Source organism: Petrotoga sp. HWHPT.55.6.3, from assembly GCF_002895495.1.
Lineage (GTDB): Bacteria > Thermotogota > Thermotogae > Petrotogales > Petrotogaceae > Petrotoga > Petrotoga mobilis.
The window spans coordinates 1-115,343 of sequence record NZ_AZRJ01000002.1; the positions used below are offsets into that span (position 1 = coordinate 1).

97 protein-coding genes, 2 tRNA genes, 1 pseudogene and 1 riboswitch (1 of these 101 running past the window's edge) are annotated in these 115,343 nt (G+C 33.9%); of the genes and pseudogenes, 46 read left to right on the plus strand and 54 right to left on the minus strand.

The genetic code is table 11. From position 1 onward, the window contains the following. Positions 1 to 111: 111 nt before the first annotated feature. The 14 genes from glp to X926_RS00535 form a co-directional block, all read right to left on the minus strand. Complete coding sequence (gene glp, locus X926_RS00470; RefSeq protein WP_103064548.1) at positions 112 to 1,347, minus strand: gephyrin-like molybdotransferase Glp; 1,236 nt, start codon at positions 1,345 to 1,347, stop codon at positions 112 to 114. A gap of 15 nt (positions 1,348 to 1,362) precedes the next feature. Next, positions 1,363 to 1,974, minus strand: a complete 612-nt coding sequence (locus tag X926_RS00475) for a hypothetical protein (RefSeq protein ID WP_103064549.1) — start codon at positions 1,972 to 1,974, stop codon at positions 1,363 to 1,365. Positions 1,975 to 1,991: 17 nt separating this feature from the next. Further along, positions 1,992 to 3,035, minus strand: a complete 1,044-nt coding sequence (gene wtpC / locus X926_RS00480; RefSeq protein ID WP_103064550.1) for a tungstate ABC transporter ATP-binding protein WtpC — start codon at positions 3,033 to 3,035, stop codon at positions 1,992 to 1,994. Then, the gene (locus X926_RS00485) at positions 3,028 to 3,837 is read right to left on the minus strand and encodes an ABC transporter permease (RefSeq protein ID WP_012208227.1); all 810 of its coding nucleotides are present in this window, start codon (positions 3,835 to 3,837) and stop codon (positions 3,028 to 3,030) included. Before X926_RS00485 ends, wtpC begins: the two co-directional genes overlap by 8 nt. Then, positions 3,830 to 4,795: a tungstate ABC transporter substrate-binding protein WtpA gene (wtpA, locus tag X926_RS00490; protein ID WP_103064551.1), complete on the minus strand. Its 966-nt coding sequence runs from the start codon at positions 4,793 to 4,795 to the stop codon at positions 3,830 to 3,832. Before wtpA ends, X926_RS00485 begins: the two co-directional genes overlap by 8 nt. Positions 4,796 to 4,955: 160 nt before the next feature. Then, positions 4,956 to 5,077, minus strand: a riboswitch (molybdenum cofactor riboswitch). Between the two features lie 43 nt (positions 5,078 to 5,120). Continuing rightward, positions 5,121 to 6,353 (minus strand): NAD(P)/FAD-dependent oxidoreductase, encoded by a 1,233-nt coding sequence (locus tag X926_RS00495; protein ID WP_103064552.1) that lies wholly within the window; start codon positions 6,351 to 6,353, stop codon positions 5,121 to 5,123. Then, positions 6,350 to 8,164 (minus strand): aldehyde ferredoxin oxidoreductase family protein, encoded by a 1,815-nt coding sequence (locus X926_RS00500; RefSeq protein WP_103064553.1) that lies wholly within the window; start codon positions 8,162 to 8,164, stop codon positions 6,350 to 6,352. Before X926_RS00500 ends, X926_RS00495 begins: the two co-directional genes overlap by 4 nt. Position 8,165: 1 nt before the next feature. Then, a complete protein-coding gene (locus X926_RS00505; protein ID WP_012208231.1) occupies positions 8,166 to 8,654 on the minus strand; it encodes a 4Fe-4S dicluster domain-containing protein in 489 nt (162 codons plus the stop codon). A 367-nt stretch (positions 8,655 to 9,021) separates the two neighbouring features. After that, the gene (locus X926_RS00510; RefSeq protein ID WP_103064554.1) at positions 9,022 to 10,224 is read right to left on the minus strand and encodes an iron-containing alcohol dehydrogenase; all 1,203 of its coding nucleotides are present in this window, start codon (positions 10,222 to 10,224) and stop codon (positions 9,022 to 9,024) included. A 601-nt stretch (positions 10,225 to 10,825) separates the two neighbouring features. Then, positions 10,826 to 11,497, minus strand: coding sequence for a HesA/MoeB/ThiF family protein (locus tag X926_RS00515; RefSeq protein WP_012208232.1), 672 nt, complete (start codon positions 11,495 to 11,497; stop codon positions 10,826 to 10,828). A 1-nt stretch (position 11,498) separates the two neighbouring features. Next, positions 11,499 to 11,774 carry a MoaD family protein gene (locus X926_RS00520; RefSeq protein WP_012208233.1) on the minus strand — a complete coding sequence of 92 codons (276 nt, stop codon included), beginning with the start codon at positions 11,772 to 11,774 and terminating at the stop codon, positions 11,499 to 11,501. Beyond that, positions 11,771 to 12,364: a molybdenum cofactor guanylyltransferase gene (locus tag X926_RS00525; RefSeq protein ID WP_103064555.1), complete on the minus strand. Its 594-nt coding sequence runs from the start codon at positions 12,362 to 12,364 to the stop codon at positions 11,771 to 11,773. The genes X926_RS00520 and X926_RS00525 overlap by 4 nt, the downstream gene beginning before the upstream one ends. Beyond that, positions 12,330 to 15,083, minus strand: coding sequence for a formate dehydrogenase subunit alpha (gene fdhF / locus X926_RS00530; protein ID WP_103064556.1), 2,754 nt, complete (start codon positions 15,081 to 15,083; stop codon positions 12,330 to 12,332). Before fdhF ends, X926_RS00525 begins: the two co-directional genes overlap by 35 nt. Positions 15,084 to 15,127: 44 nt before the next feature. Continuing rightward, entirely contained in the window at positions 15,128 to 16,939 is a 1,812-nt protein-coding gene (locus X926_RS00535; protein WP_103064557.1) for an LVIVD repeat-containing protein, read from the minus strand. Positions 16,940 to 17,120: 181 nt separating this feature from the next. Here X926_RS00535 and X926_RS00540 point away from each other — a divergent pair, with 181 nt between their 5' ends. After that, positions 17,121 to 17,585 (plus strand): chemotaxis protein CheW, encoded by a 465-nt coding sequence (locus X926_RS00540; protein ID WP_103064558.1) that lies wholly within the window; start codon positions 17,121 to 17,123, stop codon positions 17,583 to 17,585. A 62-nt stretch (positions 17,586 to 17,647) separates the two neighbouring features. Here X926_RS00540 and X926_RS00545 read toward each other — a convergent pair whose 3' ends face one another. The 7 genes from X926_RS00545 to X926_RS00575 are packed head-to-tail and all read right to left on the minus strand — an operon-like array spanning position 17,648 to position 22,970. Then, entirely contained in the window at positions 17,648 to 18,016 is a 369-nt protein-coding gene (locus X926_RS00545; protein WP_103064559.1) for a cupin domain-containing protein, read from the minus strand. 24 nt (positions 18,017 to 18,040) lie between these two features. Next, positions 18,041 to 18,307: a carbon storage regulator gene (locus X926_RS00550; protein ID WP_103064560.1), complete on the minus strand. Its 267-nt coding sequence runs from the start codon at positions 18,305 to 18,307 to the stop codon at positions 18,041 to 18,043. 2 nt (positions 18,308 to 18,309) lie between these two features. Next, positions 18,310 to 18,783, minus strand: a complete 474-nt coding sequence (fliW, locus tag X926_RS00555) for a flagellar assembly protein FliW (RefSeq protein ID WP_103064561.1) — start codon at positions 18,781 to 18,783, stop codon at positions 18,310 to 18,312. Positions 18,784 to 18,800: 17 nt separating this feature from the next. After that, positions 18,801 to 19,697, minus strand: a complete 897-nt coding sequence (flgL, locus tag X926_RS00560) for a flagellar hook-associated protein FlgL (protein WP_103064562.1) — start codon at positions 19,695 to 19,697, stop codon at positions 18,801 to 18,803. A 42-nt stretch (positions 19,698 to 19,739) separates the two neighbouring features. Further along, positions 19,740 to 22,187, minus strand: a complete 2,448-nt coding sequence (gene flgK, locus X926_RS00565) for a flagellar hook-associated protein FlgK (protein ID WP_233186649.1) — start codon at positions 22,185 to 22,187, stop codon at positions 19,740 to 19,742. A 10-nt stretch (positions 22,188 to 22,197) separates the two neighbouring features. Beyond that, positions 22,198 to 22,695 (minus strand): flagellar export chaperone FlgN, encoded by a 498-nt coding sequence (gene flgN / locus X926_RS00570; RefSeq protein WP_103064564.1) that lies wholly within the window; start codon positions 22,693 to 22,695, stop codon positions 22,198 to 22,200. A gap of 5 nt (positions 22,696 to 22,700) precedes the next feature. Beyond that, a complete protein-coding gene (locus X926_RS00575; protein ID WP_012208244.1) occupies positions 22,701 to 22,970 on the minus strand; it encodes a flagellar biosynthesis anti-sigma factor FlgM in 270 nt (89 codons plus the stop codon). A 260-nt stretch (positions 22,971 to 23,230) separates the two neighbouring features. Here X926_RS00575 and X926_RS00580 point away from each other — a divergent pair, with 260 nt between their 5' ends. The 18 genes and pseudogenes from X926_RS00580 (at position 23,231) to X926_RS00670 (ending at position 48,990) form a co-directional block, all read left to right on the plus strand. Beyond that, positions 23,231 to 23,881 carry a peroxiredoxin gene (locus X926_RS00580; RefSeq protein WP_103064565.1) on the plus strand — a complete coding sequence of 217 codons (651 nt, stop codon included), beginning with the start codon at positions 23,231 to 23,233 and terminating at the stop codon, positions 23,879 to 23,881. Between the two features lie 121 nt (positions 23,882 to 24,002). Further along, entirely contained in the window at positions 24,003 to 25,076 is a 1,074-nt protein-coding gene (locus X926_RS00585) for a Xaa-Pro peptidase family protein (RefSeq protein ID WP_103064566.1), read from the plus strand. Positions 25,077 to 25,261: 185 nt separating this feature from the next. Then, complete coding sequence (locus X926_RS00590) at positions 25,262 to 25,843, plus strand: cyclodeaminase/cyclohydrolase family protein (RefSeq protein WP_103064567.1); 582 nt, start codon at positions 25,262 to 25,264, stop codon at positions 25,841 to 25,843. Further along, positions 25,843 to 26,970: a tRNA guanosine(34) transglycosylase Tgt gene (gene tgt, locus X926_RS00595; RefSeq protein WP_103064568.1), complete on the plus strand. Its 1,128-nt coding sequence runs from the start codon at positions 25,843 to 25,845 to the stop codon at positions 26,968 to 26,970. Before X926_RS00590 ends, tgt begins: the two co-directional genes overlap by 1 nt. A 24-nt stretch (positions 26,971 to 26,994) precedes the next feature. After that, positions 26,995 to 27,351 (plus strand): hypothetical protein, encoded by a 357-nt coding sequence (locus X926_RS00600; protein ID WP_012208249.1) that lies wholly within the window; start codon positions 26,995 to 26,997, stop codon positions 27,349 to 27,351. Positions 27,352 to 27,851: 500 nt separating this feature from the next. Next, entirely contained in the window at positions 27,852 to 29,642 is a 1,791-nt protein-coding gene (locus X926_RS00610; RefSeq protein WP_103064570.1) for a tetratricopeptide repeat protein, read from the plus strand. Positions 29,643 to 29,678: 36 nt separating this feature from the next. Next, positions 29,679 to 32,495 (plus strand): hypothetical protein, encoded by a 2,817-nt coding sequence (locus X926_RS00615; RefSeq protein ID WP_103064571.1) that lies wholly within the window; start codon positions 29,679 to 29,681, stop codon positions 32,493 to 32,495. A gap of 37 nt (positions 32,496 to 32,532) precedes the next feature. Continuing rightward, positions 32,533 to 35,700 carry a hypothetical protein gene (locus tag X926_RS00620; protein WP_103064572.1) on the plus strand — a complete coding sequence of 1,056 codons (3,168 nt, stop codon included), beginning with the start codon at positions 32,533 to 32,535 and terminating at the stop codon, positions 35,698 to 35,700. Positions 35,701 to 35,788: 88 nt separating this feature from the next. Beyond that, positions 35,789 to 37,039, plus strand: coding sequence for a hypothetical protein (locus X926_RS00625; protein WP_103064573.1), 1,251 nt, complete (start codon positions 35,789 to 35,791; stop codon positions 37,037 to 37,039). Positions 37,040 to 37,146: 107 nt separating this feature from the next. Next, entirely contained in the window at positions 37,147 to 38,304 is a 1,158-nt protein-coding gene (gene rlmD / locus X926_RS00630; RefSeq protein ID WP_103064574.1) for a 23S rRNA (uracil(1939)-C(5))-methyltransferase RlmD, read from the plus strand. A 248-nt stretch (positions 38,305 to 38,552) separates the two neighbouring features. After that, positions 38,553 to 41,618, plus strand: a complete 3,066-nt coding sequence (locus X926_RS00635) for an ATP-binding protein (RefSeq protein WP_158245159.1) — start codon at positions 38,553 to 38,555, stop codon at positions 41,616 to 41,618. Between the two features lie 162 nt (positions 41,619 to 41,780). After that, positions 41,781 to 42,408: pseudogene (locus X926_RS00640) on the plus strand (SGNH/GDSL hydrolase family protein). A gap of 467 nt (positions 42,409 to 42,875) precedes the next feature. Then, entirely contained in the window at positions 42,876 to 45,038 is a 2,163-nt protein-coding gene (locus X926_RS10110) for an AAA family ATPase (protein ID WP_158245160.1), read from the plus strand. 358 nt (positions 45,039 to 45,396) lie between these two features. Then, the gene (locus tag X926_RS00650) at positions 45,397 to 46,431 is read left to right on the plus strand and encodes a DUF3644 domain-containing protein (RefSeq protein WP_103064576.1); all 1,035 of its coding nucleotides are present in this window, start codon (positions 45,397 to 45,399) and stop codon (positions 46,429 to 46,431) included. 349 nt (positions 46,432 to 46,780) lie between these two features. Beyond that, positions 46,781 to 47,977, plus strand: a complete 1,197-nt coding sequence (locus X926_RS00655) for a macrolide family glycosyltransferase (protein ID WP_103064577.1) — start codon at positions 46,781 to 46,783, stop codon at positions 47,975 to 47,977. 17 nt (positions 47,978 to 47,994) lie between these two features. Continuing rightward, positions 47,995 to 48,231 (plus strand): hypothetical protein, encoded by a 237-nt coding sequence (locus X926_RS00660; RefSeq protein WP_103064578.1) that lies wholly within the window; start codon positions 47,995 to 47,997, stop codon positions 48,229 to 48,231. Positions 48,232 to 48,234: 3 nt separating this feature from the next. Beyond that, positions 48,235 to 48,669, plus strand: a complete 435-nt coding sequence (locus tag X926_RS00665; protein ID WP_103064579.1) for an MOSC domain-containing protein — start codon at positions 48,235 to 48,237, stop codon at positions 48,667 to 48,669. A 120-nt stretch (positions 48,670 to 48,789) separates the two neighbouring features. Continuing rightward, positions 48,790 to 48,990 (plus strand): DUF6440 family protein, encoded by a 201-nt coding sequence (locus tag X926_RS00670; RefSeq protein WP_103064580.1) that lies wholly within the window; start codon positions 48,790 to 48,792, stop codon positions 48,988 to 48,990. A gap of 108 nt (positions 48,991 to 49,098) precedes the next feature. On the opposite strand, the gene X926_RS10385 is transcribed toward X926_RS00670, so the two are convergent. From X926_RS10385 to X926_RS00685, 3 genes are all read right to left on the minus strand, one after another. Then, entirely contained in the window at positions 49,099 to 49,173 is a 75-nt protein-coding gene (locus X926_RS10385; protein ID WP_103064638.1) for a helix-turn-helix domain-containing protein, read from the minus strand. A gap of 114 nt (positions 49,174 to 49,287) precedes the next feature. Continuing rightward, a complete protein-coding gene (gene arsB / locus X926_RS00680) occupies positions 49,288 to 50,337 on the minus strand; it encodes an ACR3 family arsenite efflux transporter (RefSeq protein ID WP_103064581.1) in 1,050 nt (349 codons plus the stop codon). Positions 50,338 to 50,470: 133 nt separating this feature from the next. After that, entirely contained in the window at positions 50,471 to 50,833 is a 363-nt protein-coding gene (locus tag X926_RS00685; RefSeq protein ID WP_103064582.1) for a helix-turn-helix transcriptional regulator, read from the minus strand. Between the two features lie 458 nt (positions 50,834 to 51,291). Between X926_RS00685 and X926_RS00690 the strand changes: the two genes are divergently transcribed. Together X926_RS00690 and X926_RS00695 are read left to right on the plus strand one after the other, a co-directional pair. Continuing rightward, complete coding sequence (locus X926_RS00690) at positions 51,292 to 51,993, plus strand: hypothetical protein (RefSeq protein ID WP_233186645.1); 702 nt, start codon at positions 51,292 to 51,294, stop codon at positions 51,991 to 51,993. Between the two features lie 112 nt (positions 51,994 to 52,105). Then, positions 52,106 to 53,290 (plus strand): sugar MFS transporter, encoded by a 1,185-nt coding sequence (locus X926_RS00695; RefSeq protein ID WP_103064584.1) that lies wholly within the window; start codon positions 52,106 to 52,108, stop codon positions 53,288 to 53,290. A 1-nt stretch (position 53,291) separates the two neighbouring features. On the opposite strand, the gene X926_RS00700 is transcribed toward X926_RS00695, so the two are convergent. From X926_RS00700 to X926_RS00735, 8 genes are all read right to left on the minus strand, one after another. Beyond that, positions 53,292 to 53,714 carry a GNAT family N-acetyltransferase gene (locus tag X926_RS00700; RefSeq protein WP_103064585.1) on the minus strand — a complete coding sequence of 141 codons (423 nt, stop codon included), beginning with the start codon at positions 53,712 to 53,714 and terminating at the stop codon, positions 53,292 to 53,294. Positions 53,715 to 53,728: 14 nt separating this feature from the next. Further along, positions 53,729 to 55,222, minus strand: a complete 1,494-nt coding sequence (locus tag X926_RS00705; RefSeq protein WP_103064586.1) for a gluconokinase — start codon at positions 55,220 to 55,222, stop codon at positions 53,729 to 53,731. A 115-nt stretch (positions 55,223 to 55,337) separates the two neighbouring features. After that, positions 55,338 to 56,366 (minus strand): D-isomer specific 2-hydroxyacid dehydrogenase family protein, encoded by a 1,029-nt coding sequence (locus X926_RS00710; protein ID WP_103064587.1) that lies wholly within the window; start codon positions 56,364 to 56,366, stop codon positions 55,338 to 55,340. 17 nt (positions 56,367 to 56,383) lie between these two features. Continuing rightward, the gene (gene gndA / locus X926_RS00715) at positions 56,384 to 57,802 is read right to left on the minus strand and encodes an NADP-dependent phosphogluconate dehydrogenase (RefSeq protein ID WP_103064588.1); all 1,419 of its coding nucleotides are present in this window, start codon (positions 57,800 to 57,802) and stop codon (positions 56,384 to 56,386) included. 59 nt (positions 57,803 to 57,861) lie between these two features. Beyond that, positions 57,862 to 58,686 carry an SDR family oxidoreductase gene (locus X926_RS00720; protein ID WP_103064589.1) on the minus strand — a complete coding sequence of 275 codons (825 nt, stop codon included), beginning with the start codon at positions 58,684 to 58,686 and terminating at the stop codon, positions 57,862 to 57,864. Positions 58,687 to 58,819: 133 nt separating this feature from the next. After that, positions 58,820 to 60,601 carry an amylo-alpha-1,6-glucosidase gene (locus X926_RS00725; protein WP_103064590.1) on the minus strand — a complete coding sequence of 594 codons (1,782 nt, stop codon included), beginning with the start codon at positions 60,599 to 60,601 and terminating at the stop codon, positions 58,820 to 58,822. Next, entirely contained in the window at positions 60,591 to 61,256 is a 666-nt protein-coding gene (locus tag X926_RS00730) for a PIG-L deacetylase family protein (protein WP_158245161.1), read from the minus strand. The genes X926_RS00725 and X926_RS00730 overlap by 11 nt, the downstream gene beginning before the upstream one ends. 20 nt (positions 61,257 to 61,276) lie before the next feature. Continuing rightward, entirely contained in the window at positions 61,277 to 61,636 is a 360-nt protein-coding gene (locus X926_RS00735) for a carbohydrate ABC transporter permease (protein ID WP_158245162.1), read from the minus strand. A gap of 67 nt (positions 61,637 to 61,703) precedes the next feature. Between X926_RS00735 and X926_RS00740 the strand changes: the two genes are divergently transcribed. The 3 genes from X926_RS00740 to X926_RS00750 all read left to right on the plus strand — a co-directional run bounded on the left by X926_RS00740 (position 61,704) and on the right by X926_RS00750 (position 65,155). After that, positions 61,704 to 62,429 carry a metallophosphoesterase gene (locus X926_RS00740; RefSeq protein ID WP_012208289.1) on the plus strand — a complete coding sequence of 242 codons (726 nt, stop codon included), beginning with the start codon at positions 61,704 to 61,706 and terminating at the stop codon, positions 62,427 to 62,429. A gap of 191 nt (positions 62,430 to 62,620) precedes the next feature. Continuing rightward, the gene (locus tag X926_RS00745; protein WP_103064593.1) at positions 62,621 to 64,498 is read left to right on the plus strand and encodes a BMP family ABC transporter substrate-binding protein; all 1,878 of its coding nucleotides are present in this window, start codon (positions 62,621 to 62,623) and stop codon (positions 64,496 to 64,498) included. Positions 64,499 to 64,693: 195 nt separating this feature from the next. Next, on the plus strand, positions 64,694 to 65,155 hold the full coding sequence (locus X926_RS00750) for a hypothetical protein (protein ID WP_012208291.1): 462 nt from the start codon (positions 64,694 to 64,696) through the stop codon (positions 65,153 to 65,155). Positions 65,156 to 65,157: 2 nt separating this feature from the next. On the opposite strand, the gene X926_RS00755 is transcribed toward X926_RS00750, so the two are convergent. From X926_RS00755 to X926_RS00770, 4 genes are all read right to left on the minus strand, one after another. Further along, the gene (locus X926_RS00755; RefSeq protein ID WP_103064594.1) at positions 65,158 to 65,823 is read right to left on the minus strand and encodes an HAD family phosphatase; all 666 of its coding nucleotides are present in this window, start codon (positions 65,821 to 65,823) and stop codon (positions 65,158 to 65,160) included. A gap of 16 nt (positions 65,824 to 65,839) precedes the next feature. Beyond that, positions 65,840 to 67,783, minus strand: a complete 1,944-nt coding sequence (ftsH, locus tag X926_RS00760; protein ID WP_103064595.1) for an ATP-dependent zinc metalloprotease FtsH — start codon at positions 67,781 to 67,783, stop codon at positions 65,840 to 65,842. A 4-nt stretch (positions 67,784 to 67,787) separates the two neighbouring features. Next, on the minus strand, positions 67,788 to 68,726 hold the full coding sequence (locus tag X926_RS00765; RefSeq protein ID WP_103064596.1) for a radical SAM protein: 939 nt from the start codon (positions 68,724 to 68,726) through the stop codon (positions 67,788 to 67,790). 61 nt (positions 68,727 to 68,787) lie between these two features. Further along, entirely contained in the window at positions 68,788 to 69,579 is a 792-nt protein-coding gene (locus tag X926_RS00770; protein ID WP_103064597.1) for an energy-coupling factor transporter transmembrane protein EcfT, read from the minus strand. A gap of 219 nt (positions 69,580 to 69,798) precedes the next feature. Here X926_RS00770 and X926_RS00775 point away from each other — a divergent pair, with 219 nt between their 5' ends. The 8 genes from X926_RS00775 to X926_RS00810 all read left to right on the plus strand — a co-directional run bounded on the left by X926_RS00775 (position 69,799) and on the right by X926_RS00810 (position 77,205). Next, positions 69,799 to 70,398, plus strand: coding sequence for a hypothetical protein (locus X926_RS00775; RefSeq protein ID WP_103064598.1), 600 nt, complete (start codon positions 69,799 to 69,801; stop codon positions 70,396 to 70,398). Positions 70,399 to 70,400: 2 nt separating this feature from the next. After that, the gene (locus X926_RS00780) at positions 70,401 to 71,216 is read left to right on the plus strand and encodes a type I phosphomannose isomerase catalytic subunit (protein WP_103064599.1); all 816 of its coding nucleotides are present in this window, start codon (positions 70,401 to 70,403) and stop codon (positions 71,214 to 71,216) included. A gap of 115 nt (positions 71,217 to 71,331) precedes the next feature. Next, positions 71,332 to 73,044 carry a 2-oxoacid:acceptor oxidoreductase subunit alpha gene (locus tag X926_RS00785; protein ID WP_103064600.1) on the plus strand — a complete coding sequence of 571 codons (1,713 nt, stop codon included), beginning with the start codon at positions 71,332 to 71,334 and terminating at the stop codon, positions 73,042 to 73,044. Then, complete coding sequence (locus X926_RS00790) at positions 73,041 to 73,919, plus strand: thiamine pyrophosphate-dependent enzyme (RefSeq protein ID WP_103064601.1); 879 nt, start codon at positions 73,041 to 73,043, stop codon at positions 73,917 to 73,919. The genes X926_RS00785 and X926_RS00790 overlap by 4 nt, the downstream gene beginning before the upstream one ends. 11 nt (positions 73,920 to 73,930) lie before the next feature. Next, positions 73,931 to 74,386, plus strand: a complete 456-nt coding sequence (locus X926_RS00795) for a peroxiredoxin (protein ID WP_199171151.1) — start codon at positions 73,931 to 73,933, stop codon at positions 74,384 to 74,386. A gap of 64 nt (positions 74,387 to 74,450) precedes the next feature. After that, on the plus strand, positions 74,451 to 74,918 hold the full coding sequence (locus X926_RS00800; RefSeq protein ID WP_103064602.1) for a DUF192 domain-containing protein: 468 nt from the start codon (positions 74,451 to 74,453) through the stop codon (positions 74,916 to 74,918). A gap of 140 nt (positions 74,919 to 75,058) precedes the next feature. Further along, a tRNA-Ser gene (locus tag X926_RS00805) sits at positions 75,059 to 75,147 on the plus strand. A 27-nt stretch (positions 75,148 to 75,174) separates the two neighbouring features. Next, complete coding sequence (locus tag X926_RS00810; protein ID WP_103064603.1) at positions 75,175 to 77,205, plus strand: alpha-amylase family glycosyl hydrolase; 2,031 nt, start codon at positions 75,175 to 75,177, stop codon at positions 77,203 to 77,205. Between the two features lie 20 nt (positions 77,206 to 77,225). On the opposite strand, the gene X926_RS00815 is transcribed toward X926_RS00810, so the two are convergent. From X926_RS00815 to X926_RS00860, 10 genes are all read right to left on the minus strand, one after another. Continuing rightward, on the minus strand, positions 77,226 to 79,364 hold the full coding sequence (locus X926_RS00815; protein ID WP_103064604.1) for an RNA degradosome polyphosphate kinase: 2,139 nt from the start codon (positions 79,362 to 79,364) through the stop codon (positions 77,226 to 77,228). A gap of 14 nt (positions 79,365 to 79,378) precedes the next feature. Next, positions 79,379 to 80,902: an HD domain-containing protein gene (locus tag X926_RS00820; RefSeq protein WP_103064605.1), complete on the minus strand. Its 1,524-nt coding sequence runs from the start codon at positions 80,900 to 80,902 to the stop codon at positions 79,379 to 79,381. 2 nt (positions 80,903 to 80,904) lie between these two features. Further along, positions 80,905 to 81,846 (minus strand): ROK family protein, encoded by a 942-nt coding sequence (locus tag X926_RS00825; protein WP_103064606.1) that lies wholly within the window; start codon positions 81,844 to 81,846, stop codon positions 80,905 to 80,907. Positions 81,847 to 81,876: 30 nt separating this feature from the next. Beyond that, positions 81,877 to 82,755: a CHAD domain-containing protein gene (locus X926_RS00830; RefSeq protein WP_103064607.1), complete on the minus strand. Its 879-nt coding sequence runs from the start codon at positions 82,753 to 82,755 to the stop codon at positions 81,877 to 81,879. Then, positions 82,722 to 83,207, minus strand: a complete 486-nt coding sequence (locus X926_RS00835; RefSeq protein WP_103064608.1) for a histidine phosphatase family protein — start codon at positions 83,205 to 83,207, stop codon at positions 82,722 to 82,724. The genes X926_RS00830 and X926_RS00835 overlap by 34 nt, the downstream gene beginning before the upstream one ends. Before the next feature lie 30 nt (positions 83,208 to 83,237). Then, positions 83,238 to 83,987, minus strand: a complete 750-nt coding sequence (locus X926_RS00840) for a hypothetical protein (protein ID WP_233186647.1) — start codon at positions 83,985 to 83,987, stop codon at positions 83,238 to 83,240. A gap of 146 nt (positions 83,988 to 84,133) precedes the next feature. Beyond that, positions 84,134 to 84,208 (minus strand) — tRNA-Asn (locus X926_RS00845). 40 nt (positions 84,209 to 84,248) lie between these two features. After that, entirely contained in the window at positions 84,249 to 85,466 is a 1,218-nt protein-coding gene (locus tag X926_RS00850) for an anhydro-N-acetylmuramic acid kinase (RefSeq protein WP_103064610.1), read from the minus strand. A 3-nt stretch (positions 85,467 to 85,469) separates the two neighbouring features. Beyond that, on the minus strand, positions 85,470 to 86,480 hold the full coding sequence (locus tag X926_RS00855; protein ID WP_158245163.1) for a serine hydrolase: 1,011 nt from the start codon (positions 86,478 to 86,480) through the stop codon (positions 85,470 to 85,472). Positions 86,481 to 86,484: 4 nt separating this feature from the next. Then, entirely contained in the window at positions 86,485 to 88,170 is a 1,686-nt protein-coding gene (locus X926_RS00860; RefSeq protein WP_103064612.1) for a beta-N-acetylglucosaminidase domain-containing protein, read from the minus strand. A gap of 245 nt (positions 88,171 to 88,415) precedes the next feature. On the opposite strand from X926_RS00860, the gene X926_RS00865 reads away from it, so the two are divergent. Genes X926_RS00865 through X926_RS00875 form a run of 3 tightly spaced genes read left to right on the plus strand, consistent with a single transcriptional unit; the run spans position 88,416 to position 91,390 of the window. Further along, on the plus strand, positions 88,416 to 89,678 hold the full coding sequence (locus X926_RS00865) for a sugar ABC transporter substrate-binding protein (protein WP_103064613.1): 1,263 nt from the start codon (positions 88,416 to 88,418) through the stop codon (positions 89,676 to 89,678). A gap of 9 nt (positions 89,679 to 89,687) precedes the next feature. Next, a complete protein-coding gene (locus tag X926_RS00870) occupies positions 89,688 to 90,563 on the plus strand; it encodes a carbohydrate ABC transporter permease (protein WP_103064614.1) in 876 nt (291 codons plus the stop codon). Then, positions 90,560 to 91,390: a carbohydrate ABC transporter permease gene (locus X926_RS00875; protein ID WP_103064615.1), complete on the plus strand. Its 831-nt coding sequence runs from the start codon at positions 90,560 to 90,562 to the stop codon at positions 91,388 to 91,390. The genes X926_RS00870 and X926_RS00875 overlap by 4 nt, the downstream gene beginning before the upstream one ends. A gap of 115 nt (positions 91,391 to 91,505) precedes the next feature. Here the strand turns inward: X926_RS00875 and X926_RS00880 are convergent, their stop codons facing one another. The 7 genes from X926_RS00880 to X926_RS00910 are packed head-to-tail and all read right to left on the minus strand — an operon-like array spanning position 91,506 to position 99,521. Further along, complete coding sequence (locus X926_RS00880) at positions 91,506 to 92,882, minus strand: NlpC/P60 family protein (RefSeq protein ID WP_103064616.1); 1,377 nt, start codon at positions 92,880 to 92,882, stop codon at positions 91,506 to 91,508. Between the two features lie 3 nt (positions 92,883 to 92,885). Beyond that, positions 92,886 to 94,178: a diaminopimelate decarboxylase gene (gene lysA, locus X926_RS00885; protein ID WP_103064617.1), complete on the minus strand. Its 1,293-nt coding sequence runs from the start codon at positions 94,176 to 94,178 to the stop codon at positions 92,886 to 92,888. After that, the gene (locus X926_RS00890; RefSeq protein ID WP_103064618.1) at positions 94,165 to 95,127 is read right to left on the minus strand and encodes an ABC transporter ATP-binding protein; all 963 of its coding nucleotides are present in this window, start codon (positions 95,125 to 95,127) and stop codon (positions 94,165 to 94,167) included. Before X926_RS00890 ends, lysA begins: the two co-directional genes overlap by 14 nt. After that, positions 95,109 to 96,056, minus strand: coding sequence for an ABC transporter ATP-binding protein (locus tag X926_RS00895; protein WP_103064619.1), 948 nt, complete (start codon positions 96,054 to 96,056; stop codon positions 95,109 to 95,111). Before X926_RS00895 ends, X926_RS00890 begins: the two co-directional genes overlap by 19 nt. Before the next feature lie 3 nt (positions 96,057 to 96,059). Beyond that, entirely contained in the window at positions 96,060 to 96,884 is an 825-nt protein-coding gene (locus X926_RS00900; RefSeq protein WP_103064620.1) for an ABC transporter permease, read from the minus strand. 6 nt (positions 96,885 to 96,890) lie between these two features. Further along, the gene (locus X926_RS00905) at positions 96,891 to 97,865 is read right to left on the minus strand and encodes an ABC transporter permease (protein WP_103064621.1); all 975 of its coding nucleotides are present in this window, start codon (positions 97,863 to 97,865) and stop codon (positions 96,891 to 96,893) included. Between the two features lie 60 nt (positions 97,866 to 97,925). Next, entirely contained in the window at positions 97,926 to 99,521 is a 1,596-nt protein-coding gene (locus tag X926_RS00910) for an ABC transporter substrate-binding protein (RefSeq protein ID WP_103064622.1), read from the minus strand. A 510-nt stretch (positions 99,522 to 100,031) separates the two neighbouring features. Here X926_RS00910 and X926_RS00915 point away from each other — a divergent pair. The 3 genes from X926_RS00915 to murQ are packed head-to-tail and all read left to right on the plus strand — an operon-like array spanning position 100,032 to position 103,625. Then, positions 100,032 to 101,186, plus strand: a complete 1,155-nt coding sequence (locus X926_RS00915; RefSeq protein ID WP_103064623.1) for an exo-beta-N-acetylmuramidase NamZ domain-containing protein — start codon at positions 100,032 to 100,034, stop codon at positions 101,184 to 101,186. Beyond that, positions 101,174 to 102,760, plus strand: coding sequence for a beta-N-acetylhexosaminidase (gene nagZ, locus X926_RS00920; RefSeq protein WP_103064624.1), 1,587 nt, complete (start codon positions 101,174 to 101,176; stop codon positions 102,758 to 102,760). The genes X926_RS00915 and nagZ overlap by 13 nt, the downstream gene beginning before the upstream one ends. Further along, entirely contained in the window at positions 102,729 to 103,625 is an 897-nt protein-coding gene (gene murQ, locus X926_RS00925) for an N-acetylmuramic acid 6-phosphate etherase (RefSeq protein WP_103064625.1), read from the plus strand. The genes nagZ and murQ overlap by 32 nt, the downstream gene beginning before the upstream one ends. Positions 103,626 to 103,673: 48 nt before the next feature. On the opposite strand, the gene polX is transcribed toward murQ, so the two are convergent. After that, positions 103,674 to 105,386 carry a DNA polymerase/3'-5' exonuclease PolX gene (gene polX / locus X926_RS00930; protein ID WP_103064626.1) on the minus strand — a complete coding sequence of 571 codons (1,713 nt, stop codon included), beginning with the start codon at positions 105,384 to 105,386 and terminating at the stop codon, positions 103,674 to 103,676. A 175-nt stretch (positions 105,387 to 105,561) separates the two neighbouring features. Here polX and X926_RS00935 point away from each other — a divergent pair, with 175 nt between their 5' ends. The 8 genes from X926_RS00935 to X926_RS00970 all read left to right on the plus strand — a co-directional run. Then, positions 105,562 to 106,041, plus strand: a complete 480-nt coding sequence (locus tag X926_RS00935) for a GNAT family N-acetyltransferase (RefSeq protein ID WP_103064627.1) — start codon at positions 105,562 to 105,564, stop codon at positions 106,039 to 106,041. Positions 106,042 to 106,315: 274 nt separating this feature from the next. Further along, positions 106,316 to 108,046 carry an ABC transporter substrate-binding protein gene (locus X926_RS00940; RefSeq protein ID WP_103064628.1) on the plus strand — a complete coding sequence of 577 codons (1,731 nt, stop codon included), beginning with the start codon at positions 106,316 to 106,318 and terminating at the stop codon, positions 108,044 to 108,046. A gap of 95 nt (positions 108,047 to 108,141) precedes the next feature. Next, positions 108,142 to 109,152, plus strand: coding sequence for an ABC transporter permease (locus X926_RS00945; RefSeq protein WP_103064629.1), 1,011 nt, complete (start codon positions 108,142 to 108,144; stop codon positions 109,150 to 109,152). A gap of 1 nt (position 109,153) precedes the next feature. Then, positions 109,154 to 109,987, plus strand: coding sequence for an ABC transporter permease (locus tag X926_RS00950; RefSeq protein WP_012208330.1), 834 nt, complete (start codon positions 109,154 to 109,156; stop codon positions 109,985 to 109,987). Then, positions 109,987 to 111,012: an ABC transporter ATP-binding protein gene (locus X926_RS00955; RefSeq protein WP_103064630.1), complete on the plus strand. Its 1,026-nt coding sequence runs from the start codon at positions 109,987 to 109,989 to the stop codon at positions 111,010 to 111,012. The genes X926_RS00950 and X926_RS00955 overlap by 1 nt, the downstream gene beginning before the upstream one ends. Next, the gene (locus tag X926_RS00960; protein WP_012208332.1) at positions 111,005 to 111,811 is read left to right on the plus strand and encodes an ABC transporter ATP-binding protein; all 807 of its coding nucleotides are present in this window, start codon (positions 111,005 to 111,007) and stop codon (positions 111,809 to 111,811) included. The genes X926_RS00955 and X926_RS00960 overlap by 8 nt, the downstream gene beginning before the upstream one ends. Positions 111,812 to 111,912: 101 nt before the next feature. Then, the gene (locus tag X926_RS00965) at positions 111,913 to 113,253 is read left to right on the plus strand and encodes a GH1 family beta-glucosidase (protein ID WP_103064631.1); all 1,341 of its coding nucleotides are present in this window, start codon (positions 111,913 to 111,915) and stop codon (positions 113,251 to 113,253) included. Between the two features lie 55 nt (positions 113,254 to 113,308). Further along, a protein-coding gene (locus X926_RS00970) for a glycoside hydrolase family 3 C-terminal domain-containing protein (protein ID WP_103064632.1) crosses the window boundary here: on the plus strand, positions 113,309 to 115,343 show its 5' portion. It continues 236 nt past the right edge of the window; the window shows 2,035 of its 2,271 coding nt (coding positions 1-2,035); its start codon is at positions 113,309 to 113,311; the stop codon falls past the right edge of the window.

Here is a 115,343-nt window from a genome sequence, read left to right on the forward strand (position 1 = left end):
CCCTTCGCCCCGCTCCCCACCCATAAGGATAAAGGAATCTTGGGTCCTTTGTTCCACTCCCACCCATGAGGATAAAAGAATTTTAACCCATTTGACCCGAAGCCCACTCATTTAGTACAAGTAGACATCTACAGTTTCCTCTTTATTGAGTCCTTCTTTGTTAGCATCTATTTTAATATAACCGTCGGCATAAACAAATGTAGATATCATTGCTGATTCACCGACTAATGGCTCCGCAATGTAATTTTTTTCAGCATTTTCAATCAATCGAACTGGAATGTACTCTTCTCTTCCTTTATCTGAATCCAAATTTCTACTTAACTTTGCTTTAATATTACATTTTATTCTTTTTTCTTTTATACCCATTATCTTCTCTACCAATGGTTTAACAATCACTTGGGTAATGATAAAGGATGATGAAGGGTGGCCAGGTAAGCCTAAAATAGGTTTACCTTCAACTACTGCAAAAATTGTAGGTTTACCGGGCTTGATCGTAATTCCTTGAGACAATACACCAGGTTTCCCCAAAGAATTCAAAACTTCGACCGTCATGTCTTTGACTCCTACAGAACTACCTCCTGAGATCAGGATCAAGTCACAATCTAAATTGTTTTTTATACTCTCCCTCAAAAAATCAAATTTATCTGGAATTATCCCAACGTATCTAACTTCTGCACCTATTTCTTCTAATGTTGTTCCTATTGTGTAACTATTTATATCCCTGATTTCACTGACTCCAGGAACGCTTTCAGGGGAGACTAACTCGTCTCCTGTTGCAATTACAGCTACTTTTGGCTTTTTATAAACTTCAACATCAGTTATTCCAAGGCCTGCTAGAGCTCCCACATCCTGTGGCCTGATCTGATGGTATTTATTTAAAATTACCTTCCCTTTAGGAATATCTTCACCCTTATAAATTACGTTTTCACCAACTCCAACAGAACGATTGATTTCAATCATTTTTTCGCCAACGTAATCAACGTATTCTATCATAATGACTGCATTTGATCCTTCTGGCAACATTCCACCCGTCGGAATTTTTACAGCTTCACCAGCTTCTACCATTATCTTTGTTTCTTGCCCCATGAACACTTCACCTTTAACGTTCAAATAGATAGGCATACTTTCCGAGGCACCAAAAGTATCCTCCGCTTTCACAGCGAAACCATCAACAGTTGATCGGCTAAAAGGTGGAAGATCGATGGGAGAAAATAAATCCTGGGCTAAAATTCTCCCATTGGACTCTTTAAAGTTTATCGTTTCTGATGGCAATAAACCAATATTTATATTTTTATTCACAATTTCCCAAAACATTTCTGGGGTATTTAAATCCAAGAATTCAGACATACTTAGCCTCCGTCTTTATTTGAATAAACCAAGCTGGCAGTACCGAACTTTGATGTTTTGATCATCCAACAATTTCCCAAATTTAGGTAATTTGATATTCAATGCCTTACAGATAGCGTGTGCATTAAAACAACTCACTTGTTCAAAATTAATCTTGAATTTCATACTGTTTCCGTCTTTGATTAATTCTTCAAGGTTTTCTTTATCGATTATAATATCGGCTTTACTTTTGGCTTTGGTCGCTGATTCTTTTTCTTGTGTATCATCAGAATCAATGTAAAAAACCAAAGTTGGTCTAATAAAATCTAGGATACTGTTTCCTTCAATTATCAAATATTCTATATCCTCATCTAAGAGCTTGCGTGCCCTTCTATAACCTTCCAACAATCCCTGATAATTTGTTTTTAGTAAGATTACATTTTGGGCTCCAGATTCTTTAAAAAACGCCGTATCTTTCCCTTTCTCACTAATAATTGAAGGATCAGCTGTAACTTCTATTTCCTCATTAGTTTTATGGATAGATGTTTTTATCACTCCAACGTGACAGTTTAAATTCTTTACCATTTGTGAAATTAAAGTAGATTTACCGACATTGCTCGATTTTCCACCAACAACAATGGTAACCAAAAAAAATCACTCCCATCTTAGTAAACATGCACTGCAGAAGCTTTGAATGTAACAAAAATCTTTTTATTTTCTACTAAATTCAACTCTTTCAACGATTGCCTAGTTATGTACACCACCAAAGGAATACCGATATCCACAGTAATATGAACTACTGATAATTGTTCATCAATCCGCTTTATCACTCCAGGGAAAACATTCCTAGCACTTGAATCAAAAGGATTTGTAGATAACAATATATCTTCTGGTCTGACAGAGATATTAACGTTCCCCATCTTTTCAGAGGCTACACTTATTTTCAATCCATTCACAGAAACATAGGTGCCAGAATCATCTTTTATTATTTCTCCTCGAAAAATATTTCTAACCCCTGTGAATCGAGCAACAAAATCAGAATTCGGTTTGTTGAACACATCTTTTGAATCTCCATCTTGAATGATCTTCCCGTCTTTCATTATAGCGATTTTATCCGCTAAAGAAAATGCTTCATTAAAATCATGTGTTACATGAATTGTAGTAGTCTTGAGCTGTTTATGTAAGTTCTTCAAATCTTCTATAAATTTTTCTTTTGTTTGAGGATCTAATGCACTTAAAGGTTCATCTAACAGCAAAATTTGTGGAGAAGTGATTAAAGCTCGTGCAAGAGCTACTCTTTGCTTCTCTCCTCCACTTAGATTCTTCGTTTTCCTTGTGAGTAAATGTTCTATGTGAAAAAGCTCTACTATGTTGTTTAACAGAGATCTTATTTCATCTTTTTTAATTCTCCTCGATTTTAATCCAAAAACAATATTCTCTTCCACATTTAGATGTGGAAAGAGCATATAATCCTGATAAACCATTCCAACATTTCTCTCTTCAGGAGGTAAATGTGTAATTCTTTTCTCTCCGATAAAAACATCACCAAAGTCAGGTTTTATTAAACCTGCTATAATCTCAAGAATCACTGTTTTACCTACACCTGTTGGCCCCAAAATTACAAAATACTCGTTATCTTCGATATTCAAATTGATATCTTCTAAAGAAAACTTTTTAAATCTCTTAGATATATTCACGATTTTAATCAAGCTCGTTTTCCTTCTCTCTACCTTCTATTGAATTCTTTCTGTTTATGAGTGTTAAAAAGATAAACACAATGAGACTTGTTATCACCATAATGGCTGCAACGGGGCTTGAATACTTCAATCCAAATGAAGTAAATCTCTCGTAGATAAGTACCGACGCCGTCATTGGATGATAAGCTAATATAATAACCGCACCAAATTCAGATAATCCTCTTGCCCACATCATAAGTGAACCAGAGATTAAATGGTTAAAATTCAAAGGTAGCGATACTCTGAAGAAAGTTCTCGCAGGGGATGAGCCCAAACTTCTAGCAACCTTTTCAAGTTTAACATCAATAGATCTGAACCCTTCTTTAACTTCATTCACCAAAAAAGGCATACTGACAAACATCATCGCAACAACTATTCCTGCAAATTCGCCAACGAACTCTATTCCAAATATCGAGAAAAATCTTCCCAGAAAAAATCTACTACCAAAAACCGTTAAAAGCGCTATTCCTGCTGCTGTATGTGGTATTATAACGGGGATATCTATCAAACTTTCTACAAAAGACTTACCAAAAAAATCTTTACGAGCAAGCAAGTAAGCCAAAGGTACCCCCAACAATATAGAAATTAAAGTTGCAACTAACGATGCACTGAAAGTAAGCAATATGGAACTGTATACTTCTTCTTCCTTTACAGTGTCGATAAGAACTTTCGGCTCAACTCCAAAAATAAGCTTAGCCACAGGGGCCGCTATGAAAAACAACAATAGTATCCCCAAAAAACTAAGTATTAATTCGAACCATGCTTTTTTAATCATTCGCTCCACCTTTTAAGAAATCTTGAAGCTCCTGGGGAGCTTTTTCTATGTTTACACCTTCTGGGGGATTAATTGACGGTTGCCCGTTTTCTTCCATAATGGCTCGGCCTTGTGGACCAATGACGAATTTGATGAAGGCAATTGCTCCCTGTAGATTTGGAGCATTATTGGGAATGGTTAGAGCATATACCATAGGTTGCCCTATTTGTGTTATCATCTCACCTGGCTCTTTGCCCGTTACATCAAAAGAAGCAGTTGCATAAAAATCGGCATACTTTGTACTTTTCAAATTAATTTGTTCTGGTAATTCTACATAGGGCATTCGATGTTGCAATGCCACAGATTTGTAGATGAAAATATAATCCAGTTCTCCTGCCTCTAATAGTGCGATTAAATCTGTTTCTTTTGGTCTAACGTTTTTTGGTGGACAGTTATCAGCAAGTTTTTTATATAGACTATCCACTTTATAATATTTTTCTGCCAATTTCCAAACAATCTGGCTTCTGTATCCACAAGGATCAGCATTTGGATCCGAATGACCGTACTCAACATCAGGACGCAAAAGAATCTCATACCAATTGTCAGAATTAATCTCATCTTTGTAACGAGAATCTTCTGTGTACATTATCACCATCTCGTTGTTGGCAAAATTTATGTACCATTCTGTATACTCTGGGATCATCAGATTTTCGATGACCGTATAATCCGCAGAACCTATAACGTCCGCTTCTCTTCCAAGATCGGTAACCTTTCTAACAGCTTCTCTACTTCCGGCTGCTTCCCTAATAACATCTGTTCCAGGATACTGACTTTCAAAGGCTTTTTCAATTTGTGCAAAGGGAACGCTTAAAGATCCCGCATGGAAAACTACAATCTCTCCAGTTATATCTTCAGCCATCATCAACGTCCCAAATAAAAAAACAAACAGTATAACCGTGTACTTATAATAGCTTTTCATTATTTTCTCCCCTTTCTCTAAATTTTTTATTTGAGTTTATAAACTCTAAAACTTACTTTAGCAACCCTTTAATGTGCAATCAACCTAGAAAATTTAGGAAAGGAGAGCAGCTTAAAAAATAAATGACATAGTAAAATAAAAAAACCGGCGTGTGAAGACACCGGTTCATAATGTGTCTCCTTTCCTAATGCGGGAGGCATAGAAGTTTCCTTCTATACCCTATCGTCTAAGTCACCATAGAATGAATTCTTTAGGTAACATAGATCGAAGACATTATAAAATGTATATGAAAAAAATTGTTTTCAAAAGAACTTAAATTTTAAAGTTATATATTCACAACTTCTCTCGTAGGAGCCTTAAACATCGAATAACTTAACGCACCTTTTATTGCTTCATTCAATAGATGGCTTATATCCCATTGATTTTTCATCGCTGCCAAATAAACTCCAGGATTTAGGACGCCTCCAACAAAGATAAAACCAACAAGTTTGCCATCTTTTACCAGAATTTTGTGGTAACTTCTACCTTCTTTTTCCTTATAAACATCGTAAGCATCTTCTTTACTAATACCTCCGGTGAAAACAACTTCTCCAAATAAATTTACTATGTTTCTAGATACTTCTTTGGGATATTTCCAAGAATACCCCGCCATATTGGTGGCAGCTATCCTTGCTTGTTCCATCGCAACAGGCCACAAGGCATGCATTTCATACTCATCTGAAATTAAGTCTATGGATTCAGTCACATCCCCTGCTGCATAAACATCCTTAACAGATGTTTCCATATATTCGTTTACCAAGATGCCAGTGTGACATTTGATAGGTGTTTTTTCGAGAAAATCTATACTTGGTCTGACTCCTTTTCCCACAACAACACAACTGCCTTGAATTACTTTGCCTGATGCAAGAAAGATGTTTGCGTGATCTCCTTCTTCTTGAACCTTAGTTATACTTTCACCCGTGATTAACTCCATTCCGCTTTCTATAGCTCTTTCAGCAATAATATCCGAACCTTCTTCATCAACGATCTGAGATAACATTCTACGCGATCTTATAACAAAAGTAGCAGGTATATTTAGTTCCGCTAGGGCATCAGCAATCTCAGAATTAACTAATCCTGCACCAGAAAGTATTACTCTTTTAACGTCACTTTTTTTCAACTTATCTTTCAATTTATCCATATCTGAAAGGTTTCGCACTGTTAGAACTAGCGGGGATCCTTCTAATTCCATATCTGGAACATACGGTTCTGCTCCAGTTGCTATCAACAATTTATCGAAGGAAAATGTTTGGTTTTGTACAGTTTCTACCTTTTTTCTTTCAACATCAATGTTGACAACCCTTTGCCCTAGTAGAAGTTTAGCCTTAGATGGATGGGGAAGAAACAGATAATCTCTTTTCTTTAATTTATTCGATAATAAATAAGGTAAAGACATTTTACTGTAGGGGAATACTTCTTCAGCGGATAATATAGTAATTTCCCCTCGAGGATCCAGAGATTCTAATGTTCGAGCAGCATTTAAGCCAGCTGCACTAGCTCCAACAATAACGTATCTCATTTTGAAATCTGGACCTCCAATTCTTTAAGTTTTTCTTCTGTGGGAACACTGTCTTTATCCCATCCTCTTAACTGATAGTATTCATCCAACATCTTTCCAAGATCCTCTACATGGCCTTTTGAAGGACCCGTTTTGATTGGTTCATTTAATATTCTTGGAGGTAAGGTATCATCCTGTCTTGTAAAACCAGCTTTAAGATTGAAAAGCTTTTCAATATTCCAAATTCTTTCTCCAATTTTCATGAACTCTTGGGCATCTATTGAAAAACCTGTTGCAGTTGACACCATCTCGGCTAACTCATTAGCACTGAGACCAAAAGTCGTGAACAAACATATTCCAGAAGAATCAAGTGCACCGGTTAAATCTTGTAAGGTTTTAATTATAGCCGCTTTGCCTTCATAAGCGTACTGATCAGCATCTCCCAATACCTCTACGGCTGTTCCATATCCTCTGACGTGGCAAGCACCACGATTGCTAGTTGCATATTCTAAACCCATACCTTTGATAGCCCTTGGATCGTAAGCTGGGAACTCCTGTTTCTTTGCCGACATGGAAAGTTCCGGATGACCATAATGCTCTGCTAAGCGATAGGAACCTTGAGCTAATAATTTCCCAAAATTTCCTTCTTGCTTGCATGCCAATTCCACGGCTTTTAACATAGCTTCTGCTGAACCAAATCTAAGTTCAAAAGGGGCATCTTCCTTGGGCATATATCCTTTTTCGTACAATTCCATGGCACAGGCGACAGTTGAACCCATAGCGATAGTATCGATTCCATATTTATCACAAAGATGATTTGCACTTATCACTGCATCAAGGTCTGAAACACCACACATTGCACCAAACGACCAAACTGATTCGTATTCTGGACCTCCTCCAATAGTTCCTTTATACGGTCCACTTTTTACTACCGTTACCCTACCACAAGCTATTGGACACTCGGCACATCCTTCATTTCTAATTAAATTTTTCTCCCTTAGAGTTTCTCCACTAATTTTATTTGCCTCTGGGAAAAAAGCATCTTGGGCATTACGAGTGGGGAACCCACCAACACCATTGATAACATTCACCAACATTGCGGTACCTAACATAGCAGCCCCTTGACCTGCAAAGGCATCTTTGCTTAAAATATCTCTAGCCTTATAAACTGCTTTCATAAAAGCTTCAGGATCAGCCACTGGAGTATCTTCATTCCCTCTAACGGCTATACCTTTTAGATTCTTACTTCCAACTGCGGCGCCAACACCGGTTCTTCCAGAAGCCCTATGACCATTGAACATTACGCTAGAGATAGGAGATAATTTCTCACCAGCCGGTCCAATCGTCATGGTTTCAGCCAAGGGATGTGTTTGCTCTCTTATCAATTCGTCACTTTCGTCAGCCAATTTCCCCCATATTTCCTTTGCGGATCTGAATTCTACTTTACCTTTGTTAATCCATATATATACAGGTTCGGCTGATTTTCCTTCAACAACGATCATATCGTATCCTGTGTGTTTCAAAGCGGGGCCAAAATGTCCACCTGCATTAGAGCACGCAATAGCTCCATTCAAAGGGCCTTTTGTGATTACCATAGTTCTTCCAGAAGAAGGAGCTAATGTTCCATCTAAAGGACCAGTGGCAAAAATGACCTTGTTTTCTTCAGAGAGAGGATCTACTTTCGGATCGATTTCTTCCAACAACAAACGAGTCCCATACCCTCTGCCCCCTAAATATTTCTGAGCCCACTCTTCATTCAATGGTTCACTTTTTACTTCTTTGGTTGTTAAGTTAACTCTCAATAATTTACCTTTGAATCCACCTTTTATCATTTTAAGCTCCCCCCTTTACTAAATCTTTTGCGATTTCTTTAAGGCGGGTGGCAGTTTCCCTTACTTTCACATTTGTGATATCTTCTACTTCTTCGTAAGACAAAGCTCCTGGATAGCACACTTTAATACACGCTGGATCCCCACCACAGTTATCACATTTTATTACCTCTTTCCCTGTGTGATCCAATTTTATGGAACCCCACGGGCATGCTACGATGCACTGTTTACATCCGATACATTTTTCCTTGTTAAGTTCTACCACCCCTGTTTCAGGGTTCTTAGTCAGAGCGGAAGTAGGGCATACTTCTTCACAATATGCTCTCTCACACTGCAGACAAACACTTGGGACGAAGGTTAAATCTTCCCAAAACTCGTTCACTTTGATTCGAGAGTCAAGGGGGTTAAACTTTCCCGTATGCTCAAAAGAACAAGCATACTCACATGCCCTACATCCCGTGCATTTTGCCTGATCCAACATCAATACTTTCATGCACACTCCTCCTTTCAATATTTTAAAATGTTAACTGAACTACAGTTAACTAAAAAAAAAGAAAACTTTGTTACATTCAAACTCCTATTTTTGAAAAATTTATATTGTTGTTATTTTAACTCTTATGTAAAAAAAAGTCAATTTGATTTATTGGCAATTAGAAGCGTTTAGGGACGATTATTTTCAATTAGAAGGCAAATTCTTGCAAATAAGCGCTTTTCTTAATCTTATCTTGAAGAGCAAGGATTAATAGAGGAATGAAATTTCTATTTTTTCATCGAAGGTTCACCATCTGTCTTTTTCTTTTACATATTTAATTCAGGTAGATGCGATTGAATAATCGCATCTACCTGAGAAGTTCACCTTATTACAGAGACTCCTGAAAAATTCTTTGTAAAACTTCATCATTAACTGGAATAGGTGCCAAGGGTAGCATAAGTTTTCCCGCAATTGAGGTTTTAGCCTGTTCTACTAACTTGGATATATCCTTTTCCGAAAAGTACTTCCCCATACTTGTAGGCTGTCCAACCATGGATAACCACTCTTTTATTCGTTCGGCAGCAAAGCTATCCTCACCAGGAAGGCCTCGAAGCTCAGGCACAATTGGGTGATATATATCAGCCAGAACCTCAGGTACAGCGTGATAAATTTCTTTGACCACAGCTGGCAGAAGAATCCCAAGTCCTTCCCCATGAGTTACTTCTGGGTTGATGGCGCTCATGGCGTGCTCCAATACATGAGTTATGTGTAAGAGACCAATATCAAATGAAATTCCAGCAATAGCAGAAGCATACATCAACCAATAACGCGCAACGAGATTCTTTGGTTCAACAATTGCCTGAGGCAAATATTTGGACACTAGTCGAATAGCTTCACGAGCTAAAGCTATCGAGTAAGGGTTTGTAGTAATCGTTGTTGCCGCTTCTGTGGCATGATTTATGGCATCAATGCTTGTTGATATAGTTTGTTTGAGAGGCAGAGATAAAGTAAGCTGTGGATCGTCAATGGAATAAGTGGGATAAATGTGAGGAGAATTGATAGCCGGCTTATCATCTCCGTCAGATTGAGCTACAGCAAATGCATCTGTTTCACTACCGGTTCCATGAGCTGTATTAATGACCACAATGGGCAAAGCTCCAGTAATCGGTTCTCCTTTTTCGTAAAAGTCAACTGCTTTTTTCCCAGAGTGATACATCAGCACTGCTACAGTTTTGGCCGTATCTATAACCGAACCTCCTCCAATTGCCAAAACTGCGGTGGCTTGCATCTTCTCCCCCACCTGTGCAGCCTCCTCACAGTTATCATAAGTGGGGTTAGGCCGGACACCACTGTAATGCTCAAAACCCTCCGCTTCTTTATTCAGCACAGGTTCTACAATATCCCATGCTCCGCAAGCTTTGTAAGCAACATTATCTGTTACGACCAATATTTTGCCATGACCACTGTTCCGCAAATTTTTAACAATGTCCTCAATCTTGTTGATCGCTCCAACACCAAAATAGGTAACAGGCCGAGCAGGTTGCAACGCGAAAACTTTGTTGATATCAATCTTGTTTTCGTTAAAATTCATAATACACCTCCTCTCATTCTCAAAATACTCTCTTTAGAAACTCTAAAACACTCACTACATCATGGTTTTAAAAAATAACTTTTTACAAAATACCTCCTTTTTCCTTATACGCTCTTATTCAATATTTGAAACTCTTTTTTACTAATTCTCTGAAAAGCAAGGCATTTTATCGTATTCTCAAACCCTCATAAAAACCATCTCCTTTTTCATAATTTTTTCTATTTCTAAAGTGTCTATTCTCAAAATGTAGTGTCTTCAGAAACTCTAAAAACACTTATCATTTCGTTTTTAAAAAACGATTTTTTCAAAACGCCCATTTTTCACCTTCTGTGCTTTCATTCAGTATTTGGAGTTCTTTTTTATATTGCTATTCTTTCTCACCATTGATAAACTTGCTTTAACTCAACCTTCATTATCTACTATTTTCGTGATAGAACCTATTTTAACTCTTATGTAAAAAAAAGTCAATTTGATTTATTGGCAATTAGAAGCGTTTAGGGACGATTATTTTCAATTAGAAGGCAAATTCTTGCAAATAAGCGCTTTTCTTAATCTTATCTTGAAAAACAAGGATTAATAGAGGAATGAAAGTTCTTATTTTTCATTGAAGGTTAATTATTTCAAGGGAATAATCTTTTAAATCTATGAGTAGTAACTTGTTGTCGAGGGTATCTTTTCTTCCAATTATTACTTTAATTGTTTCTATTACTTGAAGGGATGCCATAATCGATACTACAGGTGAGATAACAGAGACCTTTTCTTGTGTTGTATCAATTTCTCCGAATATATCTTTTAAAGACGAAGTTTTACCTGGGATTATGGTTGTCAATTGACCATACCATTGATTAACGCCTGCATGAATATAAGGTACGTTGGATTCCCAAGCAAGTTGTTCAAGAATATATCTCGTTTCGAAATTATCAAGAGCGTCTAATATGACGTTCACATCTTTGGGTATTTTACTCTCTTTTGAAATTTTTTCTACCTTTGTTTCTATTTTCGTAGGCAAGTTAAAAGATTCAAGAATTTTTTTAGCTTGATCAACTTTGTATTCACCAATGCTATCCACGCCATATAAAACTTGACGGTTTAGGTTAGAAGGTTCAACCTTATCATAATCCACCAAATATATTTTTTTTACACCAACCCTTTGTAACTCCAAAGCCTGATGAGTTCCAAGACCTCCAGCACCACCAATATAAACAACAGCTTGTTTTAACTTTAAAGACTCCTCTTTTGAGAACAACCCTTTTTGTCTTTCCAAGTAATCCATATCATCCTCCTCCAGAAGGGGGAAAAATTGTTATTTCATCTTTATTTTCTACCAACGTATCCAATCCTTGTAAATGGCGAATATTTCTTCCATTTAATAATACTATTGTACCGCTTTTAAGTTCCCCGTTTTCTAGTAGTTTTCTACTAAAGTAATTATCAAACTCTTGATCCAATAATTTTATTATTTCTTTAACAGATTTCGATCCTGATAATTGGTAATCGACTTCATCCTTTTTCAAGTCAAGCTTTATTAGGGAAAAGAATTTTATTTTCAAATCTTTTCACTCCTTTCCAGATTCATTTCCAATTTTTCAATATCTTCCTTATAATTTATATTGAAAAACAGTTTTTCGGGTTCTCCAATTTCTCTTATAATGGTTTCTTTTATTATTCTAACCTTTACTTTGGGGAAAAAACTCTTCAACTTTAATTGATCATTTTTTAGTGAAGCATTGATAAAAGGCAAACATTTTTTGCTATAAACAGCGGCAAGTGGCTCAAGGTAAGAGTTGTACTCGGGCACAAGAACGTCATAATCTTTCTTCTGTAAGTTTACAAATTCAAAAAATTCACTTGTCAAAAAAGGCATATCACAGGCTGTCAAAAAGTTGTAGTCGCTATCAGAACAGGTTAAACCCGTAAGCAACCCGCCTAATGGGCCTTTATTTGGTATTATATCCTCACAAAAAAATACATCTTGCAAAAAAACATACTCTTTTACGTTGCCTATTATGTATACTTTTTCAAATGCATTTTTTAGACCTTCAACAATCTGTTCTATCAAAGGTCTTCCGTTGATTGTTTCCATTGCTTTATTAGTCCCAAATCTGCTACTCTTGCCTCCTGATAGAAGTAAAGCGTTCATCAATTAAAACCTCTCTTCTTGAAACTCTTTTTTCAACTTTTTCTAACTTAACTGGGGTTATTTTTAATTCGGGTATCTTTGCTTTTAAATCATAAACACGATTGGTAAGTTTATTGGCTGGACTTTCCGCATAGTGAAAAGGCATGAAAAGTTGGCCAGGTTGAACTCTTTGTCCAACCTTTGCATAGGTTTCAACCGTTCCTTGAGGCGAAGTTATCCTAACTCTATCTTTATCTTTGATCCCCAATTTTTTTGCATCTTCTATGTTTATTTCGACATAAGAGTCTGGTTCATGCTTGTCAATAGGATAGGATCGCCTGGTCATAGTACCTGTATGGAAATGGTATAACATCCTTCCTGTCATTAAGGTAAAATTGTACTTTTCATCGGCTTCTTTTTCTGGAGGAGCAAACTCAACTGGAAAAAACTTGCCTTTCCCACGAGAAAAACCATCCTTATGCAAATATTTTGTACCTGGATGATTAACATCAGGGCAAGGCCATTGCAAACCACCTTTTTCCAATCTTTCATAACTTATTCCGCCGTATAATTTTGATACTTGTGCGATCTCATCCATAATTTCAGAAGGAGAATTATATTTCATTTCATAACCCATTTTATTAGCCAATTTAGTTAATATCTCCCAATCTGCTTTAGCCCTTCCAGGAGAGTTGACCGCTTTTCTCACCCTTTGTATGCGTCGTTCGGTATTTGTAAACGTACCCTCTTTTTCAGCAAACGACGCCGCTGGCAAAACTACATCTGCAAATTGTGCAGTTTCAGTCAAGAATATATCCTGCACTATTAAAAAATCCAAACTTTCTAGAGCTTTTTTAACATGGTCTTGATCTGGATCAGACAAAAAAGGATTCTCACCCATTATGTAGAGAGCCTTTATCTTTTTACCAGCTTCTTCAAACATTTCTGTTAAAGTCAATCCTTCTCTATCAGTTAATTTTACACCCCAATAATTCTCAAACTTTTCTTTAATTTTGGGATCACTGACTTTTTGATAACCAGGATAAACATCAGGTAAAGCCCCTACATCACAAGCACCTTGCACGTTGTTTTGTCCCCTTAATGGATTGACTCCTGTGCTTTCAAAACCAACGTTCCCAGTTAAGAGTGCAAGATTCGTAAGAGAAAGTACGTTGTTAGTTCCGTATTTATGTTGAGTTATTCCCATTGCAAAATATATTGCTGCTTTTTCGGCTAAACCAAACATTTTTGCAGCTTCGATTATCTTATCTGCTGGCACACCTGTAATCTGGGATACTTTAGATGGTGTATAACCTTCTATTACTTTTATATAACTTTCAAATCCTTCCGTTCTTTCTTCAATGAATTTTTTATCAAGTAACCCTTCCTGGACGATAACATTCATCATTCCATTTATTAAAGCCACATCTGTTCCAGGCTTGTGATGTAATGAAATGTCAGCAATTTCAGAAAGTTCTATCTTCCGAGGATCTGCTACTATTAAATGGGTCCCGTTTTTCTTCGCCTTTTTTATCTTGCTTCCAATTACCGGATGATTCTCCATTGGATTTGAACCTATAACAAATATTACATCACTTCCCTCTATTTCTGATATAGAGTTGGTCATGGCTCCCGAACCAAATGCCATCCCTAATCCAACAACAGTGGAGGCATGACAAAGTCTGGCACAGTGATCTACAGAATTTGTACCAATTACTGCCCTCATAAATTTCTGCATAATATAGTTTTCTTCATTTGTACATTTTGCTGAGCTCAACCCACCTATTGAATCACTTCCATACTTTCCTCTTATATTCAATAGTTTTTCTGCAACATAATCTAATGCTTCTTCCCAACTAACTTTTTCAAAATGTCCATTTCTCTTTATCAAAGGGTCAGTCAATCTATCCGTGTGATTGACAAAATCATAACCAAAACGGCCTTTCACACAGCTTTCTCCATGGGGGTTTGGAGAGTTTTCGTTGTAAACCGAACCAACTTGAATTATTTTATTGTTTTTGGTTCTTAATTCCAATTGACAACCAACCCCACAGTAAGGACAGGTCGTTATAGTTTTATTAAATTCGTAATAACGCCCCTTCCCTTTGGAAGGAATATAAGTAAGAGCCCCTGTTGGGCACATTTCAACGCATTGCCCACAAAAGACGCATGGAGAATCTTTCCCTCCCAGATCTTCATCAAATGGAGGGCTAACTTTAGTTTCAAAACCTCTATTGACAAAATCCAATGCGTTACACATTTGAATCTCTTTACATGTTCGTACACATTTACCACAAAGTATGCATTTGTCTGGATCAAGCTGTATAAATTCATTCTGAGCTTTTATCTCAAAACGTGGGAGTTTCTTTGTTCCGAAGGTGGATTCTTTAATTCCATATTCGTAAGCTAAATCCTGAAGGACACAGTTTCCATTAGCTTCACATGTCATACAATCCATTGGATGATCAGAAACTAGTAAATCTACAACCGTCTTTCTAGCCTCGATAACCCGTTCACTATCCGTTAAAACCTTCATCCCATCAGTTACTGGTGTAACACAAGAGGCAACTAATTTACGATTATTTTCCAATTCTACCAAACACATTCTACAAGAACCTACATCGGATAAATGTGGACTATGACATATGGTAGGAATATAGATACCGTTTTGTTTTGCAACCTGGAGTATAGTTTGGCCTGGTTCAGCTTCGTAATCATTATGATTTATAGTAACTACCAAAACATAAGACCCCTTTCATTATTAAATTTACGAAAAATTCAATATCAAAAAATCATATTCTTAGCGGTGAAAATATTTACAACAACTTCTTCATCTACTAGTTGAAGTTTATCTGTAATATTATATCTCGTTATTCCTTTTGAAGAGTAAGAAATATAAAGATATCCATTTTTACAATCCATACTTAAAATTGGAAGATCTAAATCTATGATTCTATTTAAATCAAAATTTGACAGATCAACGATCGCCAATTGAGAGCCTATAGAATAAAATATATATTTATCATTCAGAGCAATTATATCGGGCGAATAATCAAAGCTAAAATAATTGATAATGTTAAAATTTACGTCTGTCCTAAATACCCCTTTTTCTGTTAAAAGGATAAATCCATCAGAAATTGAATGAATTTGTTCAATATGATCTTTGGAATAAAATTTAAAACTACTCTTTCCCGTTAAAAAGTTAAACTCTGTTATCTTATCTTCCTCAGCTATATACGCAAAGTTATCAATAATTTCTATATCTTGAGCCATTCCTACAAACACCTTTGTTCCATCAAAGAAAGAATATATATTCTCTTGGGCAATAACGAATACACCTTCTTGTGTTTCTTTTATACCTACAATGTTTTCAGGAAAACTTTTGGTAATTGTATTCGTAGCATCATAGAAATTAACTACATTTTCATTGAGTTCGTAAAAGCCCTTCTCGCCTTTTATCAAATCCCCAATATATCTTTTCTCCCATAACTTTTCTTTTTGTTTATCTATATAAACTATCTTTCCACCCTCATCAATTAATACTCCTGATTCTAATGTGACAAACTCATCAATTGAGTCAACTGTATTAATATACTTAAGTAATTTTTTAGTATTTAGGTCATAAATATACAGCCCGTCTTCGTTATTCGTTAAGTATATATACCCGTCATTTATCATAATATTTGGTCTAGAAAATTGTCCAGTAATAATTTCTTGAGTTTCTAATGATTCCAAACTTCTTTTATATACACCGTTATTCGTAGAAAAATAAAGCAAATCATCTGCTAAATGTATAGAAAAAGCATCTTCATCCCATATATACAATGGTTTCACATCATGTTTTTTTGTCGTGGTCAAATCTTTTGTTTCAAATATTTGTATACCCATTAAATCGTCGTTCACTACAAAAAAATCCTTACTCAAACTAATCATTCTAGGTGAAACCAACTGATCATAATGATTAATTTCTTCAACTGTTCGATCTTCTTTGACTTCATAAATCTTCATCCCTAAACCTGGACCAATAACAAATAAATACTTTTCAAACATTTCAACTTGGGTTACCATGCCCCGTAAACGAATATGTTCTTTCAATCTTATATACACCTTATCTTTCAAATCGAAGCTTATCAAGCCATTTTCACCATCCGCAACAAATAATAATTCTCCATTCGTTGCAACGGATAAAGAATCACCAAATGTGGAGTAAGAGTTTAATAAAGTTACTTTTTGGGGATCTGAAAAATCATAAATTTTCAATCCCTCTCTGTCAACAAGATAAAGATAATCTTCATAAATTTGAGCATCGTTAACATAACTACCGGTTGTTACTGAAGCAATTATTTCTTTCTTTTCAACATCGAAAACATAAAATCCTTCGTAACCTCCTATTATTACTCCGTATTTGGCATTTACTGTTGAAATAGGAATTTTTTCTTGAACAATCGGATTAGTAACCTCTTCTACTTGAGTACTACTCCCCTGAACAGACCTTTCTTTTGCAATTTGGATGTAAAATATTACAACCGAAGTCATTATCAAAATTAAAACAATTAAAAAGCCTAAAATAGTATAATTCTTAATAATTTTGCGCACGGGTTACACCCCAATATGTTATAATTTTAATATAATTATAACATAATTTTTTTCGTATATTCTTTAGCCCAGAGACAACTTTTTTTCTAAATACTTTTATGATATAATTTTTTAGAAATTTATTGAATTATAACTAACCATTTTAGAAACAAAATTTTGATTTTAAAAAGGGGGAGTAAAAATGCCATCCGAGTTGAAAATAGTCACATTCAACATTGGTAAAGAAAAGTTTGGCCTCGATATTATGAATGTGGATGCCGTAATTGAGTATGAAGAGACCACTAAATTACCAAATGCTTCTGACTATTTCGAAGGTGTAATAAATTATCGCAATGAAGAAGTTTTACCTATCATCAACCTGAGAAGAAAATTTAAAATGTCCGACTTTGAAGACAGATCTCACGCTAAAGTAATAGTTTTAAAAATCGATCAAAGACGTGTGGGAATAATGGTTGACGATGTAAAAAACGTAAGAAGTATCGACCCTAATTTAATAAACGAAAAACCTAATATAGGTGGAATGCGCGGAGCTGATTTTATAAGTGGCATAGCACGTTTAGAAGATGGTATGTTAGTAATATTAGATATAGATAAACTGTTGACTGAGGAAGAAAAGATAGCTATAGACAAAGTTATTAATAATTAACCTGCTTTCAAAAAGCATAAAAAGTGGCGATATATTTATTACGCCACTTTTTTATGAAAAATTCATTCTTCATCTGCAGATGTTGGAATAACACAAATAAATTCTAAATCTTCATCTCCTGCGTTCTTCAATTGGTGCTCTATGCCTCCAGGGACGTAAACAAAACTTCCAGCTTCAACTGTATTGTATTTTTCTCCATCATAAACTTCTGCCTTACCTTTAACTATAAATATTTCATGTTCCCATCTATGAGAGTGTTTAGGAGAATATCCACCTGGTTTAACAGTGAATAGCCTCATAACAAAATTAGGCGCTCCATAATTACTCTTCCCTATTAATATTCTTTTTTCAACATCTTTAGTCATTTCATTATTTATTATTAAAGGTTTAACTTCCTTTGCTTTACCTATTATTGCTTTTTCCTGCGACATATTCGATTTTTTCCTCCCTTGTATCTAAGTATTTTGTTTTTTATCTTTTGTTACTAGTTTTGGGATACTGGTCTTTATTTTTCCCAATCTGTTAACATCGCTCTCCAATGAGGCTTTATTTTGCTTTACAATTTCTTCATACACTTCTTCACGATAAATTTTTATATCTTTAGGTGCCTCAAAACCGATTTTTATACTTCCATTATCTTGTTCAACCATAATGAGTTTTATTTTTCTATTTCCTACTTGTATTACGATGGATTCTCCTATTTTTCTAGATAATATCAACAAATCTATTCACCATCTTTTTGAACAGACAGTATAGCATTACTTCTTTCCAATTCTTCTTTCAAAAGATGTCTAATTTTGTATTCTTCATTTTCAATTAAATATTGTACCCCTTTATGATTTTTTTGCGAAATAATAATTGGAGCAGCTAAATTTATAGTTATTTCATCTTCTTTTTCAGGTATAGTCAAAATACTTAGTATTATAGCATCTTCTGATTTCTCTAATTCCAAGTATTCTGTTAAATCTTGAGGAAGAGCAAACTGATAATCGTTTCTTATAAGTTGAGGAAAAGTAACAGGAAAAGCTACTTTCTTATCTTCTAACGAAGCTAACCACATGATGGGATAAGTATCTTCCGGTTCCAGCAAAACAAACTGTTTAAGATCTTCGAAACCAGGAATACCATACTCAAAAATTATCGTTCGCTCAGTATCTATCTTCACACTTCCCAACTTCGTTTCATATTCTTTTATCATAATTTTGGAAAACCTCCTTATAGAAAATCTGCCAAGGTTGGGGGAATAATATTACCAGCTGCCTTTAAAGCAGCTTGTAAGACATTTTGCTGAGTTGCCAATTCCATTACTACTTGAGCCATATCCGCATCAGCTTCATTGGATAAAAATTCTGTTGAAAAACTCTTAAATTCTTCCATTCTGTTTGAAGTCATTTCTAAAACTCGTTGAGTAGCTCCAACTTCCGTAAGATTCTTTAATACATTGTTTTGTATTTCTTCAACATTTTCCATCTCACTTTGAAGTGATGTGTAATCTCCTGCTTCTATAGCATTGGACAATCTTTTTACTATGGCAAAAATTGAGGCACCATAATCAGTTACAAAAGCATCATAAACTGTTTTACCGTATTCTATATCTTGCCCACCAACGGAAATCTTCTGCCTAATATTTGCTTCTGGGGGCATTATTATTTTAAAATTACCTTCGCTATCTATTTCCACGACTTTTTGATTGTTTTTAGCTCCCCCAAACACATAGTTTCCTGAAATTTCCGTATTTGCAATAGAAACTAGTTGCGTATTTATCTTGTCAAGTTCTTCTGATATAGCAACTCTGTCATTTTCGCTCAAAGTGATATTTTTTCCTCTTTCAGCAAGTTCTCTAATTCTAAGATATATTGAACTTACTTCCTGTAATGCTGTATCATACATATTCACATAATTTTGGGCTGTTTCCACATTAGTTTTATAACGTTCAATTTCCCTCAAACGACTGTCTAAATTAGAAATCCTTGTTGCAACAGCTGCATTATCTGATGGGTAACGAACTTTCTTTCCTGAAGTTAATTGAGAATTTAAATCACTATATTTCCTTAAAACATCTTGAATATCGTTAAGTGTTCTACTACTTAAAAGATTTTCAGTGATTCTCATGTTTTTACCTCCTCACCAACCAAACAAGTACTATTCACTCTATTATACAACACCCAAGTTGTTAATAACCGTCTCCATCATTTGATTCACCGCTGTGATAACCCTGGCAGAAGCATTAAAAGCCTGCTGATATTTGACAAGGTTAGTCATCTCCTCGTCTATAGAAACACCCATCACTCTTTCTTTTTCAAGACTTATCTCACTATTCAACATTTCACTGTTTAGCCTCATTTTATCTGCTGTTTCTCCCTTAACTCCTATATCTGTAACAATATTTCCTAAAAAGTTCGAAAAACCAACCCTCCCATTATCTAATACGGAATTATCATACATCTTGGATATTTCATCCCATACACTAACGTTTCCTGCACCAGTGGGAGAATAATTAATATCATAATAACCCAAGTCGGTTGCAAGTAAAGATGGATTCTCTTTTAAGTTAGACGATACAGAAATTTGATTGACTATTCCTAACTCGTTATCTATTTTCAAAAGATCAGCTTCAGAAAACTTTTCATCTATTTGTTCAGGGCTTATATCTGGAGAAATCAGTGTAACGATATTGTTAGAATCTTCTTCGATAAATCCTAAAGCATTGAATAATTTTTCAGGACCCTTTATAGTAACGTTCTTTAAGTCAAAATCTATTAGATTTCCAGCTCTCAACACAAATGAGCCATGTGGAGTTACAGAAGCGGTAACCCCTGTGTTTGTGGCATTGATTTTATCAACCAAGTCATAAGCAGTGTCTTTAAGAGGGTTGATCTCGATTCTTATTCCATTTATACTCATTTCTATTTTTTCATTTGAACCTAATAAATTATTCAAAGTAGGTTTTGAGGTATCTAAGGCGTCTAATGTTATTCTTTGTGCGTCATTTTCTGAAAGAGAACCATCTATGTCGTTCAATACGATGGTATCCAAGTCTGCATTTGGAGTTTTCGTTGTGGGAAGTATGTATATAAACTTCTTTATAATTTCATTCTTTTCATTCATTATTTCTTTTACTACGGCTTTCAAATAACCTCCAGATTGCGTATTTATATTTGATATCAAATCTTCTGCATCGGAAAATTCCATAGTATAAGTCTCACCGGACATTTCAAATTGAATTTTGCCAGGGATGATAAGCTTTGGAGGAACTATTGAATAATCCTCTTCTATTTTGTATGCCTCAATTTCTTTAGTAGGGAAACCGTATTCCCTGAGAAAATCTCCTTCTATATCAACTAGTAGTTTGTCTTGAAAACCAGAAGTATCATCAAAATAAATAGCATTATTTGTTGAATCATATTTTATTGAATTGCTATCGTCATATGGGGAAGGAGAAGTTGCAGAATAATCTACTGAGTAAAGATCGAAATTATTTAAATCAATTGAAGGATCACTATAAAAACTGCTTAAACTCGTGACGTGCTTAATTGTGTCTGGATGGAATACGTCCGAATTTCCTGCTATCCTGAAAAATCTTGAATTTTCAAAACCTCTTTTGGTACTTATATCAGCAAAAAAGTTGGCTCCTGTTATAGTTCCTGTTGAATCCCACCCTTCTTTATAAATAAGATTAGTTGTATCTACTAAATACAAACCAAACTCATCGAGTTGTTGTTGATAAGAAGGGATGATTTCATCTCTCAATTCAAAAAGTGCAGACATTTTTCCATCGTTAAAAGTCAACAAATTACTGCCTACATAGGCATAATATGCATCATTTGTTTCTGCAATGGTTAAGGATCTTATCTCTTGATAACTACTTCCATTTAAAACTACTTTATCCCCCATACTCAAAGAAATTTGACCATTTGAATGACTTGTTATTCTTATATTGGAAAGTTCTGAAAGTTTATCCAACAATCTATCCCTCTCATCAAGCAAATCATTAGGGGAACCACTCATTGAACTTGATGTGAGTATCTTTTGATTTAAATCGGCAATCCTTTTCAAATAACCGTTTATTTCGTCTATTCTGAGCTTTATTTCATTGTTTATATCATTTTTTAATTCTTCTAACCTATAGTTAAGATCTTTCATGGTGTTAACTAATTCTTCCGCTCGAGATACAACCTGAGTTTTAGCGGCTTCATTTGATGGATCAGTTTTCAACTCCTCGATTGATGCCCAGTAAGAATCATACATATTTCTCAAACCCGTTTCTCCAGGTTCACCAAACAATTGTTCAATATAATGCACATTAGAATATATATTTTCCCAATAATTCAAACGAGAAGAAGTTTCTCGAAATTGCAAATCTAAAAATTCGTCTCTCACTCGTTGAATATCGCTTACCGTAGAACCAGTTCCAAAAGATAAAGCTGCTCCCCCACTCCCTATCGTTGTTAAATTAATAGGGTTGGTAGTCACAATAACAGGACTTTGCCTAGAAAAGCCCTGGGTATTAGAATTAGAAATATTATGGGCGACAACGCTCATAGCGATTTTATTGGTATAAACTCCTAGTAAACCCGTGTTCAATAGGCCGTTCAAAGTCATTGCACACACGCTAACCCCTCCAACTTCTTGAAGTTAAATCTTTGTTCAATCTACTACCCTTTTGAGAGTAAGTTTTGCTGTTCGTAATCGATTCAGGATTCAAAATTTGATATATAAAATTGTTCAAGTTAGATTGAAATGAAATGATGTTACTTAAAAGATCGATTTCACTCACTAACTCCTTTAAATTTTTAACTAGTTCTGAAAAGAGAAGTGCAATTTCATAATCATTCTTTGAAAAATAATCAATAATCGATTCTAATTTGTTCTGTATTCTTTCTTCCAAACATATTTTCGATATTAACTGTGCTCTTAAACCTTCTATTTTTTTAAAGTTACTTGCTAATTTTTCAATCGTCAAAAGGGTTGAATTAATCTCTTCGATAGATGCTTTTTTTACTAAGCTTTCCCTAAGGTTATAAAAAGATTTTTTTAACTCTATTAAACTAACGTTCTCTTCCTTTAATACTTTTTTTATCGCTTCTAAATCATTACTAATGTTGGTCACCTACTTTACTCAAACATTTTGTTTACAATTTGATCTACATTGATATTATACGAGCCGTTTTCAATAGATTCCTTCAATTTCGATACCAGTTCTTGTCGAATTTCTGGTATCTTACTTGATAGTTCTATATACTTCTTTGATTCTCCTGTAATCCTATTTGCACTTTCTAGGTTTTCAGATTTTACCTGCCTCTTAATAAAATCCTTATCAAGCCTTTTTCGATTTATTTTATCTAAATTATTACCATCTGCAGGATTGATATTGTTGATATCCATAATTTAGTCCCTCCTTTCAACAATTTGAATTTCATATGTATTATCGTCCACAATTATTATAACATTAGAAGTTTGTAGCAAAATTATTTTTTTCCAAAGACTTTTATACCTTTGTAGCAATAATAAAGAAATATAAATTTAAAAATTTTATTTATTTTTTTACTTGACTTTTCTATTTTTTAGGTATATAATTTTTTTAGACAAACCTAAAAAATAGATATTTCATAAATAAAAAATCATCAAATAGGAGGTAGGTAAATATGGAAGGAAGAATTCCTTTAATTGGAGAAAAGTTTCCTGAAATGAAAGTATTAACAACGGACGGTGTAAAAGAACTACCAAAAGACTACAAAGGAAAATGGTTGGTACTTTTTAGCCACCCAGGGGATTTTACACCCGTATGTACAACAGAATTTGTTGAATTTGCAAAAAAGCATGAAGATTTCAAAAAGATAAACACAGAACTTCTAGGACTTTCTGTTGATGCTGTTTATTCACACATCAAATGGATGGAATGGATCAAAGATAACCTAGGTGTGGAAATTACTTTTCCAATAATAGCTGATACAATGGGAAGAGTAGCCTCAAAATTGGGAATGGTAGACCCAGAAAAAGGTTCGGCAACTGTTAGGGCAGTTTTCATTTTAGATCCTGAAGGAACTATCAGACTGATCATGTATTATCCTTCTGAAGTAGGAAGATACATCAATGAAATATACAGAGCTGTAAGGGCTTTACAATTGTCAGACAAAAACAAGGTAGTAACCCCAGCCAATTGGCCTGACAACTCAATACTTGGAAGTAAGGTAATAATTCCACCAGCATCAACTTATGCTGAAGCAATGAAGAGAAAAACGTCAGCCGAAGAAGGATACGATTGGTGGTTAAAGGTTAAAGAAGTTAAAGAATAATACTAAACCCCAGCTAGTAGGAAGTAGATAAGATATTATCTACTTCCTACTTTTTTATGATACAATTATGAATATAAAATCGAATGAAATTAGACACTTTTCATGGGAGGCGCTTTGAAGGTTGCGTAAAGATAGAATAGAAAAACTTCTCAATAAGATGGCAAAAAATAATATTTATCAGGCAATAATATCCTCACCACCTTCTCTTTACTATTTTCTGAATGAGTGGTTTGAACCTGGAGAAAGGTTATTGGTATTATTCGTAAATACTTCTGGCGAAGTTAAATTGCTAGTCAACGAATTGTTCCCGGTAAATACTGTTGAAGAAGAAAATTTAATCAAATATTCTGATTCAGAAGATCCCCTTAAAATTTTATCTTCTCTTATTGAAAAAGATAAACCTATAGGCATAGATGGAAGTTGGGAAACCCGTTTTCTTTTAGGTTTAATGGATATTATTAAAGATTTACCTTTAAAACAGCTTTCTCCAATAATTAGTGAATTAAGGATGGTAAAAGATGTTGATGAAATAGCGTTAATGAGGTCTTCTTCTTTATTAAATGACTCAGCTATGGAAAAGGTTATAGAATTAGTATCAGAGATGCTTCCAGAAAAATACTTAGCCAAAGCCATCAAAAATATCTTCGAAAGAGAAGGAGCCAATGGTGTTTCTTTTGAACCTATAGTAGGATACGGTCAGAATACTGCTAATCCTCATCATATGCCTACTAATGCAAAGTTAAAAGATGGAGATGTCGTATTACTAGACATGGGTTGCATAAAAAATTATTATTGTTCAGATATGACAAGAACAGTCTTTTTTGGCAAACCTATTGAAACCTTGAAAAATATTTATCATATAGTTTTAGAAGCCAATTTAAAAGCTATTGAAAAAATAAAACCTGGCCTTAAGGCGTCTGAAATTGATGCTACCGCGCGTAATTATATAGAAAGCAAAGGATATGGAAAGTACTTTACTCATCGAACAGGGCATGGTGTAGGGATAGAGATTCATGAAAAACCTTACATATCTTCAAATAGCGAAGAAATTCTAACACCTGGCATGATCTTTTCAATAGAACCGGGAATCTATTTACCTGGTGTCGGCGGAGTAAGAATAGAAGATCTGGTTTTGGTGACTGATAATGGTTGTGAAGTATTAAATAGGTATCCAAAAGATTTCTTGGTAATTTAATCACTTCTTATGCTTTCGATCAATTCTTTGCTACTAATTGAAACGAGAGTCTTTTTTCACTAATTTAGTTAGTACCTTCCACTTCGCTGAACTCATTTTGATTTTCTTTCACACTTAACAATCCTAAAAGTATGGTATAATAAAAGTACAGATACTTCAATTTTTTTGAGATAGGAGGTGGATGAATGTATAAAAATATGACTTTTGAGGAAATTTTAAATAAAATTTCATCCACAGATCCAGCTTCGGCTGGAGAAACTGTCACAGCTTTAGTAGGGGCTTTAGCGTCTGCTCTGGGTTACATGGTGGCAAATTACACTATCTCCAATGAAAATGACAAGGATTATGAGAATACACTAGAAGTAGCTTTAGAAAATCTTATAGACATCAAAGAAAAACTTATGGAATACGCTGAAGAGTCTTCTAAATATTCAGAAAGGATCCAGAATGTCAGGGAAGGAAAAGATAAGGACAAATCTTTAACAGGTGCCGCCATATTTTCTTTCAACATGGCAAAATCATCTTATAACATTCTAAAAAATTGCTTTACCTTGTACAAATATGGCAACCCCGTACTAAAACCAGAAGCAAAAATCACTTGTTATTTAGCATGGGCAACGTTGAATTCCGCCATTATTTCTGTTGAAGCAAATTTAGAAAAAATAAAAGAGGCAGAAGTAAGACAAAACCTTTTAAATGATACAATAGAGTTCAAGAATGAAGCGGATTCCTTGTTAAAGGATTTGAAGGAGGAAATAAAAAATTAATGGATGATTCACCTATAAAATTTGAATTAATTCATATTGATAGATACACTGGGGCTAGGCGTGGGCGAATCGTCACAAAACATGGCACTATTGAAACACCAGTTTTTATGCCTGTAGGTACGAATGCAACCGTAAAAACTTTAACTAACTCGTTATTAAACGATATCAATACTGAGATAATATTAGCTAATGCTTTTCATCTTTACTTAAGACCAGGATTAGAGGTTCTTGAGCATTTTCAAGGTCTTCATAACTTCATGAACTGGGAGAAGCCGATTTTGACAGATAGCGGAGGGTTTCAGGTATTTTCCTTACCAAACACTAGATTAACTGATGAAAAAGTAATTTTCAAATCTCCACTGGATGGTTCTCAAATAGAGTTAACTCCCGAGAAATCTTTGGATATACAAAAAGTAATTGGATCAGATATTGCAATGGTTTTAGATGTATGTATAAACTCCTTGTCTGGGTACGATGCTGTAAAAGATAGTGTGCAAAAAACTTTTAATTGGGCTTTAAGATCCAAACGATATCATAATAGCAACGGACAGGCATTATTCGGTATAGTTCAAGGAGGCCTCTTTGAAGATTTAAGAAATCTCAGTTTGTCTCAGATAACCTCTTTAGATTTCGATGGTTATGCCTTAGGAGGATTAGCCGTAGGAGAAAAATACCAAGATTCTGAAAAGATTTTAAAAGCTTTTGGAAATAAATTACCTGAAAACAAACCAAGATACATAATGGGGATAGGTTCTCCCACTATGATGTTTTTATCTGTAGAAAACGGTTTGGATATGTTCGATTGCGTCTTACCAACAAGAATGGGAAGACACGGAACAGCATTAACCTGGAAAGGAAAACTAAACTTAAAATCCTCAGAGGTTAAATTTGATCAAAAACCTATTGATGAAAAATGTGATTGTTATACATGTAAAAATCATTCACGTGGTTACATACACCATCTTTTTAAAAAAGATGAGGTACTCGGGAAAATTCTTTTAAGCATTCACAATCTGCGATTCAACATTTCTCTGGTAGAGAAAATGAGAGAAGCTATAGAAAATAACGAATTTAAATTTTTTAAAGATGAATTTTTTAGCAGTTCAACATATTCTTTAACTAATTAAAGCACTAGAAAGGAGGGATCCCCAGTGAAATCGTTTATAAAGTACTACAATGAAATAAAACCTTTATATCAAAATAAATTAGACCTTACCAAAAAATTCCAAGAGATCCCCAGTCTTTTTTCAGAAAGTGTAAGTAAGTTACTAGAAAACATTTATGGAGAAGATAACTTAGATAGAAAACTTATAGAAAGTTATATAGAATTCGATCCAGATAAAGAGCCTTATTTTAAATTAAAAAAAGAACTGATGAATTTTTTAGTTGAAGATTGGACTGATAGTGATCTTCCAAGCATTTTAGAAAAAATGGCTAAAGCTGCCTACGCTAGATATAAACATATAATTGAAGATCATGATAGAACCGAAACATTTAGAATGGAATGAAAAATAGAGTTAAAAAAAATTTGTCAAACCTGGGGCAGCATCCCCAGGTTTATAAGTTATAAATAAAATTAGAGAAAGGTAATCAAATGGATGATAAAAATAAAGATATAACTAAAATAAAAGATATGTTTTGGAAAGCTTTATTCCTTTTATACATAGTTTTTATTATATATCTATCGGTTTCCAAACCCATAATTAATTATAGTAGTTTCAAAGGAGAAGACAAAATAGTTCATTTTGTTTCGTATTTTTTGGGTGCCGATTTTTTCTTTATGGCTTTTTTCAAAAAAAGTAAAAGATCTTATTTTATACTTTTTTTGATTTTTTTTCTTTTAGTTCCCTTACTAACAGAATATTTTCAAAAATTCAGTATTTATCATACATATAGCCATTTAGACATGGTTACAAGTTATTTAGGTGCCGTGTGTGGTTCTCTTTTTTTTGCCTTCAAATATAAGGCTTTCAATTAGTTTAAAAAAGTATGAAGAGGTGCGTTTCTTTTGAAAGAAGTAAAATATGCTATAGTTTACCTGAATATTGATCCCAATTATGCAAAGTTGAATAATCTCCCTGTAAAATTACCTATTTTAGTGGAAGATTTTCAAAAAGCAAGAAAAACCAATAAAATACCTTTGGACATAATTATTAGAGGATTAGAAGCTCAAATTGATATAGATAAAAACAATCAATATTACTTATCTTACTTGGTTTATTATTATTATGAAGCTTTTAAAAAATCCCTCAACGATACAGATTTTGAAAAGGCGAAGGAATTTTTAGATAAGGCAGGTAAAATTTACCCCGATTATCGATTGCATTTTTATACTGGATTATACTACAAAAAATTAGGAAATCTTGAACTGGCAGAATTACATTTAAAACAATCAATAAAAGAAAAGCCAAATTTTGCATATGGTTATTATGAACTCGGTAATCTTATGTATGAAAGAAATATCTACGACGAGGCGATAGAATACTACTCTAAATCCGTCGAACTTGAAAAGGACTTTACGTTAGGGTTTCTGAAAATGGCAGATGTATACATGGAAAATGGCAGATTTGAAGAAGCTATACCCCTTCTACAAAAATGCATAGAAATTGATGAAAAATTCGTTCCTGCCTATGAAAGATTGGGTGTTGCTCTGAATATGCTTCAACGCTATAAAGATGCACACAAAGTCCACCAAAAAGCTTTAGAAATAGATAGCAATAGATATGAAATTTATTATAACGATGCTCATTCATTGGCTAGATTAGGAAACCACAACGAATCAATAAAAGCTTTAGAAAAAGCCGCCTCTTTGAATGAAACAGATTATATACTTCACGAATTAGCTTTGGAATATAAAAACATGGGAAGATACTTACAAGCAATTGAAACAGAGGAAAAAGCTTTAAAATTAGCTTCAGAAGAAAATAAAGACCTTATTGTTTTAACTTTATTAAAACTCTATGTAATAATAGAAGACGAAGAACAAGTGGAAATATACTTTGAAATCTTGAATCTCAATTCTGACTTTCACGAAGCCGCTGTTAATTTCAAAGTATTGTTCGAATTATCCCAAGGTAGAGTAGAAAAAGTGAAAGAGATATTGTTAGAAGAATCCGTATCAAGTTTTACTCTACTAATAGATAAATTAGATAGATTAGATTTTTACATCTCCAAACTTGAAGATTTTACAGATAAAAATATCTCTGACTCAATATTTGAAAGTATAGACGAATTTGGCAACATCGACCCTTTTACTTTGTCGGAGCATCTGGTAGCTAAAGGAATAGAACGTCCATTCATTAGCTGGTTAAAAGAGAGTTCAATAGAGTCAAAGTCATATCCAGATGGTGTTGAATTACTCACAAACGGCCTACTTCTTTCTGGCTTTAATTACGGCCTATCGGAAAGGGTAGCAACAACTATATCACAGTTTCTTTGGAAAGACGGTGATGGGTTAGCTTTCGGTAGATTACTCTTAAGATTCTACCAAGATCGAATCTTAGGAGAATCGTTACCCTTAGAGCCCTTTATTCAAGAAAATGTGGAAGAAATCAAAGATATGTCTTTTACTTTTGCCCAAATATTTGCTAATTACGAAGAACATTTGATGGATTTCGACTCGATAGTAGATTTTAAAATAAATAACTTTAAAGATGCTCTAAAAGTTTTTTTGTCCATGTTTAGAATACAAACTACAGCCGAAGAAATAACTTCAGTCAAATTCAAAGATCATAACACAAAAATTTTATCTTTATTCATACAGAATCTTAACTCGATTTCCAACTCTTTTTTGCAGTAAATTCCATACCAAAAATAAATTTTTTAGAGGTGTTACATGAAAAATTATTTAATAATATTTGTAGTGATTTTATTTTCCACTATTACTTTTGCTTTGAATATAAATATTCTCTCCCCACAAGAGAATGCCCAAAACGTCGATATAAGAACTTCTTTTAGATGGCAAACCATAGACGCAGAAGGAAAAGAGCTTAGATATAAGATCTATATCTCTGAAGATGCCAATATAGACGAAAAAGATTTGAAATTGGAAAATATTTTTTCAAACTTTTATACGGGAGACGTCCTAAAGCCTGAAACAACTTATTACTGGAAAGTAGAAGGAGTTGATCAGGATGGAAACGTGTACTCCAGTAAAACCGCTAAATTTACTACAAGAAGTTTACGTGCTGGGGATGCATATATTATCATATTTGAAGAGTTTGATAAAATTCTTCCTTTAGATGATGACTTCCTGGGCATATCGAAAAACAAAGTTGAATTAATGAATGCCAATAAAGTTATAGTAAAAACGGTTGATTTTGAACAAAATATTGAAAATGGATTCTTGACAAGTAACGCTGTTTTTCTAGTTACTCAAAGTGAAACTTATATCTTTGACTATTCTTTAGAAAAAAGGGAACAATTAAATGTCAAGATTAAAGGTTTAGCAGGAGAAAATATCTTTTACAGTGAAAATGAAATCTTTTCGATAAGCGACGATTTCCAAATACAAAAACAAATCGATTTCAACAACATTCAAAAAGCCTTAGTAAAAGATGGATATATCTATCTTTTAACTGAGAATAAATTTGTTAAAATGAATAGTAATTTTGAGACCGTTGAAAATTTCGATTTCAACGGCAAAACTTTTGATTTCGACTATCTCGAAATTCAAAATATGACTTTATTCCCAATATTGGCTAATAATAATATTACACTCTTAGATACCAATTTACAGAAAATATCACAACTTGACTTTCAAATTGAAACTCAAAGATATCAAAGAAAAATATACACATATTACGACAAAATAGTTCTATTATCCGGTTCAAAAAATCTTAACTTTTATGATTCTGAATTAAATTTAATCAGAACTTTCACATATGAAGAAAATTTCAATTATTTTGTCCCTGTTAACAAAGATAGATTCATATTAGTAGGAGAAAGTATTAAATCCTTCAATTTGGAAGGAAATTTAGTTTGGAACTATTCCACAATAAATAAATTCCAAATAATCGATGAACCCTTAGTATACGACAAAGGTTTAATGGTAGGGGTAAAAGACTTCTTAACTCGATTTCTAATATTTTATGATGATTTCGATTCTCAATACTATTTCACTCGATACATCAAAGAAAAAATGCCTTTACCTCAAATGTTCGAAGAAATAGTGACACCTCCAACAACAGTCACCATACCAGCCACGCCCATTACACCCCAGGCAACGGAGATAACAGCCGAACCTACCCCAATCACGATACCAGAACCTATAGAAGAAGCTATTACGGCCCCTTCTACTCCTGTTGATATAACCGTTGAACCTACTCCATCAACGCCCCAGGCAACAGAAATAACGCCTGAGCCTACTCAAATCACAGTACCTGAGCCAGTAGAAGAAACTATTACCGTTCCTTCTACTCCTATTGATATAACCGTTGAACCTACTCCATCAACACCTCAGGCAACGGAGACAACGCCCGAACCTACTCAAATCACAATACCAGAGCCATTAGAAGAAGAAGATATTACGGCACCTTCTACTCCTGTTGATATAACTGTTGAACCTACGCCATCAACGGCTGAAGCGACAGAACTAACTAAAATATTCTCTAAAAGTTTTGATGAATATATCTACGGAAGTTTGTACGATGGAGAAAACTTTTACCTATATGGTTATGAAGGCAAAAATGACAATTGGGATGCAAAAACATGGAAAATGGATCCATATGGAAATATTTTAAACGAAACGTCGTTATATGCACAAAATACAGACTTTTTTAGAGATGCCATACTCACTAAAGATTCTACCGATAACACTAAGAATATAATCTACGTTGGCGATACCCTTTCTTACGGCTTAAACGGTAATGCTTACATTGTCTCTTTGACTGAAGATGGTAGCGTTAATTACCAAATAGATTACGGGGATATTGGTAGAGACAGCGGTATAAGTATTACAAACATTGACGAAAATAGTTACGCAGTCACTGGAAATTTATTCATCAACAAAAAATTATCAGATATATTCGTTTCAAAGTATTTAAACGATGGAACTAGAATCTGGACTAATAACTTTGGTGGCAACGATGTAGAGATTGCTTTGGATATAAAAAACTCTCAAGATCAAGGTTTTATGGTTTTTGGTGCCACAAGATCTTTTGGTGCAGGTGGTTTTGATGTATACGTTTTAAAAATTGACTACTATGGAAATATGAAATGGTCAAACGTATACGGAGATTCCAACGACAACATCCCCGTAGGGGTTATAAAAGAAGGTAGAAAATACTACGTATTATTTGAAACTTCTTCAACACCTATGAGTTACGGAATTTTAGAGGTAGACGAATTAAATGGATTTGGAGATTCTTTTGAATTTTCATTAGATGGATCGAACAAATTTTTAGGCTTTACTACAATAGATGAAAAATACCTAGCATATGGTTATAGTATAGAAAATGGGAAAAAAGTCGGAATAATATACGAAATAAATTTTGAAGAAGAAAAAGTCGAAAAAATAAACACGTACACACTCGATTCTGATTTTGAAATAATAAGTATATCAAAGCCCGAAAATCAAAACTCTATCTATATCTTTGGAAATACTACCATCAATGGTATCAACAATATCGTATTAATAATGGATATATTATAATTTTTCCCGTGTTGTTTATTCAAAGGTGCTGATTAATATGAAAATATTAGAACCGGTTTTTAAGCCTCTCTTAATAAAACCATATCATCAATATAGAGAGAAGTTACTAAATTCTTTGATCAATAATAAAAGTAAAAACTACATTCTAATAAAAGCTCCTTCGGGATACGGTAAGAGCATTACTTTTAGTATGTATTTTAATACATTGAATGAACAAAAAGTATGGATTAGCTGCCCACAGAATTACTTTGATTTTGACACCTTCCTCAATCATCTAATCTATATTTTGTTCAAAACAATAAATCTGAAAATATTTGAAGATAATTCACAAAATACTATTTCTTTTTTTACTGAAGAAGAAAAGGTTGTTGAACTATTAAACGGTTTTTCAAGTTATACGAAAGAAATATTTATATTTGTTGATTCCTTCGAAAATGTTGTTTTTGAAGGGAAAAATGAAAATCTTCTTAAATTGTTATTAAATTTCATACCCCAAAACGTTCATTTTCTTTTTACTACTAACCAAGAGTTTCCAATCCCTTTAACAAAATTTGCTATGGCAAATAATGTTTACACTATTCAAGAAGAGGAACTGAAATTTTCTTTTGATGAACTTAAAAATTATATCAGCACAAAAAAAATTAACTTGTCAGAAGACAACTTGTTAGAGTTATACCAATTGACCGATGGGATACCCACTTTTATTAACATTTTATCCACATACATAGAGACAATAGACCTAAAAAAATATGATGCCCTTATAGATTCAGCAAAAAAAATAGATGAGTATATAAACTTACTCACCGAAGTCTTATCAGAAGATTTAAGAGAGTATTTGAAAATTTTCAGCTTAATGAATGAAATAGAGCCAAAGATTTGTAAAGCATATTTTAATATCAAAAGCGATGAAAAAATTCACGAGTCTTTTGAAAAGTTATACGATTTAAACATGTTAGAAAAAAAAGATCCGCATTATTACTATATGAACGAAATATTTCATCGAACGATCTCCAAAGGCGTTGGAGAAAGAGAAAAAAACGAGATATGCCAGACGCTTTTTAGCATATATCAAAAAGAGCATGATCACTATGGACAATTTCATTGCTTACTGAATATGAAAGATTTAGAAAAAGCCTATGACTTCTTTCTCAACCATTCTGAGTTATTGATAAAAGATTTTTCAATCATCAAAAAATGGTTAGATTTAATACCCACCTCTTTTTTCAGCAACAACATTGAATTGTACTATTACCGCGGCGTTATAGAAGAGAAATATTCCATGTTTGATGAAGCTCTTTCAGATTATAGGCTTGTAAAAGATAATATTCATAAAATTTCCAATAAAAGTATTCTTGAGAATATAGATACACAAATAATAGGAATTTACTGGCATCAGGAAAAATATGAAAAGGTCATCGAAATGGGAAATGAATTGTTAAAAAGTATACCAAATGAAAATTACCAGAGCTTAACTTCCTTGTACAATTTATTGGGAACCAGTTATTCTTATCTTTCAAAATTAGATGAAGGGAAACTGTATTTAAACAAGGCTATGGAATTATGTGAAAGATTCAATTATACAGAAATGAAACCTTGGCTTCTCAACAACCTTGCTTACAATATTTTTCTAATCGAAGGAAATTTAGAAAGTGCGGAAAATTTCTTTATTAAATCTTTAAAAAGCTTTGAGGATTCAAAAGATCTATACGGAAAGGCACTTTTAAATGCGAATCTTACCGATTTTTATATTGAAACACAAAAATATGACAAAGCTAAAGAGCATCTAAAAGCCTATGAAGATATCTACTTGGAAACTAAAAACATCGCTTACCTTCCCGTTTTAAAAATCTTGCAAGCCAAGCTAGAAGTAGAAAGAAACGAATTAAAATCTGCTCAAAAAAGTTTAATGGAAGCTGAAAATTACTACTCAAGATCAAAATTTCTTCAAGCAAATTATTACTTCGTCCAATCCCAGTATCTTTTAAAAAAAGGTGAACTTAAAGAATCTTTTTCAACAGTTGAAAAGGCAATAAAAATTGGCAAAACTATTTTCAACAAATATCAGATATTGAACTTTGAACTACAAAAAGTTCGATTATTGATACATTTAAAACAATTCGAAAAAGCCCTGTCATACATTGGAAAAATCATTCAGATAGCCAAAGAAGGGAAAGCAAAATTAATATTAACTCAGGCGTTACTCTTAAAATTATTTTTAAGTAAATCATTCAACTTGTCTTCTTATAATGAAGATTTAAAAACATTTAACGAGTTATTATCAGACAACAATTACCAGTTTATTCTACAAAAATATCCCGAAATAACGAGCTCAATTGAAGATCTCATAGAAGTTAATTCAGGTGTTAAAAGTCCTTCCTTAGATACTTCATTTAAATTGAGATTCGAAGACGCACAAGAAATCTCTTATCTTGAATCAAAAAAAGCTTTATACCCTAAAATCTATCTCTTTGGTGAATTTAGATTGGTATGTGGTGATAAGGTTTTGACTATGAGAAAGGTTAGAAATCAAAAAGCGTTAGAACTTTTTAAATTTTTAACCTTGAATTATGATCAATGGATTATTCAAGATGTCATAATTGAAAATTTCTGGCCAAATTTACCTTTTGAAAAAAGCCGTCAAAGCTTATATGTGGCGCTTCACGACATACGAAAGAGATTTCAAGAGTTTGGTTTGGTTGAGGAATACATACTTCAAAAAAATAAAAATTACAAATTCAATTCAAACAAAGTTTATTACTTGGATTACGAAGATTTTATTCTTCATTTTGAAGAAGGAAATAACTTGTTTAAAAACAAACAATACTTAAAAGCTAAAGAACATTATTTAAAGGCTAAAAAACTCTACTCCTATGGTCTTTTACCTTCCAATATTTACGACGATTGGGCAATCCCAAAGATAGAAGATGCTGAAAAATCTTATCTGTCAATACTAGCTATTTTGTATTCTTTAGAAAAGGAAAAAGACATTGAAATGGCAGAAAATTATTTAGACGAATACTTACGGATCGAACCTTTCGCCGACGAAATGAACATTGAATATATCAATCTTCTACTAAAAAAAGGTGAAAGAAAAAAGGCTTTGGATTATTACAAATATATCAACGAGTTGTACAAAAAAGAGTTAGGAACAGCTTTTAATTCAAAAGAAATAAGTTACTTCGTCAAAGAGTTCCAAATTTATTAATCCTCTCCAAAAAAGTTGTTTTAGATTTTTTTTAGATCTCTTTACTAAAATCTATTTAACAACTTTTTGTAAAAGGAGAGGATTTTAAATGAGAAAATTAAGTATGTTTTTTCTAATCTTGGCGATCGGTTTGCTCTTTGTAAGTTGCGCAACTTTACCAATCGATGGCAATGGCAATGGAGATGATATAACCAATCAAGTAGTTATAAACACATTCATTGGCACCGTTAGAGAAAGCGTGGAGTTTTTAGCTTATCAAGATGGGAAAGATGGAACCTGGAAAAAATTAAGTTCAACTAACGGCGTGTACACTTTTACCCCTGAATCAGTTGATGGAAATTTTAGCATCTATGCTGTCAACGAATGGTATGACTCTTGGAATGAGAAGTTTAACTATGACATTCAAATAATGAATCTCAACACCACTGAAGGAAAAGAAGTACCAATAACCTTTGGGTATTGGCCAGATACTTATGATGCTACATTAAATTTGAATTTTGGAAGTGATTTTATAGGGAAAAATGCTGGCACCTTTTACGGTACTATGCATGGATTTCCATGGTTTAACACAGTGGATGATTTAATATGGCAACTACCAAAGATCCCTGGCACCTATGATTTGGTAGTTTTAGCGGGAGATCAAGGGGATCATTATTCAAAAATATATATAGAAAGAGATAGAACAATAACAGCTGGTACTGACAACGAAGATATTTCATGGTCTGACTTCACAGACTTAACAACATACATTGCTACAACCACCACAGAAGATGCAGACGCATGGGGCGAATTGTTAGTAGGCGGAACAACCCCGGTGTTTACTTGGTATGGTGGTGATTCCCAGTTAAAAATCCCTCAATCTCTTTCAAGTTCAGATGACTTATATGCTCTATTTGTAGACCTTTATGATTGTGAAAATAACATTTATAAAGTATTTATAAAATATACAGACTATCCGTCCGATATTGAAATTTTGAACACCCTTCCTTCTAGTACCTGGGAAAAACCTGTCTTTTCAGAAAATACGTTCACATGGAATCAGTATGATCCCCAAATCAGCAATCATGAATTGAGATTTTATAATACCTCTTTAGCAAATACTGATTGGATTATAACTTGGGATATCGTATTATCCTCTGGTTGGTTGGGAAGTGCAAATTCATACGAATATGAAATACCCGATTTATCAGGTTTAGAAGGCTGGAACGCTTCATGGTATCCTGATAGTCAAGAGGTTGATTCATACCATGATTTTGAAGCAGTTTCAGGAACTGAAGATGATTTAACAAAATATTTAGACCCAATAGCAGGCATGGAAGAAAGTATAGTTAGTTATTAGCCCTCTTCTTTAAATAAAGTCAAAGTAAAAAACCATTTACCCCCGAAAAGTGTTAAAATTGAATTGTTCGGGGGTATTTTTTTGATTATCGAAAAAGGAGTTATAAAATGCAGATATGTTCAGCCTTTGAAAAATGTGGTGGATGTAATAAATTGAATATCAGTTACGACGAACAACTAAAAATAAAAGAGAACCGCGTTCTTTCGTTGTTTGATCAATACCAAATAAAGCCTAATAATTATCACGGTATTACGCCTTCTGTGGATATATATGGATACAGAAACAAAATGGAATACTCTTTTGGTAACGAAAACAAAGATGGTCCTCTCGTTTTGGGGTTAAGAGGAAAAGGTAAGAAGTTCGACGTCTATTACACAAAAGATTGTAAGTTAGTGGATGATGATTTCAACAACATCGTTTGGCAAACAAGAGAATTTTTCTTAAAAAAGAACATACCTTTTAGAAATTACAAAAACCACTCAGGTTTCCTTAGAAATTTAGGAATCCGAAAAGGATTAAAAACTGGGGAAATACTTTTAAACTTGGTCACTTCCTTAGATAATACTTACTATCAAGAAGTAGAAACATGGAAAGAAGAAATGTTGAACACTAACTTAAAAGGAAATATAGTTTCCATAATTCAAAGTAAGACTGAATCTAAAGCCAACGTTGTCAAAGCAGATGAAATGGAAATATTATACGGCAGAGATTATTTTTACGAAAAAATTTTTAATTTAACTTTCAAAATAGGTCCATTCTCTTTCTTTCAAACAAACACAAAAGGAGCAGAGGTTTTATACCAAACTGCTTTATCTTATGCAGAAAATTCAGATGTTGTATATGACTTTTATTCTGGAACGGGCACAATATCCTTATTACTTGCAAATAAGGCTAAAAAAGTCTATGGAATAGAAATTGTAAAAGAAGCGGTAGAGGCAGCCAAGCAAAACGCCATATTAAATAATATCAACAACGTAGAATTCGTAAATAAAGATGTAAAAGATTTTGTTAAGCAACAAAGCGGCACCGAAAAACCTGATTATATTGTGGTGGACCCACCAAGAGCTGGATTACATCCAAATCTTATAAAATTCATAAAAACTCAGCAATTTAATAAAATTATCTATATCTCATGTAACCCTAAAACTTTAATACCCAATTTAAAAGAATTATCCGATCTCTACACAATCTCAGATTTTCATCTGGTAGATATGTTCCCACACACTGACCACGTTGAGTCAGTAGTATTGATGACGAGAATATAAGCCTTGATATTACTGGGTTTGCTGGATTATATTTAACTTGTTTACTCGACTAAGGTACTAAAATGGGTACACAATATATTTGAAATTACTTTGATTCACGCTCATATAACTTTAGGATCCATATGAACTACAAAGGCAGAAAAATAGACGTTTAAAGAGAATTTAACCAAATAATTATTTTAGCAAGAATCTAAGCCTTGTACATTTGATAATTTTTAAATAATGTAAGAAATAGGGGGATGATTGAAGTGGACAAAACAAAAAATATTTTGAACTACTGGTATAATTTAGAGTTTTTTTCACCGTTTTGGCCTATAAAAACACATGAGACACTTCAAATAACTAAACCAAGTAAGAAATTACCTTGGATTATAAAGGATGATTCTAGATACATTTATGATATCTATTTAGGCAAAATCAAATCTCAAGATTTGATTGACGCCATGTTAGATTCTATCGGTGAGAAAGATGATTCAATAGAAAAAGATAGTTCACTGTCATGCATCTGTGCGCTTAAATTAGCATCGGACGGGACCTACATAGAGAATTCTTTTTCAGTTGCTCCTTTTGTGTGGGCAGTTGCTAAAATAATTACAGAGAAGAATTTGAGAACAAATTTGAGTACTGTTGAAATAGTTAAGCTGAACAATGAAATGAATGATGTCTTAATATCTGTCGAAAAGAAACTCGAATACAAGGATTTGAAAGTTATTTATACTAAAATTATGAAAAAGATATTGCTTAATTTACCCAATAGTCTTTTTTGCGCCATTATAAATAAAAAGTTTACTAAAAGGAACAATGAAGAAAATGACAATGACACTAATATCGCTATGTTATCAAGTTTTTATGTCTCGGATATTGATATGATTAGACGCAAAGTTCAAAAAGAGGACAAAATTACAAATTATATTGAATCGCTTAATAACCCCAAAATGAGCCGTGTAGAGATAGATGTTGATGTTTCTCAAATGAAAAAATGGTTACTACCTGAAAAATTTCCTCTAGGAAAATGGCCTTCGATTTATAGCCCATGCCTGATGCAGCAAATAGCAATCAATATAGGAATATCAGATGAAGAACAACTTGAAAATATCTTTTCAGTAAATGGCCCGCCAGGGACAGGGAAAACTACTCTCCTGAAAGAAATAATCGCCTCATATGTTGTGGATAGGGCAATATTGCTTAGTAATTACCAAAATCCGGATGAAGCTTTTGAAAAATGTCGGTTTGCTTCTAATGAAAGTAAATATTTAAAATACTATTATCAGCCTACATCTGAGCTAAATAAGTATGGTATTATCGTGGCATCAAACAATAATGCTGCGGTCGAAAATATATCCAGAGAGTTACCTATTGCCGAAGATGTAAAAAAAAGTAATTCAGGATTGTTTGATATTAATGAAAACATGGAGATTTATTTTTCCGATATTGCTAAAACACTTATGGCTACCGGTCAAGAATGCTGGGGATTGATTTCTGCACGTTTGGGTAAAAAATCAAATATTAAGGAACTAAAACAAGCTCTTTGGTTTAATAAGGAAAATGTTAATTTACAACAGCTATATAAAGGGGAATTGCCTAACTGGAAAGAAGCTAAGCGTATCTTTAAAAATAAATATAAAGAAGTTTTATACTACCGTAAAGAGATAGAAAATGCAGTTGAAAAAACTAATAAACATAAACAAATTCTCCAAGAATATGATAATGTAAAAGATGTGATGTCTACGGCAAAAGAAAGAATAATTGCACAGGAAGATTTGATTAATCAAAAAATCAAGGAACATGAAAGTGTTAAGCTTCAATTTGAAGTGCTAATAGAAAATAAAAAACTTCTAAAAAGTAAGCTTTCTTTTTTTAAAAGGATGTTTTCATTCCTCTTTAGAAAAGATCCTATTATATCGCAGCTTAAACAAACAAAACAAGAGTTAAATGCAGTGAAAATAAAACTTACAGATATTAACTTGGAATTAAGTCGTTTGAAAGTACAATTGGATAAAACGATAGCTGATTATTCCGCTGCAAAAAGACATTTTAAAGAAAAAGAAAAAGCATATATGAATAGTTGCGAGTTAATGAAAAAATATAAAGAACAGTTTGGTAACAACTTTGCCGATGAGAAATTCTGGGAAAATATACCGAATAATGAAAGTTCACAAATGGCATGTCCATGGACTGATAAAAACTACGATACCCTTCGGGAAGAGCTTTTTTACTATGGTTTAATGTTGCAAAAAGCATTTATCTTAAACTCAAAAGCTGTGAAACAAAATATCAGTTGCCTTATAAATATGTGGAACGGAAGCTTTTCAGAGAAGGATAAAGTATCAAGCTATGCACACCTTTTAAACACGTTATTTTTAGTTATACCTGTCCTGTCAACTACCTTCGCTTCGGTAGAGACATTTTTAAAATACATAGATAAGAATGAATTAGGGACTTTGATAATTGATGAGGCAGGACAAGCTACTCCCCATTCAGCGCTAGGAGCTTTATGGCGTACAAGAAAAGCTATTATTGTGGGAGATCCACTGCAGGTAGAACCGGTGGTAACTGTACCCAAAGAACTTTCAAAAAAATTTGCTGAAGAATTCGAAATTCCAGATCAATATAAAGTACAAGAACTTTCTGTTCAAATATTAGCTGACAGTATAAATCCATACGGAGGGTATCGTGAGTTTTCCAACGAAAAGATGTGGCTTGGATGTCCACTCGTAATACATAGAAGATGCATAGATCCTATGTTTTCAATTTCCAACGAAATAGCATATAACAACAGAATGTTCAAGCAATCAGCAGTGCCAAAACCAGATTTATTGCTGTCAATTAAAGAGTCTGTATGGATAGATATTAAAGGTAAAGAAAAAGGGGGCAGAGATCACTTTGTGCCCGAGCAAGGAGATAAAGCAATCGAAATGGTTCTTAATGCATTTAGATTAAACAACGTTTTCCCTAGTTTGTATGTCATTAGTCCTTTTAAATCTGTTATCCAACATATGAAAAGGTTACTTAAAGAATCAATTTATAATAATTATCAAGGGTATTATAAAAAAAGTCACATTGATAATTGGATTGAGATATCCTGTGGGACTGTGCATACATTTCAAGGTAAAGAAGCGAATGAGGTTATACTCATTCTTGGTTGCGACGAAAAGAGTGGAAGTGGAGCCGGACAATGGGCAGGAAAAAAGCCAAATATACTTAACGTTGCCGTGACAAGAGCAAAATACAGGATTGCAATTATTGGCGATAGCAATTTGTGGAGAAAAGTTCCTAATTTTGATATTGCATATAAAATTTTAAGTAAAGAATAGAATAACTGTCAATACTTAATGCAAAATAGCTATGGAAACATTCCCAAGAACGAACGAATCAAGGCATACGTATTCAAATAAACTGCCGCTTGTGCTAATCTTATCCTGGTAGTAAGATAATATAATATTAAAATTAATTCGAAAAAGGAGAATTCGATATATATGCTTATAGAAGATAAAGCAATAGTATTGTTTCAAGGAGACAGCGTAACTGATGCAGGTCGAGATTATAACAACGATACTGACCTTGGCTTGGGTTATCCTATGATAACGGCATCGTGGATATCAGCTGCATGTCCTGCAAAAAACATTAGGTTTATAAACAAAGGAGTAAGCGGTAACAGGGTGAAAGATTTAAAGGAACGTTGGATGAGGGACTGTATAGCCTTAAAACCCACCTGGGTATCCATACTCATCGGTATTAATGATTGCTGGCGACGTTATGATAGCGATGACCCAACATCGGTAGAAAAGTTTGAGTCAGATTATCGTTATATTTTGCAAGAAGTGAAAACACAACTGAACGCTAACCTGATAATATGTGAACCTTTTGTTTTCCCTGTGATAGAAGACCAAGTCAAATGGAGAGAGGACTTAGATCTCAAAGTACACGCCGTGCGTAAGCTAGCTAGAGAATTCAATGCCATATTTATACCGTTAGAGGGTATATTTGCTCAGGCAGCAGCACAAAGGGATCCCGTCTTTTGGCTCCCCGATGGCGTACATCCGTCCCTGTGCAGGACATGCACTTATAGCTCAATCCTGGCTGCGAGCTGTGGAAGCATTGTGAAGGGCTCGCTAAAATCCATGGAATTACTTCGCTCGTAGATGGTGACTTTCCCAATATAGTTTCTCCTAAGGATACCTGGAAACGACTGATTTTTAATAATCCAAAGCTTACAACTTGAAAAAACTATTACTCCGTCCGATAACCATCCTTTAGGCATAACGTTTCCGCTTGCAGCCATTTCATGTGATAAAATATTTCCAGAGAAAGGCAATTTAAAATATGCAGGGTTGAGAACTTTCGGAATAAACATTATTAATTCGTTTGCGATGGAGCAGCGATAGTGAAAGCTATGGAAATTACCATGCATATCATGGCACGAGTAGTTCATACGTACTTTTATGCAATGGCGTGTCAATGTGGGAAAGATGTTGCTAAAAATGGGATAAATGTGTCGAGATATAAAAATGCAATAAACTATTGCGGCAAATCTAAAATATAAAGCTTACTGAAGGAGGAACTAAACCACCATGATTAAATTCAACTTAATCGAAAATGAGGAGATTTTTACAAGAGACTTTAGATCATTCACTATGAACAACGAAATAGACTTTCCCTCTACTGAAGAAATTGTTGTAATTTATGGCCCCAATGGAACTGGGAAGACCTGTTTTGTCAAGGTTTTAGCTGGAGCAAAAGGTACTAAATTAAAGTTTGAGATGGATGGAGTTACATACAGTTCAGGTTCTACAGTATTTCATGTCATTAATGACCAGAATAACAGAAATATTATCGCTGGCGAAACGAAAGACTTCTTCCTTGGTGACAACATAAAAAAGGAACTTGAACTGCAGAAGTACTTAGCCGAAGGCCGTGAAAAAATTATAGGCGAGATCATACAGAAATTAAAATCAAATCACGGAATTTCTGCTGCAAACAGTCCCTTGCTTTCACTTATAACTAATACTGATATTGCTGAAATCCTAAAGGATATAGTTAATAGCAAGTCAAAAGGTGCAAAATATTCAACTGAGGTAATAATTAATAAATTTGCTTCTCTTACATTTGAAAGCATTACTTTAAGTGATGAACAACAAGCAAAACTGACATTTTTAAAATCTGATTATGCAAGCAAAGATTCTCTAATCCAACAAATCGAACAACTAGGATCAAAAACACTTAACTCGAATCCTAATGTTCACGAAATCGAAGAGAATACGGAAGCTATTGGCATACTTAATCGTTTCCATAAGGATCAATGTATAGTTTGTGATACCACTGGCATTGACTGGCAGGCATTGCTGGCGGCTAAAAAGAATAATCGTGCAAAAGTCTTTGAAGCGATCGATAAAGATATTCAACCACTCATTGAAAAAATTATTTCTTTAGTACCTGCTTCCGACCCATTTAACATCAAAGTTATGTTGCTAGATGCAATTAGCAATGGTACGAAAAGAAACATAGACTCACTGATATCGGATTTTAAAACCATTAAAGGAATATTTGAACGTTTGGTTATTAACGAATTATCAGCGGTTTTTGACAATAGTGATTTGCCAGCAAAAATGAAAGAATATCAAGAATTGATAGATGAAAGACCCGAAATTTCTGAAGAAGATATGATTTATATTGAAGAAATAATCGGTAATAGCATGAATAAAAAGCTTTCACTGGAACGCGACGAAAATAAAAATCTACGCATTACGTTATCCAACAATGAATTTTTGGGTAAAGCGCGCGGTGAATTGCCACTAAGCACAGGTGAGCAAAATTTTCTGTCATTAACATTTGAGTTTTTAAAAGCTAAAAATTCAGCTTGCCCTATTGTTGTTATTGATGACCCTATTTCAAGTTTTGATTCAATATACAAGAATAAAGTTGTATATGCTATTGTAAAAATGCTTCATCATAAAAAACGAATTATTTTAACTCATAACACAGACTTGCTCCGCTTGCTTGACAGTCAATACAAAAGATGTTACAAGCTGTATTTGATGAATAATACTGATGGGGAAGAAAACGGTTTTATTCCACTTAATAGCCAAGAACAAGAAATGTTAATTAGCCTTGAAAAATTGCTTGCCACATTCAGGGGACCCATTTTCAATTGTATCCAAGATATGAATATTTTTCTCATCTCGATGGTGCCATTTATGCGAGGATATGCAAACATCATCAATAAGGAAACATTGACAGAAAAATTAACTCAGTTGATGCATGGCTATAAGGATGTAAAAGTAGATATTGCCAAAGCTTACATTGAGTTATTTGGAAATAAGGATGGTGTAATACCAGATACCTATGAGGTATCAGTTCCAGATATTTTAAGCAAAACAGTGGATGGTGTAAACATTTTAGATAATTCTAAATATCCTTTATTAGATAAAACTTTACGACATTCGTTCACATACCTATTTTTACGGCTTTTAGTCGAAAAGAAGCTTGTCGAAAAATTTAAAATAGATACCGATCAAAACAAACAGTTAGGTCAAATTATAAATGCGGCTTACCCTGATGAAAAGGATAATGCTCAAATACGTGATAGAATTAGACTGACATCTAAGAAGACTTTGATAAACGAGTTTAACCATTTTGAAGGAAATTTAAGTATTTTTCAACCTGCAATCGATATAACGGACCAAGCTCTTAATAAGGAGAGGGTGGATATCACTAATTTTGTAAACAGCTTATAAAAATTAATACATTAAAATGCTATAATATTTCTTCTCTTCGAGTGGTTGCTGTCGAAAAAATGTTTAAAATAAAGGTTCCCAAATTCTAGAATATGAAATTATTGCAAGAGGTATATAATATATTTGATGCTACAAAGGTTTTTGGTTCTGTTACTTAGTAGAGGATAATTTTTAACAAGTGAAACTGTTATATCTTGTAAAAATTTGATGCATCATTGATGATTTTGAAAAACAATTTACTACAAAAATATATATAAGAATTCATTGAAATTCGTTGCCTTATCTGAACTCTGAGATACCCTACTTCTCAATCTAATTAACAGCGAAATTAGAGTCAGAATGTGAGGGGGCACAAATTATGGGTAAGGGTAATACAATTAAAAATCTATTGCAAAATTCTATTGCTGCCTATTTTGCTGCTATTGAGATACATAATAAGCCTAATATTACTTATCGTTACGAAACAACTACCTTGCTGCTCATAAATGCATGGGAATTAATATTAAAAGCTTTTATAAGAAAATATGTGAAAAGCAAATCCATTTTTGAAAATAATGACCATACAATCTCTTTTAATAAAGCAGTTAAATATGTAAATGATTATTTGAACAAGAAAAAAGCAAATAGTTTTGCCGCTGTTAAGAAAAATCTATGCATCATAGAAGAGTATAGAAATAAAATTGTGCACTTCTATCAAGAACCTCTCGAGATGCTAATTTTTTCACTGATTTCGCGTTGTGCATTAAATTACGTTGAATTTGTTAAGGAGCATTTTTCGAGAGACATAATAGCTGAACAAGGTTTATTCATTATGCCTCTAGGATTTAAACAACCATTCAGACCTGAAGATTTTTTATCTAAAAAAGCAATAGATAACGTTTCTTCTAAGGAAGGAAAGGATTTCATAGATAACATCGTAAAAGTAATCGAAGATCTGAAGGATCAAAATATTGAGGATTCAATTGTTTTACCTTTTAATGTTTATATAGAGAACGTTAAAAAAATAACTAACAGTGATGTATTAATTGCATTAACACCACCAGATCAAGCAGACGCGAAATTAGTAAAAGTGACCAAATATCAGCCAGTGAACGATCCTGACGCCCAGAAAGTACATTTATCCGATGAAGAGTTTATTAATAAATATCCTTTAAAGTACTATGATGTATGGCATATATGTAAAGAAAAAATTCAAGGTTTTAAAAAAAATCCAGATTTTAATAATATTATGAATAATAAAATAAAAAAAGACCCAACCTTAAGTTATAAGCGAAAACTTGACCCTAAGAACGAGAGATCATCCTCACAATATTTCTATTCCGAATTGGTGATAGATGAAATAAAAAAAGAATATAATCAAAGTAATGAACACCATACTCAACTTTATTCTTAACTTTGACATTTGAGCCTGTTTTTTTAATAAACTGAATGTAAAAAAGTGAATTTGTAGGGGTAAAATACCTATTTTCTTCTTAGCAACATTTTTGAAAAGCAGAAAAAGTTGAAAACACTGTTTTCAATTATTCATGCCTGCTTTAAGATGCCCGCCTTTTTGTAATTGTCAAACTCAGGAAAATATTGGTGTAGTGCACGAGTTTTTGATATCCACATAATCCAGATTGTCAAGCCTTTATCAAATCTTTTCACTCAAGTATTCAAAGAGAGTTTGTGTCTTCGAATATCGAAGTGCCCAATGCTGAAAAGGCCTGGCATTTGTCAAGAGGAGAGGAAGGTGAAAACTAATGGGAATCGGAATTTTCTTTAATGTACCTGCCCATGGACATATTAACCCAACACTGCCAATAGTAAATGAGCTGGTGAAAAGAGGAGAAACAATCATATATTACAGTACTGAAGCATTCAGAGAAAAAATTGAAAAAGCAGGGGCAAAATATAAGCCTTACAGTTTCTCTCTTACTCAAGGTCTAACATCAGGCGGTAATTTTGTAAAGCTGGCAAGAATGCTGTTAAAAGCCACAGAAGAGGTAATGTCCAAAGAAATGAAATATATTAGAAAATTGCAGCCTGATTACATCATCCATGATTCCATGTGTCCTTGGGGCAAGTATATAGCAAAGCATCTTGGAATAAAGGCTATAAATACGACATCTACCTTTGTGTTATCACGGGAGACAACCAATAAAGCCGATGGATTTAGAAAGAAAATTTTAAAAATGGCGGTTGAAGTAGGTATAGGCCAAATTTTTGATATCGTTTCGATAAAAAGAAGATTAAAAGTAGAATATGGAGTAGACAGCAAAATAATGGATCTTTTCCGCAACCAAGAAGATTTAAATATTATATTCACATCTTTACAATTTCAGCCGGATGGAGCTAAGCTTGGTAATAAGTTTGCATTCATAGGCCCGTCAATTTACGACAGGAAGGATGTCCCGGATTTTTCATTTGAAAATATTGGAGACAGGAAGCTTGTCTATATCTCTTTAGGCACTATTGCAAATGAAAGACTGGATTTTTACAGAGAATGTATAAAAGCATTTTCTAAGTCGGAATTCAATGTATTGATTTCCATAGGCAGCAAAGTAAATAAAAAAGAATTCGGAGTCGTACCCTCCAATATTTATATTGAGAACTATGTTCCCCAGATAGAAGTTTTAAAAAGAGCCAGTTTGTTTATATCCCACGGTGGAATGAACAGTGTGAATGAAGCCCTTTATTTCGGGGTGCCTCTATTGATTTTGCCCCAGCAATCCGAGCAGGTCATGGTTGCCAAAAGAGTTGAGGAATTGGGCGCGGGGATATGTATTACAAAAAAGGAAATCGATTCTGAATATCTATTTAAAAAGTCTGTTTACATTATGGAGAACAGATCATTTTATGAAAGTGCAAGAAAAATAAGTGAGGATTTTCAAGAGGCTGGAGGGTATAAAACTGGAGCTGATGTTATATTAAATTATGTTATGGAAAGTGAAGCTTAAGTAGGGAGGAAAGGATGATGAAGTCGAAACGATTAATCTTAGTCTCATTAATGCTAGTTTTTATTCTCTCCGCGATTGGAATGGCGGCTAACGCTTCCAATAACGACCGGGATTCTCAAGATACAGAAGGTTCCATAATGCAATCTCAACCCATGCCGCTGGTTATCGCCTTGCATGGTGGAGGGGGAAGTGGGTCCGAAATGGTCGAAACAACCCAGGGTGGTTTTAATATGTTGGCAGACGAGGGGGAATAGTATATGGCAAGGGTTACGGCAGTTAATATAAGCCAGGAGAAAGGAGTGATAAAGGAGCCGATACCTTTGGGGTATTTCAAGGAAAACCACGGCCTGATGGGGGATGCCCATGCTGGAAAATGGCATAGACAAGTGAGCCTCTTAGGCCAGGAAAGTATTGATAAGATTGCTGCACTGGGCATCGAAGGCCTTAGTGCGGGAAAATTTGCCGAGAACCTCACGACAGAGGGTATAGATTTATATAAATATCCCGTAGGGACAAGGCTCAGGATAGGCGAGACAGTAATGGAAATCAGTCAGATAGGCAAAAAATGTCATACAAAATGTGCAATCTTTGAGCAGGTGGGTGTCTGCGCTATGCCCCTTGAAGGGGTGTTCACAAAGGTAATAAAGGGTGGATATATACGTCCCGGAGATGAGATAGAAGTCTTGGAATAATTCAGGGTCTTTTCTATTGCGGTCTTTCTGTTAAAATGAATGTAACCAATACTCCTGGCAGATTTTTAGTACCATTTTTAAGTTTCACATCCATACATATTATACGAGGGAGATTTTTATATGTTTAAAAAACAGAAGAAACAGGAACGGTTTGTCATTAAAGAAGAACAATCATTAGGATTAGGTGCTATTTATATCGTTGTTGATACTCAAACTGGAGTTAATTATTTAATGAATACTGGTATTGGGCCAAAGGGTATTACACCGTTATTAGATTCAGATGGTAAAGTAATTGTTGACAAGTTAGGAATAAAGCAATGACGCATATAGAGGCAGTCTGTCTGCTCCCACTTCTGGCGCCGAAACTTCGAGTCAAGTCCGTGGCATTGGTGTCAAGGATTGAGGAATAGAAGGATTGTAAATGACTCGTTAAGTTTGTTTATTTGCTTGTTTGCTTGTTTGTTTGTTTGTTGGATATATACGAAACTTGTATGTTTTTAACATCCTAATTCAATCATATAATTGTATACTATAATTATACCAAGACTTAAAACAGTTTTCATTTCTCCAATAAATTGGAAAAGGTTCTTGTTGGATTCTCATAAAGCAACCTTTGATTTACGCATACTTGAACCAATCTTTTGTATTATTTGCAATCTTTACGAGCATCAACATAACAGGTACCTCAGTTAGAACACCCACTATGGTAGCAAGAGCGGCAGGACTTTGTGTACCGAAAAGAGAGATTGCAACAGCAACAGCAAGTTCAAAGAAATTTGACGCACCGATCATACTGGCTGGTGCCGCAATATTATGCGGCAGCTTTAATGCCTTACTTGAAAAATAAGCAATGAAAAAAACAAGGAATGTCTGTATGATCAGGGGTATTGCAATCAAAATTATGTGTAGAGGGTTAGCAAGAATAACATCGCCCTGGAATGAAAAAATGATGACTAAGGTTAAAAGAAGTCCAATGGTTGTGACATTTCCAAACTTCGGAATAAATTGGTTCTGAAGATATTCTAGACCATGCTTACGGGTGATATAGTTGCGAGTTATCACTCCACCTACAAGTGGAATGACAACGAACAAAACTACCGAGAGAATTAACGTGTCCCATGGAATAGATACTCCTCCTACACCAAGCAGAAATGCTACGATCGGAGTGTAAGCAACAAGGATAATCAAATCATTAGTTGCAACCTGCACAACAGTATATGCTGCATTGCCATTTGTTAGATGACTCCATACGAATACCATTGCAGTACATGGAGCAGCTCCCAAAAGGATGGCACCTGCCAGATACTCCTTAGCTAGCTCTGGGGGGATAAGTGCTTTGAAAATCACAAAGAAAAACAACCAGGCGATTCCGAACATGGTAAAAGGCTTGATCAACCAGTTTATAATCCATGTTAAAAATAACCCTTTTGGATTTTTGCCTACATTCTTAATACTTTGAAAATCGACCTTCAACATCATCGGATAGATCATGAGCCAGATGAGTATGGCAATCGGTATGGATACATTGGCATACTCGAAGCGTCCGAGAAACGCAGGAATTTCAGGAAGATACCTACCAATCAGTACACCTGCAATCATGCACAAGATAACCCACACTGTTAGATATTTTTCAAAAAAACTGATCCCTGTATTTTCGCTTTTTTTCATATAACCACCCTTCACATTCTATTTGATTTTTTGCAAAATCTTTAGGACCACTACGACTTATAAAAGCTCGCCATAATAGATGGCATTTCAGTCAAACTTTGACTGCTCTTCTTTCAATAAAATAATGTTAATATCAAATAATTTCAATGTGTTTTTCTGCTTTAAAGTTATCATTAGATGGTTTGGTTTTGCAGCATTTGTTACCATTTGCAACCGCTTTAGGGGTTGTCAGCTTTTTTAGCAAAGTAGCCGCATAGGCACTGCCCTTTTCACTAATTGTGTAGTACGTCCATTTCCCTTCCTTCCTGCTCTCTACAACACCTGATTCAACCAGAATCTTCATATGGTAGGAAAGTCCCGACTGCCCCAAATTCAACTGTTCTTGCAAAACACAAGCGCATTTTTCACCGCTGCGCAGTAGGTGAAGTATTCTCAAACGTGTTTCATCGCAAAACGCTTTAAATACTTTTGCCTGTTCTTCATAAACAGTTGCCAAAATATCACCTCATATCAAAATTATTTGATATGATACTATTATATACATCATATCAAATTTTGTCAATGTGTTTGAAAATTTTTTGAAGTGGCGACACTTTTGAAAAGCAGAAAAAGTTAAAAACATTTTTTTAATCATTCATAGCTGTTTTAACTATGCTTAAGAAAAAGGTTTCTTATAATCGAATATCTTATTGTTTATTTCTATCATGGCTTAAAGAATTTTCTATAAGTTACTTGTTTTTATTCACTTCTTAATATAAACTATTATATGATATAAAAAAATTCTTGAAAAAGGGACAAAATAAAATGGGATAAAGTAGGGACACGTACAGTTGTTCTCAGATAAAAAGGAGAGAGAAATCTCTCCAAGTTAGTTGGCAGTTGGTTGGCACTCATTTTAAATTCCTGATATTTTTATTATCTATCTGTACAGGGGAGGAGATTTTACATATGGGTATGGGAAAACCAACAATAGAACAGAAACGACTGGATGCTGATCTATGGATAATTCTGATTACAACTTTTGCAGCTCTTGGAATATGTATGGCTTTCCAAAGCCAGTTTAACAACGTAGTCAAGAATGTGCATATACCCATTTTGTTAAGAACTTTGATTGCTGCCATATGTCAATTTAGTATCGCCGGATTAGGAATTAGCATAGTAGCAATTTATAGAAAAGAAAGCTTTTTTTCACATGGTTTAAGGTTAAAAGGTACTTTGATGTCCATTGCCCTCTGCGTAATTTGTTTTGTTCCACATATCATTTTTTTAGCTGTAACACAACAGATAACAAGTTATTTACCTTTTCAGGCTGTATGGATGACGAAAGAGGCTCTATCGAGCGGGTTCCCCGTTAATATAGTGACAATGTTAATTATCGCAACAGCGTGGGGCTTTTTTGAGGGCTTTAACTATGTGGTAATCAGCGATAAAATTAATCTGCGGTTTCCCTCGAAAAACAGATTGCTCAATTGGGGTGCGATTTTTTCTGCGATAGCGTGTATTTTAATACACGGTATGATAGGTGTTACCCTTGAAGGTTTCATTGAAATGTTAACTGTAATTATCATTATTTATGGTATGCTAATAGTAAGAGAAATCACAGGAAATGGTTGGGGATGTATATTCATTTTTGTGTTTTTATGGAATGCGTTTTAGTAAAAAGCATTTTCAAAATTTAGGATTAAATCTGTAAATATAATCAATCACCAAAAATACCTATACTATCATTCGAACTTATTCTAATTTAAATCAACGGAGAGATTTTAGCATGTATTCTATCTTACTAGTGATTATCTATATTTCATTCATCAGTCTTGGATTGCCAGATACTCTTTTAGGCTCAGCATGGCCAAGCATGTATGAAACATTAAACGTGCCTGTATCGTATGCAGGAATTATATCGATGATTATCTCTTGTGGAACTATTATTTCAACATTGTTCAGCGGTAAGTCTATTCGTAAACTTGGAACTGGAAAACTAACCGCCATAAGTGTTGGAATGACTGCTATAGCATTGTTTGGTTTTTCTATATCAAATACATTTTGGCATTTGTGTTTGTGGGGGATACCTTACGGTTTAGGTGCAGGAAGCGTTGATGCAGCACTTAACAATTTTGTCGCCCTACATTACAAAGCTAGACATATGAACTGGTTACATTGCTTTTGGGGAGTTGGAGCCACACTTGGTCCATACATTATGGGAATATTATTAACTAACGGTTTTAAATGGAATTCAGGATATTTTACTATTTCGTTAATTCAGATTGCTTTAACTCTGGTACTGTTTTTTACTTTGCCACTGTGGAAAGAAAAGAAAACAAATAACAAAAGTAAAGAAGAAGAATACAAAAATTATTCTTTAAAAGATGTTGTTGCTTTGCCTGGGGCAATGTCTATAATGATCGCCTTTTTCTCTTATTGTGCATTAGAGGCAACTACTGGATTGTGGGCGGCAAGTTATTTAGTACTAAATAGAGGTATAGCTGCTGAAACAGCGGCCAAATGGGCTGCTTCATTTTATTTCGGAATTACAATAGGAAGGTTTATATCTGGATTTATAACATTTAAAATGAATAATAAGAACATGGTACGTTTAGGACAAGGAATCATAATTTTAGGATTGTTACTATTGATTCTTCCTTTTATCAATTATACGGCATTTATAGGCCTTATTCTTATAGGTTTAGGTTGTGCACCGATATTTCCAAGTTTGATACATTCAACACCAACTAATTTTGGTAAGGATGTATCACATTCCATTATAGGCGTACAGATGGCATCAGCATACCTTGGAACAACCCTTATGCCACCCTTGTTTGGATTTTTGCAAGAATATTTTGATATAAGGTTATATCCCATTTATTTAACTATATTGGTCTTTCTTATGATAGTCATGGTGGAAAAGGCAAACGGTTTATTTATGAGAAAACAGGTAAGGCATAGTAATCCTTGACTTATTTAATATCCCTTGAATAAATTATCAGCTCGTCGCGTTTGTACCAACCTGTTTTTTCCCAAAATGTCTTGCCAATTTCGTTCTCATAATACACAAATAAATGACATTTTATTATACCTTTTTCTTTTAAACTGCTTAAAACCAAGTTTACCAATTTTTCCCCTATCCCATTTCTTCTATAGTTCTTATCAACAGCAAGATGGTAGAGATATCCTCTTCTTCCATCTTCGCCACATAGAATTGTACCAATAATTTTTTCATTATCTTCACATACAAAATTTAAACCAGGATTTTTATTCAAAAATCTTTCAATATTTTCTTTTGTATCAGATTCACTTAAACCCATGCCTTCTGTTTTTTCCCACAATCTATACATCTGTTCATAATCTTCTATTTTTGCTTCTCTGAATTTTATTCCCATTTTTCTGCTTCTCCTCAAGAATTGATCAATTGCGCATGTAAGGTATACACATCCCGATAGTTTTGGATCATTTTTACAAAAAAATTGTAATAAGCTTCATATGTTTTAACTGAAGAGGTTTGGGGTTCAAAGCTCTTTCCCAACTTTATCATAACTTCCCCAGCTTGCTCAATATCGTTGTAAACTCCCAATTGTGAAAAAGCTACCATCGATTCACCTATCAATGTTGCATTTTCGGTCTTTGATTTGGTTACAGGGATGTTGAATATATCAGCTAAAATTTGAACCCAGACATCACTTTTGCTGCCTGAGCCCCCTACTGTTAATCTTTTTAAATTAACATCATTTTCTTCTAAAGCTGTTTTTATCATGTTCAGCCCATAACCTACACCTTCATATATAGATCTTGCCATGTGACTTAAGTTGTGAAAAGTTTTCAATCCAAAAAAACTACCGGTAGATAAGCTGCCTATTCTTGGGTCTCTTTCTCCTGTTAGAAATGGAAAGCAAATAAGCCCTTCGGAACCTGTTTTAACCTTCGAAACCTCTTCGTTTATCTGATCATAACTCATACCGTTAGCTATATTATTTCTGAACCATTCCAAAACTACACCCGCGTTGTTCACCGCTCCTCCTATAGCCCACATACCGGGTAATAGAGCATAGGTTTGAAGTCTATATTGCCCTGTTTTATCAAGTAATGGTTCATTATACGCACTTCTAAACATTGCAGTGGTACCTAAATTACATACAGCGCTCTTTTTATAACCCCCCATTCCTAAAATCATTGCTCCACCGTCATATACTCCTAACATAATAGGAATCTCTTTTTCTAAGCCTATTTTTTTAGCTACTTCTTTTTTTACCGTATCCACTATTACATTCCCAGGTACAAGATTTGGCAATTGATCTTTTTCAATGCCTAATCTTTTTATTAATTCTTCATCCCATTTTTGCGTTTTTATATCCAAAAGTTGTGTAACAGAGGCTAAACTTGGTTCAGTGTAACATTTCCCTGTTAATTTGAATGTGAAGAAACTTTTGATGTCCAAAAATTTATAGGTTTTGGCAAAAATTTCTGGTTTTTCTTTTTTCAACCACAATATTCTCGCTATTGTATAATTAAAGGCAGGTGGGCAGCCAGTCTTTTGATATATTTCTTCAAAGGAAAATCTTTCTCCTACTTCGTTCATTATATTCTGTGATCTTGTGTCTAAAAGTGTGACCATATTCATCAAAGGATTCCCTTTTTGATCTATCGGAAGAAAACCAAATTGATACCCAGAAAAAATTAATAATGAAATATCACCTTCAAAGTTTGTGATTATCTTTTTAGATATATCCAAAAAGTTTTCCCATAATTCTTGAGGATCGTGTTCCGCTGCCCCTTCCACGGGCTGAACTAAATTTATCTTTTTGATTTCTTGAGAAATGATATCTCCTATTTCGTTTACAATTGCTCCTTTCATGTTTGTCGTTCCCACATCGAGGACTAAAACATATTTCATAACAATAAACCCCTTTTGTTGTTTTTTTCTTTAATATTCAAAAATTTTTAAAACGCTCCCCACCCATAAGGATTAAGGAAGTCTTTGCCACTGCAGACCACCTTAAACTAATAATTTATTTTCTACCTTTGAATTCTGTTATAATTTTTTCTATAACTTCTGGGTTAACTATTTGTTCAGGAATTTCACCTTTCATCAACTTTTCAATATCCTCAACCATTTTTTCATCCATTTTTCTTAATGAATACTTCCCATATCCCCCTATATGAGGCAATATGTACACATTTGGGTATTTCAGTAATGGATTATTTGGGTTTATTGGTTCTTCTTCTAATACATCAAGCCCCGCAGCTGAAACTTTCTTAGATTCTAAAGCTTCAATAAAATCATCCTGGTTTATCAATTCTCCCCTTGCCGTGTTAACTATTACTACCCCGTTTTTCATTAAGTCGAAAGCTCTTTTGTTTATGAAATGATAGTTCCCTTCATTTAAAGAAGCATTCAAACTTACTACATCGGATGTTTTTAAAAGTTCTTCAAAGCTTACCGGTTTTACCCCAGTTTTTTCTATGACCTTGTCAGCTATATAAGGGTCATAAGCTATTACTTCTGAACCGAATCCTTCTTTTACTATCTCAGCAACTCGGCTACCAATGTTTCCATAACCAATTATTCCTACCGTCAATTTTGACAGCTCATCACCCACAAAACCTTTTCTATCTTGCCATTTATTTTCTTTAACCGCTTTATTGGCAGGAATAATTTGCCTCAAACAGATGAGAATCAAAGCAATAGCAAGTTCCGCAACGGAATCTCTTTCGTGGATACCAAGAACCCTTGTGACCATAACCCCATTTTCTGTTGCGGATTTAATATCCACATTGTTGTATCCAATACCGTGACGAGCAATTAGTTTTACATCTTTATTGAATTGAAAAAATTCTGAAGTAAAGTTTGGTGTAACGCTTGCTATAACAAACTTACAACCTTTCAATTTGTCTGCTAACTCTCTTCCTGGTATCTTAGGATCGACAGTTATCCTTTCCACAATACCTATTTTCTTTAATCGTTGCATTAAATCTGGAAAGTATATTCCAAATGTACTGGAATTTACTATCGCGATGTTATTATTGTCTTCCGACACCTCTTTCCCCCCTTTTTTTAGATATTATGTATATCTTGCCATTCTGTGTGAAATATTCCCTCTTTGTCCCTTCTTTCGTACGTGTGAGCACCAAAATAATCCCTCTGTGCCTGAATCAGATTCGCCGGTAACTCTTTTGACCTTAACCCATCAAAATAATCAAGGGCTGAACTTAGAGCAGGAATAGGTAGACCAGCTTTTTTGATCTCTGAAACTACCTCTCTCAACTTTGGAATTTTCTCCTTAAAATCACTTTGGAATTCGTCAGAAATTATCAAATTTACTAAATTAGGATCTTTTTTAAACGTTCTTTGTATTGGTTTTAAAAATTCGGATCTTATTATACATCCATCTTCCCAGATTCTTGCGACTTCTGATAGATTTAAATTATATTCATATTCTTTAGATGCTACTTGCAACAGCTTCATACCTTCCGCGTAAGCAATTATTGTTGAAATATACAACGCATCCCTTAATGAATTTATAAAGCTCTCATTTAAATTCACTTCCGTGGATGTTCCATATATTTCTCCAATCCTCATCCTTTCATCTTTTATTGAAGATAACGTTCTTGCATTGACGGCAGCGTTTATGGTGGGTATGGATATATTCAAGTCTAAAGCGTCTTGAACACTCCATTTCCCGGTACCTTTCTGTTTTGCACTATCTAAAATGACGTCAACAATTGGCTTACCAGTTTCTTCGTCTTTCCACTCTAAAATCTTATAAGTAATTTCCATCAAATAAGATTTGTGGTCTTCATTCCATTCTTTAAATACTTTACTCATGTCTTGAGGAGTCATTTTAAGCACTTTCCTCATAATATCGTATGTTTCTGCTATCAACTCCATGATGGCGTACTCTATTCCGTTATGAACCATTTTTACATAATGACCACTTGATTTTGGACCAAGGTAAGTAACACATGGACCATCTTCTGTTTGAGCAGCAGTCGCTTCGAGTATATTTTTTACCTCTTCATATGCGGATTCATCTCCCCCAGGCATGATGGATGGACCGTGTAATGCGCCGTATTCCCCTCCACTTATACCGGTTCCTAAAAATCTTATTCCTTTTTTATGTAATTCTTCGTATCTCCTGTCTGTGTCTTTGTAATAAGAATTCCCTCCGTCTATGATTATATCTTCTTTATTCAAATAAGGCAAAAGTTCCTCGATTACATCATCAACTGGTTTACCAGCTTTAACCATCAAAATAATCTTTCTTGGTGTTTTTAGTGAATTAACAAGTTCTTCAAGGGAATAAGTCCCTTGAATATTTTTGTTTTTTGCCCTTTCTTCAACAAATCTTTTAGTTTTTTCACTTGTTCTATTGTAAACGGACACCTTAAAACCCTTTGATTCCATGTTTAAAGCAAGGTTCTGCCCCATCACCGCCATCCCTATAACCGCAATATCGTTCTTTTGTTGATCCATTATATCAACTCCTTCTATTTTTTATTAAATTGACTTTCAGGCATACAATTGGGACATACTTATACACCACTATAAGCGGCGAAACCACCATCTATTGGAACAACAACACCGTTAACAAACTCAGAACTATCACTTATCAACCACATTACTGTAGAAATTAGATCTTTAGGTTCTCCAAACCTTCCCATAGGTGTATGATCTAATATTTGATTTCCCCTTTGGGTTAAACTACCGTCTTCATTCGTCAACAAGAATCGATTCTGATTAGTTAAGAGAAATCCCGGAGCTATTGCATTGACCCTTATTTTTTTCGAATAGTTTTGGTTCATATGAACCGCTAACCATTGTGTAAAATTACTCACAGCAGCTTTAGCTGCAGAATATGCAGGAATGTTTGTCAAGGGCCTAAATGCGTTCATCGATGAGATATTTATTATCTCTCCATAACCGTTTTCTGCAAAATATTCTCCAAACACTTGACTTGCCAAAAATGTTCCCAAGAAGTTCAAGTTAAAAACCCACTGTACTACGTCTTCTGGGAGTTCAAAAAAAGATTTATCTTTACTTGTTGTTGCTTCGGGTTTGTTGCCACCCGCTCCGTTTATCAGTATATCTATTTTACCAAATGTTTCAAGAATTTCGTCTTTTGCTCTTATTAAATCATTTTTTTGTAAGACGTTGATTTTAATCGTTATGTGTTCAACACCTTTTTCTGTTAATTCATTATTTAACATAGCCAGAGCTTTTTCTGATAGATCCAGTACAGCAATCTTCCCACCAGCTTCTCCCAAAGACCTAGCCATTTCAGAGCATAGAACACCAGCTCCTCCTGTTATCGCTATTACTTTGCCTTGTACATTAAAATAATCTTCGACTTTACTCACGTTGATCATCTCCTTTTATAAATTCTTATTTATATTATACAATTAATTCGTTCTAAAATGAAATTAATTATTTATACAATAACCGCTTATAATTCTGCCTAATCGGCTCAAATTACCTATAATCGTTGATAATTCAAAGAAATAATGTTGCAGCCATGGAAGACCATCCTTGGTTGAGTGATCCTCGAGCATAGATTGGACTATAGTATTCTACAGGGTTTATCCATCCTTTTTCCAAGGAGTATTCCCACCATCTAGTTAAAGGATATCTATAATCCATACCTTCTCTTTTCTTAACCAAGGCATATATAGAGGACAAATAAGGCCAATCACTCCCGTTGTGGTACCTGTAAGGAAATACACTTTTACTGAAAAGGTGTTTTTTTGATTTGAAAAATGGCCAAACGGACATAACCCCCCAATCTTCAAACTTTTGCTCTTTGTTATTCTTTGTTTCAAGCATTCTCTCCATAGCGTTTAAAGTTTTTCTTTTTTTGTCTTCATCTGCTATATTAAAAAGCAAAGCCAATATCGTATCTATATTCAAGTGATCTTCCAAATAGTCACCAATAAAATCATTAAAATACCCTTTTTCCTCGTTCCACATTTTTTCGTTGAAATTGTATTTCATTATTTGATATTTTTCTCTTATATCTTCAGCAATTTTTTTATCTCCAATTAAATCATATATTAAAGAAGCTTCTTCAAAGGCTTTTATCTGAATCGCCAAATCGTAGGTAACAGCTCCATTTCTGTACACATTATCCGCCCAATCGTTTGAATCAAAGGGCTTTTCAAATAATAAATCATTATCAGTATCTAAACTAATATACCTTTTAAGAATATTACCAATCTTATCCAATACTGTGCCATCTGGAAATCGTTCTTTTAAAATACTCAAGTCTCCCGTATTATTAATGTAATCAGACAAAAGTATTATGTAGTATCCTCCAGAGTCATGATGGTTTGACCACCAATCTTTTTCGTATTTATAAAATTCTTTTGCCTTTTTGGGTAACATATTTCTTTTGCCTCTAATAAAAGCCAATTCCTCTTCACCTAATTTCATTACACCGCTTGGACAGCTTCCATCTTCGTGAACACCTTCGGACAAAAATAAAATCTGGTTTTTGGCGAATTTTGGATCCACTTTCATTATTGGCTGTATAGTCCAAAAACTATCTCTAAAGTATGTCCTATTCGGGAAAGAATAATTAACCCCTGCTGCTAAAGCTAAATCCCCATTATAATCTTTTATAGAAGAAAAAGCAGTGTGCATTGTAAATAAAAACTCTGATTTTTCTAACTCACTTAAGTCTTTGTTTTGTGCTAAACTGTTTAGATAATGAAGGTATTTGGTGTTCTTTTCTTCTAAATTCTTTTCTTCTTTTCCAATGATAATCTCTATTTCGTTGTTCTCGTCAGATCTCAACACGAAGGCTACTTTTTCACCTTTTATTAGATCTTTTATCTCACCTTTTTTAATGATAATTTTAAAGTCATCAGCGAATGTCAAACACTTATTTTCTACTTCCTGCTGATAACTTATAGGAATTTCTATCTTATCAAAAAAAGGTAGTTTGAATTCTTTTTTAAAAACAGGGGTGAATGAGAACACTAAATTTTTTAGATTTTTAAATTTAACAAGGACAGAATAAGCAGATGGGTCGCTCATAACAGTCATTTTTGATAAACCATTATTAGCTGACATACCATCAGGCCAAAATCTCACCCTTTGACTTGGGTAAAAGTTTAATCTTATTTTAGACATTACCGTTCCATACTTGTTGGAAAAAACAGAAAAAGGCATGCAGTTTTTCAACAACATTGTCGAAGACCTGTTACTTATTATGTATTCCTTTGGAAAAATTTGAAAATAAGTTAAACTTCCATCATTCTCTATCTTATAATACATAATATCCTTCCCCTTTTACCAAAGTTAGAGGATAAAATACTTCTACGGCTTTATTTCTTCCCTCTAAAACATCAGCTGCTATATATTTGTTCATCAAAGATATGGGGCCCAAGACTTCCTTTTGAGATTCGTATAATCTTAAAACCTTGATTTTTTCTTCCAGAAAATCAGTAATCTCTACAAAGAATTTAGATTGAGAAATCTTTGTGATATCAGATATGAACATAAGAACGTTGGAACAATTGTAAGGTTCATTTTCTAAATCCTCTCTTTTCGTTCTAGCTAAAAACAAGGCATCTATAGTACTTTCTCCAACTGCCTTGTGATCGGGGTGCTTGTCTTCAAAATAGTGTGTGAAAAGGATCTTGGGCCTATATTTTCGTATAAGATTTGCGATTAATGCTGCTAAATTATTAATTTCATTTAAATATCCGTCTTTCAGTCCTATCATTTCAAAATAATCAAGTTTCAAAGATTTTGCAGCATGTTCTGCCTCCATTTTTCTTACGTTGATATCGTTGTTTCTCCCTGCAGAGCCATCGGTTAAGATTATTCCACCACAACTCTTCCCTTCTTTTTTCAATCGAAGTATTGTTCCTCCTCCAAAAGCCTCATAATCATCAGGGTGGGCCCCTATGAAAAGTGCATCCACCATATTTTCTCCTCCCTTTTTTCTTATTTTAGAGATCCCATTGTTATACCTTTTACAAAATACCTTTGAAAGGCTAAAAATACAATCATTACAGGAATTATAGATAATGTTGTCATTGCCAAAAGAGATCCCCATTGTACGGTATACTCACCTGAGAATAATGCCAATCCAAGCTGCAGGGTCATATATTTTGGTGAGCTAACAACTAACAAAGGCCAAATATAATCGTTCCATCTCCAAGTAAATGATAACACAGCCAAAGCAGCTATTACGGGTTGAGATAAAGGTATTATGATCCTCCAAAATATTTTTAATTCACTTCTCCATCGATTTTGGCGCTTTCTATCACTTCTGTAGGAAATGATTACCTTATAATAACACAAAATTTCAACTTATCTCTATTTTTTGATAAAATAATTTTATAGAGTCTTTTATTAAAAAGGAATTAAAATGATGATAGATATAATTGCCATTTCTGACGAGGAAATATATTTAACAAATAAAGACAAAAAAAAGTTTGACTTACTTATTTGCGCTGGAGATCTTTCTCCGCAATACATTGATTACGTGATGAATGAATTCAAACCATCCTTAAGCTTGATGGTACATGGTAATCATGATAAAAAGTATTATAAATTATACGAAGAAGAAAATAACTCTTTCTCAAAGGTATACAAAGGAGCTTATGTTTTAAATCATGGCATAGTTAACTTAAAAAAATTCATCGGCAAAGACATAATAGTAGCGGGATTTTCCGGTGCTTTAGCTCATGGATATAGACCTTTTTATTTCAAAGAAAAGGATATTAATAAATTTAATAGAGAGGTACGTTTCAGTACAATCTTTAAAGGTAATAAGTACAAGCAAATCGATATAATGGTTACACACAATCCTCCTTACATTAAAAATACTATAAAAAAATACGGGCAATCTCATACCCCTTCAAGAGCTTTGGGGGAGTTTTATCTTAAAGCATTTCCAAAAATTTGGATATACGGCCATATTCATCCACGATACGACTTTCAAGAACTTGATTTTGAAATTAAATTTTTAAATAATGTATCTTATCTAATAAATGCGGTACCTTATAAATTAATAAAGTACGATGAAGAAAAGAAAGAAGTAATAGAAATTTATACTTATAAGATGATAAGTCCTAAGACCATTTTAATTTAGAAAGTAATTAATTCTTTTAAATAAAATTTTAATTATTTTGCTGTATTATAGAATTATTAATATAAGAATATATCCCTAAAAGGTTTTACTGTTTCTTGCAAAAAATCTTTTTTATAATAAACTTTGATTTTGAACTTGGGGATCTTAAGGGGTTTACCCCTTAACGTGCCCAAAAAAAGGAGGCTAACCTAATGTATAGGACCTCAAGAAGTCTCAGCAGAAGCGAGTACGAAAAAGCTAATAGATTAGCAAAGAAAGACTTTTTGGCTAATATTTCAAAAGGGAAAGAAGGATATCTGCCGTGTTTAGAAGATATCATCCACAACGCTGAAATAATTAAGGAAGAAAAACTTGGTCTTATAGATATCCCTATAGAAAGGATCAAAGGAACGTACTACCATTCTCGTTCACTATCTTTTTCTGCAAATTTTTATCCCTTAATGAAAATTGACTCAGAATTTGCAAGTAAATGGATCAATTTGTATGAAGCTCATATATCTGAAGGAATAAGGGATCCTGTAACAGCCTACGAATATTTAAACTGGTTTTATATTGTTGAAGGGAACAAAAGGGTAAGCGTTTTGAAATATTCAGACGCTTTTTCAGTCCGTGGGGAAGTTACTAGATTGATTCCAAAATGGGATGAAAACAATCCTGAAATAAGGATCTACTATGAATTTTTAGATTTTTATAAAAAGACAAAAATTAATATAATCTGGTTCAACAAAGAGGGCAAATTCAAAGAACTTTACGAGTTAATCAAAGATTATAAGAAAAAAAGTGATTTTGTTGAGAATGAATATGATGAATTAGTCCATTCAGTATATCTTCTATTTAGAAAGCTATATAGGGAAATTGCTAAGGACACGATTTCGCTTACTGAAGAAGAGGCTTTTTTAGAATACCTAAAAAAATTTGGTTTGGAAAATGTTCCCACTATCGAAAGAGAAATGAGGGAGCAAGTAGACGAGTTAGTAGAAGAATTAGAGGAACGTTTGGGTAAGCCATCCGAGCCGTTATTTAAATTGCCTCAAATTTTCGCAGGGAAAACATTAAAAGTAGCTTTTCTATATAACACCTCAATAGAAGAGTCTGCATGGACATATTCCCATGAATTGGGAAGAAGGTACGTTCAAAAACGTTTAGGAAATGAAATAATAACAAAGTATTTTGAAAATATTTCTGATTTAAAAACGTATGAAAAAATATTGGAACAACTCGAAGAAGAAAAATTCGACCTAATATTTTCTACCAGTTTTGACTTCTTACAAAATCAGAACACAAAGGAACTTCAAAATGTTCGATTCATGTATTTTTCCGGATATCGTACTACAAAGAATATTAACACATATTTCGGTCGTATGTACGAACCAAGATTCCTCTCTGGAATGATAGCAGGTGCAATGACCACTAACAATAAAATAGGTTACGTTGCTTCCTACGGTATACCTGAAGTCATAATGGGAATAAATGCCTTTGCTTTAGGGGCAAAGGCTGTTAATCCAAAAGCAAAGATATTTGTTGGATGGACGAATACTTGGCGCAATATAGAATATGAAAGAGACACGTCAGAGTATTTGATAAATGAAATTGGAGTGGATGTTTTAACCCATCATCAAGATTCTCCGGAAGTTTGCAAAGTTGGAGAAGAATACGGCGTCTACACTATTGGTTACCATATTGACATGAAAGATTATGCTCCAACTACCCATTTAACCTCTGTTGTATGGAATTGGGGAGTTTACTACGAAAACATAATTAAAGATGTATTAAGAGGGTCAAATTTTTCTTTATTTAGATTGTTTTCTGGTTCAGAAAAGATTGAGAACTTTTGGGGTGGACTTAAGAGTGGAGTAGTTTGTTTGTCACCTATAAGCAAAATTGTTCCTTCTACAACAAAAAACCTTGTTGACACTGTGAAAACGGATATTATGGAAAATAGGTTTCACCCTTTCAGGGGGGGTATTTTTGATAAAGAAGGTAATATGAAAGTCTCGGAAGGCAAAGATATCTCAGACGAAGAACTAATGAAAATGGATTGGTTTGTGGACAACGTTTATTATTCTTAAAAATGGGTACCAAATTTTGTTGATCTCAACCCTTTCTTAGTTTATCACAACATTTATGAGCCAAGTTCGAACGATGCCGGATATCTTTCATCAACGATAGATTTAAAAAATTATACTCTGTATTCTGAATTTCTTTTAGATCAGTATCAATTACCAACCGAAAGCCAAAGTAGCCCTCCAAACGCTTATGGGTTCATGATGGGAGGCAGAAAGAAAGGACAAAAAATAGATTATGGGATGGAGTTTTATAAGACTTCCACATGGTTGTACAATAAAGGTGAAGGTAACGAAGATTTTACTTATCCCGTTTGGAAAAATCTTCTTCTTGCGGAGGATAAAACTATAAACTACTTTCTTGGTTTCCCATATGGACCTGATGTTGAATTGTTCAAAATTTTTTTAGAAGGTGAACATTTTGGAATAGATTATGAACATCTAGTTAAAGGTACGATCACAATAGACACACCTTACAATGAAGAAGAATGGCAAAAGTATTCCATTCATGGACCGGTTCCACCAACTACTGTTGAAAACATTTTACGACTGGATTTTAAAATTGGAAACAATCCAACTTTTTTTACACAATCAATTTTTCGAAACAAAGATTTATGGATGTTAGTTGGATTAGAATACACTTTCTCATTGAAAATCCCTTAATTTTAAGCTTCCACTTTTTCTAACTTTTCTATCAATTCCAAAGTTATTTCTTTCATATTTTCCACCACTAAATCTGCTTTCGATAGATCCTGGTTGAGTGAGTTTGGGTTTTTAAAACCTATGCACTTCATTCCAGCAGCTTTTGCCGCTTTAACACCATTCTTTGAGTCTTCTATAACTACACATTCCTCTGGTTTAACATTTAACAATCCAGCTGTGTATATAAAAATATCAGGTTTAGGCTTACCACGAGCAACGTATTCTGAGCTCACCAAAACCTCAAAATACTTCTCAATGTCAAACATGCAAATAACTTCTTTGATCAACCTCATTGGCGAAGAAGAGGCCAAAGCTATTTTATAATTCTTTTCTTTGAGTATCTGTAATAACTCTATTACACCTTCTATTGGCTCTTTAACCCCTTCTTTTAATAATTCCAAATTCTCTAAGTTTTGTTTTTCAAGTAATTCTTCAACACTTTGTTGTAGATTGTATTCATTTTTTAAGTCTTGCCACATCTCTTGGTTGCTTACACCGATATAATTACTATATGAACTTCTATTAATTGGGATTCCCAGTTCTTCAAAAATTCTTTTATTTGCACTATAATGGATGGGTTCACTGTCAATAATGACCCCATCCATATCAAAAATAATGGCTCTTAACATTATTACCTCCTAGCTTTTACACAGGTTGATAATTAACATGATTCACAACATCTATTTTAAGAAATTCATTTATCTCTTTTTCGCCCCCAATATATTCCTTTAACTCTTCAAGGTCTTTACTCATAAGCTTTTTGAATTCTTCCCCATAAATTGTTTCATTTTTAAAAATATAAGAAGCTAGAAGATCAAGCCTCTCTCTATTTTGCTTAAGAAGTTCGAGAGCTTTATCGTACATAGAATTAATTATTTTCTTGACTTCAACGTCAAGTTCTTTAGCGGTTTCTTCCGAATAATTTCTTTGTTTTGTCAACTCACTCCCCAAAAATATTTCTTCCTCTTCTCCTTCCCAATACACAGGGCCCATTCTTTTGGACATTCCTAACCTATAAATCATGGATTTTGCATAATCTGTAGCTTTTCTCAGATCATCTTTAGCCCCGGTAGTAGCAAAATTAAATACTAATTTCTCGCTAGCTCTCCCTCCAAGGGCTACAACGATCCTATCAAGTATTTCAGATTTTTTAATTAAATATTTGTCTTTTTCAGGAATTTGTAAAGTAGAACCTAACGAACCTGCACCCCTAGGAATTATAGTAATCTTGTAAACAGGGTCGGTATTAGGCAATAAATATGCCAATACAGCATGTCCCAACTCATGATACGATAGAATCTTCTTTTCTTTATCGGATATTATCCTGTACTTTTTTGATGGACCGGTTAGCACCCTATCAATAGCCTCTTCAAAATCACTCATCTCGACTTGGTTTTTTTTCTTTCTTGAGGCTATTAAAGCAGCTTCATTAACTAGGTTTTCTAAATCAGCTCCAACGAAGCCCGGTGTCCTTTTGGCTAACAATTTTAAATCAACATCAGGGGCTATTTTCTTTTTTCGTGTATGTATCTTTAAAATTTCTTCTCTTCCTTTTACATCTGGAGGACCTACCATTATTTTTTTATCAAACCTACCTGGTCTAAGCAATGCTTTATCAAGAACATCAGGCCTATTGGTAGCAGCCATGACAACAACCCCTGTCGACGTGTCAAAACCATCGAGTTCCACTAACAAGGCATTGAGAGTTTGTTCTCTCTCATCGTTCCCTCCACCAAGCCCAGCTCCTCTTTGTCTACCTACTGCGTCTAATTCATCGATAAATATTATTGCAGGAGCATTTTCTTTAGCTGTTTTAAAAAGGTCTCTAACTCGCGATGCACCAACCCCTACAAAAAGTTCGACAAAATCAGATCCACTTGCATAATAAAAAGGTACATCTGCTTCTCCGGCTATAGCCCTTGCTGTCAAAGTTTTACCAGTTCCCGGAGGGCCTACCAACAAAGTTCCTTTAGGCATTCTTGCACCCAATTCTTGAAATTCTTGAGGGTTTTTCAAAAATTTTACAATATCCTCGATTTCGTCCAAAACTTCATCGATTCCTGCCACATCTTTAAAAGTAACTTTTTCCCCGATAGGTTCATACTTTTTTGCCCCACTCTTTCCAAAGTTCATACTGCTTCTAGCTCCTGCGGGAGCCGAACGATACAACCAAAAAAAGAAAAGAACCATTACTACTATTGGAATTATGTTTATCAATAAACCAAACCACCACTTTGATCCTACACTTTCAACATACTCTACCTTTATACCTTTTTGAATTAAACTATTCACATACTGTTTATCGATTACTAAAGCTGGCGAAAAAGATTCATAAGTAGTACCGTCTTTGCTAAGTATTTCCACGTTTCCATTTTGGTTTATTTTCATGGATTCAACCTGGCCATCATTGATCAAACTCAACATTTCTGAATAGGATATTATAGGATTATTTTCCCAATTCAAAGAAATGAGAGCCCCAATAAAAATAATCGCAAATATAATATAAACCCAAATTATGTTGGAAAACTTTACTTTCTTTTTTTCTTCTTTGGTGTTTTTATTTTCTTTATCGTTTTTATTTTCAGGCATTTATTTACCTCCTCACAGATGTTAACCTATATACATTTAATCCAAAATACTGTACTTTTTCAACGTTTTCATCTTTCTCTAATTTTTCAAAAATTTCATTTTTATTTTCACATTTTCTTTGATCCAAAAAACTTTCTATTTCATGCTGATTCATCGGATGTCTTTTTATTATACTTAAGATAGCTTCCAAATCGTCTTCTATAGAACTGTAAAAATCTTCTTCTTCTAAAAAATCAAGGGATATGCCTCCTAAGATATTTTGCGCTAGCTCAATTTTTTCTTTTTCTGGAACTGTTACCCAATCTTCCGCTGGGGGTCTCATTGGTAAATTTATATACAATCTATCATAACTTATTCTATTAAATATTTCTTTGATTTTCCTTAAAGATTCTTCATCATCATTTAGCCCTTTTATCATCATAAATTCCATCCAGATTTTACCTTTAAAGTTTTTAGAAAAACTTATCAACCCATCCACGTAAGAATCAAAAGATATACTTTTATGAGGTCTATTTATTTTTTTAAAGGTTATTTGATCATAAGCATCCAGTGTTGGCATTACAAGATCGCTCTCATTTAATTCTTCCCTTACTTTTTCTTCACAAAGTAGAGCTCCATTTGTAATTACAGCAACAGGTTTATCAACATAAGCTTTTATTGATTTTATTAGTTCACCAATTCTAGAGTATAATAATGGTTCACCTTCACCAACTATAGTTACAAAATCAAACTGGGATACATCGCTTTTAATATAAGCTTTAAACTCTTCCAAAATATCTTGCAAATTAAAAAATTCTTGTCTTTGGTTTGTCATGTTAGTCGTTTTCCCCAACTGACAGTATACACAAGAAAAATTACAAGTTTTTGGAGGTATTGGGCTTACTCCTAAGGATCTTCCCAATCTTCGAGAAGGTACAGGACCGTATAAATATCGAAAACTCATCAGACACCTCCAATATATACTCGCTTTTTTTACTCATTTAAATTATATCAAATATCACCCTTTAAATAAAAATAATAGTGAAACATACTAAAGAAAAAGAAATGAGGAAAACAGTATCTTTTATTTTCCAATTAAACTGCTTAAATCTCGTCCTCCCTTCCCAACCATTGTATCCTCTTGCTTCCATAGCAATACTCAAATCTTCAGCCCTTCTCAGAGCAGATACCAACAAGGGAATAATTATAGATATAGCCCCTCTAATCCTTCCAGAAAATTTTCTATCATCAAAATTTGCCCCCCTACTTAATTGTGCTTTCATTATACGATCTGCTTCATTTGCAATTACAGGGATGAACCTTATAGCAATCGTCATTACCATCGATATTTCATGAGCAAATCTTTTAGGTACAAAAAACCATCTCAAGACATCTTCTAGAGCATGAGCTAAAGAGGTAGGAGAAGTAGTTAACGTGAGAACAGAAGATAATAAAACTGCAAATAATATTCTGAAGGTAATTATAGCGGCATTAAATAAACCGGTATCTGTTATTCTGATAAACCCGATCCTAAAAAGTGTATTCCCTCCTACTGTAAATAACTGAATTACGAAAGCAAAGATGACTATGAACCATATTGATTTTAAGGATTTCATATAATACTTCAAGCTTAGTTTAGATAACAACATCAAAACCAAAGTATAAGAAGACATAATCAAAACATCATAAAAACTGTTTATAGAAAAAGCAAATCCTGCCAAAACAAACAACCCTAAAAGTTTTCCCCTTGGATCCAGTGAATGCATCAATGAGTCTAATTCAACGTACCTTCCCAAGGCAACATTATCCAAAAGCATTTAAATACTCCTTTTACCAATCATTTTTTCTAATTCCCAGCATTCAATATTTTAACATAATTCAAGAATTATTATATTATTTGTGAGAAAAGATTGTGTGGTTTTTTTAAAATATTAATAAACAGAATGGCTGATTTTTATTAAGTTTTGATTAAGTGTTTTTGTAAAAAGATGATATAATTATTTTAATGTCTACAAAAAATCAATTTGGAGAGACACATGGAAAAATCCTTATCAAATAGAAGTATGAAATACCTATTTATACTTTTGTTGATTTTAATAATATGTATAATAATTGTTTTTTTAGTTTCTAAATCCTCAAACTATAAAAAGCAGATCATTTTTTTTGAAGAATACTTAAAAAGCAACTATACTTTGGAGGATACAACAATAAACGAATTCGTTAAAGTTTTTGAAATATTATATAAAGAATTTCCCTATGTAACTGAATATGTTTACCCGATCGAATTGTTAGCTATTGGAATAGTAGAAACAAATTTTGAAAACGTAAAAGGAGATAGTGGTGATAGTTTGGGATATTTTCAGATACAAGCCCCTACTTATTGGTATTTAAAACATAATTACCCTGAATTTTATCAAAGAATTAATTTCTTAGAACCTTGGTATTGGGATAACATAAAAGAAAGACCTGATGTGCAATTATTGACTTCTATCTTATACTTATACGATATAAAATCACGTTTTGGCGAAGAAGATGCGTATAGTATTTACAATGGTGGGTCAGAAACATATAAAGACAAAATATTATTAAGACTTAATATTTTAGAAAATGAACTCAAAACATTTAACAGGAGGTAAACATGCAGATATCGGAGCCGCTTATTTCAAAACCTATTTTTAGTGAAAAAATTTGGGGAAATAATGAATTGAACAGAATTTTCAACTATGAAAAAACCCAACCAATAGGGGAAGTCTGGTTATATTCCCCTCTAGATGGATACGAAACCATCTTGTATGGGAAAAATAGCCTAAAAGATTATGGAAAAGCAAGTGAACTTTTTCCGAAATTTCCTTTGTTGTTGAAATTAATCGCAACCTCATCCTGGCTTTCCATACAATTACACCCGGATGATACAATGGCTAAACAATTAGAAAACGAACCATGGGGAAAATCAGAAGCATGGTACTTTCTGAAAGATAATGGCCAAATTAAAGTTTCAAATAATAACAAATGTATTTTACAAGCTTTTGATGATAATCGTTGGGATGAAGTACTAGAAAGTTATGAAATGAACAAATTTGATGCGATATTCATACCCGCTGGAACCGTGCATACTTTAGGTCCCAATAGCCTTTTACTTGAAATACAGCAAAGCTCAGATTTAACTTACAGACTATACGACTGGGGAAGACCTCGAGAAATCCATGTTGATAAATCTAAAAAAGTTCTCAACACCATTCACACCAGTTACTCTATTTCAAGGAAGACCGAAGGATTGTGTACCAAATACTTTAGCTTTTCCAGATTTGCCAACCAAAATAAAAAAGGGTTTGGCGTATATGTTAACTTGAAAAGCTATGAAACAATAGTACTTCCAGAAGAAGTAAATTATAATTTTCAAGGTGAATTTGTGGAATTTAAATTAGACGAAATTGGCTGGAAATCACTTTTATAGTTTCATAATCAAAAATTATAAAATTATTTAAAATTTTTACATTCTATTTCTTTTTCGACTTATTTTGTCTGATATAATTGAATAAACAGAAAACAAAATCTTAGGAGGTATCCTGATGAATAAAACTATCAAAGAAGATGTATCTATCGTCTTATCCGGTGAAGCGGGCCAAGGGATTCAAACGATAGAAGGACTGTTAACATTTATTCTCAAAAGGGAAGGTTATTACGTATTTGCCACAAAAGAGTACATGTCTAGGATTAGAGGCGGAAGTAATTCAACTGAAATAAGGGTAAGTTCCAAACCTGTAAAAAGTTACGTTGATAAAATTGATATACTTATACCTCTCACAAAAAGTTCGGTTGAGCATCTAGGAGACAGAGTAACTGAAGATACCCTAATCATTGCTGACAACGATTCGTTGAAATTAGATAACAAAAATCTTTTCAACGTTCCTATTCTCTCTATTGCAAAAGAAATAGGTAATGAAATATATGCAAATATAGTTGCTGTTGGAGTAATTTTGGGCCTTTTTAAAATAAACATAAAGACTATAGAAGAGTATCTAAAAGAAAGATTTGGAGATAAGGGAGATAAAATAGTTTCAGATAATATAAAAGCAGCTTCAGAAGGTTACAAATTAGGAAAAGACTTTTCTGAAAGTAGTGAGATAAAAATAGAGATCTCCACAAATGAAACTTTAAAAGACGATCTATTAATTAGTGGAACCGACGCGGTAGCTCTAGGAGCATTAGCAGGCAATTGTGATTCGATTTTTTCATATCCAATGACCCCTGGATCGGGAGTTCTAGTTGATTTAGCAAATTTTTCAAAAAATTTCGACATTTTAGTTGAACAAGCCGAAGATGAAATTGCCGCAATCAATATGGCAATAGGCGGATGGTACGCTGGAGCAAGATCAATGGTGACTACTTCTGACGGAGGATTTGCTTTAATGGAAGAAGGACTTTCTCTAGCTGGTATGATCGAATCACCGTTAGTAATTCACCTTGCTCAAAGACCTGCCCCTGCAACAGGTTTACCGACAAGAACCGCTCAGGAAGGGTTAAATCTTGTTATACACTCAGGACATGGAGAATTCCCAAGGCTGGTTTTCGCTCCTGGTAGCCTTGAACAAGCTTTCTATTTAACTCAACAGGCTTTTAATATTGCGGATAAATATCAAATCCCCGTATTCATTTTGACAGATCAGTTTTTTGTTGACTCGTATTATAACGTTAAAAAGTTGGACCTCTCCAAAATAGAAAATAAAAAATATTTTGTAGAAACTGCTGAAGATTATAAAAGGTATGATCTTTCGAATGCAAAAAACGGAGTTTCACCAAGAGGTATACCTAACTATGGTAAAGGATTAGTTGTTGTAGATAGTGATGAACATGACGAGAAAGGTCATATAACGGAAGATTTGGATATACGAATTAAAATGGTGGAAAAAAGGCTCAAAAAATTTGATGCTTTAAAAGAAGACTTTATCACTCCCGAATTCTATGGAAATGATAACTACAAATATCTCATCGTATGTTGGGGTTCAAATTATAATGTTGTAAAAGAAGCAATAGAAAATATAGACAATAAGGATCTTGCTATGCTTCATTTTAGCCAAGTTTATCCCATCCCGGAAAATGCGGTTGAATTTTTAGAGAATGCAGAAAAAATAATTGATGTCGAAAATAACGCCACGGGCCAATTCGCAAAGTTAATAAGAGCAGAAACTGGCATAAAAATAGATAGTAAGATACTAAAATTCAACGGAATGCCGTTTTCAGTTGAAGAGTTAACCGCTAAGATAAGGGAGGAATTACAATGAGCGAAAGAAAAAATATGTTTACTCTAGAAAATGAAAAAGAATTAGACATTGCTTGGTGCCCAGGCTGTGGAAATTTTGGAATACTGAATATATTAAAAAAAGCCTTAGAAGAAATGGAGGAAATAACTCCTCACAATTTTGTACTCGTTTCAGGAATAGGACAAGCAGCAAAAATCCCTCATTACTTTAAAAACAATGCTTTTAATGGCCTTCATGGTAGAACTTTACCCGTTGCCTTTGCTATAAAAGCGACTAATCCAGATTTATACGTAGTAGCTGAAAGTGGAGATGGAGACATGTACGGTGAAGGCGGCAACCATTTTATCCACAATATGAGAAGAAACATTAACATAACAAACATAGTTCATGATAATAGGGTCTATGGACTAACGAAAGGCCAGGCTTCACCCACTTCACAACGAGGAATGGTAACCCCTGTCCAAGTAAACGGAGTAATACTTAACCCCTTCAATCCTATTGCCGTTGCTATAGCTAACGGAGCCACATTTGTAGCACGAGCTTTTGTGGGTGATATGCAAAACACGAAAGAAATCATTAAAAAGGCTATTAGGCATAATGGCTATGCGCTAATTGATTTGTTTCAACCATGTGTGACATTCAATAAAATAAATACTTACGCTTGGTTTAATGAACATACTTACAAATTAGGGGAAAATTACGATCCGTCTGATAAAATGCAAGCTTTACAAATGGCTTTTCAAGAGGACAAAATCCCTCTAGGTATAATATATGAAGAAAAGGGAAAACCAACTTTTGAAGAACAATTGACTATTTATAAGCAAAACAAAGATCCACTTTTTAAAAGAAGCATAGATTTAAACAAATTAGAAGGTTTCATAAATTCAATGAGATAAGAGGTGATATGATGGCATTGAAAGTTGGAGAATTGGCTCCAGATTTTAAATTGAAAGATCAAAACGGTGATGATAATTCTTTATCTGGTTTTAAAGGAAAAAAGGTTTTGCTTTCCTTTCATCCTTTAGCATGGACAGGGGTTTGCGAAACCCAGATGAAAAACTTGGATTTAAAGTATGACGAATTGGGAAAACTCAACGTTGTACCTTTGGGAATTAGCGTTGATGCATCACCTTCAAAAAAAGCATGGGCTCAAAATATGAAAATCAACAAACTTAAACTTTTGTCAGATTTTTGGCCTCATGGAGAAGTTGCTAGAAAATATGGTATATTCGATGAAGAAAACGGTTTTTCCAAAAGAGCGAATTTTTTAATCGACGAAGAAGGAAAAATTGAATTTGTAAAAGTTTACGAATTAAGAGATCAACCAGATTTAAATGAAATTATGAATTATATCAAAAGATGAAAGAAACTTAAATAGGCTTCGACAAAAAGTTCGAAGCCTAATTTATTATAATGGAGTTAAAATTATGAAGAAAATTGCTTTCACCCTTTTAATTTTGATGATTATTTCAACCAATTTATTTAGTCAAACGATAAATATACCAGAATTTCCAAAAGGGACTCTAACTATTTCACAAGAGGGAAGTAGTGTAACAATCCCTATTGAAATTGCTAATACGAACGAATTAAGAGAATTCGGTCTGATGTACAGGGAAGATATTCCTGAAGATTATGGAATGCTTTTTGTTTTCCCAAGTCCTGGAATAAGAAGCTTTTGGATGAAAAATACCTTTGTTGAACTCGACATTGCTTTTATAGATGCCAATGGAACAATATTGGATATACAAAACATGAAACCTTGTGAAGAATCACCTTGCCCTATTTACATAATTTACACACCTTTCAAATTTGCTTTAGAAGTAAAAGCAGGTTTCTTTGATCGATACGGATTCACCGAAGGGGCAAAAATTGAATGGTCAATAAATGAATTTTAAAACCATTGACATTGTATTTAAATGAGGATATAATTATAAGGCTGAACTACTTGGTTGATTTTGAAGGTTTAGAACCAGAAATTGTTGCCAGAAAATATCTACAAGGTTTAGGCCTTATTAAATAGTTTACAATAATTTGTGGAGGCGTGCACCGAATTGGCTAAGGGGCCGGTCTCGAAAACCGGTGGGGTTTATCCCCTTGTGGGTTCGAGTCCCACCGCCTCCGCCAATTTTTATATGAGGAGGGAAGTAAAAGATGCCCATTCTATCTGAAATTAATAAATACCTACAAAGTAAAATTTCACAGGGGAAAGACGATTATGCAATACCGAAAAGATGGATGCCACCTAATTATACCGGTAAAGTTAAACTAGCGGGGAGGAAATTTTTTGTTAATCCCTATGAGTTTATATCCAACATAATCGATAATCTATTAAAAAATGCTGGAAAAGATGTGGATTACAGCAAACCCCTTTCTTTCATTAAAAATGTTAAAGAACCTGATTGGATCAGAACGAGCATACTTTATTCTGCTCACGTACGAGCTACAGCTGCATATGTTCATGATCAAACTACTTTATTCGTTCCAATAGATGAAAAAGGTTATACTGAATCGGGTACATTCCTAAAAATGTTGATGTTAATCCCTTATTTTTCTACTTACAACGTCGATAGTATATACTTACTTCCAATAACCCAAGCCAGCAGTAAATTTAAAAAAGGTGAAGTTGGTTCGCCTTATGCAGTTAAAAATTTTTTCTCTGTAGAAAAAGATTATCATGACACACTTTTGGAAAATGAATTCACCCCTAATGAAGAATTTGGAGCTTTTGTCGAAGCCGCTCATATGGCTGGAATGAGAGTCTTGTTGGATTTTGTACCAAGAACAGGATCAAGGGACAATGACCTTATTTTAGAACATCCCGAATGGTTCTATTGGATAGATATAGACGAAATGAACGGTTTTGCACCTCCTAAAGTTGAAGGTCTGGGATTTGTTCAACCGAGCAAAGAAAATTTAAAAATTGTGTACAATGACGAACAAGTCAAAAATCATCTTAAAAAATTTAGATGGGATCCAAGAACTCAGAACCCACAAAAATGGGAAAATTTTATAAAACTAAATAAAGACAACCCAGATTTTTTGGATGAAATAGCAAGAGAGTTTAAAGTAATAACCGTTCCAGGATTTTCAGATTGGATAAATGATCCCCAACCAGCATGGGAAGATGTCACTTTCTTAAGACTCTATCTTTCTCATCCAGAAGAAGCTCTAAAATATATAGACGAGACAAATCAACCTCCTTATGTGCTCTTCGACGTAGTTAAATCAAGTTTGTTCCCAGGGAAAGAAAAGAATGCCGAACTTTGGAACCTAATAGCAAATATTATCCCATTCTATCAAAAAAATTTCGGTATAGATGGTGCTAGGTTGGACATGGGTCACGCTCTACCTGACGAACTTGAAGCTGAAATTATAAGAAGGGCGAAAGAATACGACCCTGCTTTTGTAATAATAGCTGAAGAATTGAACATGGACAATCATTTAAAAGCTAAAAAAAGTGGTTACGATGGAATTTTGGGAAATTCATGGTGGGCTGAGCCAAGAATAAAAGAAGGCTGGTTCAAAAAATTCATCTCAGAAGTAGCACCAAAATTATCTTTACCTACATTTGCAACGGCAGAGACACCAGATACCCCAAGAGCGGTTACAAGAGAAGGTGAAGAAACTTTCTCAAAATTGACAGCGGTGGTAAATACTTTCATGCCAAACGGAATAACATTTATAAACTCCGGATATGAGCTTTTTGAACCTCAACCTATGAACACAGGCTTAGATGTAGAAGATCCTGTGGAAGAAAGATTTAAAAATTTACCTTCAACAGATCAATTTTATGGCAAACTCGCATTCTTTGATTGGTATGTCCTACACTGGGATACAGACCATCATATGGTGAAATTACTTTCCTTATTAGGCACACTAAAAGAGGAAGTCAAAGATCTTTTGAAAAATCCTAACAATTACCATTTTATTGATTTTTCTGATGATGCAAGTGCAATGTTTTGGTGGAACGGAAAAAAAGGAGTTGTAATAGCTATCAATACTAACTTTAAAAATCCTTATTTCTTCGATATAGACCTTGGATATTATACCTGGAAAAGTGAGCATAACATACAAACAAAATTGGAAAATTACAGAAGAGGCGAAAGCTCTTGGAACGTTCAGGATGCACATTTAAGAGTAACAATCAATCCAGGGGAAGCCAGAGTTTTTTTTGTATATTAAAAAGGGCTTTTAGCCCTTTTTTATTTTAATTTTGGAAAGTTAAACTTGTCAACTTCTTGCTTTTTTATAAATTTTCTAAACTTTTTCTTTGCTTCCTTCATAAGCTCCTCTTGAACTATAAACAAGCTTGACTTTTTACTGGTAGGCTTTCTATATTCTCCATTCGGTTGTAACTCTCTTGCTTTGAAATTATCCTTTAAATAAAGGTTCAATACATCTATCAATCGTTGCTTCAAATCTTCCTGCTCTATTGGTATCAAGGTCTCAACCCTTCTATCCAGATTTCGAGGCATTAAATCGGCACTTGATATAAATAATTTAGGTAATCCGTTATTTTCAAAATAATATATTCTACTATGTTCTAAATACCTTCCCACTATACTTCTAACCGTTATACCTTCACTGACACCTTTTATTCCAACTTTTAGAGCACATATCCCTCTAACGATCAAGTCAACCTTCACACCAGCCATGGAAGCCTTATATAAAGCTTTTATTATAGATACATCTAGTAAGGAATTAACTTTTATTATTATTTTCCCTTTCCCACCTTTTTTAACTACCTCTATTTCATTATCAATCCATCGTAAAAAAGTTTCCCTTAAACTTGTAGGAGCAACTCCCAACTTTTTCCATGTTGGAGGTTTTGAATACCCCGTTAAGATATTGAACAGAGCCGATACATCTTGAGCATAGCTTTCCTTACAAGTAAAAAAATCTATGTCTTCATATAATTTTGCGGTTATGTAATTGTAATTCCCTGTACTCATATGAACGTATCTTCTGATACCGCTTTCTTCTCTTCTAACAATCAACAAAAGTTTTGCATGTACTTTTAATCCAACAAGTCCATAAACCACGTGGCAACCTGCTTTTTCCAACTCTTTCGCCCATTGGATATTATTTTCTTCATCAAATCTGGCTTTGACTTCTACCACAACGGTTACTTGCTTGCCGTTCTGGGCTGCTCTAATAAGATAATCTATGATTGGGGATCTTTTTCCGACTCTATATAAAGTTTGTTTGATTGCCAACACTTGAGGATCCTCTGCCGCCTGTCTTAAAAAATCTATCACATGCTCAAAAGATTCATAAGGGCGGTGTAAAAGAACATCCTTTTCCCTAATTACCTTAAAGATATCCTCCTTACCATAAAAGCTTGGGGAAGGTTGAGGAGAATAATACTCAAATTTTAAATGCTCATACCCTTCTAAATTAGCTATTTCCATGAGAGAACTTAAATCTAAAAGATTGGAAATCTCATAAATATTATCACTTCTTAAATTTAGCGAATTTACAAGGAAATTCCTCAGGTTCTGCCCCATATTTTTGGATATTTCTAACTTTACAGGAAAACCTGTTTTTCTTTCTTTAAGTGAACTTTCAATCTCAATTAACAAATCTCTGGCATCATCCTCGTCAATAGAAAGGTCTCCATCGCGTGTGATTCTGAACTCAGAAATCTCAATTACTTTGTATCCACTAAAAAATAAATCAGAATGCATTTTTAAAAGATCTTCAGTTAAAAATAAACACGTACCATCTTTGCAGGGGATTTTTATAAACCTTGGAAAAATCGTCGGTAGTGGTATAAAAGCAAATAACCTTTCCCCTTTATCATCTTCTAACTCAACACCTAGATTTATGCCACTACCCGGTAATATCGGAAATGGCCTACTTTGATCGACTGCCATGGGGGTAACTACGGGAAAAACCGTTGTTTGAAAATAATTATCTAAAAACTCCTTTTTTTCTTCATCAACTTCATTAACTTTGAGAACTTTGATATTCTCCTTTTCTAAAGAAGGTAGTAACTCATTTTCTAAACAATTATATTGCTTTTCCACCATTTCATGGGTTTTTTGAGAAATCTTCGTTAATTGATCTCTAGGAGTTAAGCCTGAAAAATCCGTTCCACTGAAACCAGCTTGAAGTTGTTCCTCCAAGCCAGCCACCCTTATCATGAAAAACTCTTCAAGATTGGATGAGGTTATGGAAAGAAATTTAACTCTTTCTAAAAGAGGATTTGTTGTATCATAAGCTTCCTCTAACACTCTAAAATTGAAATCTAACCAACTCAGCTCTCTATTGTTATAATGTTTGTAATCGTTCAAATCAATCTTCTTTTCTTTAGTTTTGTTGCTGCTAGTTTTTGCCATAAAATTTCATTCCTTTATACTTTTTTTAATAACTCTGGAAGTATTCCAAACACTTCCAAAAAGAAGTTATCCTTTCTTTTCAATGCCCACTCTTCCAACAAAGTTTCCTTTGGTGTATGAGTAGTTATAATCAGATGATTACCCTCTAAATTAACTTCAATATCTCCCAATTTGCTCTCATGAGCGACATCTAAGGCATCTGCAAGCCTCAATATGGCAAGCATCTTTGTTATCAAAATCTTATCCGGTATGTTTTCCAATTGTGATGAATAATCATCAATCTCCAAATCTTGAGCACTGTGGAAGTAAGCGATCCTTGATACAATGTCCAATTCTCTTGAAGTTAAACCTATAATCTCTGAACCTTTTATTATGTTATACGAATGCAAATAATGTCTCTTAATATTTACATATTTTCCAATATCGTGTAAGATAGCAGCCACTTGCAAAAGGAGTCTATGTCTTTTGCCCAACTGATGAACTGGTTCTAAAGCATCAAATAATTTCATCGCATATTTTTCTACTGTTTGGCTGTGAGTCTCCTCATAGAAATATCTTTTACCAATATTTCTAGAAGAAATGATCGTACTCTTTTCCAGTAAATTAAAAAATCTTCTATATTTTCTGCTCAACAACCGTTGAAATAACAAGCTCCTACTTAAATTAACCTTCGGAAAAACCAATATATTTTCAGCTCCAGATACTTCTAAAAGCAATCGATAAAAAGCTAAAGCTGATAACAACGAATTCGCTTTACTTTCAGAAATATCGTATTCTCTTGATAATTCGGTGGCATTCTTTGATTTCAAATTCTGGAAAAGTTCATTCAACTCCTCTTGGGGAATGTTTAATACTTCTTCCTCATTTTTCCCTAAAAGTCCAGCTAAAAACTCGATTTCATTGCCACAAGTTACAAAGGTTTTGATCTTTTTATTACTAAGCCAAACCTTGATAGGCTGATAAAATGTGTTTAAATACTCTCTGATTAAATTACTATAGTGCAAGGTGTTTTCTTCCAACTCCCTAAGCATCTCAGAGACTTTAACAGAACCTATTTTTATATTTTGAGAGCTGTCTATTAAACCCTTAGAATACGTTGCTAATCCCATACTTCCAGTCCCTATGTAAACGAATAAAATATCATCCCTTTTGTACTTTTTATATTTTTCAAAGTTTCTTATCAATTCCATGTAGATATGTGATTTTTCTTCGTAGTCATCTAAAACATCGATAGTAAAACCTGTTCTTGTTTCGATCTGATCCAAAATAAAATCTAAATTTTCTGCTTCTCTCAAAGCGGTGGTGCCTACTACCTTCAATTTACTTGCTCCATATTCCTCCGCTACCCTTTTGAATCCTAAAAGTTTTTTACTTAGGATCTCCACTTTTTCAAAAGTTATCCTTCCTGTTGTGAAGGTGTCTCTTCCCAAGAATAAGGGGTAATCCAAACTTTCTATTATATCAATATCATCTTGATCGTTCTGAGCAATATCAAAAGATATATTTTCTGTTCCTATGTTTATAACACCTGCTACCATTGTTATACACCTACTTTTTCTTTAACAAGCGAAAAAGCCCCATACAAGCATGCATCATCTAGCAATTGTGATAGTTTAAACTCACAACACTCGAAGATATGAGGTATAGAGTACTGCTTGGCTGTTTCAACTACTATAGGCATCAATTGTTCTCCTAAAGCCTCCATTACTCCCCCTCCTAAAACGATAACTTCAGGATTTAATAAATTAATGATGGAACCAGCATTTATTCCTATATACCTTGCGGCGTCGTTTAAGATATTTCTTATTAGATCGTCCCTTTGATCATAAGCAGCTTTTAAAGTAGAACTTTTCACTATGCCTTTCAAATCACTATTTTTTATTAAGGTCTTTTCGCCTCTCTCTTTTTTTCTAACTATTTCTCTTTGGATAGCTACTTTAGAAGACAAACTTTCCAAACAGCCACGAAGATTACAACCGCAAAGAGGTCCTTCAGGGTACACATTCATGTGTCCAATCTCAGCAGCAAAATTGAATGAACCTTTATATAATGATTCATTCAATATTAAACCGCCTCCAATTCCAGTTCCTACAAAATAACCTACGGCATTTTTTGCTCCTTTAGCGGCACCAAACTTCCATTCCCCATACATACTCGCATTGGCATCATTTTCTATAATAGTTTTGATGTTGTACTCTTGCTCAACAAAATCGACTACATTAAATTCATTCAAAGGCATGTTAGGAGTAAAGGTAATTTTTCCATCTTTTATAACCCCCGGTACCCCTATCCCTATCCCTTTTACATCTTTATTTTCTGACAGCAAAGAATCTAAAACTTTCTTCAATTGTTCGACAACTTTTTCTTTGCCTTTTGAACTTTTGGAACTCTTTTTTTCCGTCTTCAATTTGTTACCTTTCTCATCGAATAAAGTCCCGAGTATTTTAGTTCCCCCTATGTCTATCCCAATCCAATTGCTCATTTTTTACACCCCTTTTTATAAGATTCAAATTTAAGCCTCTTGACTAGAAATATTGTTGCATAACTTTTCAAAAATCTCACTCACCCCAACATCTATCTTCCCTTGTAATTGGTTTATTTCTTTATCAATTTCTTTTAATAAAGCTTTAATATTATCTTCTTGAAATTTTTTTACCAACTTTGTCTTTAAAATAATCAAATCATGATGAGTCCCCAAAATATCTTGAATCTGCTTAAACATGTCTTCTTCAGGTAAAGTTTCACCCTTCGATGCTCCCAATATCTCTGTTTTATAACGCAGATCTTTAACCTTTATCCTTATTTTATGCAGTTTTTTATCGTCACTTTTATCGGTATTTTTAAACTCTTCATAAACTTCCTCAAATTCTTTTGTGTAAAGATTGGCAAAATAAGGCTTATTTATCTGAAAATTTTGTATAAAATCAAACACCAAGAAGCTTAAACAACTTTCTAGTAGATGATCTAACTTTGAGATTTTTAAAGATTTTAAATAACTTTTAAACTTCTCCTTCTCTTTACTGTATTTTTTCTCGAAATAATCAATTATTTCATTATTTTGCCCTTCAATTTTTAAAAGAAAGTCTATGTGAACTTGATAATCTCTTGATTTATTGCTTTTTTTTAATATCTTATTTACTTTTTTCTTAGCTTTCTTAGAGCTTTCGCGTTTTGAAAATCCTTCCAAAAAATCTATACTTGCTTCTATCCTTCTACACGATGTTCTCATGTCGTGAACAGTATCGACACCCTCTTCATCTAAAACATTAGAGATGTTTTTTAGAAGACGGTTTTTCATCTTTTCAAAATATTCGATGTACTCTTTCAAAAACATCCATGGATTTACTGAAATATCGTTTAAGAGCTTAGTGACTTCGGATCCACCATCCATTTTAATTTTCCTTTCCCAGATAAAATATCATCGAATGATTCTCCTTCAATACAAATTACTCCGGCCTTTCTCAAATGCAAATCATCACCTGTTAATTTTTTTGCAAGTTCGTCAAAAGTTGGATTGTGTCCAAACATGATCACATTGTTATATCCCTTTGTAATATTTGAGATTTTTTCAATTATCTCTTCTACTTCTCCTTCATACAATAATTCTTCTTCTACTATCTTTGGCTTGGATTTAAAAGACCTTGCAAAGATTTCTGCGGTTTCTTTTGTCCTCAAAGCAGGAGAGGTAATCAAAAGATCAACCTTATTTAAAATTTTAGCCACATATTCTGCCACTTCTCTAGAATCGTTTTTACCAACTTTTGTCAACTTTCTTTCAAAATCATCAATTTCCGGAGATCTTTTTTCTGCTTTGGCGTGTCTAACTAATATCAGGTTTTTCATCTGTGAACTTTCCTCCTTCTATGAACGTTTTTAAAAAGAATTCACATAATCTCTTAAAGCTGATCCGATTCTTCCTAACAGGGAATCCATATCACGAGTTTTGTTCAATCTTTTCAGAGTGTTCCAAAATATATATATTCCCGCTAAACTTCCTATTAAGTTTCCGATAAAATCCGTCATTGTATCAAAAAGACTATCCTCTTGAGCCAATCTGTATCCAGGATAATCTCTAAAGATTAGATCCGAAGTAAACTCTCCTATTTCCCAAAATACTCCTAGTGTCATAACAATAGAGAGGGTAACAACAAATACTTTTAGAAAGAAAAAAGACATTTTCATCCTAGTCCAGATTAGTTCAGAACCCATCACCAATGGATATATAAGAAATGAAAGCCAAATACCTCCTGTAAAATGAAGAATAAAATCGTAAATTTCAAAGCGATCATAAAATTGATACCACATACCAAATACACTATGTAAAGAAATTTGTATTATTGTTACTGTACGTATTTCTTCAAGAATCGTAGATTTTGTTACCCATTCAAAAACCCAAGTTAAATAAACTCCAAAAGCACTTAAAAGGTATCCTAAAAAATGTGGTAAGTTAAAATCCCAAATGCTTCCTATAATAGGGATAAATACAACAAAAGAAAAAAACAAGTTAATAGTTCTTAAAACAGAATAAACCGTTGAACTTGAAGTAAACAAGGTTTCTTTCACCACAGGATCTCTTACCAAAAAGTGATGAATTTTGTCAAATTCTATTTTTGCTTTTTTCAATGTTTTCGAAAATCTTGGTGTAATTGATATCACCTCATTTTAAGTTTTTGCATATTCTATAATTTATTTCAATTATACCATTTAGATACAAAAACAAAAAAAGCAGCGAAATAATTCGCTGCTATGAGGGGATGATACGACTATGGTGGCTCCGGGTGAGGGATTCGAACCCCCAACCTAGTGGTTAACAGCCACCCGCTCTACCGTTGAGCTAACCCGGAAAAAATAAAATACTTTCAAAATCCAAAAATGATTATATCATCAAAATGGTGTTTTGTCAATATTTTTATTTTTATCTACGGGGGCTACTTCACCAAGGGTAACAAACCTTTTGGCTCCAGTTATTTGAGGTACATTATTTTTTCTTTCTTTGTAAGTTTGATAAGCTATCACTGCAAACGCTACCGCTTCTTTAGCGTCACTTGAAAAACCTAATTCTTCGAGCACCATCACGGAAGCTTTTTTGCTTATCATCTTTTTTGCATAATCTTCTATCATCGATACCAAAGTAGGATTATAACTTCCTCCACCAGAGATTATAACTTGGTCTATGTTAGTACCTATAAATCTTAGATAGGCATCGGCAATTGATTTAGTGGTAAAAGCTGTTACGGTTGCAACAATATCTTCGTCGTTTAATTTAATACTTTTTCCTCTGTTTATTATCTCTTGGGCATACTTTAACCCAAAAACTTCTCTTCCTGTGGTTTTGGGAGGCTCTTTTTTTATAAAAGGATGAGCCATTAGTTCTGCTAAAAGCGTATCAGAAATCTTCCCATTTTTACTAATCTTTCCATCTTTGTCATAACTTTGCTCGCCGTTGCTTAGAATCTGAACTACTCCATCTATAAGCATATTCCCTGGGCCTGTGTCAGTACCTTTTATATCTTCTATCTTGGCTTTTTTTGGTATATAGGTGAAGTTTCCTATCCCTCCGATATTTTGCATAACCCTGTTGCAATCATCACTTTTAAACAAAATATAATCAACATAAGGTACGAGTGGTGCTCCTTGACCACCGGCTGCAATATCTCTGGCTCTAAAGTCGGTGACGGTTGTAGTTCCTGTTCTTTCTGCTATTACACAAGCTTCACCAATTTGAAAAGTGGAGATAAAATCATCACTTACATAATGGTATATAGTCTGCCCATGGGAACCTATTAAACTAACATCTTGCATATTTAAACCTTTTGATTCAACGACTTCTTTTGCGGCTTGAGCAAACAATTCTCCAAGCTCGAAATTCAATCTGCAGATTTTGTCAACGCTACCCGTTTTGGGATCAGAACATTCTAGAATTTTTTCTCGCATTTTTTTACTATACGGTGTATTTATAAAATTAACAACTTTTACATTTAACTTTTGTGGCCCTTCTTCTCTTATTTCAACTAGTGCAGCATCTATTCCATCCAGTGATGTCCCTGACATTAAACCTATCACCAACATAATATCTTCTCCTTTTACTTCCAAAGTGTTCATTTATTAATGATCTTTTCGAAAAATTATATTATTTATCTTATTTCTTATCACATTCAATTCAGGTTTTTTTAAGAATCTATCGTAATAAACAGAATTTGTCAAAAATATTGAAAATAACCCGTCTTTTCTAATCCAAATGGATGTACCTGTAAAACCATTGTGGCCGAATCCTGTACTATCAAGTGAGTATTGGCATCCTGCAACAGGTGGAGCCATCCAGGCTATATGAGTAGTATTTTCCCCTCTTTTTACCAACGTAGTTATAAAAAGATCCAAAGTGTCTTTTGAAACTATTTCCCCATTTAACAAGCTGATTATGAAAATCCTTAAATCACTGGCATTAGAAAACAAACCTGCGTTACCACTTACTCCACCCAAAGAGTAGGCAAGTTCATCTTCTACTACACCCTTCAACCTTTTACCTTCTCGGATAGATGTGGATACGGCTTTATCTTTATTCTTTGGATTGAAACAAGTATTTGCCATCCCTATTTTTTTAAAAATATCTTCGACATACTCTTTGAAATTCTTTTGAGTAACTTCTTCAACAATTTTCATAAGTGTTATAAAATTTAAACAAGAATATTCGTAACACTTGTAGGCATTTTCTTGGGGCTGAATATTGATTATGTACTTAAGCAATTCCTCTCCTCGATACTCTTCCCATAGATTTGAATAAGCTTGCATTCCAGAAGTATGAGTTAATAATTCGAAGATTGTAACCTCGCTTTTTGGACTACTTACCTCTTTGAATTTGCCTATTTTATCTTCCAATTTTATTTGCTTTTCATCTATTAGTCTCATAACCGCGGTTGCAGTTCCAACCACTTTGGTAACACTTGCTAAATCAAAAATATCCTCTTCAGTAAGTCTTTCTTTTTCATCTTTTGTTCCGAAAGTATTTTTATACAATATATCTTGATTTTTACCTATTAAAATGGATGCCCCTGTATACACATTATTTACTCCCGATGAAACAATTTCGTTTAAAGATTCGATATCTTTGTCTTTCAAATCATCACTTCCCTTCGAAATCTTCTATAAATCTTTCTAAAATACCATCACAAACCACATAAGAGTCTAACTTATCTACTTCAATTTTTATCTCAACTTTTTCATTAGAACTAAGCAGTTTACTAGCGATTTCTGCAAGCTGGGAAAGCTTTTTTAACCATGGATGTATGTCTTCATATAACTTTTTATCTTTTAAATATTTCAATTTTCCTTCAAGATTGCCCAACCTCTCTAAATATTCCTTTAGCTCTTTTCCCTTATTCAAAGGATCTTTTCTGAATTCTTTTATTAGACTTTTCAACTTAAAGGATGTCTCCTCAAAAATTCTCGATTTTAGAAAATTTTCACTGAATAATTTCATATCTTCAAAAAAGTCTGACCCTACCAAATTAAAAATAGATTTGTTCCAAGAACGCCAAGGATCGTAACCTTCTGAGTTCCAAAGATAATCAGCTATTGTTTGTTCTGCAAGCATCGATGCATATGGCTGATTCATCGGATTTGAGATAACCCCTTTTACTCTTGAAATGCATAAGTCGTTTTCTCTGTTCATTAACGGGGCTAAGAAAAGTTCGCCTTGATCTGCATCGTTTACCGGATAATTATCCCATAAGATCAAATCATGACCGAACTGGTTTGAAATCTTATCTGCGTTTTTTCTACTTACTCTTTTTGACCATACACCATTCCCTGTCCATATTACAGGAATTTCAGGATTTAAGTTCTCTTTCATCGTCCTTCTGTACATCGAATCCTCTTCCTGCCAATATTCAGTTGGGCAGAAGTACAGGTTAACCTCTGAATCTTTCCCCTTTAAAAATTCGTATAACTTGTTTGCTATATACGTCTGAGCCAAACCGTAATTCCCTTCAAACTTTTTTTCATCCTCTTCGTAATTCAATTTTTCAGGGATATCATCGAAAAGAATAGCAAATTTTTTTACACCTTTACTTAAAATTTCATAGTATTTTTTGCACAATAAATCAAACTCTTGTTGATCGCTAAATTTCATGCTAAGTCCTGGGCTTACACAAAACACAAAATCGACGAAATTGTCTTTTGAGACTTTTATTAGCTCATCTATTTTTTCCATTTCTTCCTCTGGATAATCCTCTCGCCATTTTTCCCGGTGATATGGATCGTCTTTTGGAGCGTACCAATAGGTATTCATTTTATTTCTTCCACAAAAATTTATCATATCCAATCTGTTTTGATGGCTCCATGGTTCCCCATAAAAACCTTCAATTACTCCTCTCATTTTAAAAGAAGGAGAATCGAATATCTCAACTACAGGCAGAAGTTTATTTTCTAAGTCAATAAGTTGTCTTAGAGTTTGTAGCCCATAGAAAATACCTTTCTTTGATTTAGAAAAGATTTTAACCGTCCTATTTTCTTTTTCGACTTTAATCAAATAGCTTTCTAAATCCATAATATCGATGCTTAACTCTATATCATTGCTTTTGATAAATTCATTTAAGTCCTTTTCAGAAGGAGAAATAAAAGATTCTATTTTTAAGTCGGCATTAACTGGGTCTTTTACAAAAACAAAATGTTCACTCGGAAAAATCTTAACGAAACTTTCTTCTTCAAAATTTTTGAAAATAGAGAGCTTTGAACTTTCAAAGTGAATATTTGCACCTTCATAGAATAACTTTTTGGGTTTTGGATTTAATCTAAGAAACAACTCCATTAAAACTCCTCCATTCCAATATGAAATAAATACTGTTTTTAAAAATTCTATAACTTGATTTAGCGCCCCTTCGCCCCGCTCCCCAGCCTTTTTTTATTTATAAAATATTTTAATATGGGATAAAGTAATTACTTTATTATCAATAATTGTTTTTTGTATTATATCATGTTTATTTTTAAAATGTTCATCTTTTTCGCAGATATGATATAATTATACAAAACTTATTAAACTAGGGGGTGTGTTTTATGAAAAAATTATTTGTTTTAATGTGTGTTTTGATTGTTAGTTTGTTCGTTTTTTCTGAAGAAGTTATAACTTTGAATTTAATTGAAGCCTTTTCAAGCCCCTACAGAACACCTACCTTAAACAACATAATACAAATGTTCGAGACTTTGAATCCTGGAGTAAAAATTAATGTTATCTCTCCACCATACGAAACAGCCTATCAAAAGATCAATTTAATGGTAAGTACAGAACAACCACTTGATATTGTAGAGATAGGCGACTGGGATTTAAGTGCATTAGCTGCTATGGGGAAATTAGAAGATTTGACTCCTTATATCGAGTCTTGGCCTGAAAAAGATGACATGGTCGAAGGGGTTTTAGAAGCCACCAGCATTTATCAAGGTATCCCTTATTTGTTACCTCACGGCATTTTTGTAAAAGCACTCTTTTACAGACCAGATATTTTAGCAAAATACGGGATTGAAAACTATCCAAAAACAATGCCTGAATTGTACGAAATATCAAAGACATTAACAGAATCCGGCAAAAATCAGTATGGTTTCGCATTTAGAGGTAAGGGTTATCCAACCGCGTTTATTGATATTGTTATCACTTCATTCTTTGATGATATAGATCCAAACAATATGTATTTAACTAAATCTGGTGAAATTATTTTTGAAGATCCAAGGGCTGTAGAAGCGTTAAATTTCTATGTTAGTTTGTATAAAGACACATCTCCAAAAGATTCAATTAACTGGGGATGGGATGAGCAAGTTAATTCATTTGTTTCTGGCATAACGCCTCTATTATTTCAAGATCCTGACACCACTGGCATGCTAAACGAAATGCTTCAACCAGGCCAATATAAAACTGCCCCACTTCCCCTAGGAACAAGTGGAAAAGCTTACCCTTCCTTTGGATTCGTTGGCTGGGGAATTCCTACATATTCAGAACATAAGGATTTGGCTTGGAAATTCATTAAATTCGTTGCTTCAGCTGAAATAAACGGATATTGGAGCAAGAGTTATGGTGCTTTACCAGTATTAGAATCAGTTTATACGTACGATTCATATTTCAGCTCAGAAATTTTCGAAGGTTGGACCAGGATGTTTGACGATCCCGAACATTATCAATTCACTCAGTACCCCTTAGATAATGAAAACTGGGGAAAGTGGAATGAATTCCAGGAAAAAACAATGCAGCAGGTGTTGCTCGGGCAACTTTCTGTGGAAAGTTGCTTAAAACAATGGACTGACTTTTGGAAAGATGCAGGCATTAAATAGGTGGTTTAATTGAAACGAAGAAAATTCATTTTTTTCTTGTTATTACCCACTTTGTTATTAATATCTTTTATCATTTTATACCCCACTATCAGTGGGGTAATGTTGTCTTTTAAAAATTACTCCCTTTATAACTTCCAAAACATTGAATGGATAGGCTTTGAAAATTTTAAAGCCATTTTTTCCGACCCTTTTTATATAGATACTATTTGGAACACTTTGGAATGGGTTTTATTCTCTGTGCTTTTCCAGCTAATCTTAGGTTTTATTTTAGCTCTTTTAATGAAAGAGCCTTTTAAAGGTAGAGGCATATATGCAGGATTAGTCTTTTATCCATGGGCAATCTCTGGATTTGCCATAGGCTTAATATGGTCATGGTTGTTAAATGGTCAATTTGGGGTGATCAATGATATATTAATAAAAATTGGAATTATTGAAGAAAACATTAGTTTCCTTTCGGATCCTTCGTTAGCAATGTTTTCTGTTATTTTAGTGAATGTTTGGTATGGAATACCTTTTTTTGCCATTATGATTTTAGCAGCCTTACAGTCTGTCCCTGATTCTCTTTACGACGCTGCGGAAATCGACGGTGCAGGTTACTTCACAAAGCTTTTTAATATCACTATACCATATATAAAACCTACTCTGATAAATACCATTTTATTGAGAACTATATGGGTTATGAATTTCCCTGATATCATTTACGGCATGACACGTGGTGGACCTGGTGGAAGTACTGAGATTTTAGCTGTAAAGATGATAAATACCGTTTTTTATGAATCAGACTATAGTAAAGCCGCAGCACATGGTGTGGTTATTATTACAATTCTTTTCATTTATACTATCATGTACTTAAAATTAACTTCTAAACGGGAGTTTAGCCTATGAAGAAAAAATTTTTGCCTAAATTTATACGTATAATTTTACTATCTATGTTTTTTATTTTTGCAATTTTTCCATTATACTGGATTATATTAACTTCGTTAAAACCCACGCAGGAAATATACTCATTTCCAATTAAGTATTGGACAAATAATCCTACTTTACTAGGGTACAAGAGATTATTTGAATTCGTCAATTTTAAAAGGTATTTTGTAAACAGTATTTTCGTATCTTTAGGCGCTTCCTTTGTTTCAACAATATTTGCCATGTTAAGTGGGTATATACTTTCAAGGAAAGAATTCAAATGGAAATATCCTATTATATTATTCTTATTTTTTTCTCAGATGATCCCAACTTATTTAATCATGGTTCCACAATACACAATGTTTTCAAATTTAAATTTAATCAATAAACTCATAAGCCTAGTGATAATTTATAGCGGTTTTGGAGCAGCTTTTAGTACAATAATGGCTAAGGGTTTTTTTGATAGAATTCCAAAAAGTATCGAAGAAGCCGCTTTAATTGACGGATGTAATGAAATCCAATCTCTATTCAAAATCACTATTCCCTTAATGTTACCTGGTTTATCGGCTATTCTTAGTTTTTCTTTTGTGAATAACTGGAACGAGCTGTTTACTGCTGTGATGTTTTTAAATACTTCCGACAAATATACCGTACCTGTAGGACTATATTCCATTGTATCAAAGGCTGGTGTGCAGTGGAATGTGCTGGCTGCAGGAATCGTGATCGCTCTTTTACCAACAATTATAGTATTTTCCATCTCACAAAAGTATATTATCGCAGGGCTTACACAGGGAAGCTTAAAAGATTGATAAAGATTTTTAACAATCATTTCTTCTTTCGACAAAAAAGTTTTAGAAAAGCTAAAAAAATTTCAAAAAATATACCTCCCCCAAAAAGATAGAAAGATATAAACACTGTTAATTTTTATATTTTAAGAACTTGTGTGATTTTTACAGCAGATGAAAGAGAGTCCAAATAAGTAGTTCTCGTACCTAAAGTATAAGCAGAAAGAGGCATGATAAATGTACCATGAATATCGAAACTCTCAAAATCTCCATTAGTTTTTTTCTCTTTAAAGCCCGCCCCTTGATGTATTACATAGTATTCATTTCCAAATTTACCTAAATACATCATAACGTGACCTTTCATAAAAAGAATATCCCCGGTTTTTAAACCATCTAAAATTATTTTCCTTTCCTCTGTTTGCTGAGGAAAAGAAGTTCTTTCAGCAGGAGTCATGATTTCTTGATACTTAGTATCTCTTGGCAAATATATTCCAAAACACTTAAATATATCCATTATGAAACGTGAACAATCTCTATTGTAATCGCTCCCTCCCCAGCCATATCTTTCACCAACCATTTTAAACGCTTGTTTAATTAAATTTCTCTGGTTGAAATCAAGGAAAGAAGTTTTTACTTCTTTTGCCGAAGAAACTGGAAAAATCCCATATGTTTCATTGTCCAATCTATTTTTAAGAGGGATTTTTATCGGATAACACCCTTCAGGAAATAGGGTGTTCATTTCAAAATAAAATTTTTTTGTTTCATTTTCATCTGCTAGAACTAACTTATCTCCCATCTGAAAACGAAATTTACCAATGGTAAGCAACTCTTCGGTGCAAACTTTACTTTCCATCAATATTAGAGTTCTTGTTGATTTATTGTAATCAAAAAATTCTTTTTTAGAAACTTCAATTAAACTTTTTCTGTTTGTCCATCCTGAATAAAAAGAGCTCTGAACAAAATACCAATTTAGTTTAAAACTTCTTCTGTATATTAAAATCGGTTCTCCTGGTGAAAGAGTAGTGAGCCTGGTAATATCATGAAAAGGATAATTTGGTGTTATTCCCAATGGATATTTAAAAGGTAGTGATTTTAAGCCGCTTCTATCAGTTATTAAGCCAAAAGATATCGGAATATCCCCAGAAATCCCTTTTTTGAAATCTCGAAAATTTGAAAGAAACTCTTTTAACTTATCTTTGTTCAAAGGTCTTATTTTTTCACTATCTTTGAAAAATAAATTTTCTTCGATTAATTTTTTTAAATCTTCCATTGGCATTACTTTTTCAATTTCTTTTATAAAATCATTCCCTGTTATTTCACTTTTTGCATTTGAAAAATCGTAATAATAGTTTTCTAGATGAGATTCAACCATCTTCTTATGAAGAAGATGGTTGAATGATTTTATTTCATATTCATCCATTAAAATTTCATCGGGGTTATCCAACCTATCTATCCAAAAATCAGGATCATATAACCTTTTATCTTTTAAATGAGTATATATAAATTCATTTACCATTCTTTATCTCCATTCGCTATTTTCAACATCCCTTTTTATTAAATCATCGTAAATTTCTCTTCTTGTTATCACCTTGTGTTTTCCATTCTTGACTAAAACAATGGCGGGTTTTAGAAAACCATTATAATTACTTGACATCGAATAGGTATAATCTCCAGTAGAGGGGATCGCTAACAAATCTCCCGGTTTTATTTCTGGAAGGTAGGTATCTTCAATTAAAATATCTCCTGATTCACAAGCCCTACCAGCTATTGTAACCTTTTCTAAGTTCGTTTTTTCCTTTGGACGATTCGCAATAAACGCCTCATATTTTGCGCCATACAATGCAGGCCTAATATTATCAGCCATACCTCCATCAATAACTACGTATTTTTTATTTTCGGCTTTCTTGATTGTGCCAACAGTGTAAAGTGTGGTCCCAGCGTTAGAAATAATGTATCTACCTGGTTCTACTATTATTTTTGGAGAAGGATAATGAAACTCATTTGACAAAAATCTAACTTCTTGAATGACCCCTTTTATAGCATTCTGAATATCTATAGCTTTTTCAAAAGTCGAGTGCGCTACACCAAATCCTCCACCAATATCAATTTCTGGTAAAACAACCCCTGTTTCTCCTCTTATTTTGTTTAAAAGATCAAAAAAAGTTTTTACTAACTCCACATAAGGTTCTGCCTCGTTTATTTGAGAACCTATATGTGCATGAATACCTTTTATCTCCAAATTTTCAGAATTTTTGATGGATTTAATAAGTTTCAACATGTCATCAAAAGGCATCCCAAACTTGGAATTTTTTTGACCGGTTGAAATATACTTATGAGTGTCTGGAGAGATGTTGGGGATAACCCTAAAATAAATTTTTGCCTTTTTTCTTAATCTTTTACTGATCTTATCAATGTTTCTAAATTCATCTTCATTATCAACTATAATGTGACCTGCATCATTCTCTAGAGCCATAATTAATTCTTCGTTAGCCTTACTGTTGCCGTTAAAAAAAATTTTATTTGCAGGAAACGAACTATGAAAGGCTATATAAAGTTCTCCACCCGAAACCACCTCTAAAGACACATTTTCACTTTGTAAAATTCTACAAAGCTCTGTATTCAAAAATGCCTTCGAAGCATAAGCAATTTCGTAATTAGTATAATCAGCGCTATCGAAGACATTTTTTATCCTTTTGATGTTCTCCATGATTTTAATTTCGTCCAACACTAATAATGGAGTACCATACTCATTAGCTAAGTGAGTACTTTTTACCCCAGAAATTTCCAATACTCCATCTTTATCTATTTTCATACAAAAAACATCTCACTTTTCTGTTATCTACCTGAAAGTATGGAGGTAGATAATTCTTGCATTTTTCCATAGCAAAGGGACAACGAGGTTCAAAAGGGCAACCCTTGGGAAGATTAATTAAATCTGGTACTTCTCCAGTATTTCCTAACTTTTCTGAAGTTATTTTGTCTGGATCGGGTGCGGCTTTCCTTAGTAATTTTGTGTAAGGATGTAATGGGGCTAATACTACTTCATCCGCTGTTCCTTCTTCCATTATCATACCTGCATACATCACGGCTATTCTATCTGAAATGTATCTAGCAGCTGCTAAATCATGAGTTACGTGAATATATGTTGTATCTAAATCATCTCTAATTTTCAACATTAATTTCATTATACCCGCTCTAATGGAAACATCTAACATAGAAGTAGGTTCATCCGCCAATATTACAGAAGGCTTTGTAACTATGGCCCTTGCAATAACTACTCTCTGCCTTTGACCTCCAGATAGTTCGTGAGGATATTTATTGATAAAGTTTTCTACTGGCGTAAGTTCAACCTCTTCAAGAACATCTTTTATTCTTTGGTTTACTTGTTCAAATTTATGAAGTTCAAGAGGCCTTTTTAATATTTGATAAACTCTTTTTACTGGATTGAGCGAAGAGAAAGGGTCTTGAAAGATCATCTGAATCTGTTCTCGGAATTTTAATTCTTCATTCCTTTTAAGTTTTTTAGGAATTACTTCTCCTTTGAATTTTATACTTCCATTATTTTCTAGGTAAATACGAGATAATACCCGTAACAAAGTAGTTTTACCTGAACCACTTTCTCCTACTATAGATATGATTTCTTTAGAAAAAACATCCAAATAGATATTTCTCAGAGCATGAACATATTGAGTTTTAAATCCTTTTCTTATAGAAAATTTTTTTGTTATATTATCAAAAGAGATTACAGGGGAAAATGACATGCAACCCACCTCCCAGGGATGATCTCTTTGAATTCTGGTTTTTTATCACATAAATCTTTTCTATAAATACACCTCTCTTTAAATGGACATCCTTCTATTTCTTTGGACAGATCTGGTATTCTGCCCGGTATTCCTCTATATTCTTTTGATGTAGCAGTTAACCTTGGAAAAGAATTTATTAATCCTTCAGTGTATGGATGCAGTGGATGTGAATACACAGCTTTCGTGGGACCAATTTCAACAATTTCTCCAGCATACATGATTGCAATCCTTTTTGATAACTCAAATAACAAAGATATGTCATGGGTTACAAAAATAATTGAAAATCTATTTTCTCTTCTTATTTCATCTATTTGATCCATAATTGATCTTTGTACGACAACATCAAGCGATGTCGTCGGTTCATCCATTACTACTAATGACGGAGAAAAAACTAAAGCCATGGCAATAGCAACTCGTTGTTTCATTCCTCCGGATAATTGATGAGGGTAACTATCCATTCTTTCTTGTTGAATTCCAACCATACGTAAAACCTTTTCAACCATACTTATTGCTTCAGTTTTTGAGTAATTACTATGTTCGAATATTACATCCATAATCTGATCTTTTATCTTGAAAACAGGGTTTAAAGCATTCATTGCACTTTGTGTAACTAACGAAAATTCTACCCATCTTTTCTTTCTGAGTTTTTCTTTATCCAATTTTAGAATATTTTCACCTTTATATATTATTTCTCCACCAAAAATTTCACCCGGTTTTTTTAAAAGTTTGAGTATAGAAAAGAGTAAAGTAGATTTACCACATCCAGATTCGCCCGCTATTCCTAAGAAATCATCCTCTTCCACGTTGAAACTTACATTTTTAACTGCCTTCACTATTTTATTGTTACTTCTATACCCTGCATTTAAATTTTTGACTTCTAAAAGCACTACTTACACCCCTCTTAGTCTTGGATTTGTAATCTCATCGATGGAGAAATTTAGCAAGGCAAAACTGGCTCCTAATGTTGCTATAGCTACTCCAGGAGCCAAAACCCAGCCCCATGAATTATTTAATAAGGCACTGCTGTTTTGGGCCCAATACAGCATTGTCCCCCAGGTTATAGAACTAACATCTCCAAATCCAAGAAATTCTAGCGAAGCTTCGCCAACAATTGCAGTTAGACAAGCCATAAAAAAATTAGAAGCAATCAAAGAAGACATATTTGGCATAATCTCAGAAAAGATTATTCTTCCACTTTTTTCACCCGTTATTTTTGAAGCAAGAATGAACTCGCGACTTCTCATTGTTAAAGTTTGTGATCTGATAACCCTTGCTCCGGGAGCCCAACTTGTGAATGCTATTACTAAGATAATAGGTACAACTCCTCTAATCCTTATATAAGAAGCTATAACTATCATTAAAGGCAATCCAGGAATTACCATAAAAACGTCTATTATTGTGGAAAGTATTCTATCAACTAATCCTCCAAAATATCCAGCTGTCATCCCTATTAATATCGATATACTTGTCATCAAAACTCCAGTTGAAAGACCAACTATTAAAGAAAGCCTAGTTCCATAAATCAATTGAGATAATATATCCCTTCCCATCCTATCTAGCCCTAAAGGATGATTTAAGGTAGGACCACTATATGGGGTCCCTACAAAATCGTTGGGATCATAAGGTGCAAAAAAGGGAGCAAATATAGCTATTACAACAAAAAATAATATTATTGATAAACCTACAATGGCTTTTTTATTTAGTCTTTTTGGCATATACTATCAACCCCTTGTCCTTGGGTCTAGGAACATGTAAATAAAATCAAGCAAAAAGTTAGCTAATAAAACCGATAAAGATATAATAAAAAAAATAGCTTGCATAAGTGGGTAATCCTGGCTAGTAACCCCTTTATACATTAAATATCCAATTCCAGGATATGAAAAAACAATTTCTGTCAATAAAGCTCCACCAACTATGTATCCTAAAGAAAGCCCAAAAGAAGTTACGCTGGGTAGAAGTGCATTCCTCGCTGCATATCTATTCATAATCTCTTTATCTCTCAAACCTTTAGCTTCTGCAACTACTATAAAATCTTCTGAAAGGGTTGATATCATATTGTTCCTCATGGTTAGAATCCAGGTACCTAAAGAAGCTAAAACTAGTGTAAGGGCCGGAAGAAAGCCATGATATAACACACTTCCTACAAACCGCCATCCACTTAAAAATTCTTGTGTTGAATAAGCATTTGAAAGTGGAAATAATCCTAACAAAAATCCAAAAACATAAAGCAAAATCAAAGCTAACCAAAAATACGGAAAACCTCTAATTATTAGGCCCATGACCGTTACAAAAGAATCAAAAGGTGTATTCCTTTTCCATCCCGCTCTTATGCCCAAAGAAGTTCCTAAAATAAAGCTGATTACAGTTGAAATCCCCACAAGCCCAATAGTCCATGGTAAAGAAGAAAAGATTAAATCTTTTACCTCAACAGGGTAATATGAATATGATACTCCAAAATTAAAAGTTAGAGTATTTTTTAAATAAGCGAAGTATTGTTTGAGTATTGGCGTTTCCTTATCTACGCCCAGTGCTATTCTCATTGCTTCAACTGCTTCAGGCTGTACTTCTCCACCCATTCTTAAAAGTATTCTTTCAGCAGGATCCCCAGGCATCAACCTTGGTAATATAAAATTGATTGTAAGTGCAGCAATTAAAGCTATTACAAAAAAGAAAATCTTTTCTCTCAAATATTTCATGCATAATACCTCCAAAAACCGCCCCAAAAGGGGCGGGTTGTTATTATTCCCTGAATTCACTTACTTAACAGGTTCCAAGTTCATCATTATGTATGCTTTATCCATTCCGGTTATAGTTGGTAAAGCATATGGATTCTCCTTATTAGGCCATCCTTCAAAATTATATGTAGTATATTCAAACCATGTTGGATTGTAAAATAAAGGAATAGCAGGAATTTCTTGCAAAACAATGAGTTGGAGTGAGGAAATAGCAAGTTGTCTCTCTTTTTCATCTGAAGTCTTTCTGAAAATTTCCAACAAAGAGTCTGTGGTTAAGCTAATCCAACCACCTCTGTTGTCACCACTATAAGCATTCCTAGAGTGCAACCACCTTTCATAGAAAAAGTAAGGATTTATACCGTAATTCACCCAACTCAACGCCAATTCAAAATCTTTATTTCTAATTCTCTCTAAATACAATCCAAAATCGACTTGTGATACAACTACATCTATCCCTATTTGTTTTAATTGGGAGGAAAGTACTTGTGACACTGCTATCCAGTCTGTCCATCCAGCAGGAACTATCAGTTCAAAACTTAATTTGTTTCCATTACTATCAGTGAATATGCCATCTCTACCGATACTATACCCCAAATCATTCAACATTTCTTTTGCTTGTTCAACATCTTTGTCATACCACATATGTTTTAAATTGTCATTGATTAATTCTGAGAAGCCACCTTTTATCAATACCGGATTAGAAACAGTGGCTAAATTCGACATTCCTATCTGTACCAGCTGTTCATTATCTATACCCAAAGCAATAGCTTTTCGGAAATTCTCATCTTTAAACCTTTCATCATCAAGGTTAAAGAAGAGTAGGACTGGGTTCCCTTCCGGGAGCCAATAACCTCTGTTCTCTGGATCGGCTTTAATAAATATATTCTCAATATTTGGAAAGAACAAAGTCCCCCAATCAATTTCTTTATTCATTAAAGCCAGTTGAGCAGCGTCGTTTCCAGTAAAGGCAGGAATTCTAATAGTATCGACTTTCACATTTTCTTTCTGCCAATAATTTGGATTTTTCTCCAATGTATAAACTTGGCTAGTAAACTGTCCTAACAAGTAAGCACCTGTTCCAATAGGGTTTTCAGCAGTGTAAGTGGTTGGATCACTTAGATTTAACCAGATATGTTCGGGGACAATGTATACGCTAAAAATATCTGTATATATGAGTGTATCAACTTGAGATAAAACAAACTTAACATGTTGATTATCCACTTTGGTTACCTCTTTCAAGCCTTTTTTCCACATACCTCCAGTATCCAGAGCGGGATAACTTTTAATCATGTTAAAAGTAAATACCACATCATCTGCGTTAAAATTCTCTCCATCAGACCATTTAACATTTTCCCTTAATGTAACTTCAAGTTCCAAATAATCATCAGACCATTCGTAATCTGTGGCTAACCATGGGACAACCTCGCCAGTATATCCGTTAATGTAAAACAAAGTTTCGTAAATGAAACCTCTAGCCGAGAAGTTACTACCACCTGAAAAATAAGGGTTGAAATTTCTTGAAAACGGCCCTGTCACATCCATGATCATAGAAAGAGTACTTGCAAACGAAAACACACTTAAAATAGAAATCACTACAAACAAAAGTATCTTTTTCATCTTTGTTCCCTCCTTAAAATTTTTTGAAAATACTATATTCAGAAAAACTAAAACCTATTTTATACTCCTTCTCTTCTATACTCCCTAATTCATTCAAGCATAATCAAAGTAAATTTGGTTTCAAATTTCAAACTCTTTCTCTTTCGTATTAACTTTATTGCATAGATGTGGTACTAGGGTTAACCGTATACACAGATTTTATACATTTGCCCTCTTCGTATAGTTAGTATAATACCAAAATTTTGTGAAGATTTAGAAAGTATCAAACTGTAAAAAAAAGAAATTTAATTTGTATTTAAGTAATGACTTTTATTTGAAACATTTATACTTTTTTATTATACTACTATAATTTTTCTTTTGCAAATTAGAGATAACGAGATATAATCTTCTAATCCAAAATAATTGCCTATAATTCCAAATAATCGCTCTTAATTAAAAAAAATAGAATTGACATATTGTTATAACTTAAGATACAATATGTATAATAAAAAAAGTGGGGGAGAATATTAAATGATTCTTCAAGGTTTGGATTTAATGGAAAAAGATGGGTTCACAAAATTAAAAAACAAAAAAGTTGGTTTGGTAATAAATTATTCCTTAGTTAACAAAAATATGGAAGATGGCATAGAAATAATGTTGAAAAATGGAGTAGATATAAGAAAAATATTTACACCCGAACATGGATTATATGGTCTTGCTGATGGAGTTGAATACTCAGATCAGATTCATCCTTTATATAATATACCAATTATTAGCTTATATGGAAAGCACAAAAAGCCTACACAAGAAATGTTAGAAGATATCGACATACTAGTATACGATATTCAAGATGTTGGCTTACGATTTTATACTTTTATATACACTCTAGCTAATACAATAATTTCCGCCCAAGAAAATAGTAAAAAAATAATCATATTAGACAGAATAAATCCTTTAGGAAGGATTGTTTTTGGTTCACGAATAAAAAAAGAATATTCAACTTTTGTTGGTGGATATGAACTTCCTTTAAGATATGGTTTGACACCAGGTGAATTAGCAAAGTACTACAAAAAATATCTTGACCTTGATTTAGATCTTGAAATCATTCCTATTGAAGGATGGAAAGGAGAATCATTTGAAAACACTAAATTGAAGTGGAATATTCCCTCACCCTCTCTTCCAACATTTGATTGTACCTTGGCTTACAGTGGAACTTGTCTCATAGAGGGGACTAATGTAAGTGAAGGAAGGGGAACTCCTAAACCTTTCTGTTTCGTGGGAGCTCCTTGGATAGATGAAAACATTCTATACAAATTCATAAAAGAAAAATTTCCCTATTTAATTTTAAGAAAAAGGTATTTTATACCAAATTCTTCTAAATACCAAGGTGAATTGTGCAAGGGCATAGAATTTTTCCCTGAAATTAAAGATAATTTTACCATTGTTGCCATAGAGATTATACGCCACTTAATTCAACAAAAAGGAGAATTTGAGTTTAGAAAATACATAGATAAAGGAAGTCAAACACAAAGAGATCATATAGAAAATTTATTGGGGGAGGATAAAAAAATTTTCTTTGAGAATAATGACACTTATTTAAATGAATTGTACAAGAGCTCCCAAGATTTCATTGATTTTTGTGAAGATATACTATTATATGGAGGATTAAAACTATGGAAAGTTTAGAGAAGGCTTTGGGGAAACTATTCTTAATAGGAATTCAAGGAACCTCTTTAAACAACGAAAATATGAAGGTTTTAAAATCAACTTTGCCTGGGGTTATCATTTTCTTTTCACGAAACATAGAAAACAAATATCAACTTAGCAAGTTTATCGAAGATATTAAAAATTTTTTAGATTACGAACCCTTATTTTGTATCGATCAAGAAGGTGGAACGGTAGCAAGATTAAAAAAAGGATTTACTGTTGTACCCAGCGCTATGGGTATAACTGCGACTAACGAACCAGAGAATGCATATCTTTCTGCAAATTTACTTGCAAAAGAAATGTTAGCAGTGGGAATCGATTGGAATCTTGCTCCAGTTGTTGATATCAACAACAACCCACAGAATTCTGTAATTGGAATTAGAAGTTTTTCCGATGATAAAAATGTGGTACTAAAGTTTGCCCGTGAATATGTGAAGGGATTGCATGACGGGGGAGTACTTTCTTGTCTAAAACATTTCCCTGGTATTGGGAACGTCAACACCGATCCTCATTTAGACCTTCCCCAAGGCGAATTAAGCAAAGATGATCTTCTTTCAACAGAGTTATTCCCGTTTCTAAATATTGATTCTCCTTCATGGATGCCGACTCATGTGTACCTTTCCAAGATACAAAATAAAAAAGGACCAGCATCTTTATCAGAAGAGATTTTAACAGGATTGGCAAGGGAAGAACTAAAATATAAAGGAGTTTTGGTTGCGGATGATTTTGAGATGGGGGGAGTAGCAAACTTTTATTCAGCCCAAGAGGCAGTAATAAAATCACTGAATGCCGGAATGGACATAGTTAGTATCTGCCATTCTTTTGAAAAACAATCAGCAGCCAAAAACGCTGTATTGAGAGAGTATAAAAATAACGAAAATTTTAAAAAGAAGATAAATTCATCATTAGAGAGAATCCAATCGTTAATGAAAATTTCAGCAGATTTGAGGGAGAAAAACAATAATAAAATATCACTAGAAGAAATTGGCAAAAAAGAATATATAAACTTAGCTAAAAATATTTTTGATAAATCTATCACTGTTCTTAATATGTCTCATGACAAAAGCTTTTTGCCTTTAAAAAACGTTGATGAAATTTATTACTTTGCTAAAGAGTCATTATCTTACGGAATCGAAGACAAAAGAACACAAATTTCTTATATTATTGAGCCAATATCAAAAGAACTCAAAGCAAAAGTAAACATTTTAGAAACGAGTAAAATAATTGACCCTCTGGTAAGGGAAGAAATAATTCAAAACTCTAAAAACAAAACTATCTTGGTTCTAGCTGAAAATGCATATTTGCATTCAGAATTGGTTGATTTGATAAGTAACATGTCCCAAAAATCAAAAAAACTAATTTTAGTTGCTTTAAGAAACCCATATGACGTATTTATTCCTAAAGTAAAGTACGGAATTTGCACATACGGTTTTAATGAAAATATTCAAACTTCTTTGCTTAAAATTCTCAAAGGAGAAATAAAACCAACTGGGAATTTACCAATTAAACGGAGGCTAGAAAATGCTAGAGAATCTGGAAACCGAAAAAAGTAACCCTAAGACTCAGAATTTGGACGAGATGGACATACATGAAATACTAAGAATAATTAATCAAGAGGATGCAACAATAGCGTTATCCATCGCCGAAAATTTAGAGAATATAGAAAATGTGGTTGTTAACTGTATTTCAGCCATTAAGAATCACGGAAGGATCATATATGTTGGGGCAGGGACGAGTGGTAGAGTAGCCGTTGTAGATGCGGTAGAAACAGTTCCAACTTTTGGTATAGATTCAGGAATCTTTCTCCCCTTAATCGCGGGAGGAGAAAAAGCCTTCTTTCAAGCTACAGAACATGTTGAAGATTACGAAGAAGGTGGGAAAATAGACTTAGAAAAAAATAATGTCCGTTCTGAAGATTATGTAATAGGTATAACTGCTAGCGGGCGAACCCCTTATGTAAAAGGTGCATTATCCAAGGCAAAAGAAATAGGATGTAAAACAGCTTTGATTTGCAACGTAAAAAACCCCGAATTGATGAAAATCTCAGATATTGTAGTTTCTTTAAGAACGGGCCCAGAAGTCATTGCAGGAAGCACAAGAATGAAAGCTGGCACAGCCCAAAAAATGGTTTTAAATATGATAAGCACCGTTACTATGATAAAACTTGGAAAGACTTTTAAAAACTATATGGTGGACGTTAAAATCATGAATCAAAAATTAGAAGAAAGAGCAGAAAGAATAATTTCTGAGGTAACTGGATTGGATAAAAAAACCTGCAAAGAGTACTTAATCAAGGCTGATATGAAACCCAAATTGGCAATACTGATGATTTTATCTGGAAAAGACAAAGAATTTTGTATCGAAGCTCTAAAGAAAAACGAAGTATTGCATGAAGCATTGAAAACATTAAAGAATTAAACTTATAGGAAAATCCCCATATTTGGGGATTTTTTATCAAATTATATTTCATTTTCGTTTGAAAATTTCATACACTTTATCTACATCATATGTATTTATCACATCTTTCGCTTCAAGCCAACCTTTACGTGCGATACCTATTCCATATTTTACGTCTTGTAGTCCTTCCACTCTATGAGCGTCTGGACAAATAGCAAGTCTAACTCCTTTTTCTTTCGCATATTTAAGGTATCGCCAATCTATATCTAACCTATGGGGGTTTGAATTTATTTCAATTATTTTATCGTATTCAGCACAAGCATCGATAACTTTATAAACGTCAAGATCATATCCATCCCTTGAAAGTAATAACCTACCGGTTAAATGCCCTAAAATCGTTGTATATTTATTCTTTACAGCTTTTATAACCCTTTCTGTCATCTCTTCTTTGCTCATCTTAAAATTAGAATGTACCGAAGCAATTACAAAATCAAACTGTTTTAATAAATCTTCTTCATAGTCCAATGAACCATCTTTCAAGATATCTGATTCTATGCCTTTTAGTATCTTTATATCCTCATATTTTTCGTTCAACCTATCAATTTCATCGAACTGTCTCAATATATCTTCCTCTTTTAAACCATGTGCATATCGAGCAGATTTACTGTGATCTGTAATACCTATATACTTGTAACCTATTTCTCTTGCACCATTTACCATCTCGGTAAGAGTATTCGCCCCATCGCTGTAATTAGTATGTACATGAAAAACACCTTTGATATCTTTTTCTTCAATCAATACTGGTATTTCACCTTTCTCGGCAGCTTCAATTTCACCCATATTTTCACGAATTTCAGGTGGAATATAAGACAAATTTAATTTTCTGAATATCTCTTCCTCATCTTGGCATTTGATGAGAGTATCCCCTTTAAACAAACCATATTCGTTCATCTTTATACCCATTCGTTTTGCCCTATGCCTCATGGCGGTGTTATGCTCTTTACTACCGGTGAAGTGGTGCAAGGCGTACGGGTACTCTTCATCCTTTACTACCCTTAAATCAGTGTTAATACCTGATTCTAAAGTTATACTTGTCTTCGTATCTCCTTTAGCAATCACATCTCTTGTTTTGTCATATTCTACAAATATTTCCATTAATTTTTGAGGATCATTAGTAGTTGCCAATATATCTATATCTTTTACTATTTCCTTTTTTCTTCTGATACTTCCAGCTATCTCACACCTTATAACGAGCCCTGTTTTAAGTAAATATTGTTTGAGTGAATCAGCTTCGGAATATGCTTCTGAAAATAGATGCTGGTTGCTAAACCTTTTTACAAATTTAATACCTTCTAAGATTTTCTTTTGAGTCTTTTCTCCAAATCCTGGGAGCTCAACCAGCCTATTTTCAAGGCAAGCATACTCCAGTTCTCCAACGGTTTTTATATCCAATTTATCGTACAAAGTTTTTATCTTCTTAGGTCCCAGACCTGGTATTTTTAACATCTCAACCAGACCTCCGGGAATCGATGCCTTTAAATTTTCGTAGTATTCGAGTCTTCCTGTGGTGATAAGTTCGGTAATCTTTTTATTGATGGCTTCGCCTATCCCTTTGACCTCTTTTAGTTTGTTATCCTTCACTAATACTTCTATATCTTCATCAAGAGTTTCTAGAGCACGTGCAGCATTATAATATGCCCTGATTTTAAAAGGGTTTTCTCCTTTTAATTCCAGTAAAAGACCTATCTCGTTGAGAATATCTATAACAGTTTTTTTATCCATTTTACTTCAGCTCTCCTTCGTTCAGCAACTCTCCCAGATAGGATTGGGTAGGGCTGGAAAAGCAGTTGACCTCGGTTGATATTATATCATTCTTAACGTCCATTTTAAAACGATTAATCTGATGGTATAATCGTTTAAACTTTAGTAACTCAAATAAATTAAGAGGAGTGAAAAAATGGCAGATATGCTTGTGAAACTTTACGATTTGAATTACGATGAGAAGGTATTTACTGAATTAAAAGATTCAAAAATAACAGTACGGAGGGCGAAGGCACCTGAAAAATTTATCGTTTTGAATTGGATCAAAAAAGATTTTGGTGATCACTGGGCAAGTGAATGCGATGTATCTTTTTCTAACAAACCTATCAGTTGTTTCATCGCTGTAGACGAAGATAAGAACAAAATTATTGGTTTTTCTTGTTTTGATGCTACATGCAAAAATTTTTTTGGTCCTATGGGTGTAGACAAAAATTACCGAGGAAAAGATATTGGTAAAGCGTTACTTTTAATAGCGCTAAAGAGCATGGAAGAAAGTGGTTATGCATATGCCATAATCGGAGGAGTTGGTCCTGCTAAATTTTACGAAAAAGTGGCAAACGCTACATTGATAGAAAATTCTGAACCAGGATTCTATAAAGGGATGTTGAAAAATTAAGAAAAACTACAAAAAACAGAGTTTTTATTAAATAAATTAAAATAATTACTCCTAATTGCTTCTCATCACCCATAATCAGATTTGCGATGTAACATGTTTCAGGGTAGTATTGTGTTGAGTCTCAATGAAACTTGTATTTTCGATACTACGAGCACCTTCCACCTTTTTGAAATTAATCTGGGATGTTAAAGGGAGATAGGGGAATTTAATATAATTTTTTCATGGAAAGGCCTTTCCTTGATAATGTAACAAAAATATTGGAGGTGAAAAGAGTATGAAAAAAGCGTTTGTTGTGTTTCTTTTATTGGCAAGTTTGGTTATGGGAAGCGCGTTATTCGCTCAAGTAACCCAAATCCCCAGAGAAGAAGCAGTGTATGTCGCAGGTTTTCAGTGGGGACCACCAACAACGGATAATCCGCTTGCAGGTGGGCCAATGACGTTCGTTTCTGATCCTAGACAACATATTTGGATATATGAAACATTATTCACATGGGATGCCCTCAATGGAAAGTATGTTCCTATTTTGGGAGAATCCTATAAGTGGGTTGATGAACTAAGATTAGAGGTAAAAGTAAATCCAAAAGCGTATTTCCACGATGGAGAACCCGTTACTGCAGATGATGTTGTATATTCCTACAAATTAGGGCAAAAATATCCACTAGGTCTTCAGATTTGGGAATGGTTGAAAGATGTTTACAAGGTAGATAACCACACTGTAATCTTCGAGATGAAACCAGATAATCCAAACAGATTGATGGTAGAAGACGCACTTGGAGCTACCTTCATTCTTCCAGAACATATTTGGTCTAAGGTTGAAGCAGAAAATAATTATGATTTGACCAAAATCAGACAGTTTAGAAATGAAAATCCTGTAGGCTCTGGTCCATACAAAGTTTTTTATGAAAGTCCAGAAACTATTATTTTAGTAAGAGTAGATAATTATTGGGGAAACGAAGCTTTACACGGTGGGAAAAAACCCGCAGCTAAATATATAGTGCATCCTATTTTCAAAAGTAATGACGAAGGTAGTTTGGCCTTTGAAAATGGTGAAGTAGACGTTTCTCAGCAGTTCACTCCAAGAATATGGGAAATGTGGGAAAAGAAAGGGCTTCCTGTTGGTACATGGTACGACGAGATCCCTTATCATATGCCTGCAACAATGCCTTCGTTGTGGTTTAACGTGAACAAATATCCTCTCAGTTTGCCTGAAGTTAGAAAAGCTATTGCATATTCGGTAAATTACGCAAGAATTTCCGAACTTGCCATGTCTAATTATTCTCCTAAGGTTCAAGCCAGTCTTATAATGCCATATGGTGGTGAAGCAAAGTATTTCGATGAAGAGTTGGTAGAACAATACGGTTGGGAATACAATCCACAAGAAGCTATTAGAATTTTAGAAGAAGATTTAGGAGCAACAAAAGGTAAAGATGGGATATACGTTCTTCCTGATGGAACAAGGTTAGGCCCATTTACGGTAGAATGCCCATATGGTTGGACAGACTGGAATGCTTCTTTACAAATCGTAGCACAAGGGGCAAGAGCAGTAGGTATAGACATCCAAACATCTTTCCCTGATGCACCTATAGCCTATGATAACAGACAAACAGGTAACTTTGATATGACGATGTGGGCACCTTCACAACCTGGACCTGCTCAACCCTGGTTGAGATTCCAAATAGCTCTTTATTCAAAAGGTGTTCCCGAAGTTGGACAGATTGCATACAGTAACTTTGGAAGATATAAAAATGAATGGGCTGATCAACTCATCGATATGATTCCAAAAGTTACGGATGAAAAAGAATTAAAGAACCTCTATACAGAGTTAGATCAACTATATAGAGAAGATATACCGATGTTCCCATTAATGTATAGGCCTCAGACATTTTACGAATACAATGAAACCTACTGGACAGGTTGGGCAAACGCAAAAAATCCATACGCACCACCGATGCCTTTGGTAGGTGCAGGGATGGAAATGTTGTGGCATTTAGAACCTGCCAAATAAAGTTTTTACTAACTATTGATTTAGCGAAGAGTTCGTGGGGGGGAAGTTTTAGCCCCCATGAACTCTTTTAAATATACCTTCGAGAGGTGAAGTATGTGAAAGGATTTACGAGGTATTTTTTTCAAAAGCTTTTTTGGTATCTACTAGCTTTTTTCTTGGCTTTATTTTTAAATTTTTTCTTACCAAGACTCATCCCAGGAGATCCTATTTCAGTTATAGTAAGTAAAATGATGTCTGGAACCGTAGCAAGTGAGACGCAAGAAAGAGTCTATCAATCTTTCATGGAAGAGTTTGGATTGGACAAACCTTTACCTATCCAATTTTTTAACTACATAGGAAATGTTTTTAGAGGTGATTTAGGAACGTCGTTCAGTTTGTACCCTCTTTCTGTTAATGAAGTTTTGGGAAATGCTATTGTATGGACTATTTTTTTACAATTTCCTGCAATAATTGTAGGTTGGATATTAGGGAACTTACTGGGAGCTGCTGCCGCTTACAGAAAAGGGGTTTTCGACAAAACTATTTTCCCAGTAGCGCTGTTCGTTAATTCTATCCCTTATTATGCTTTGGCAATCATATTACTATACGTTTTTGGAGTTTTCTTGGGATGGTTCCCAATTGGCGGGGGTTACAGCAGAACATTGATCCCATCTTGGAGTTGGACCTTTGCAATTGATGTTTTACACCATTACTTTTTACCCTTTATTTCCATCGTTTTAGTAACAATAGGGGGACAAGCCATAGGTATGAGAGAGATGTCAATATATGAATTAAATACAGATTACGTTACCTACAGTAAGATGTTAGGTATTAAAGATAAGAAGATTCAAAGCTATGTCTTCAAAAATGCAGTTCTTCCTCAAATAACAGGACTTGCAATAAGTTTAGGCACTATGGTAGGGGGAGCTTTGATCACAGAGATAGTCTTTGGATACCCCGGAGTGGGAACATGGCTATTCAATGGAATAAGACAACTAGATTATCCAATGATACAAGGCTCAACGCTTATAATAGCATTGATGGTTTTAGTTGCTAATTTTATTTTGGATATGGTCTACGGACTAATAGATCCTAGAATTAAAGCTGCGCAAACGGAGGAGGGTTAATATGAATACAATAAAATTACTTTTGAAATCTCCAAAATTTTTAATAGGATTTGGCCTATTTATGTTTTTATTCTTAACTGCCTTCATATACCCTGCTGTTTCACCAAAAGATCCATTGGAGATGGTTGGATTTATGTACGAGCCCCCTTCCTCAACTTACTTGTTGGGAACAGATAACTTTGGAAGAGATGTATTTGTAGAGCTTATTCACGGAATGAAATCCTCGTTGATTATAGGATTAATTTCAGGTGTTATTGCAACAACAATAGGTATAACTATAGGCCTTTTTGCTGGCTACAAAGGAGGAACCACTGATAACATATTAAATTCAATAACTAATATATTTTTAGTTATACCTCCATTCATAATACTGATATTGATTACGGTTAGTTTAAAAAGTAGGTCCTTGTTTGTTATGGGATTAGTATTAGGAGTAACCTCTTGGCCATGGACTGCTCGTGCGGTCAGGGCGCAATCACTCAGTTTAAGAAATAGGGAACATGTTGATATAGCCAGGTTAAACGGTGCCAGTACTGTAGAAATTATAATACGCGAAATAATGCCTTATATCTTATCTTATATATTCATGGCATTTATACTCCAAGTTGCCACTGGTATTTTAAACGAAGCAGGAATAAGTATGTTAGGACTGGGTCCAAGTAATATAGTTTCACTCGGTACAATGCTTTCATGGGCACTATTATTTGAGTCTGTTAGATCAGGTGCCTGGTGGGCTTTTATACCTCCAGCTATAACCATAGCTTTAATCACTTTTTCGCTATATTTTATGAATTCGGGGATGGATGAATTATTCAATCCCAAACTTAGGAGTTGATGAGATTGGAATCTAAAAAGGTTATTTTAGAAGTTAACAATCTTAAAACCTACTATCAAACAAGGTTAGGAGAAAAAATAAAGGCGGTTAACAGCGTTTCGTTTAACCTATATGAAGGAGAAATCTTGGGAATAGCAGGTGAATCAGGTTGTGGTAAATCTACTTTAGCAATGAGTTTGTCAGGCTTATTTTTATCCCCTTTGAAATACGAAAGTGGATCAGTGTTTTTAAACAACGAAAATATCATGCAAAAAAAAGAAAATGAGTTGAGAAGTAATATACTGGGGAAAAAATATTCGTATATCCCTCAAAGTGCTATGAACGCCTTGAATCCAACACTAAAAATCAAAAATTTTGTTATAGATCTACTGAAAGAACACAATCCTAATATGACAGAAAAAGAGATTTTAAATTTGGCAAAAGAACGTTTTGAATCTCTTTCTTTGCCCCCAAGAGTTTTAAACCTCTACCCTTTAGAACTTAGCGGTGGTATGAAACAAAGGGTAGTTGTCGCAATCTCCACAATAATGAACCCAGAAGTTGTAGTAGCAGATGAACCAACTTCTGCGTTGGACGTAACCTCACAAAAAATAGTAATAAAATTAATTAAAGATCTTTTTGACAAAAAAATAGTAAAAAGTATAATTTTTATAACTCACGAATTACCCATATTAAGACATATATGTGACCGTATCGCTGTAATGTACGCCGGAGAATTTGTAGAGATAGGAAACATGAAAGATGTAATCTTCGATCCTATTCATCCTTACTCACAAGCATTAATGCAGTCTATTTTAGTCCCTGAAAAAGGTATAAAAGGTAAAAAACTACCAAGTCTTCCTGGGTCACCACCTGATTTAAGGAAAATTCCAAAAGGATGTAGGTTCGCTGATAGATGCCCCTTGGCAATTGAAGATTGTAAAAAAGAAAATGTCACTTTAACTAAAGTAGGAGAAAGATCTGTTAGATGCATCAGAATAAACCATATCTTAACACAAGGGAAGAGGGTGACACCGTATGTCTAATCTCTCAAATGAAGATATAGTAAAAGTAGAAAATTTGACCAAAATATTTGGAAGTGGGAAAAAAGCTGTTAAAGCTGTAGATAACGTTACTTTTTCTATAAAAAAAGGGGAAATCGTCTCTCTTGTTGGACAAAGTGGAAGCGGAAAAACAACGGTAACTAGACTATTACTCAGGTTGTTAAAAGAAACAGAAGGCAAAATTATTTTTGAAGGTCAGGATATAACAGGTTTAACAGGGAAAGAAAAAAAGCTTTACTGGAAAAAAGTTCAAGCAATATTTCAAGATCCATACGCCTCGTTTAATATATTTGCCCCGGTAAAAAAAGTTTTAATTGATGCTTTCAAGTTATTTGACAACAGCTTTACCAAACAAGAAAAAATGGCAAAGGTTTACGAAGCTTTGGAATCAGTTAATCTAAGACCTGAAGAAGTAGCAGATAAATATCCTTTTGAATTAAGTGGTGGTCAAAGGCAAAGGATAATGATAGCAAGGGCTCATTTGATAAAACCAAAATTACTCTTAGCTGACGAACCAACTTCTATGATCGATGCAAACTTAAGATCGGGAATTTTGGAGTTATTGTTAGGTTTAAGGGATACGGAAGGTACAACTATCATGTTCGTAACTCACGACCTTGGTTTGGCTTACTACGTCAGTGATAGACTTTTCATCATGCATGAAGGGAAAATAGTAGAAAGCGGAGATGCTGATAAAGTAATAACACACCCTGAGCACCCATATACAAAACAATTAATGATGGATGTACCAAAACTATCTGAAGAATGGGTTTTAAAATAACTTAAAATGAAATATGGGTGGGCTGCGGTGCGAAGGGGAGCTAAAGTAAGTTTTTGAGTTTGTATAGACAATAAAAACAACAACATAGGAGGAATAAAAATATGTCTGAAAAAGTTTTTCCAAAGGATTTCATCTGGGGAGCAGCTACTGCATCTTACCAAATAGAAGGTTCTCCTTTAGCAGATGGAGCCGGTCCTTCAATTTGGCATAGGTTTTCTCATACATCTGGAAACACATATAATGGAGACACTGGAGATGTTGCAGACGATCATTATAACCGGTACAAAGAAGATATTGCTTTGATGAAAGAGTTAGGATTAAAAGCGTACAGGTTTTCTATATCTTGGTCAAGAATTTTTCCAAACGGTAAAGGTAAAATCAACGAAAAAGGTATTGATTTTTACAATAGATTGGTTGATGAATTACTAAAGGCTAATATAACCCCTTTTGTTACGTTGTATCATTGGGATTTACCTGCAGCTTTACAAGATCTGGGTGGTTGGACAAACAGAGACATCGCCTATTGGTACACCGATTACACAGATTACATGTTTCAAAGATTTGGTGACAGAGTAAAAAATTGGATTACTTTAAACGAACCCTGGGTAATGGCATTTGTTGGCCATTTTATGGGTGAACATGCACCTGGAATGAAAGACCTTTACGCCTCTTTCTCAGCTGTTCACAACCAGTTGCGAGCTCATTCAAAAACGGTTAAAGCGTTCAGAGAAGAAAATATAAAAGAAGGGAAAATCGGAATCACTTTATCAAATACTTCCCACGATCCTGCTACGGATTCACAAGAAGATATAGATGCCGCACGGTTGGCACACGAATGGACAAATTATCCATTGTTTTTGAATCCAATATACAAGGGTGACTATCCAAAGGGGATAAAAGAACATGCCTCTGAGTTTTTACCTCATAATTACGAAAATGATTTGGAAGAAATAAAAGAAAAAATCGATTTTGTAGGCATCAATTATTACTCTGGAGATCTTGTCAAGACCGATACAAAATCATTTCTAGGTGGAAAAACCGTTGAAAGAGGTCTTTCAAAAACTGAAATGGGATGGGAGATTTACCCTGAAGGTTTCTACAAAATACTAAAAGGGGTTCAAGACGAGTACAATCCAAAAGAAGTGTATGTAACTGAAAACGGTGCTGCTTTTGACGACAACGTAGTAAACCAAGAAGTACACGATGAAAAAAGAATAGAATATTTAAAGTATCATCTTGAACAAGCTTTAAGAGCGATTCAAAGTGGAGTTACGCTCAAGGGATACTTCGTCTGGTCCTTATTAGACAATTTTGAATGGGCATGGGGCTATTCAAAGAGGTTTGGAATAGTATACGTTGATTACAAGACTCAAAAGAGGATCATAAAAGATAGCGGTAAATGGTATTCACAGGTTGTTAAAAATAATTCTTTTGAATTCTAATCTTGTTTTTAAAAGAATAGGCTTTTTAATAGTAAACCAAAGGATGTGAAAAAATATGGAGAGGGATATAAAAAAGTTGATTTCTCAGATGACACTTGAAGAAAAGGCAAGTTTGTGTTCAGGCTTAGATAATTGGCACACCAAACCTATTGAAAGGTTAGGGATACCTTCAATTACGATGAGTGATGGGCCTCACGGCTTGAGAAAAGAAATCACAAATCCTGAAGAAAGCTTGTTGGCAAACAGCGCCCCCGCTACGTGTTTCCCAACAGCTGCTACAACAGCTTGTTCATGGGATAGAAAATTAATTGAAGAAGAGGGAAAAGCCTTAGCTGAAGAATGTCAAGCTGAAGAAGTTGATATTATACTAGGCCCTGCTATTAACATTAAAAGGTCCCCATTGTGTGGAAGAAATTTCGAATACTTCTCTGAAGATCCATTCTTATCAACAGAGCTGGCTACAGCATATATAAACGCTCTACAAAGTTATGGAGTAGGAACCTCTTTGAAACATTACGCTGCAAACAATCAAGAGCACAGAAGGATGAGTGTAAACGAAGTAATAGATGAAAGAACCCTAAGAGAGATTTACTTAGCAAATTTCGAAGGGGCGGTGAAAAACGGTAAACCCTGGACAGTAATGTGTTCTTACAACAAAGTGAACGGTACGCATGCTTCTGAAAACAAATACTTATTGACAGATATACTGAAAAAAGAATGGAACTTTGAAGGATTCGTTGTATCCGATTGGGGTGCAGTAAACGAAAGGGTAGACGGGTTAAAAGCAGGATTAGACTTAGAAATGCCTTCAAGTTTTGGAATAGGAGACAACAAAATCATACAAGCCGTAAAAAACAGTCAATTAGAAGAGAAGGTATTGGATGAAACTGTAGAAAGACTTTTAAAAATTATTTTCAAAGCGATAGATAACAGGAAACAAAACGCAACATACGACAAAGAAGCTCACCATCAATTAGCGAGGAAGATTGCAAGAGAAAGTATGGTACTTTTGAAAAATGAAGACGATATACTCCCAATTAAAAAAGAAGGAACTATAGCCATAATTGGAGAATTCGCCACATCACCCAGGTATCAAGGTGGTGGAAGTTCCCATGTAAACCCTATAAAAATAGATAATCTGTTAGAAGAGATAGAAAAAATAACTCAAGGAAAATCTAAAATTCTTTACGAAAAAGGATACCATCTTGACTCAGATGAAATCGATGAGGAACTTATAGAAAAGGCTAAAAGATCTGCAAAAGAATCTGACGTCGCTGTAATCATCGCAGGACTACCTGAAAGATACGAATCAGAAGGGTACGATAGAGAACATATGCAGATGCCCCAAAGCCATAACAAGTTGATAGAGGAAATCACTAAGGTTCAACCAAATACGGTGGTGGTATTAAGTAATGGTGCCCCAGTTGAAATGCCTTGGGTTGATAAAGTCAAAGGGCTGTTGGAAAGTTACTTAGGAGGTCAAGCATGGGGAGGAGCTGTTGCAGATATCCTCTTTGGTGAAGTTAATCCTTGTGGAAAATTGGCAGAAACATTTCCAAAGAAACTGGGTCACAATCCTTCTTATCTAAACTTCCCCGGGGAAGACGATAGGGTAGAATACCGAGAAGGTGTATTTGTAGGGTACAGATATTATGACAAAAAACAAATAGATCCGTTATTCCCATTCGGATACGGTTTAAGTTACACCAATTTTGAATATACCAACCTAACAATAGACAAAAGGGAAATAAACGATAACGAAACGTTGAATGTTAAAGTGAAAGTTAAAAATACAGGAAATATGAGAGGCAAAGAAATAATTCAATTGTATGTAAAAGATATAGAAAGCCGAGTAAATAGGCCAGAAAAAGAACTAAAGGGGTTCGAAAAAATACAACTTGAACCTGGCGAAGAAAAAACTGTAAATTTTAAGTTGGATAAAAGGGCTTTTGCTTATTACAACACAGAGATAAACGATTGGCACGTGGAAAGTGGAGAGTTTGAAATATTGGTGGGAAAATCTTCGAAAGACATTATATTAAAAGAAACAGTGAAAGTTAACTCCACAAAAATAATAAGAAAGAAGTTTC

Coding starts and splice junctions, on each gene's coding strand:
- glp (WP_103064548.1), bottom strand. CDS start 1,347: ATGTCTGAATTCTTGGATTTAAATACCCCAGAAATGTTTTGGGAAATT.
- X926_RS00485 (WP_012208227.1), bottom strand. CDS start 3,837: ATGATTAAAAAAGCATGGTTCGAATTAATACTTAGTTTTTTGGGGATA.
- wtpA (WP_103064551.1), bottom strand. CDS start 4,795: ATGAAAAGCTATTATAAGTACACGGTTATACTGTTTGTTTTTTTATTT.
- X926_RS00495 (WP_103064552.1), bottom strand. CDS start 6,353: ATGAGATACGTTATTGTTGGAGCTAGTGCAGCTGGCTTAAATGCTGCT.
- X926_RS00500 (WP_103064553.1), bottom strand. CDS start 8,164: ATGATAAAAGGTGGATTCAAAGGTAAATTATTGAGAGTTAACTTAACA.
- X926_RS00505 (WP_012208231.1), bottom strand. CDS start 8,654: ATGAAAGTATTGATGTTGGATCAGGCAAAATGCACGGGATGTAGGGCA.
- X926_RS00510 (WP_103064554.1), bottom strand. CDS start 10,224: ATGAATTTTAACGAAAACAAGATTGATATCAACAAAGTTTTCGCGTTG.
- X926_RS00515 (WP_012208232.1), bottom strand. CDS start 11,497: ATGGATTACTTGGAAAGACAAAAAGGGTTGTTCTCAAAAGAGGAGTCT.
- X926_RS00525 (WP_103064555.1), bottom strand. CDS start 12,364: ATGAACGCTTTACTTCTATCAGGAGGCAAGAGTAGCAGATTTGGGACT.
- X926_RS00540 (WP_103064558.1), top strand. CDS start 17,121: ATGCCATCCGAGTTGAAAATAGTCACATTCAACATTGGTAAAGAAAAG.
- X926_RS00545 (WP_103064559.1), bottom strand. CDS start 18,016: ATGTCGCAGGAAAAAGCAATAATAGGTAAAGCAAAGGAAGTTAAACCT.
- fliW (WP_103064561.1), bottom strand. CDS start 18,783: ATGATAAAAGAATATGAAACGAAGTTGGGAAGTGTGAAGATAGATACT.
- flgL (WP_103064562.1), bottom strand. CDS start 19,697: ATGAGAATCACTGAAAATCTTTTAAGTAGTAGAACACTTAACGATATT.
- flgK (WP_233186649.1), bottom strand. CDS start 22,187: ATGACTTTGAACGGCCTATTGAACACGGGTTTACTAGGAGTTTATACC.
- X926_RS00575 (WP_012208244.1), bottom strand. CDS start 22,970: ATGGATATCAACAATATCAATCCTGCAGATGGTAATAATTTAGATAAA.
- X926_RS00580 (WP_103064565.1), top strand. CDS start 23,231: ATGGAAGGAAGAATTCCTTTAATTGGAGAAAAGTTTCCTGAAATGAAA.
- X926_RS00590 (WP_103064567.1), top strand. CDS start 25,262: ATGTATAAAAATATGACTTTTGAGGAAATTTTAAATAAAATTTCATCC.
- tgt (WP_103064568.1), top strand. CDS start 25,843: ATGGATGATTCACCTATAAAATTTGAATTAATTCATATTGATAGATAC.
- X926_RS00615 (WP_103064571.1), top strand. CDS start 29,679: ATGAAAAATTATTTAATAATATTTGTAGTGATTTTATTTTCCACTATT.
- X926_RS00620 (WP_103064572.1), top strand. CDS start 32,533: ATGAAAATATTAGAACCGGTTTTTAAGCCTCTCTTAATAAAACCATAT.
- X926_RS00625 (WP_103064573.1), top strand. CDS start 35,789: ATGAGAAAATTAAGTATGTTTTTTCTAATCTTGGCGATCGGTTTGCTC.
- rlmD (WP_103064574.1), top strand. CDS start 37,147: ATGCAGATATGTTCAGCCTTTGAAAAATGTGGTGGATGTAATAAATTG.
- X926_RS10110 (WP_158245160.1), top strand. CDS start 42,876: ATGATTAAATTCAACTTAATCGAAAATGAGGAGATTTTTACAAGAGAC.
- X926_RS00650 (WP_103064576.1), top strand. CDS start 45,397: ATGGGTAAGGGTAATACAATTAAAAATCTATTGCAAAATTCTATTGCT.
- X926_RS00655 (WP_103064577.1), top strand. CDS start 46,781: ATGGGAATCGGAATTTTCTTTAATGTACCTGCCCATGGACATATTAAC.
- X926_RS00660 (WP_103064578.1), top strand. CDS start 47,995: ATGAAGTCGAAACGATTAATCTTAGTCTCATTAATGCTAGTTTTTATT.
- X926_RS00665 (WP_103064579.1), top strand. CDS start 48,235: ATGGCAAGGGTTACGGCAGTTAATATAAGCCAGGAGAAAGGAGTGATA.
- X926_RS00670 (WP_103064580.1), top strand. CDS start 48,790: ATGTTTAAAAAACAGAAGAAACAGGAACGGTTTGTCATTAAAGAAGAA.
- arsB (WP_103064581.1), bottom strand. CDS start 50,337: ATGAAAAAAAGCGAAAATACAGGGATCAGTTTTTTTGAAAAATATCTA.
- X926_RS00690 (WP_233186645.1), top strand. CDS start 51,292: ATGGGAAAACCAACAATAGAACAGAAACGACTGGATGCTGATCTATGG.
- X926_RS00695 (WP_103064584.1), top strand. CDS start 52,106: ATGTATTCTATCTTACTAGTGATTATCTATATTTCATTCATCAGTCTT.
- X926_RS00700 (WP_103064585.1), bottom strand. CDS start 53,714: ATGGGAATAAAATTCAGAGAAGCAAAAATAGAAGATTATGAACAGATG.
- X926_RS00705 (WP_103064586.1), bottom strand. CDS start 55,222: ATGAAATATGTTTTAGTCCTCGATGTGGGAACGACAAACATGAAAGGA.
- gndA (WP_103064588.1), bottom strand. CDS start 57,802: ATGGATCAACAAAAGAACGATATTGCGGTTATAGGGATGGCGGTGATG.
- X926_RS00725 (WP_103064590.1), bottom strand. CDS start 60,601: ATGTATTATAAGATAGAGAATGATGGAAGTTTAACTTATTTTCAAATT.
- X926_RS00730 (WP_158245161.1), bottom strand. CDS start 61,256: ATGGTGGATGCACTTTTCATAGGGGCCCACCCTGATGATTATGAGGCT.
- X926_RS00740 (WP_012208289.1), top strand. CDS start 61,704: ATGATGATAGATATAATTGCCATTTCTGACGAGGAAATATATTTAACA.
- X926_RS00745 (WP_103064593.1), top strand. CDS start 62,621: ATGTATAGGACCTCAAGAAGTCTCAGCAGAAGCGAGTACGAAAAAGCT.
- X926_RS00750 (WP_012208291.1), top strand. CDS start 64,694: ATGATGGGAGGCAGAAAGAAAGGACAAAAAATAGATTATGGGATGGAG.
- X926_RS00755 (WP_103064594.1), bottom strand. CDS start 65,823: ATGTTAAGAGCCATTATTTTTGATATGGATGGGGTCATTATTGACAGT.
- ftsH (WP_103064595.1), bottom strand. CDS start 67,783: ATGCCTGAAAATAAAAACGATAAAGAAAATAAAAACACCAAAGAAGAA.
- X926_RS00765 (WP_103064596.1), bottom strand. CDS start 68,726: ATGAGTTTTCGATATTTATACGGTCCTGTACCTTCTCGAAGATTGGGA.
- X926_RS00770 (WP_103064597.1), bottom strand. CDS start 69,579: ATGCTTTTGGATAATGTTGCCTTGGGAAGGTACGTTGAATTAGACTCA.
- X926_RS00775 (WP_103064598.1), top strand. CDS start 69,799: ATGGAAAAATCCTTATCAAATAGAAGTATGAAATACCTATTTATACTT.
- X926_RS00780 (WP_103064599.1), top strand. CDS start 70,401: ATGCAGATATCGGAGCCGCTTATTTCAAAACCTATTTTTAGTGAAAAA.
- X926_RS00785 (WP_103064600.1), top strand. CDS start 71,332: ATGAATAAAACTATCAAAGAAGATGTATCTATCGTCTTATCCGGTGAA.
- X926_RS00790 (WP_103064601.1), top strand. CDS start 73,041: ATGAGCGAAAGAAAAAATATGTTTACTCTAGAAAATGAAAAAGAATTA.
- X926_RS00795 (WP_199171151.1), top strand. CDS start 73,931: ATGGCATTGAAAGTTGGAGAATTGGCTCCAGATTTTAAATTGAAAGAT.
- X926_RS00800 (WP_103064602.1), top strand. CDS start 74,451: ATGAAGAAAATTGCTTTCACCCTTTTAATTTTGATGATTATTTCAACC.
- X926_RS00810 (WP_103064603.1), top strand. CDS start 75,175: ATGCCCATTCTATCTGAAATTAATAAATACCTACAAAGTAAAATTTCA.
- X926_RS00815 (WP_103064604.1), bottom strand. CDS start 79,364: ATGGCAAAAACTAGCAGCAACAAAACTAAAGAAAAGAAGATTGATTTG.
- X926_RS00820 (WP_103064605.1), bottom strand. CDS start 80,902: ATGGTAGCAGGTGTTATAAACATAGGAACAGAAAATATATCTTTTGAT.
- X926_RS00825 (WP_103064606.1), bottom strand. CDS start 81,846: ATGAGCAATTGGATTGGGATAGACATAGGGGGAACTAAAATACTCGGG.
- X926_RS00830 (WP_103064607.1), bottom strand. CDS start 82,755: ATGGATGGTGGATCCGAAGTCACTAAGCTCTTAAACGATATTTCAGTA.
- X926_RS00835 (WP_103064608.1), bottom strand. CDS start 83,207: ATGAAAAACCTGATATTAGTTAGACACGCCAAAGCAGAAAAAAGATCT.
- X926_RS00850 (WP_103064610.1), bottom strand. CDS start 85,466: ATGAACACTTTGGAAGTAAAAGGAGAAGATATTATGTTGGTGATAGGT.
- X926_RS00860 (WP_103064612.1), bottom strand. CDS start 88,170: ATGGAGTTGTTTCTTAGATTAAATCCAAAACCCAAAAAGTTATTCTAT.
- X926_RS00865 (WP_103064613.1), top strand. CDS start 88,416: ATGAAAAAATTATTTGTTTTAATGTGTGTTTTGATTGTTAGTTTGTTC.
- X926_RS00875 (WP_103064615.1), top strand. CDS start 90,560: ATGAAGAAAAAATTTTTGCCTAAATTTATACGTATAATTTTACTATCT.
- X926_RS00880 (WP_103064616.1), bottom strand. CDS start 92,882: ATGGTAAATGAATTTATATATACTCATTTAAAAGATAAAAGGTTATAT.
- lysA (WP_103064617.1), bottom strand. CDS start 94,178: ATGAAAATAGATAAAGATGGAGTATTGGAAATTTCTGGGGTAAAAAGT.
- X926_RS00890 (WP_103064618.1), bottom strand. CDS start 95,127: ATGTCATTTTCCCCTGTAATCTCTTTTGATAATATAACAAAAAAATTT.
- X926_RS00900 (WP_103064620.1), bottom strand. CDS start 96,884: ATGCCAAAAAGACTAAATAAAAAAGCCATTGTAGGTTTATCAATAATA.
- X926_RS00905 (WP_103064621.1), bottom strand. CDS start 97,865: ATGAAATATTTGAGAGAAAAGATTTTCTTTTTTGTAATAGCTTTAATT.
- X926_RS00910 (WP_103064622.1), bottom strand. CDS start 99,521: ATGAAAAAGATACTTTTGTTTGTAGTGATTTCTATTTTAAGTGTGTTT.
- X926_RS00915 (WP_103064623.1), top strand. CDS start 100,032: ATGATTCTTCAAGGTTTGGATTTAATGGAAAAAGATGGGTTCACAAAA.
- nagZ (WP_103064624.1), top strand. CDS start 101,174: ATGGAAAGTTTAGAGAAGGCTTTGGGGAAACTATTCTTAATAGGAATT.
- murQ (WP_103064625.1), top strand. CDS start 102,729: ATGCTAGAGAATCTGGAAACCGAAAAAAGTAACCCTAAGACTCAGAAT.
- polX (WP_103064626.1), bottom strand. CDS start 105,386: ATGGATAAAAAAACTGTTATAGATATTCTCAACGAGATAGGTCTTTTA.
- X926_RS00935 (WP_103064627.1), top strand. CDS start 105,562: ATGGCAGATATGCTTGTGAAACTTTACGATTTGAATTACGATGAGAAG.
- X926_RS00940 (WP_103064628.1), top strand. CDS start 106,316: ATGAAAAAAGCGTTTGTTGTGTTTCTTTTATTGGCAAGTTTGGTTATG.
- X926_RS00950 (WP_012208330.1), top strand. CDS start 109,154: ATGAATACAATAAAATTACTTTTGAAATCTCCAAAATTTTTAATAGGA.
- X926_RS00955 (WP_103064630.1), top strand. CDS start 109,987: ATGAGATTGGAATCTAAAAAGGTTATTTTAGAAGTTAACAATCTTAAA.
- X926_RS00960 (WP_012208332.1), top strand. CDS start 111,005: ATGTCTAATCTCTCAAATGAAGATATAGTAAAAGTAGAAAATTTGACC.
- X926_RS00965 (WP_103064631.1), top strand. CDS start 111,913: ATGTCTGAAAAAGTTTTTCCAAAGGATTTCATCTGGGGAGCAGCTACT.